We start from the raw sequence: 115,343 nt of genomic DNA on the forward strand, positions 1-115,343 counted from the left end.
AGCATCTGCGAACGCCGTGTAGCACGTCTGATCGATCCAACCTTGTCGTGGGGTTTGCCACGTAACCTGATGAGTGGCGTACGCGGCGTCAACACCGGCTATCCAGTAGTGCAGTGCTCACTTAGTTCATTGGTAATGGAAAACCGTACCTTGTGTATGCCGGGTAGTGTCGACAGCATCCCGGCCAAGGGTAATAGTGAAGATCACGTCTCCAACTCAACCTGGTGTGCGCGCAAGGCAGCAACGGTAGTGAACAACACGAAATACATCATCGGTGTGGAGATGTTGCTGGCAGCGCAGGCTTTGACGATGACGGAAGATTTGCTACCGGGCTTTGTACTGGGTCAAGGCACACAGGCCGCCTATGACGAGATCCGCAAACAGATTCCTGCTTGTCTGGACGGTGATCGCTGGTTCCACAACGATATCCAGATGGCGCATTCCTTTGTGACCAGCGGGTCTGTGCGTGAGGCAGTGGTCAAGCAGATCGGTAAGTTCGTCTAAGACTTACTTACCTTATTGCAGTTTGTTCAGCGGCGCTTGTTAATGCACTCGATATAGGCAACACCATCGGGTGGCAGGCCGCTGCGCTGCGAGGACCAGATCATCTCGCCCAGACATTCCATGATGTGATGATGGGCGTCATGTTCTGAATCCAGACGGCGCGCGAGTCCGGTGTAGGCGGCGCGTATTCCTGGCGGCTGATCGATAGAGATTTGTTCGGCTATCGACAAGTGCATGGACAGATGCAGGAAGGGATTAGCCTGCCCGGATTCCACCGAATAGTCTTGCGCCAATGCGGCTTCTACATCGGCCAGTGCCTCGGCGTATTCCGGATGCTGGATGATCCAGTCGCGTGCAATCGCTTCCAGCGGTGTGAGGATCTCGTTGGCACGCTGTTTACGAAAGGTTTCGCAGAAAAAACGGCGTACATCGTGTTGTGAAGGTGTAAACATTAGGGTATTCAAAAAGCCGAACATTGGGTACAGACCGCAATTGTACGTGGCTTGCTCCTGAACTGCTGAGCGGGTTTCGGATAACATACGCATCTGTTACCGTTTTGCTTATTACTATTGCCGCGATGCGGCATGCCTTTGAACACTTGAAAATGAAAGTCGCTATGCTGAACCAAGAAGCGCTCGATACCCTCTTTACCCAAGCCCACACCAACACCGTCTGGCTCGATAAGCCGGTTACCAACGGTCAACTGCGTGAAATTTACGAACTGATGAAGTGGGCGCCTACCTCAATGAATTCCCAGCCGGCACGCATCGCCTTCGTGAAATCGCCGGAAGCGAAAGAGAAACTGGCGGCATGCGTTTCTCCAGGTAATGTGCAGAAGGTGAAAACTGCACCGATCACCGCGATTATCGGCATGGACATGGCTTTCCCGCGCAAGATGCCGCAATTGTTCCCACATATGGATACGCAGGCAATGTTTGCCGATAACGAGAAGTTTACTGAAGATACGGCGTTCCGTAATTCTTCACTGCAAGGTGCTTACTTCATCATGGCGGCGCGCGCGATAGGTCTGGATTGCGGCCCGATGTCAGGCTTCGATGCGGCTAAAGTGAATGAAGCTTTCTTTGTTGGCACCAAGGTCAAAGCCAACTTCATTTGCAGCATCGGCTATGGCGATCACGAAAAAATCAAACCGCGTTTGCCACGCCTGACATTTGAAGCTGCCTGCGCTATCGTTTTGTAAAAACGGTTTCACCGGCTGAGGCTTACACGCCTTTAGCCGGTAGCGGTGTCTTCTGCTTGTATTCGCACAGATCAGCAATGATGCAGTTCCAGCATTTTGGTGTGCGTGCGATACAGGTGTAACGACCGTGCAGGATCAGCCAGTGATGTGCATCTTGCTGAAATTCCGGCGCGACAAACTTCATCAATTTCTGTTCGACGATATCGACATTCTTGCCCGGTGCCAGACCGGTGCGATTCGAGACGCGGAAGATGTGCGTATCGACTGCAATTGTTGGTTCGCCGAAAGCGGTATTCATCACCACGTTGGCCGTCTTGCGTCCTACGCCAGGCAGTGCTTCCAGTTCTTCACGCGTGCGCGGTACTTCGCCGCCATGTTCGGCAAGCAAAATCCGGCAGGTTTCAATGACGTTCTTGGCCTTGGTGCGATACAAGCCTATGGTTTGTATGTAAGGCATCAAGCCTTCGACGCCGAGTGCGTAAATCTTCCTCGGTGTACCGGCGTGTGGATACAGTTTGCGCGTGGCTTTATTGACCGAGACATCGGTTGCCTGTGCGGACAGCAACACAGCGATCAATAACTGAAATGGCGTTTGATATTCAAGTTCGGTAGTAGGGTGCGGATTGGCAGCGCGCAGTCGATTAAAAATTTCACGTCGTTTCTCTGCGTTCATTTAGCGTCCTTTTCCGCTTGTTCTTTTTTCAAGCGTGCGCGTTCGATCGCGGCTTGAATGATGGCTTTCTTGCGTACCTGTTCGGCTTTCTCTTCTTCCGAGATAGCTGTTTCCGATTGCACGGCCTGCAACTTCGCTGCTGCCTTGGCGGCGAGGCGTGCGTCGTTTTCTTCTTTTTCGCGTTGCAAACGTTTGGTGCGGAAGTCGTGTCGTTCACGCGCGGTATCAGCTTGCGCTTGCGACCATGCATCCCAGCCGGTTTTTCCCGGCGTGACATCTACCATCGCAATGCAATCAACCGGGCAGGGTGCAACACACAGATCGCAGCCGGTGCACAAATCGTTGACTATGGTGTGCATCTGCTTGGCAGCGCCGACGATGGCATCCACCGGGCAAGCTTGTATGCACAGTGTGCAACCTATACACAGACTCTCATCGATGACGGCAACCGGCCGTGCTCGTTCATGGCCATTAACGGGATTGATGGGGATAACGGGTTTGCCCAGCAGATGTGCCAACCTTGCCACGCCTTCAATACCGCCGGGTGGACATTGGTTGTAGCTGGCTGTGCCGTCGGCCATCGCTTCTGCATACGGACGGCATGCGGGATAGCCGCATTTCGTACATTGCGTTTGTGGCAGCAGATCTTCAAGCTGATCGGCAAGCGATTTTTTAGGAGGAGAGGACACAGCGGGCAAGTAAGAGATAAAACAGAATTATCGTCTTATACGGGCCGCTGCGCCAAATAGAAAAGGACTTTGATGTTGCTACTGGCGATTTTTTATAACTGGGAAGCGGCTAATCAAGAATGCTTCGCAATAAACTCGCCGATTTTCGGACAAATGATTTCACGCCACTTGCGGCCGGAGAAGATGCCGTAGTGTCCGCATTGTGGTGCGGTGAATTGCTGTTTGTTCGATTTGGCTATCGATGAACACAAATCCTGCGCTGCATGCGTTTGTCCGAGGCCGGAGATATCGTCCTTCTCGCCTTCGATCGTGAAGAGGGCGACGGTTTTGATATCTTGGGGCTTGACCAGCTTGCCTTCGATTTCCCACGTGCCTAGCGGCAAACGATGTTCCTGGAAGACGGTCTTGATTGTTTCCAGGTAATACTCCGCAGGCATATCCAGCACTGCGTTGTATTCGTCGTAGAACTTGCGATGTTCTTCTGCAGATTCGTTATCGCCTTCGCGCAAGTGTTCATAGAAATCCCAATGGCTTTGTGCATGACGACCTGGATTCATCGCGATGAAGCCGGCGTGTTGCAGAAAGCCAGGATATACCTTGCGGCCAAAGCCCGGATAGTTGTTCGGTACGCTGAAGATCACCTGATTTTCAAACCACTCGTACGGTTTTTCGGTAGCGAGGTTATTGACTTGCGTTGGCGATTTTCGCGGATCGATAGGGCCGCCCATCATCGTCATCGACTTCGGCAAATGCGCATCCTTGTCGCTCGCCATCAATGAGATGGCGGCGAGTACCGGCACCGTAGGCTGGCAGACGGAAATAACATGCACATCCGGTCCCAGCTGGCGGATGAAGTCTTGTATGTAATAGACGTAATCGTGCAGATGGAACGGACCTTCAGTCAGCGGCACCATGCGCGCATCGCGCCAATCGGTGATGTAGACATCATGGTCCGATAACAGGCTGCGTACGGTGTCGCGCAAGAGCGTGGCGTGATGCCCGGACAAAGGTGCTACCAGCAGGACGGTCGGTTGCTTCAATGCGGCGAGGGCTTTGATGCTCAATGTTTTTTTGAAGTGAATCAGCGTGCAGAAGGATTTCTCTTCCGCCACTTCTTCGACGATGGCGACTTGCTTGCCATTGACGGGAACCGATTCGATACCGAAATGCGGCTTTTCGTAATCCTTGCCCAGTCGGTACATCAATTCATAGCCGGCAGCGATACGCTGCGCAAATGGCGTATAAGCCAGCGGCGAGACCGGATCGCTAAATAGTTTGGACGATGCTTCCGCCCACTGCATCAGTGGATTGAGCAGACTACGGTTTAACTCATGCAACTGGTAAAGCATAGGGAAGGCCTCTTCCGATGGCTGTTGTTAAAACGATTGTCACGACAAAACTATTATATTGCAATGCAGCATTGATAACTATTCATCGTTTAACAACGCTTATATGCAATCCAATGAAGTAATTGATTGTTATAGACTTAATAACGATTTGATGCGCTGCGGGGAAAACCGTTCCCATAATAAAAAACGCCCTGTGGCGAACCAGAGGGCGTTTTTGTCGAAAAGAGATGGTTTAGCGTGCCAGATACTGCAGCTTGTCAGTCTTGTCTTTCCATTCTTCCGCTTCAGGCAGCGGCAGCTTGGTTTTGGTGATTGATGGCCATTCGCGCGACAAATCCACGTTCAACTTGATGAATTGCTGTTGATCTGCCGGCACATCTTCTTCTGCAAAGATGGCATTGACAGGGCATTCGGCTACGCATACTGCGCAATCGATGCACTCGTCCGGATCGATAGACAGGAAGTTCGGGCCTTCGCGAAAACAGTCCACCGGACACACATCTACGCAGTCTGTGTAACGGCAGAGAATGCAGGATTCGGTCACTACGTGGGTCATACCAGTCCTAACTGTAAATATTTGAAATAGAGCCGACTACTCGATGGAGGCAGATGACATTCATCTTGCCGGGCAGTAGCCGCAAAGCGTTGTATTTTAAGGCATATCGCTCTTTCTCACAAACCGGAGTTATACCGATTCCGAATAAGCAAATGCGTTGCATGTCTTATGCGGGAAAGATTTCAGCAGTTTTTTGTACGGCATGGGCTGGCTAGCGACGTTTGCATTGCTGCCAAGACACATTTTTTCTGGGCTAAAATGGCATCCCTTCAATACGGAGCCACCATGCGTGCACATTTTCTCGTCGGCTTGCTTGCCTTGACCCCTGCGCTATGCGGCGCGGCAGAATTGAACGGGAGCGGCTTGTCGATGCTGTGGGGTGTTCCCTTTGCCGGCTTGTTGCTTTCGATTGCGCTCTGTCCGCTATTGACGCCAAGTTTTTGGCATCATCATTTTGGCAAGGTGACGCTGGCATGGGCTTTGGCATTCTTGCTGCCTTGCGCGTATTTCTTCGGTGGTGCAACGGCGGTGCATGGTGCCATGCACGCCTTTATCTCTGAATTTTTCCCTTTCCTGATTTTGATCACGGTCTTGTTTGTGGTTGCTGGCGGTATTTGTGTGCGCGGTAATTTGCACGGTACGCCGGCTTTGAATACGGGCTTGCTTGCGATCGGTACGGTGCTGGCCAGCTTCATGGGAACGACGGGCGCATCGATGTTGTTGATCAGACCACTGATCCGCGCCAACGATAATCGCAAGCATGCCGCGCATATCGTGGTGTTCTTTATCTTTCTGGTGGCGAATGCCGGCGGTGCTTTGACGCCGTTGGGTGATCCGCCGCTGTTCCTTGGCTTCCTGAAGGGCGTGGATTTCTTCTGGACGGTGCGTCATTTGTTTGCACCGACCTTGTTCCTGTGCGTTGTGCTGCTGATTATTTTTTATCTGCTCGATAGTCACTACTATCACAAGCGTGAAGAAATCAAACCGCCTGAGCTGGACCCAACGCCGGATTCCGCGATCCGCTTTGAAGGGAAAATCAATTTTGCCTTGCTGGCGCTGGTGGTTGCATTGGTCTTGATGAGCGGCTTCTGGAAGTCAGGCATTACCTATGTTGTCTTCGGCAATGAAGTGGAACTGCAAAACCTGTTGCGTGATGTTGCATTGATAGGTGTGGTCTTCCTCTCCTTGTGGCTGACACCTAAAAGCGCGCGTAGCGGCAATGATTTCTCGTGGGGGGCGATACAGGAAGTCGGCAAATTATTCGCCGGTATTTTCATCACCATCATCCCGGTCATTGCGATGCTGCGCGCCGGCGAGTCGGGTGCCTTTTCATCCATCGTGCGTGCTGTGACGGATGGCAATGGCCAGCCTATCAATGCGATGTATTTCTGGGCGACGGGTGTTCTTTCCTCCTTCCTCGATAATGCACCGACTTATCTGGTCTTCTTCAATACGGCTGGTGGTGATGCAACGGCCTTGATGACGACGCTGGCGGCAACGCTGGCTGCAATCTCTTGCGGTGCCGTATTCATGGGTGCTAATAGTTATATCGGTAATGCGCCTAACATGATGGTCAAGGCAATCGCGGAAGAACGCGGCATCAAGATGCCATCGTTTTTTGGTTATATGGCGTGGTCATGTGCGATCCTTGTACCCTTGTTTATTTTGATGACCTTCATCTTTTTCACCTGAGGAGACGTATATGAAGCAAAAAGTACTCGTCGCACGTGCAACGTTCCCTGATGTGATCGAACGTTTGCAGCAACACTTTGATGTTGAGTCAAATCAGGAAGACAAGATTTTTTCAGCAGCAGAACTGCATGAAAAGATGCAGGGTAAAGATGCGGTGGTGATTACCGCCAGCGAAAAAATGTCGGCTGAAGTCATTGCTGCTAATCCGCATTTGAAAGCCATCTGTAATGTTGCAGTCGGCTATAACAATATCGATGTTGCCGCTGCGACCAAGGCCGGCATCATGGTGACGAATACGCCGGATGTTTTGAATGAAACGACCGCCGATTACGCGTGGACCTTGTTGATGGCGAATGCACGTTGCGTATCGGAATCCGAACATTATCTGCGCGCTGGCAAATGGAAGAACTGGCGTTTCGATCAATTTCTGGGTGCGGATGTGCACGGTGCGACGCTGGGCATACTGGGCATGGGACGCATAGGGCAGGCGGTTGCACGTCGCTCCATGGGTTTTGATATGAAGGTGATTTATCACAATCGCAGCCGCGCGACGCCAGAGCAGGAAGCACACGCCAACAATGCGCGTTATGTCAGCAAGGAAGAATTATTGCGTGGTGCCGATCACCTGATTCTGGTCTTGCCATACTCGGCACAAACGCATCACATCATCGGTGCCGCTGAGCTGGCATTGATGAAGCCGACTGCGACTTTGGTGAATATTGCGCGTGGTGGGATTGTGGATGATGTCGCGCTAATTGCAGCACTGCGTGAGAAGCGCATCGCATCAGCCGGACTGGATGTGTACGAGAATGAACCGGCCTTGCATCCGGATTTCCTGACCTTGTCGAACGTCGTCTTGACGCCGCACATAGGTAGCGCCTCGGAAAAAACGCGTCGTGCGATGTCTGATTGCGCTTCTACCAATCTGGTTGCAGCCTTAAGCGGACAACAACCACCGAATTTACTCAACCCGGAAGTGAAAGCGAAGAAGTAAGCAAATGGCAGATATCAGCATCAAGCAGGAGCATCAGCTTCCGCTGCAACAGGCAAAAGACGCTGCACAAAAAGTGGCAGACAAGATGGCAACAGAGTTCGATATGACGACGCAATGGGATGGTGACATCCTGTCGTTCAAGCGTAGCGGAGTAGCAGGTACGTTGGCCTTGCGTGAGAAAGAAGCGCAAATCGATATCACGCTGGATTTTCTGTTCAAGGCTTTCGCTGGTCCACTGGAAGAAAAAGTGGCGCGCAATATGAAGAAGTATTTTGCCGACGCAGCATAGTTGATAGTCTGCTCGATAAAAAAGCCCCGTATTTACATACGGGGCTTTTTAATTTTCTGCGGAAGAAAAGCTTATATCAAGCCTTCAAATCTTCCACCAGATCGATGTACTGCTGCATCGCATCTTCTTTTGAAATGCCTTTCAGATTATTCCAGGCATCCCATTTCGCACGTGCGACAAAGTCTGTCATCGCAGGTTGTTCACCAGTTGCATCGCCACCGCTAGCCTGTTTGTACAGACCATAGATTTTCAGCAGCGTCAGATTATCCGGACGCTCCGGCAAAGTCTTGGAATCGGCTAATGCTTGATCGAATTGCTCTTGCAGGCTCATACGTACTCCCGATAAATGACAAGCTGGTTGAAGATACTTGCTCGCAGCGCGAACCGGATTTGCCTTATACGCCCAGCAAGTCTACTTCGAAAATCAGAGTTGCGTTTGGTGGGATCACGCCGCCAGCGCCGCGTGCGCCGTAGCCCAGCGATGCAGGGATGATCAGGGTACGTGTACCGCCGATTTTCATGCCTTGCACGCCTTCATCCCAGCCCTTGATCACATGACCAGCGCCGAGTGGAAATTCGAATGGATCACCACGATCCTTGCTCGAATCGAATTTTGCGCCGGCGCTGCCGTCGTCATTTTGCAGCCAGCCGGTGTAATGCACGGTCACGTGCGCGCCAGCAGTTGCTTCTGCGCCGTCGCCGACAACTTTGTCTTCGAATTGCAGGCCGGAGGAGGTCGAGGTAGTAGCCATGTTGTTCCTTTGAAAAATAAGTCAGAAAGTGGGCAGATTGTAGCAGGTGAAGGCGCTTTTATCCGACCTTGCGCCTGGACTTGATTGCCTGTCGGGCGCAGGCGAAGGCGGCACGGTAAAATGCTTATTCTTTGTGCGGGCTTGTACGTATGAACAAGCTATGACGCGCAAACCGAATTTTTCATAGGATTTTTCATCATGCGCCCGGTATTTACGTCTTTCGGACGAGCCTTGCTATCCCAGTTGCACTTCAGGATGCTGATGCTGAGCGTGATTCCATTCGTGCTGTCGATCGCGGTCTGGGGTGTCGGCTTGTGGCTGTATCTGCAGCCCATGATTGATTGGCTGCAAAACTATTTTGTTGAGAACGACGGCTTTCGCGTAAGCAATGAATTATTGATGTGGCTGGGTATGGGGGCATTCAAGACCGTAGTCGTGCCTTTGATTGCCATGTGGATACTGTTGCCGCTGATGATACTGACGGCATTGATTTTTGTCGGTGTGATGGCGATGCCGGTCATCGTCAAGCATGTGGGTAGTCGTCGATACAAGGATTTGGAAGCGCGCAAAGGCGGTACTTTCTTTGGCAGCCTGTGGATGTCGACTTCGTCATTCACGATATTTTTGGTGTTGTGGCTGATTACGCTGCCGCTTTCTCTGATTCCACCTTTGACCTTTGTGATTCAGCCTATCTTGTGGGGCTGGCTGACGTATCGCGTGATGGCCTACGATGCGCTGGCTGATCATGCTGATGCCGAGGAACGGAAAATCATTCTGCGCATACATCGCTGGCAATTGCTGGTGATAGGTGCGATTACCGGCGCGATGGGTGCTGCGCCGACCTTGCTGTGGCTGGGTGGTGCTTTATCGGTGATCTTTTTCCCGGTACTGGCAGCTGGTGCGATTTGGCTATACGTGCTGGTCTTTATCTTCAGCGGTTTGTGGTTCCAGCATTACTGCATGGATGCATTGACGCAGTATCGCGCCGCGCAGGCTGCTGGAAAAGCTGCAGAGCAGCTAGTCACACAGGCTACAGCGCCGACACCTGCAGAAACTGTGATCGTATTGCCTCCACCGGCAGAAGATAAACCAGGCAATCCACAGACTCCTCAAATCTGACACAAGAAGGAAAACCATGGCATTCGGACTCATCATCATCGGCGACGAAATATTGTCCGGCAAACGCATCGACAAGCATTTTTCCAAGGTCGTTGATCTGCTGTCTGTGCGCGGCTTGTCACTGGGCTGGGCAGAAATTCTGGGCGATGACAGAGCACGTATTACCTCGACCTTGAAGCGTACCTTTGCCAGTGACGATATCGTGTTTAGTTGCGGCGGCATAGGTGCGACACCGGATGACCATACGCGTCAATGTGCGGCAGCAGCGCTAGGCGTGCCTATCGAGTTGCATCCGGAAGCCAAGCAAAAGATACAAGAGCGCATGCTGGAGATGGCGCGTGAAGCGAATGTGCCTTTTGACTTGAACAAGCCAGAGAATTTGCATCGTTTGAAGATGGGCGAATTCCCGCAAGGCGCGGAGATCGTGCCGAATCCGTATAACAAGATTCCTGGTTTCTCTATTCATCACGGCAATGGTGGTGGCGCGCATTATTTCATGCCGGGTTTCCCAGTGATGGCGTGGCCGATGATTGAATGGATATTGGATACACATTACGGCCATTTATTTCATCAACAGCCGCGGTTTGAAAAATCAGTGCTGGTCTTCCAATCGATGGAATCGGCACTGACGCCTTTGATGGAAGCGATAGAAGATGAATTCCCGCAAGTAAAAGTGTTCAGCTTGCCGAGTGTGGGCGATGCGGAGACACGTCGCCATATCGAACTCGGTGTCAAGGGCGAGCCGGAGCAAGCTGCTGCAGCCTTCGATAAATTGATTGCTGAATTAAATCTGCTGAAAGTGGAAGTTCAGCACCTTTGATTGCGCAGCCGGTTTAATCCTGCTTGGGAAAGGTGACGACGTGATCGGCTTCCAGCCGTATGCCTATACGCTCACCCAAGGCGTGATCGTGATGTGAGGGGACGAGTGCCAGCAGTTGCTGGCCGCTCGGTAACTTCAATGTGTACAAAAATTCTGCACCACGGAATGCCTTGCGCACGACTTCTGCCTGTAATGGACTACTGTCGTCGTGCACCACATCATCGGCGCGCAGCAATACATCAACCTGTTGTGCATCTTGCTCATTCGGATCGCATACTTCCAAACCGTGGCAGAGCGGCAAGCTGCCCAATTCAATACTCACATCTTGTTTGTGCTGATCGATACGACCGGGCATGAAAACACCAAGGCCGACAAAGTCAGCGACAAAACGTGTGGCAGGGCGATGGTACAAATTGTAGGCGTTGTCCCATTGCACGATGACACCGTTCTGCATGACGCCGATCTGATCAGCAATCGCAAAAGCTTCGTGCTGATCGTGCGTGACCAATACTGCCATGGTGCCGACTTCTTTCAAGATGTCACGTACTTCAGTCGCGAGTCGTTCGCGTAAATCCACATCGAGATTGGAGAACGGTTCATCCAGTAATAACAAATCCGGTTGCGGTGCCAATGCACGTGCAAGTGCGACGCGCTGTTGTTGACCGCCGGATAATTCATGCGGGAATTTTTTCTCTTGCGAGGTGAGGCCGACTAATGCCAGCAGCTTGCCGATGCGAGTACGACGCTCGCTTGCCGACAGCTTGCGCAAGCCGAAGCCGATATTGTCGGCCACCGATAAATGCGGGAAGAGTGCGTAATCCTGAAACACCACGCCGACATGGCGCGCTTCTGGCACGGTGGTGTGTGTTGCGTTGCTAAGTTCCTTGCCGCCCAAGGCAATGCGACCGGCGATCAACGATTCAAAGCCCGCGATGGCGCGCAGCACGGTCGTTTTGCCGCAGCCGGATTGGCCGAGCAGGCAGCCGATCTCACCGCGTTGCAAGGCAAACGACAGGCTGTGCACGATTTCGTGCATTTGATGCGCGACTTGGTAGCCAACGCGTATGGCTTCAACTGACAAATGCGCAGACGGAGCGGGAAGGGCTGACATGAGGTGCAGTGTTCCGGAAATAATTACATGGGCGAAATGAGCGATTGATTATAATTCTCGTTTAGCCGATCGCGAGAGTATTCATGCTTTTTTATATTCAGGTTTATCTGCGTGCATAAGAGACAAGGTCAAAGCGGCGCTTTGCATCCCTTGCTGATTGCATCGCTGGCGATTGCCTGTCTGGTGGGTTTGCCTATCGTCGGCGTGCTCTCCAATCTGGTTTCCGGTGCTGAAACAGGTACTGATATCAGCACTTTCTCGCATCTGTGGGCAACGGTGCTGCCGGAATACATCATCAATAGCGTTGTGATCGCCGCAATCGTTGCGATCCTGACGGCGGTGATGGGCATAGGCTGCGCATGGCTGGTGGCGGCTTTCAATTTCCCGGGTAAAAAATTCTTTGAATGGGCTTTGATCCTGCCATTGGCGATGCCAGCGTATGTGGTCGCTTACGCCTATACCGATTTCCTGCAATTTACCGGACCGGTACAGAGCGGATTGCGTGCGCTGTTTGGCTGGCAAGGGCCGACTTACTGGTTTCCGCAAATCCGTTCTGTCGGTGGTGCCGGTTTCCTCTTCGCGTTTGTCTTGTATCCCTATGTCTATCTGCTGGCGCGCAATGCGTTTATCGAACGCAGTCCGCGCATGTGGGATGCCGCACGCACTTTAGGTGCCGGGCCGTGGCAGGCATTTTTTCAAGTGAGTTTGCCTTTGGCACGTCCGGCAGCGGCGGCTGGTATTGCACTGGCGCTGATGGAGACGCTGGCCGATTACGGTGCGGTTGCCTATTTCGGCGTGCCGACATTGACGACGGGTATTTATAAATCCTGGTACATCTTTTCTGACCGCGCGGCTGCAGCACAAATTGCTGCCGTTCTTTTGATAGCGGTGATGGTCTTGATGCTGCTGGAACAAAAAAGTCGGGGCAGGGCGCGTTATTACGCCGTCGGTGGGCGTAGCGCAACGCAGTTGATGACTACGCTCAAGGGACGACAAGCGTGGAGTGCGACTTTGTTTTGCGCGTTGCCGGTGGTGCTGGGATTCTTTGCTCCGTTGTTGATTCTGCTGCGCTTGATATTGCAGGAAGAAACGATCTCGTTCAGCGCACGTTATCTCAGCTGGTTGAACAACACGATCATACTTGGTGGCGTGACAGCGGTGATTGCCATCGTGATTTGCGTCTTGATGGCGTATGCAGCGCGTGTGACGAATAGCAAAGTACAAGCGGTCTGCAATCGCATCGTCAGCATGGGTTATGCGATACCGGGCGCGGTGATTGCGGTGGGGATTTTGATTCCGATGTCGCGCATCGATAGCTGGAATGCGGAGCATGGTATGGCGCTGGTCTTGAGCGGCAGCGTGATTGCCTTGATCTATGCTTATCTGGTGCGCTTTCTCGCAGTGTCCTTCCAAAGCGTGCAAGCCGGTTTGATCAAAATCACTCCATCCATGGATGCCAGTGCACGCAGTCTGGGACATGGCATGACGTCGATGTTGATGCGCATACATTTGCCTTTGTTATGGCGCAGTGTGTTGACGGCGGGTTTGCTGGTGTTTGTCGATGTGGTCAAGGAATTGCCGGCGACGTTGACGATACGTCCATTTAACTTCGATACGCTGGCGGTGATCACGCATCAATTGGCATCTGACGAGCGTTTGGGTGAAGCAGCCTTGCCTGCATTAACCATCGTATTGATTGCGATAGTGCCCGTCATCATTCTGGCACGTGCGATTGCATCGGGGCGTCGATAACGCTTGCGCATAAAAAAATGCCCCGATTTTCCGGGGCATTAGAAGTGGCGCGTAGGCCAGTGAGGAGAGCTCTGAGAAATTACGATTTACGTGATTTGGTCGTGGTTTTTTCTGCTGCGCTGGCGAATTGGCTGGCGGCTGCATTCAAATTACCTTCCAAGGCTTCAACTGCTTGCTTGGTTGTTTTGGAGAGTTGTTCGTAGCTGGCGCTGGCATTGCCGATTGCAGACTTGAGCATGGAGACAGCGTTTTCAGAACCGGCTGGCGCGTTCTTGCTGAGTTCATCAATCAAGGACAAAACCTTGCGATTGGTTTCTGCGATTTGTGTTTCTGCTGCCTTGGTAAATTCAGCTTGCGTGCTGGTTGCGATGCTTACCAGATGACGACCATAGGCCAGTGCTTTTTCAGCGTTCGGCTGTGCATGCGAAGCGCTGAGTGAGAAAAATTCTTGTGGATCTTTTGCGGTGGCGAGCTTCTGTGCAGCAGCGCCGGATTCCTGCAATGATGACTTCGCCGCGCTCAGGTTCAAGTCGACGATTTTTTGTACGCTATCGAATGCTGTGCTGGTGAGCGAATTCAGTATGGCGAGTTGCGATTCAAACTGGTGTTTGGTTGCGGCGGAAAACTGCTCTGGAATAGCAAACATGGGTTTCTCCTTTGTGAAGGTAGTACATCACTGCGGTAGGTAAAAACGATCATTGTGCGTTGCAACATGACTCATTGTAAGTATTGTAAGGATGGTGTCAAGCGATATTTGCTGCAATGCACAAATAAATGTTTTGCCTGAAGAATGCGAGAATGTCGCCCGGTGAGGTGCCGCTAAGGACTTGCCTAGAGTAAGGGTGCAGGTACTCCAGTCCGGAATTGAAAGAATAGAAAACAAGCATGCATACAGATTCAAGTAAAACAGAAAGCCCATGGCTGGCAGCGATGCCTTTCCTGTTCGTGCTGATCTGGAGTACCGGTTTTATCGTGGCGAAGTTCGGCCTGCCGTACGCGCCGCCGTTGACCTTTCTGGCGCTACGCTTCATAGGCGTGTTGATTATCCTGCTGCCGCTGGTTCTGTTGCTGCGCGCGCCGTGGCCGCTTGGCACGATGCGCCATATCGCTGTTGCCGGCATCCTGGTGCAAGCCGGTTATCTGGCTGGCGTGTGGTGCGCAATTAAGCTGGGCATGCCAGCCGGCTTGTCTGCCTTGATCGTTGGCATGCAGCCGGTATTGACGGCGTTTGCCGCACCTTTGATCGGCGAGAAAGTGCGCGGTCGCCAATGGATAGGTCTGATCTTCGGTCTGTGTGGTGTGGCGCTGGTGGTTGCCAATAAAATTACGCTGATCGGTTTGACCTGGGAAAGCATCGCCTTGTGCTTGATGGCTTTGCTGTCGATCACGATAGGGACGATGTATCAAAAGCGCTATTGCCCGCATTTTGATCTGCGTACCGGCACCATCATTCAATTCGCCGCATCGTGCGTGGTGGTACTTCCTTTCGCCATCTACTTTGAAGGCTTTTCACCGTCATTGGAAACTGTGCAGTGGACGCCCAGCTTTATCGGCGCGCTGCTGTGGTCCATCGTTGCACTCTCGATAGGTGCGATTTTCCTGCTCTTTGCATTGATACGTAAAAGTGCAGCGACGCAGGTCACCAGCTTGCTTTATTTGACGCCGCCAACGACTGCATTGATGGCGTGGGCTGCGTTTGACGAGACCTTCAGTTTGATAGGCGTGGCTGGCATGTTGCTTGCTGTCGTAGGTGTAGCGTTTGTGGTGAAAAAGTAGCGGAAAAGAGGCCGATTCCTATGGAAATTATTGTTGCGTAGCAATAAATTCGGGTCGTAAGCGGTGTATTTTCAGTCAAAAATTGCACCAATAATGTGAAGAAAAAGATATCGTTAGTTAGAAAGTAGATTAATGAAAACAGCTAACTATCTAATTATCTTGCACATTTTCCGATATTTGCTAAACTGCAAGCCATATTTCATCGTATGAATTGGGGAGTCGCAGATGCTTAAGTCCGCGCTGGGGATATTTTTTTCGTTATTCGTTATTTTCAACGCACCTATGGCGTTGGCTAAAGAGCCGAGCTCCACTACTGCGAAGAAGGCGACTAACAAGAAAGTCGCATCCAACGCACAGGCTAAAAAAGCACAGGCACCCAAACGCGCTGCCGCTGCGAAGAAGCCTGTCGCGCAAGCCAAACAAGCTAGTAAATCAACTAAGTCGACCAAACGCGTCAACACCAAGCAAACGGTTGCATCCAACAAGAAATCCAAACAGCGCAACAGTGTCTCGCTTAACAGCAGCGAGAAGCTCGTCAAAAAAGAAGTCGTTGTGCACGGCAAGCGTCAGGCTATTTATCAACGCGTTGCCAAACCAGTTATTCCAGCCGTTCCTCCAGTCTTGACCGCAGGCGATATCGCCGGCTTGAACATGACGCGTGATTCATTGGCCCTCGCATCGAACGTCGCGCTGGTGCTGGATCAATCCACATCGGCAGTCTTGTTTGAAAAAAATGCGAACGTGACTTTGCCGATTGCATCGATCACCAAATTGATGACCGGTTTGGTTGTAGTCGAAGCGCAGCAAGACATGAATGAAGTGCTGGAAGTTACGACAGAAGATATCGATCGCGAAAAGAATAGTTCATCGCGTCTGCGCGTAGGTTCGCAATTGTCGCGCGCGAACATGTTGCACATCGCCTTGATGAGTTCGGAAAATCGCGCAGCGTCTGCTCTCGGTCGTCATTATCCGGGTGGTCTCCGCGCATTTGTCGTTGCGATGAATGCCAAGGCAAAATCATTGGGCATGAGCGGTACGCACTATGTTGATTCGACCGGCTTGTCCAGCAATAACGTGGCAAGTGCAAGTGATCTGGCGAAGCTGGTGATGGCTGCGTATAACCATCCAATCTTGCGCCAATATTCCACTGATACGAAATACATAGTCGAACCGGGCGGACGTCCACTGCAATACGCTAACTCGAATCGTCTGGTCACCAATCCTGATTGGGAAATCGGTATTCAAAAAACAGGTTATATCTCTGAAGCAGGTCGCTGCCTCGTGATGCAAGCGAATATCGGTGGTCGACCTATCGTCATGATTTTCCTTGATTCCAAAGGCAAGCTCTCGCGTCTGGGAGATGCAACACGGATACGTAAGTGGATAGAAACCCAGCAACCGCAAAACATCGCTGGCAAACACCATGCGGTGCAAAGCTGAACGATCCACTCAATAAAAAAAGCGAACTACGGTTCGCTTTTTTTATTAGTCTTTCATACGCCAAACAGATATTTATTTGGCGTCGATGATTATGCTGTTTCTGTATAGCCGAGCGCAGCAGAAATCTGCTTGGCGGTATCCATCAAATCTTCCAGCCACTCTTCCTGTAGCCGATCTGCCGGCGCAGAAATAGACAAGCCTGCAATTAGTCTGCCACTATCGTCATGTATGCCGGCCGCCATGCAGCGTACGCCTAATTCCAGCTCTTCGTTATCGCGCGCATAACCGTGTGCACGTACCTGGCTCAGCTCGCCTTGCAGCTTCGATAAATCGGTAATGGAGTTCTTGTTATGACCGGCGAGACCGGTGCGTGCCGCGTAGGCTTGCACCATTCTTGGTTCATCTATCGATAGAAACAACTTGCCGGTTGAAGTCAGATGCAAAGGTGCACGTCCGCCGACAGCACGTACCACTTGCATGCCGGAGCGTTCCGAGAAGGCACGGTCGATGTAGATGATTTCATCGTTTTGTCGTACCGACAAATTGACAGTTTGATTGGTCTTGCGGTGCAGTTGTCGCATCAGATCCAGCGCAGCTTCACGCACGTCCAGGCGGCTCTTGACGATATTCCCCAGCTCCAACAGGCGCATGCCGAGTCGGTAAGTGCCGGGCTCGGAGCGATCGACAAAGCGTTTGATGACGAGGTCATTCAAGATGCGATGAGCCGTGGACGGATGTAAACCCGTGACGCTGGAGAGTTCCTTCAAGCTGACTGGATCAGGGTAGGTCGCGAGTGCATCCAGCAGCGAAACCATACGCTCTATGACTTGAATGGAGGTTTTGTCTGTCTCAGCCGTATTCGTTGTTCTCATATTCCAATGTGGGCATTGCAGTCTGGATGTTATATCACATTGTGAAAGATGAAAGAAGCCCAGCTCTTGTTTTGTCGTCTGAATTGCCACGATAGGATTTGCGCAAAATTGGACTTAACGCCATGTTTACGGTCTGACAGGGATAATCCGGGCAGCATCAGGTGTCGCTTGTGTCTATCTACCGTTGCACTGATAATCGCAGCAACTTGTCGCCTTGCTTTGCCCTCTTAACCCATTCACTGTGAAATCGCATGAGCTATCCAGAACAACCTATTAGTGAATTCAAAAGCAAAAGCGGTTTGAAGCGTATTTTTTCTGCCTTGGGTTATTCCATTGCAGGTTTCAAGACAGCATGGAAAGGCGAGCACGCCTTTCGTCAGGAATTATTCGTTGTCGTGATCGCGACGGTTGCCGCATTGATGTTGCCGGTATCGGCTTTGCAGAAGTTATTGCTGATAGGTGTATTTGTGCTGGTGCTGATTATTGAACTGCTTAATTCAGCGATTGAAGCAGTAGTAGATCGTGTTTCGCTTGAACGCAATCCCTTGTCAAAAAATGCGAAGGATTTTGGCAGTGCTGCGGTGATGTTGGCACTGTTTCTGGCAGGTGCAACCTGGCTGGTTATTTTGTGGCCTTTATTCACCGGCAACTGAACGCGACTTGATCGTTTAAAAAATCAGAAACAAATAAAAATCGGCACAGCAAAGTATAAAAACTTTGCTGTGCCGATTTTTATTTCAGTCTTAGATATTGCGTTCTATCCACTGATCGAATGCAATGAGAAATTTCTTCAGGAATTCGGCTGTCGACTGATCGGTAAGTCCACCGTTCTCATCGAACAATTTGCCTCCGTTACCGATATAAGCTTCCGGTTGCGGCATGGTCGGAACATTGACGGATGCCAGTACCTGACGTAGATGATGATTCGCACCGAAGCCGCCTACTGCGCCGGGCGAGACGCTGATGACGGCGCCTGGTTTGCCGCTCCACGCACTTTGACCGTAAGGACGTGAGCCGGTATCAATCGCATTTTTCAAGAGACCAGGAATTGATCGATTGTATTCTGGCGTGACAAAGAGAACCGCATTGGCAGCCTTGATCTTTTGTTTGAAGGCTATCACTTCTTGCGATGGGTTTCCTTCATGATCCTGATTGAAAAACGGCAGATCGCCAATTTCCACGATAGTTAACTTCAACGATTCCGGTGCAAGTTTGCTGAGTGCATTTGCCAGCTTGCGATTCATTGAATCCTTGCGCAAGCTGCCGACAAAAACTGCGACGTTATAAGTTGTGCTCATAGTCCTCTTTCGTAAAAAGTTTTTATGCGAGTACACATCTATGGATGTGACCGATTGCATGCAAGCAGACCATCATGATGCAGGATTAGGATGTCTACTGTGAATTTCTTCGATTGCGTTCAAGACGGTTTCGTTTAACGTTAAATGAATGCTGTCCAGATTGCTTTGCAATTGCTGCAAAGTAGTTGCACCGATAATCGTACTCGTTAAAAAGGGTCGTGTGTTGACATATGCGAGGGCCATTTGCGCCGGATCGAGGCCATGTTTATGTGCCAGATCGACATAGGCTTGCACAGCAGTTTCCACTTGCGGTGCCTTGTAACGGACGAAGCGTTCGAACAGTGTCATGCGTCCATCTGCAGGACGAGCACCGTTCAAATATTTTCCGGACAGTGCACCGAAGGCGAGCGGCGAATAAGCGAGCAAACCTATTTGTTCCTGATGCGAATATTCAGACAGCGCGATTTCAAAATAACGATTCACCAGACTGTAGGGATTTTGTATGCTGACGATGCGCGGCAGATTCAATTGTTCCGACGCACGCAGGAATTGCGACAGACCCCACGGCGTTTCATTCGATACGCCTATGTAACGTATCTTCCCTTGCTTGACGAAGTCAGCCAGCACCGACAATGTTTCTGCGATAGGTACGGTGTCTTCATCTGGATGATGCTCGTAATTCTGCCGACCGAAAATATTCACGCTGCGGTCAGGCCAATGCAGTTGATAGATATCGATGTAATCGGTTTGCAGACGTTCCAGATTGCCGTGCAGTGCTTCGGTCAAGCTGGTGCGATCGAAGCTGTTTTGTCCATTGCGTACATGTTTCGGATTGTGCGGTAAACGTGCAGGCCCAGCAGCTTTGGTGGCGATGATTAGTTGATCGCGCTTGCCGGATTTTTTCAACCAGTTACCCAGATAGCGTTCCGTCAATCCTTGCGTTTCCGGTTTAGGTGGGACTGGATACATTTCTGCTGCATCGATCAGATTGACGCCGGCTGCGATCGCCATATCGAGTTGCGCATGGGCATCGACTTCGCTGTTTTGCTCACCCCAGGTCATGGTGCCTAGTGCGATATTACTAACTTTGATATCTGTTTTTCCAAGTTGTTGATACTTCATTGCATGCTTTCCTTTCTTGTTGGCTTTTTTAGTCTAGCAACAAAAACGAAAACGAGTATGAGGTGGAAAAAGCGGGAAAAGAGTGGATTCTTCAGCAGAAGGGCAGAAATTCCTTATTCGGAAAACGCATAAGGATCGATGAAACAATTCGTTTTGTTTTTATTTGAGCGGCTTTAATCTTCAATCTCCAGAAAACGAATTGCCCAAGGGGAAAGAAAATGTTGCTCAAAAAATTATTAGGCACTGCTCTCGCATTCGCATTAATTGCGCCGACCGTGCATGCCGCAGAAGTGTCGTTGTTGAACGTTTCGTACGATCCAACACGCGAACTGTATCAGGAATTCAATAAAGCTTTCGCTAAAGAATGGAAGGCTAAATCGGGCGATGACGCCAAGATTAAAACATCACATGGTGGTTCCGGCAAGCAAGGCCGTGCCGTGATCGATGGTCTGGATGCAGACGTAGTCACACTCGCATTGGCGTATGACATTGATGCAATTGCTGAACGTGGTTTGCTGGCTAAAGACTGGCAAAAACGTTTGCCGCACAACAGCTCACCTTACACCTCGACCATCGTGTTCCTGGTACGCAAAGGCAATCCTAAAGGCATCAAGGATTGGAACGATCTGGTCAAACCAGGCGTATCCGTGATCACACCAAATCCAAAAACATCCGGTGGCGCACGTTGGAACCATTTGGCTGCATGGTTGTATGCATTGAAACAACCGGGCGGCAATGAAGCGACTGCAACTGACTTCATCACCAAATTGTATAAAAACGTTCCTGTGCTGGACTCCGGTGCACGTGGTGCAACGACTACCTTCGTAGAACGTGGTATCGGCGATGTATTGCTGGCGTGGGAAAACGAAGCGATTCTTGCCATTAAAGAATTAGGCCCGGACAAGGTTGAGATCGTCGCGCCTTCTTCCAGTATTTTGGCTGAACCACCAGTTGCTGTTGTCGACAAAGTTGTTGATCGTCGTGGCACACGCAAAGTAGCTGAAGCGTATCTGCAATATCTGTACTCGACCGAAGGTCAGGAAATTGCAGCGCAAAACTACTACCGTCCTATCGATGAAAAAGTAGCGAAGAAATATGCAGCGCAATTTCCAAAATTGAAGTTGTACACGATTGCAGATGTTGGCGGCTGGACCAAAGCGCAGAAGGATCATTTTTCTGACGGCGGCATCTTCGACAAGATTTATCAACCAGGCAAAAAATAAGCCGTATCTCTGGAATAGAAATGAATATTTTGTTGCTCGCGGGTAGTCCTTCAACACCATCTCGTTCTACCCGCTTGCTGCATCACGTGGGCGAAAGACTGGCTTTGCTTGGTCATCGTTATGTGAAGCTGCATGTACGTGATTTGCCTGCCCAGGCGCTGGTGCATGCAGACTTTACGGATGAACTGTTGAAAACGGCAAGAGAACAAGTTGCGCAGGCGGATGCCGTTGTGATTGCAACGCCGGTCTACAAGGCGGCGTATAGCGGAATCCTGAAAGCCTTTCTCGACTTGTTGCCGCAAGATGGTTTGCGTGGAAAGTTGGTCTTGCCTCTGGCAACAGGCGGCAGCCAATCGCACATGCTGGCTCTCGATTACGGTTTGCGCCCTGTGTTGTCGGCGCTGGATGCCAAGCATGTATTGCCGAGCATCTATGCGACTGATTTGCAGATCAATTGGTCGGCGGAGCAGGGTTTGACATTGGATGCTGCAATTGCCAAACGCGTGAGCGATGGCATAGAGAACCTTTCTGCCAGCTTGTCTGCGCTGAATGATGCAGCAACGCTTAACGAGTTCGACTCGATTCCTTTCTCTAGCGTGCGCTGTAGCGTTTGATTTACCGGGCCTGCGCAAGCAGGTCTGACGCACAAATCTCTATCCGATGTGTTGAAAAATCGGTGCTACTAGCACCGATGGGGAGATTTTTTCTCAAAATTTTGCATAACAAGGAAAACGACATGACCATTTCAAACGATAAACGACTAGCTAAGCGCCGCACACTTGGATATTTATCTGCTGCTGCAGTGGGTGCATTGAGCATAGGTTTGCCGAATCTGGCATCGGCTCAGGCGAAAAGTGTATTGCGCATCGGCTATCAAAAGTACGGCACGCTGGTGATCCTGAAAGGTCGAGGCTCGCTGGAGAAGCGTCTAGCTGCAGAAAATATCGAAGTGAAATGGACAGAGTTTCCAGCCGGCCCAGTGCTGCTGGAAGGCTTGAATGTCGGCAGTATTGATTTCGGCACAGTCGGCGAAGCGCCACCGATTTTTGCACAGGCTGCAGGTGCTGATTTGGTGTACGTCGGTAATGAGCCGCCATCGCCAGCCAGCGAAGCGATCATCGTACCGAAGAATTCGACGCTGAAAACAGTGGCTGATCTGAAGGGCAAGAAAGTCGCATTGAACAAAGGTTCGAATGTGCATTACCTGTTGGTCAAGGCGCTGGAGAAGGCCGGCCTCGACTATAAAGATATCGAAACAATTTTCCTGGCACCAGCCGATGCACGTGCTGCATTTGAACGCGGCAGTGTAGATGCGTGGGTGATCTGGGATCCATTCCTGGCTGCGGCAGAGAAACAAATCGGTGCGCGTGTACTGGCTGACGGCACCGGCATCGTTGCCAATCATCAGTTCTTCCTCGCAGCACGTTCTTACGCCGAAAAGAATCCAAAAATTATTTCCATCTTGCTGGACGAACTGGATCAGGTTGATCAGTGGAGCAGCAAGAATCTGGCAGAAGTCGCCAAGGTACTCGTGGCGCAGACTGGCCTCGATTTACCTAGTGTGGAACTGGCAGCCAAGCGTTATTCGTATGGGGTTAAGCCGGTGACAGCAGAAGTGATCGCTGAGCAGCAAAAGATTGCCGATGTATTCAGCAATCTGAAATTGATCCCTAAAAAGATCACGGTCAAGGATGCGTTGGTCAAGCGATAAAGAATGTAACAGCGGAATGTATGCAGTAAGCGCTGCATGAGAGGCGGCGCTGATTTGTTTTAAGGATGAGATCATGAGTTTGAATGTTTTTTGGTTTTTGCCTACACATGGCGACAGTCGTTATCTGGGTACCTCGAAAGGTGCGCGTCAGGTTGATTTCGATTATCTGAAACAGGTAGCCGTATCGGCAGACACGCTGGGTTACGACGGCGTGTTGCTGCCGACTGGCCGTTCGTGCGAAGACGCATGGGTTGCGGCGTCGAGTTTGATCGGCGAAACCAAACAATTGAAATTTCTGGTCGCAGTACGTCCAGGTTTGAGTACGCCAGGTCTTGCAGTGCGCATGGCCGCTACTTTCGATCGTTTGTCGAAAGGGCGCTTGTTGATCAATGTCGTGACCGGCGGCGATCAAGCCGAACTGGAAGCGGATGGCTTGCATGCAAGCCATTCCGAGCGTTACGAAATCACTGATGAATTTCTGAAAGTATGGCGCGCCTCATTGTCCGGTGAAGGTGGTGATGCCGGCTACGATTTCGAAGGCAAGCATATACAGGTCAAGGGCGCGAAGACCTTGTACCCGCCAGTACAAAAACCATATCCGCCACTGTACTTCGGCGGCTCGTCGCCAGCAGCACATGAATTAGCCGCGGAACAAGTCGATGTCTACCTGACCTGGGGTGAGCCACCGGCAGCTGTTGCAGAAAAAATTGCCGACATGCGCGCACGTGCCGCTAAACACGGCCGCACTTTGAAGTTCGGTATACGCCTGCACGTGATCGTGCGCGAAACCAATGAAGAAGCATGGAAAGCTGCCGATGAATTGATCAAGTACGTGGATGACGATCTGATCGCGCGTGCGCAGGCTTCATTCAACAAGATGGATTCTGAAGGCCAGCGCCGCATGGCAGCGCTGCATGGCGGTAAAAAAGACAAGCTCGAAGTGTCACCTAATCTGTGGGCCGGTGTCGGTCTGGTACGCGGCGGCGCAGGCACAGCACTGGTCGGTGATCCGGAAACGGTTGCTGCACGTATGCAGGAATATGCAGACCTCGGTATCGAAACCTTCATCCTGTCGGGCTACCCGCATCTGGAAGAATCGTATCGCTTTGCCGAACTGGTATTCCCGTTGCTGGGCAAAGGCAAGGCACGTTCGGGTGACGCGGTATTGACTGGCCCGTTCGGCGAAGTCATTTCCAATGACATCCTGCCTAAAGTTTCGCAGAGCTAAGGAATTACCATGAGTGCTGTTCTCCCAACTCTTGCGACTGGCAACGCTGCTGCCGGCAAAACAAAATCGACATGGCGCGCCAGCGGTTTGAAAAAACTGGTGCCGTGGATAGTTCCGATTTTGTTGATCACTATTTGGCAGATTGCTGCGCAAGTCGGCTGGCTCTCCAGCCGTATTTTGCCGGAACCTTTTGCGGTGGCGAAAGCGGCGTGGGCATTGGCGATATCGGGCGAGTTGTGGACACACGTCAAAGTCAGTCTGTGGCGAGCAACGACCAGCTTTGCCGTCGGTGGCGGTCTGGGCTTGTTGCTGGGCTTGCTGACCGGCACGTTTAAAACGGCAGAGACTTTGCTCGATACGACTTTGCAGATGATCCGCAATATTCCTGCACTGGCATTGATTCCTTTGGTGATCCTCTGGTTCGGGATCGAAGAAACATCGAAGATTTTTCTGGTCGCAGTTGGCGTGTTCTTCCCGGTGTATCTGAATACCTTTCACGGTATCCGTTCGGTCGATAAAGGCTTGATCGAAATGGCGAAGAGCTACGGCTTGTCCGGTTGGTCTTTGTATCGCGATGTGATCTTGCCGGGTGCCTTGCCATCGATATTGGTTGGTGTGCGTTTCTCGCTGGGTTTGGTGTGGGTATTGTTGATCGTGGCAGAGACTATTTCTGCGCAATCAGGTATCGGTTACATGACGATGAATGCACGTGAATTCCTGCAAACCGATGTCGTGCTGGTAGGCATTCTGCTCTACGCCTTGCTCGGTAAATTGGCTGATGTCGTGTCACGCACATTGGAAGGTTACTGGTTGCGTTGGCATCCTGGTTACCGTCATTAAGAAAGTGGGACACACCATGCAAACAAATCAGATAGAACAACAAAACGTCGCTGCGGCGACGCCGGCATCAGCCAAACGGGGCATCCGAGTCACATTAGAAAACCTGTTCAAGTCCTACAGCGGCCGCGAGGTTTTGAAATCGATCGAGCTGGTATTGGAACCGGGCGAATTTGTCGCCGTGGTCGGTCGCAGCGGTTGCGGGAAAAGTACCTTGCTGCGCTTGATCGCAGAACTGGAAACGGCAGACAGCGGCAAGCTCACTTTCGGTGATGGCAAGAGTGCGCCGGAAACTCGCATCATGTTTCAGGATTCGCGCCTGTTGCCATGGAAGCGTGTGCTGGACAACGTTGCACTCGGCTTGCCGAAAAAAGAAGATTCGCTGCAAGCATTGCGTCAAGTCGGTTTGGAAGAACGCGCTGGTGAATGGCCAGCAGTGTTGTCCGGTGGCCAGCGTCAACGTGTGGCATTGGCACGCGCTCTGGTGCATGACCCAGAGTTGTTATTGCTGGATGAACCACTGGGCGCACTCGATGCATTGACGCGTATCGAGATGCAGCAATTGATCGAATCACTGTGGCAAAAGCGCGGCTTCACCGCCTTGCTGGTGACGCACGATGTACAGGAAGCGATTGCCTTGGCTGATCGCGTGGTGTTGATCGAAGATGGTCGTATCACATTGGATGAACGTATTCCACTGGCGCGACCACGTGCGCGCGGTAATGCAACGTTCGCACAACTGGAAGAAAGAATCCTTGCACATGTCTTGCAGATTCCACCTTCCGCTGATGCACAAGATTCTTCTCTGGGCGATGTATCACTGTTGAAGACAGTGAATCAATTTGCCTGGGCAGTTTGATCACATTTTTATTGAAATGAATTTTTAACCTACACAAAGGAAACATCATGAGTATCGAAAAAATCAATGCACGCAATCAGTTCAAAGGCAAGATCAGCAACATCATTCTGGGCGATGTCGTATCGGAAGTGGATGTAGAAACGCCAGCCGGTATTGTTACCTCTGTTATCACGACACGCTCGGTCAAGGATCTGGAACTGAAGATCGGTACCGAAGTTGTTGCGCTGGTCAAGGCAACCGAAGTATCGATCGCCAAATTGTTATGAACCTAAGGCGCGTCTGAAGGCGTGCTTGCCATAGAGGCACGCGCTTTCAGATGTCTCCTTGATGATCAAGGAAGAGCAGCATGACTTTCCCCGCCTTGCAACAATATCTCTCACGGCTGCATGATGCCCCACGGGCTGACAGTACCTTGTGGCTGGATGAACAGGGACGGGCGCACGGCCGTTATTTCAATTCCACACTGACCAGCGCCTTTCAGCCGATACGCATGCCGGAGTCCGGCGAGATAGTGGGTGTGCAAGGCTTCATGCGCAGTTATTCCAAAAGCGATGCAGGCTTGAGTTTGTGGAAGTTGCTGGATACCGGCGCCACCGACGAACAATCAATCGAACTGGATCGTTTGTGCCGCTTGCTGCATGCAGTCAATTTCTATCGTCAGCCGGAAATGGTTGATTACGATCTTTACCTCAGCGTGCATGCTCGCTTGCTAGCAGCGGTCGACAGCAATCACGGCATGTCCTTCCGTCGTGTACTGGATGTGCTCGGCTTACCGCATAAAAAAATCGTTTTGCAACTGCCATTGATCCAGCCGGATCAAGCATGGTTGTTGAATTACGTTGCCGATAACTATCGTCGCAATGGTTTCCGCCTTGCGGTAAATGCAGCCAATGCGCGACAAGGATTGGAGTTGCTGGAACAAGTGCATCCTGATGTGATCAAGGTCGATGTACGCGAAATCACGGATGAAGCCGCGACGCTGACATTGTTGCGGGTGGCTGCCGAGCAGAAGGTGAAGCTGGTTTTCAAGCGTGTAGAATCAACAGCGATTTATGACAAATTGCGCACACTGGGTACACAAGCTCAGCAAACAATATTGGCGCAAGGTTATTTGTGGGATCAACCCAAGGCGAGCTTTGCACAGGAAGCGAGTGCAAGCGAGCTGGAAACTATCGCGACGGCAGGCTTGGCATCATGACTTCTTTATCTGACTATCGTGTACTGGTGGCACCGGGCTTGCACAGCAGCGGTGCCGAGCATTGGCAAACACGCTGGGAAAACCGCTATCCAAATTTTCAGCGAGTAGAACAAGACGATTGGGCGCAACCGGAATTGCTGCGCTGGTCGCAACGCATGACCGAAGTCTTGCTTGAATCGGATCAACCCACTTTGATCGTGGCACACAGCTTCGGTTGCCTGACAACCATGCATGCGGCCAGCCGTGGTCGCTTTGATCTGGCGGGTGCCTTGTTGGTTGCGCCGGCCGATCCCGAGAAGTTCGGCGTGGACCATCTCTTGCGCGATGCGCGTCTGCCGTGCCCATCCATCGTGATAGGCAGCACCAACGATCCATGGATGGCTGGTGACAGAGCTGCTTACTGGGCAGATATCTGGGGCAGCGACTTCATCAGCGCTGGCGCTTTGGGTCACATCAATTCCGAATCCAATCTGGGTGATTGGGAGCAGGGTTTGCAGCAGTTACAAAAGCTGCTGGATAGAGCGCAGGCTGACTACAACTAATCGCAGCAGGTTTATTTGAAGGTTTGCAGATAAGCCAGCAAGTCCGTGACCTGCTTTTCATCGCTGATTCCAAAGAAGCGCATCTTGTTACCTGGCACGACATCATGCGAGGATTTGATAAAAGAGCGTAAATTCTTCTCTGTCCATACGATGCCGGATGCCTTCATCGCTGGCGAGTACTTGTAATCTGTCGTTGCGCCTGCTGTTCTTCCTATAATCCTATTAAGTTGTGGTCCAAAATTGCCACGCGCAGATGGTCCTACCTGATGGCAATTCGCACATCTCGCAAATACTCTTTTTCCTGCGACTACATCACCGGCTGCATGTGCGATGGTCGCGCTCAAGCTCAAGGTCAGCGCCAGTATTAATTTGTTATGCATGTTTCTCGTATTCGTGACTTTGCTGTAAATCGAAGTCATCAAGGTAGTGAGGCGGGAAGTGCTGCGAGTTTAACAAAGTAAGAAGCAGGTTTTGTTCTGATTATCGCGGATATGGAGCTGCTTGATATTGGGCTTGTGTCATTCACTGTATTTCACTATATTCATTCATAGTCGTTGTAATGTTGTTATCCCTATTTTCCGGGTACTTCTTTGAGTGAACATGAAAGGGTAGATGAATGCGCACACGATTATTGAATATTCTGTTTGTTACCGCGTTGGCCATGTTCGTGACGCCGTCCATACAAGCTGCCAATTTGCGATTCCTGAACTATTCGCCGATTACCTACTTAAAGGCTAAGGACAACGCTTCTCTTCACAAAGCTGCAGGCGATGTGCTCGATAATAAAAAAGATGGTGAGAAGCTCGACTGGAGCAACAAGGGTTTAGGCAATGCGACACAGGTCACCGCAGAAATCACCGCGTCGAATACAACGACCACCGGTGATAAAACTTGCCGTGATCTGAGTATCGTGTTGCATGCAAAAGGGCAGGACCAAACCTTGGGACTGCAAGTTTGTAAAGCCAAGGCTGGGAAATGGGAGTTGGTGAAGAAATAATGAGCCGCTTGCGGTAGCGTTATTTAATCCATCCTTTTATTTAAGTTGCTTCGAATTCTGCCCCGATTTTTGCATGCCTGATTGAATGTTCGTTCAGGTTGATGTGAGTCGGGGCATTTTCTTTATTTCTTCAATTTACCGTTCGTACACAACGAAACCGTGTATCCGGGCACTCCCGCGTCTGGGCATCTCCGCCGCGTAGTCGTCGCCGTTCTGTCCATACACCTGCTCATCTCCGCGTTCACTTAGCTGTCGCGGGGATTTTACGTATATCGCTCCATGATGATGTGGTGCCGATCATACGGAGATGTCTATACGCATTGCGCAAGTACATTTGTGCGCGCTAAAATGAGAACAATTCTCATTCAATAAGTATCGGCTCCTTCAATGGCCTCAGCCAATTCCTCTCTTCAGCAACAGGTGCACACGCTGTATGCCGACCATCACGGTTGGCTGTATGGCTGGCTGCGCAAGAAGCTGGGCTGCGGACATCAGGCAGCTGATCTGGCGCAAGACACTTTTGTGCGCGTGCTGCTCAAGCGAGAATCCCCTGATGTGCGTGCACCGCGTGCTTATCTGGGGACGATAGCAAAAGGCTTGGTGGTCGATTTTTTCCGTCGACAGGATTTGGAGCGCAGCTATCTGGACGTGCTGGCGTCTTTGCCGGAACCAGAAGTGCCATCTCCAGAAACTCGCGCTATTTTGCTGGAGGCTTTGCTCGCCATCGATGCCATGTTGGATGGCATGAAACCGATCGTACGTCAGGCGTTTCTCCTTTCTCAACTGGAAGGACTGACTTACGAGCAGATCGCGCAGCAACTGGGTGTCACCAAACGCACGGTCAGCAACTATATGTGCACGGCGATTGAACACTGTTATCTGCTGGCGCCATGACCTCGTCCCTATCTACCGACATCACCAACGCCGACCATGCTGCAAACATGTTGGTGCCGCGTGACGAGCTTGCGTTGCGCAAGGAGGCCGTTGCCTGGTATGCGCGCTTGTGTTCGGGCGAGAGCAACGAGGCAGATCAGCAGGCACTGCAAGACTGGCTGCAGCAACATCCCGATCATCGTCGGGCGTGGGAGCGCATGCAGTCGATACGCCAGTCCATGCAAGTAGTGCCAGCCAATATCGCACTGCCGACCTTGCAATCCGTACGACGTGGGCGGCGCGCTGTATTGCGTGGTGTGTTCCTGCTGGCGTCTACAGGTGGACTTGCTTACGTTTCCTATCGCGCCAGTACGGATCGCACTTTGCTGCAACCGTGGATGGCGGATTACCGCACGGGTGTGGGTGAGCAGCGCAGCGTGTTGCTGAGCGATGGCTCGCGCATGGTGTTGAATACCGATAGTTCGGCAGATGTTCGCTATTCCGAAACGCGTCGCACAGTGCGACTTTGGTCGGGCGAGATCCTGATCGAAACAGCGAAGCATAGACATGCGACCGAAGATGCACGGCCCTTCGTCGTGCAAACGGCGCAGGGATCGATACTTGCGTTGGGTACGCGTTTTACAGTTCGCACTTTTGACGATCGCACCGTTGTCGCGGTGCTGGATGATGCGGTTGAATTGCGCACGTTGAACAATGGTTTTGTGCGAGTCTTGCAAGCCGGTCAATCAGCGGTGTTGATGCGCAATGAGATCAGCATGGCCTTCGCCACCGATGATGCGTTGGTGGAATGGGAGCAGGGTAGTTTGGTCGTCAATGACTGGCGGCTAGGCGATGTTGTGGCCGAGCTATCGCGTTATCGTCGTGGTCGGCTGGCATGCGATCCGGCGGTGGCAGATATTCGCGTATCCGGCGCTTTCCCGCTTGCGGATACGGACAAGGCGCTGCAGGTCTTGGTCAAATCCTTCCCTATTCGTATGACCAGTACGACCCGTTACTGGGTTGTGCTCGGGCCGATCTGACTTTTATTCCTTTTCTTGTGGCTGCGTTTTTTGCATGAGCGGCGACGTCCCATTCGCAGCTTTTTTTTGCGCGCCGCATATTTTTTCAAAAATTATTTTCATCTTTTTGCGTTTCATTCGGCCTACATGACAGGGGTATTCAATACAACCATTTCATGCAGGGTTTACATGTTTGATCATCGATTTTCTCGTCGCCATTCCCATTCTTTGCCGCAGGCCGATGCCTTGCCTGCCGTTCGACCGTTGACACTGGCGTTGCACGCAGCGTTGCTGGCTTTGACTATCACGGCCATCACGCCGCATGCTGCGCAGGCGGCAGATGCAGATTCGTCAGCCAGTCAGCAAAGCGTGAAGTCCTACCAGATTGCCCCTGGCTCTTTGGCTGCGGTGTTGGGACGTTTCGCCGCTGCTGCAGGCGTGGCCTTGTCGTTTGATCCCGCCGTTACCACTGGTGCACAGTCGTCTGGATTGCAGGGTAATTATTCGGTTGCCAGCGGCTTTGCCGCGCTGTTGAGCGGTAGCGGTCTGGAAGCGGTGCATCGTGGCAATGGGCAGTACACCTTGCGCAATTTGCCGGCGGTTGATGCTACGCCGCGTCAGGATGCCGTTCTTCCTGCAGTCACGGTGAAGGCTGCACAAGAAGATGGCTCCGTAGTTGGTTATGTGGCACGACGCACCAGTGGCGCGACCAAGACCAGCACCTCCATCCTCGAAATTCCGCAATCGATCTCGGTCATCGGACGCACCGAGATGGAAGCGCGCGGTGTGCAGGACATCATGGATATCGTGGGTCAAACACCGGGGATTGCTGTCAATACCTATGGGCCGGATCCGCGTGGCTGGGAATACATATACATGCGCGGTTTTCCCGGTGATAGCGGTAACTATCGCGATGGTTTGGCGCAATCGCGCTTCGAGGTGATTTACCGCATGACCGAACCGTATGGTTTGGAGCGGGTCGAGGTGCTGCGCGGACCGTCGTCCGTGATGTACGGTCAGGGCGATGCCGGCGGCATCATCAATCGCACCAGCAAACAACCGACTGGTGAACGCATACGCGAAGTGGAAGTGCAGTACGGCAGTTTCGATCGCAAGCAAGTGGCCTTCGATCTGGGCGATGCGATAGGTGACAGTGGAGAGTTCAGTTATCGTTTGGTTGGTGTGTCACTCGACACTAACGATCAGGATCGTTACCCGGATGGACACAAGATCAACCGTACACGGAACTACCTAGCACCATCGTTCCGCTGGCAGCCGAATGCGGCTACTTCGTTGACTGTGCTGGGTGAATTCCTCAAGGATGAGTCTGGCGAAGATGCCTACTATGCACTGGCAGCCGATCTTAGCGTGACGAAGGTCAAGATGGGTGATTACTCTTATTCGCGTTTCGCGCAGAAGCAGAATTCGATAGGCTATCAATTCGAGCATGCATTCAATGATGAATGGTCGTTCAAACAGAATGCCCGCTATACCGATATCTCTATGGATCGTCGCGCATTGTGGGTCGAAGACCTGCAGCCGGATGGACACACTTATACCCGTACAAAGCGCTCATGGAAGGATCAGCTCCAGCAAGTTTCTATCGATAGCCAGTTGCACGGGAAAATCCGTAGTGGTGCAGTCGAGCACAATTTGCTGTTCGGTATGGACTGGAACCGCGTGGAAGGCACGGCCTTACGCTATCGTGGTGCTGGTCCGGATCTGGACTTGTTGAATCCAGTATATGGCTTGCCGATTACGGATCCGACTACCTTGAATTCGGATTTCACTCAAGTGACGAATCAGATTGGCTTCTACGCACAGGATCAAATCAAGATCACAGACCGTTGGGTACTTTCACTGGGCGGTCGCCAGGATCATGTACGTTCGACGACCGATAATCGGCGGTTTTCAACTTTGACCAAAAAGAGCGACGATGCCTTCAGCGGACGTGCCGGCCTGTCTTATCTGGTCGGTAATGGTTGGGCGCCGTATATCGGTTATTCGGAATCCTTTTTGCCTACAGCCGGACTGGATGTAAGCGGCAATCCATTGAAGCCTAGCAAGGGAAAACAAACCGAGGTCGGTGTGAAGTTCCAACCGGCTAACAGCAATACCTTGTTTACGGCCGCACTGTTTAATCTGCAAAAAACCAATGTCGTTACTACCAATCCGGGTACCGGCGAAAGTCGCCAGATCGGCGAGCAGCGCTCACGTGGACTGGAGCTTGAAGCCAAGTCGGAAGTGGCACGCGGTCTGAACGTAGTGGCGTCTTATACGTTGATGGATGCCAAGGTCGTACAGAGTTTGGATCCAGATGAGCTTGGCAAGCGGCCGGTCGCCATCCCGAGACAGAGTGCATCGATCTGGGTCGATTACGCAATGGCGCAGGGATGGGGCATCGGTGCTGGCGCCAATTACATCGGTGTGCGTCAGAACTATGAAGACAACCGTTCTGCGGAAGCTGGTGTGACTGTGTTCAATGCCTTGCTGCGTTACGAGATTGGTCCGTGGCGTTTGTCACTCAATGCAAGCAATCTCTTCGACAAGCAATACAACACCATTTGCTTTAGAGGCGAATGCTATGCGGGTCGTGAGCGCACAGTGACAATGACGGCACGATACAAGTTCTAATCGTTCTAAAACACGCCGCTATTGCATTATGCAAGCAGTACCCTGAGCATTGCTGATCAGTCCCGTACTAGGAGGGTTCTTGCTAATCGACAGCGGCATCGTGATAGACAAGCCTTGCGTCGGCGGTATCAATACAGGCGGTGTATTCTGGTTGGCGACAAAGCCGAATTGTCCGGCATAGAATACCTGCGAGCCGCCTGGATTTGAAAGCACCACCGCCCCCTGAGCAACGTCGACGTGCAAGCCGTTGGCTGGCGTCGTACCGTTCGGCGTCGGCACGCCACCGCAATTGTTCTGGCAGAACAAGGCACCGAAGTTGGTGCCGCGTATGCCTATGGTTGCCGCTGGCGTATCGAAACTCACTGCATCGGGATTGCGCTTGCCAACTAGCCCGCTAACTGCGCGCAGGCCTCCTTTGACCAGACTGATGGCGATCTTGTCATTTAAGGGTTTTTCGGCATCGTACTGATAACTTTTCACGATCAGTTCAGACGCGGGTCGCAAGACGATCTCTGCGTTGTCCATGAACTTGATGCGCGCATAAGTATTGGCCTGCGTAATCAGCGCGTCGCCTTGCATAACCTCCGATTTCGAAGCCATGATACGCACGCTGCCATCGGGATGACGCACCGTCAATACGCCTGACAAATTGGTCACCATGCCGACCGCCTGTGCAAACGCCGGATTGCCCCAGATCAGCAGTAGTGGCAATAGCAGCAGCGTCGGCAAGTGTCGGATTTTGCTCATCGTGATATTCATGTGGTGATATTCCTGTTTCATTTTTCTTGTCCTTCGCAACATCACGAACACATCAGCAATGGCGTGTTGCTCTTGGGTGCGCTATTGTCATCGCCGCCAAAAGTGCCAGAGCTACCGCCAATGGTCTGAGTGTCGTCAGTGGTGGAAGAGGAACTCGTGCCGGAACTGAAAGTAGGCGGATTGGTATTGACCGTCGTCACGTGCGGTGCAATCACACTGGCTACAATTTGTTCAACCGAGGACGTGATGGCAGGCGTGACGACAGGTGTCGCAACTGGAACATCAACTTTGGGCCACGTACCGTTGACGTCGGTGATGGTGACGCCGGGGGCGTAGCTGACTACACCGCGGGTTGCGGTAAAGGACGTGCTGCCTGAAGTCGCAACGTTGGCATTGATATCGAGGTTATTACCGGCCAACAGCGTAATGTTGCCGCTGCTGGAATTGAGCAAACCATTGATCGTCAGATTGTCCTCCGCTGCATTGTTGTCGCCGGCAGTCAGGACGATCCCGCTCGCAGCATTGACACCACCGCTACCTATGGTCAGCGGACTATTCGCGACGATAGATACAGATCCTGTAGCGGATTTGACGCCGCCGTCGGTAGCTATGCCGAGTATGCCTAGTTGCGCTGCAGCGCTGCTAGGCGAACCGTCTGCGTTGATCGGAATGCCCGCCAGAAAATCAGCCTTGCTGCCGATGGCACTGGTGATGGTGCCGCCGGTATTGTTGATGGACACATCGCCACCGGCGTTGGAGATACCATTCAACACCACTGCCGTTGTGTCAGCGGTATTGAGCGTGTTCGTCAGTACGATATCGCCGCTGACCTTATTGTTCGCAGCGAAAGCGGCGATCTGATTGTTGGCACTGGATAAAATAATGCCCGTCGTTGCAGAAGCAATCAGTTGCTGTGTGACGTCTAGCGCAGTCCCCCCAGTTTGTGTGATGGCACCGTTCTCCGACTTCAGCACGAGGTTGTTGGCGTTGATATTACCGACGTTCATGTTGCCGTTGGCCTGGTTCAATGCCGCATCGGCCAGCGTCAGTGTGCCGCCGTTCTGTACAAACGATTCCGCAACATTGAGTGCAGAACCTGCAGCGCCGGCTACCGTGCCGTTGGAGATGTTCAGTCTATCCAGACGCGTAGCACCGGAGAAATTGAAAGAGCCGCTGTCTATATTAATGGCGCCGGTGCCGGTCGTCGCACCGCCCAGTGTCAGCATGCCGCCGTTGATATTGACTGTGCCTGCCATTGCGGTGGAAGTGAGGACTGTCAGGCCGCTGCCGCCGCTAAGAGTCAGAAAGCTGCCGCTGGCGATATTCAACTGATCGATCGTATCGAAACCGGATGAATGCGGCACCAAGCCGCCAGTGAGAAACACGCGGTCGACGGCAGTCGGGATATATCCCGTGGACCAGCTGTTTGCCTGCCCCCAGTTGGCATCGGCATTGCCGACATAGGCGATGTCTTCGCCGGAGGCCATGGTCAGGCGTACGCTATTGCCGTTGACGATGCTGGACTTGAGCATTTGCTTGTCGCTGCCATTGACCACCACATCGCCCAGCACATTACGGAAATAACCGTTCGTCGTGCCGTCGTTGATGATGCTGAATGTTGTGCCTGAGGTTGGTACGTAGCCGTTCAGCAAAGTGCTGTGCAAGGTGCCGCCCAGACTGACCGACTGTGGACCACTGATGTTGCTGATATAGAGCGTGTCATAGCTGTTGGCACTGGCGACATCGATCTGCAAAGTGCCAGTCGCAGTTTGCTCGTAATTGCCGTCTATCGTCAGACTACCGATGGTGCCATTGCCACCTGGTGCGATCGTGCCGCTGTTGACCAGCGTACCGCGTATGCCACCATTGGCCATGCCTATCGTCCCGGTGCCGCTGATCGTGCCGCCGATCTGATTCTGCACTCCTTCCGAAAAATACACTCCGGCGTTGCCCTGCATGGTGAGGAGGCCGCTATTGGAAAAGGAAGTGCCGTTCAACGAGTTATCGTTGCCAACCGTAATCGTTCCCGTTGCGGCATTGGTCACCGTGGCATTGGTGAGCAGCGTGCCGCCGACATTCATCGTGCCGGCATTTTCCAGGGTGCCGCTGTTGAAGCCGGTCTGATAATTCAGGTTCAGCGTACCGCCCTGATTATTGACAAAGCCGTTCGCCGTATTGATGGTGCTGTTGGTGATGCTGAAGGTGCCCGCATTGGTGATCTTGTCGGTGGCGGTCACGGCGCTGTCTGTCACCGCCGCCGTGCCGCTATTGGTTAGCGTGCTCACATTCAGCATCGAACCATTGATCGTGGCGGTACCGCTATTGATCATGGTGCCGGCGGTGAGTATCGAGCCATTGCTCAATCCCATCGAGCCGGTGTTGTTGAACGCGGTTGCGGTGATGTCCTGAAACATGCTGGCCATCATCATGTTGCTGTTGTTGGTAACGTTGCCCAGCGTGCCGCTGACGTTGACCAGGTTCACCGTGCCCTGGTTGAGCAGGTTGCCGCCGACGCTGATTGTGGAGTTGGTGAGCCCGACCATACCGCTGTTGTTCAAATCGCCGGCCAGATACACACCGGCGTTATCGGTGCTCGAGAGCGTGCCGCCTGTCGCAATGGTGAGCGTGCCGGCGTTGAGCGTGCCGCCCTGGTTCAGATCAATCGTGGCACCGTTATTGATGGCAATATTGCCGTTGCCGGTATTGCCGCTGCCGTCGCTGACCTTGAGGGCACCGCCATTGAGGCTGACCAGCGCGCTGCTGACATTCACCGTATGGTCGCCGGCGATGCCGCTGAGGTTGCTGTTGAGGTTCAGATTCAGTGCGCCGCTGGTGCTGGTGATATCGGCGTTGATGGCGATGCTGTTATTTGCATTGAGCGTCAGGCTGGCTGACGAGCCGCTGGTTTTGTTGATTGCGCTGTTGACCGTGATGTTGCCGCCCGTTGACGAACCGCCGGCGCCGGTCTCCAATATCACGCTGACGCCGTTGTTAAGCTGGCCCGAAATCGTGCTGGCCCGGATCCGGGCACTGCTGCCCACGGAAGTAATGACGTTGTCCTCGATGTTAATGTAGTAGTTGCCACCGCTGCTATCGGCAATCACTTCAAGATCGTAAGGATCGATATACCACGTGCCGCCGGTGCCGACCTTGGGCAGCTTGACTACGTCCAGCGATTGCTTGCCGGAGGTTTCCACATAGCCGCCCAGTATAGGTCCGGTCGCCGATATATCGCCGTCGAGATAGGCCGTGTCGTCCGCATACAGCACGATGTTGCCACCCTTGCTGCCGTCGGCGCTGATGCTGGAACTGGCAGTGGTGGTCAGATTCTGCGATGCGCGCAAGAAGATGCGACCACCTTCGCTGACCACGCTGCTGGCGTTGACGTTGCCACTATTGTTGATCAAGCCTGCTGCGATGCCGATACGACCGGCTTCTGCCGTGATGTTGCCGAGGTTGGTGGCCTTGCTGGCGCTGCCGGTGACGGCAACCGAGACGCCGGGCGTGCCGGTGTCTATCAGTTGTACGGTCTGACCTGCTGCCAGCAGGATTTCGCCGTTAGGACTGTGGATGATCCCGCTGTTGTCGACATTGACGCCGACCAGATACACGCTGCCGCCATTGGCGGTTTTAATCGTGCCTTGATTGCTGACATTGCCTGCATTGCCGGCGTTGTTGAAAGTCAGCCGTCCTGCCAGAAAATCGCTGTCACTGATATTGAGCGTGCTGGCGATGAAGCGCGCCACATCGACCACGCCGGTTGGCCCGACCAGTATGCCATTTTGGTTGATCAACGCGACTGTACCGTTGGATTTCAGCATGCCGTAAATCAGCGATGGATCAGCGCCGGTGACGCGCGCCAGAAAAGCTGCTGCAGCACTTGGCTGGCTGATGTCGACCGTCGCATTAGCACCGATGCTGAATGTGGTGAAAGTGGCGATGGCCTGATTGGTGGTCTGGTTGATGTTGAGCGTATTGCCGTTTTGCGTGAAGGTGGCATTACCGTAGGTAACAGTGCCGCCGGTCGGCAAGGTATTCGGTGCTGGCGCTGCTGCCATCGCAGGGATATTCCATGCGGCGCATACAGCGGCGGCAACCATGGACAAGCGCAAGGAAGAACGGAACATGGTGCGCCAGGAACGGCGCAGCAAACCCGTCAGCAATTGCGGTATCTGCTTGCGTGGTCGCCAGCTCAGGGTCAGGCGGCGATTGCCGACGCGCATGGTGATCGATGGCGGCAAGCACTCGATGCATATCGCCTGACTGTTTGCAGCATCGATGGCTGCGGTCTGTTTTTGCTTGTCATTATTCATGTCAGAACCCCAATGTCGCGCTTAGATGCGCATTCACGTCGCCGCGGCTTTCGGTAATTGCTGTACCAGCGTTTTGCACGCGGGCGACGTCCAACCGCAGATTGAAGTCACGGCCGAGTACATAGCGCGCGCCGACGCCTATGCTTGCTACCGTCATACTCGATGGAATACCGGTGCTGCCAACTTTGTTGTTGTAGCCGCGTCCGATGTCGTAAAACGCCAGCAGGCGCAGATTGCCTTTGCTTACCAGTTCAGGCGTATAGATTTCGCTGTTGAGGATCAGGCCGCTGTCGGCGGCTACGGCGCGCTCGGTGAAGCCGCGCACCATCGTCGCACCAGCCAGACCGAACTGTTCTGCTGATACCAGCGGATCCTTGGCATATTGCGCAGAACCTGCGACACGCATTTGCCAGTCATTACTGAAGCTCTTGAAGATAGAAGCGCCACCACGCAGGATGATGAAGTTGTCGTTAGTGTTGCGGCTGCCCGGCGTCAGATAGGAGTAACGATCGGTCCTGCCATCGGTGATGGTATTGGTATAAGCCGTACCGGTACCAAAGTTGCGTGCTATGCCGATGTTGTAATCGATGTTTTGGGCAGCGCCACGTGTCTGACTGCTATAGGTTAGGCTCAGCGGCATCGTCGTGTAAGGCACGCAGGAAGCTACTGGTGGCGTCGGTGGCGCAGTGCTCAACTCAATACCATTGATGTTGCAGCGTGAATCTATTTTTTTGTGATCAAGGCCGACTACCAGTTTGCTGCTGGTTTCGCCCTGACGCGCGAAGAAGTGATTCCAGCGCAGTCCGAAGATATCGCCCTTGCCGGTAAAGCCGAGTAATCCACCCAGCGTCGGTGATGATCCAGGTGAATTGACGCTGGATTTACCGTAGATGAAATCGAGACTATCACCCATGCCGTACAGCGGAATACGATATCCCAGCGAGTACAAGTTGACGCGTACGCCGCTCGGGCTATCCGGCGAGGTCGTATACGCCAGCGTACCGACCTGATCGCGATCGAACAGATTGGCATGCTGTATCGCCACACCAGTGCGCCAATTGCCGGTGGCATCCGTGCCGGTATTGTCGAGCGTCATGAATACGCGCAAGGGATTGTTGTCGCTGACTTTGACTTCGGCGTCGATTTTTCCTTCTTCTTCGCTTGCGCCGAGGACGACATTGATTTGTTTGGCTGGACTGTCGTTGCTGAGTTGTACCGCTTCGGAAATCTCGCGTAGATTCGGTGTCTTGCCGCTTTGTACTTGCGGCAGACTGGTGCGGATATTCTGTTCGCTAAAGTAATTGTTGCCGCTGACGACGACCTTGCCTATGACGCTTTCGTTCACCTGGATTTTGACTACGCCGCTGGTGAGCTCCTGCTCGGGTACGTAGACCTGCACAGTGCTGTAGCCAGCTTTGCGATAGGCGTTCTGCAGCGCTTCGAGCGCCTTTTGCACATCGCCGTAGGCGCGATTGGGACCGCTCAGCGGTGCGATCAAACCTTGTACTTCGCTGGTCGGCAATAATGTATTGCCATCCACTTGGAAGCGCGTGATGTTGAAGCGATCATCGGCCAGCGCGCTCGCAGCCGCGACCGTCAAAGTCATTCCCAGTAAACACTGCATGATGCCGGGCGCCAAGCGCTGCGCAAATAAGTTGCCGCTGTATTTGCCGCATACATGGCGGAGTTTAGAAGCGGCGCTCCCGGTGTCGGGGTTCCAGGGATTGCGGTAGCTGCTATTCATAGAAACGTGCGCTTGAAGTGAAGTGTTGCTGGATTGTAAGTAGCCCAAATTCTTTGCGCATACGACTAAAGTCCTAGATCAACTCTGAATTTGTACGATATTTCCTGTTTTGATCGGACGAGCATGACAAGATGGCAATACTGCGCCATTGATAGCTTGCCAAATCGCAGGTTCGATCCAACCAATGTTAAAGAGCGGCGCTATAAAGTAAATACTGCGAATGCAGTAGTCGATCTGACTGGTGGGCGGTTTTGCAAGGCAAGAAAATGTTGCGCTGGAACGATGTTTCATAGGAGAAATATATGGGCAGGCCTACCCATACCGTGTTTGGTACGCACATCGCCTACAAGGACTATTTTTGAACGTGGATCAGTTTTTGATGCAAATTAACAACTAGGACGTTAGGCAGGATGATGCAATCCAATTATTGCAGCACGACAATAACTTCGATTTAATAGCCTGCAATAAGCTCTGCGCAAGCAGACCTGTTTCCGAGTTTGTCGACATTTGAGTTGGTAATAGTTAGTGCGCCATGACAGAAGAAATTTTTTCGCTGGAAAAATTCGAATACCTTTGTTATTCCAGACAACAGGAAGCAGCCGTACGTCAACTGCTCAAGCTCTTGCTGCTGCTGGATAAAAATTACGGCAAGCTCAACGAGAGTTTCGTGCTCACGGCATCGGCATCGATTCCGGCAGAACAATTGAATCAGCATGTGTTGACACGAGTTGCCAGTGCCATTTCTGCCTTGTTTTCAGATCCGAGCTTTCACATTACGCCGGATGGTTTCGGTCAACTGATCAATTTTCAGCGCTGGTTGGCAGCGTTGTTTGCAGCCAGTCCCTTCGTCAACGCCGACCATATCCTGAGTTCGCTCAATTTCCTTGGGCCTGAGTCCAAGGCGGTTCATGTCACTGAATTGGATCTGATCAAGTACTGCATCCTGTATTCGCCGGAGTCCGAACAGCCACTGGATGCCGCACGCTTGTGGCAACAAAACCCCACGCTTGCTGCGGCCCTGTTCATGGCCTTGTTGTCGCCGCGCTTTCTCGGCTCAAGAGCTGCGCATTCGAAACGTGAAGCCTTGCTGGCGTGGCTGCCGGCACAACTGGAACAAATCGACACGCTGGATAGCTTGCCGCTTGGGATCTTGCACGATGTTTACATGCATTGCAGTTATGCCGATTTACCGGGACGCCACGATATCAAGCGACCGATTAATCGCTTGATTCAAAACAAGCTGGCAGCGCTCAATATTCGAGATATTCCACCGACAGCGACCGCAAGCAATGATGCGGGCAAACCGGTCATGCTGGTCTTGCTGGAATGGTTTACCGGCGGGCACTCGATTTATCGCACCCATTCGAAAACACTGGAGGCGGCGCGCGAGCATTTCCATCTGGTCGCGATTGCTTATACCAATAACGTGGACGAGCTGGGACGAGCGGTGTTTGATGAGGTCATTGAATTTGACGCGAAAAATGACACGATGGCCTGCATGCGCCAATTGCATGCCGTGGCAATGGCGCGGCGACCGGATGTGTTTTACATGCCTAGTGTCGGCATGTTCCCGATCACCATGTTTGCGGCCAATCTGAGATTGGCGCGGTTGCAGGTAGCGGCGCTCGGACATCCGGCCACGACCCATGCACGGGCCATTGATTACATCAGTGTTGAAGAGGATTTCGTCGGTGATCCGGCCTGTTTCAGCGAGAAGTTATTATTGTTGCCCAAAGACGGGCAGCCGTATCGCCCATCTGCCGTTACGGTAGCGCTGGCCCCGCAGCAACGTTCAGAGCGAACAGTGGTGCATGTGGCAGTGGCTGCCACGACGATGAAATTGAATCCCGGGTTTTTGGCGGCATGCCAGGAAATTGACCGGCAATCATCGCGCCAGATACATTTCCATTTTCTGATCGGGCAGGCACAGGGTTTGATTTACCCTCAGGTATGCCGCCTGATACAAGGTTATCTGCCGCAGGCATCGGTGTATCAGCATCAGCCGTATCAGAAATATCTCTCCATTTTTAATCAGTGCGACATGTTTCTCAGCCCGTTCCCGTTCGGCAATACCAATGGCATCGTCGATGCAGTGACTATCGGTATTCCAGGTGTATGTAAAAGTGGTCGCGAAGTGTTCGAGCATATCGACGAGGGCTTGTTCAGACGTCTGGGCTTGCCTGACTGGTGCATTACCCAAAGCGTTGAGGATTACGTTGCGGCAGCGGTGCGTCTGGCTGACGACTATCCGACGCGCGCGGCGTTGTATCGCCAACTGGAACAACCGGCACTGCTCGACAAACTATTCTGCGGTCGCCCGGAAATCCTGGGGCAGCGCTTGCTGCAATTGCTCAAAGAGTTGCCATCGGCTTAGTGTTTTCCAGTAACTCGTCCTGACTCGCTCTGGTGTTGGTGATAACAAAACGAACTCTGTATCAGATGCACATAGACTTGTGTGCGTTGGGATGTGAAGGATCGTATGACTGGGCTGCAACCTTCGCTAGGCAGTGGAAGGTGGCTTGGTTGTAGAGAGTCAATTCTGCGAGGAAAACAATATGTTTCCTATATGCAATATTTAATCTCAATTGCCGCGGCAGAAATCTCATCTTCTCTTGCAAGAATCTAAACTTCTGCGTCACTTGGAGGAAATTCTATATACGTTTTTCTTCTAACAAAATGCAAAAAGATTCGTTTTCTTTATATCGTCTAAGTGCAATTATTGCAGCCTGTTAGCCATATTTGTAATAAAGAGAGCTTATGTCCGCTGCTGCCATTGCCATTCCTGTCAGGAAACAAATTACATCCAGGGTACTTCCCGGATTCAATTTGTCGCTTGGTTTTACCATTTTCTATCTCAGCCTGATCGTTCTGATACCGCTGTCGGCGGTATTTCTGAAGACGTTCACGATGACGTGGGGGGACTTCGTTAGCGCGGTGACGTCAGATCGCGTGATGGCTTCTTATAAGTTGAGCTTTGGCGCTTCGCTGATTGCGGCAACCTTGAATGCGTTTTTCGGCGGCATCGTGGCTTGGGTGCTGGTGCGTTACAAATTTCCAGGCAAAAAAATTATTGATGCAATGGTCGATCTGCCATTTGCCTTGCCAACGGCAGTGGCTGGTATTGCATTGACCGCACTATATTCGCCTAACGGTTGGATAGGCCGTTATCTGGAGGATATAGGTATCAAGGTGGCATTTACGCCGCTGGGCGTTGTGATCGCGTTGACGTTTATCGGCTTGCCTTTTGTTGTGCGTACTGTGCAACCGGTGCTGGAAGATGCCGAGCGTGAGCTGGAAGAAGCTGCAGCTAGTTTGGGTGCCAGCCATTGGCAGACTTTTGCCAAGGTAATTTTTCCGACGGTGTTCCCTGCATTGCTGACCGGTTTTGCTCTGGCTTTTGCTCGTGCGACAGGTGAATACGGTTCTGTCATTTTCATCGCCGGCAATATGCCTATGGTGTCCGAGATTACGCCGCTCTTTATCGTGACCAAGCTGGAGCAGTACGACTATGCCGGTGCGACAGCGATTGCGGTGGTGATGTTGACTGCTTCGTTCTTGATGTTATTGGCGATTAATTTATTGCAAGCCTGGACCCGCAAACGCGGTCAGGCAGAGAAGGTTTGATATGACAGCGATTGCTTTTCCTGCTAATGGCGTGGCGGTCGCCAGCGGTCCGCGTACTGCACCGCGTGTACCAGCTGCGACGCTGGAACCGATTTGGGTGCGCACTACATTGATCGTTGTTGCGCTGGCATTTTTGACTTTGTTTCTATTCGTGCCATTGGCATCTGTTTTTGCCGAAGCATTGAAAAAAGGTTGGGATGCTTATATTGCAGCGATTGTTGAAGAGGATGCTGTTTCTGCGATCAAGTTGACCTTGATTACGGCGGCGATTGCAGTGCCTTTGAATCTGGTATTCGGTGTGGCTGCTTCCTGGTGTATCGCGAAGTTTGATTTCCGCGGCAAAAGCGTTTTGCTGACTTTGATCGATTTGCCGTTCTCTGTTTCTCCAGTGATCTCCGGTTTGATTTATGTACTGTTGTTTGGTGCACAAGGCTGGTTCGGTGGTTGGTTGCAGGAAAATAATATCAAGATCCTGTTTGCAGTTCCGGGGATCGTGCTGGCAACGATATTCGTGACGTTCCCGTTTGTTGCACGTGAATTGATACCGTTGATGCAATCGCAGGGTAGTGAAGAGGAAGAGGCAGCGCTGGTCTTGGGTGCTTCCGGTTGGAAAACCTTCTGGCATGTGACGCTGCCTAATATTAAATGGGGTTTGTTGTACGGCGTGATTTTGTGTAATGCACGTGCAATGGGTGAATTTGGCGCAGTATCGGTGGTATCTGGTCATATCCGTGGCCAGACAAATACGATACCGCTGCAGGTTGAGATTCTCTATAACGAATACCAATTTTCCGCAGCATTCGCTGTAGCATCATTGCTGGCAATGTTGGCACTGGTTACACTGGCGCTCAAATCATTCATTGAATGGCGTTTAAAAGATACACACGAACAGTTTCAGGAGCAGGGATCATGAGCATCGAAGTCAAGAATATTCAAAAACAATTCGGCAATTTTGTCGCACTTAACAATGTATCGCTGGAATTCCCAGCGGGTGAATTGACCGCATTGCTCGGACCTTCCGGCTGCGGCAAGACTACCTTGTTGCGCATCATTGCCGGTCTGGAACAACCGGATCACGGCCAGGTATTGCTGGATGGTGAAGACGCTTCGGCGCGCCATGTGCGCGAACGCCAGGTTGGCTTCGTGTTCCAGCATTACGCCTTGTTCAAGCACATGACTGTGTTTGAAAACATCGCTTTCGGTTTGCGTGTACGTCCTGCGTCGACGCGTCCTTCCGAGCAAGTGATCAAGGAAAAAGTAACCAAGCTGCTGGAACTGGTGCAACTGGATTGGCTGGCAGATCGCTATCCACCGCAATTGTCTGGTGGTCAGCGTCAACGTATCGCTTTGGCGCGTGCCTTGGCAGTGGAACCACGCGTGTTGCTGCTGGATGAGCCGTTTGGCGCGCTGGATGCAAAAGTGCGTAAGGAATTGCGTCGCTGGTTGCGTCGCCTGCATGACGATCTGCATGTCACCAGTATTTTCGTTACGCATGATCAGGAAGAAGCGCTGGAAGTAGCAGATCAAATCGTGTTGATGAACAAGGGTAACGTCGAGCAGATCGGTGCGCCTAAGGATGTTTACAACAATCCGGCTTCGCCTTTCGTCTACGGCTTCCTCGGTAACGTCAACTTGTTCCACGGTCGTGTACATGAAGGCATTTTGCAATCGTCAGGTATCGCCTTCGATGCGCCTGAGCATGCAGAAACACAAGATGCCAAGGGTATCGGCTATGTGCGTCCGCACGATCTGGAAGTTGATCGCTACACGACTGGTGCAGAAGGCATCGTGGTGCAACTGCGTCGCTCGCATGCGATCGGCCCATTGGCACAACTGGAGCTGGAACGTGACGATAACGGTGAATTGATTGAAGCCGTGATCTCGAATGAGCGTTTTGGTCAATTGAAATTGAAAGACGGCGAAACACTGATAGTTCGCCCTAAACGTTTGCAAGTGTTCGTTGACGAATCGGTGTAATTTACATCGATAGTCAGCGCACTATTGAGCAAGTAGAGAGAGGTGCCTGGATATGAATTTTCAACAACTACGATCGATCCGCGAGACCGCGCGTTGCGGTTACAACCTGACCGAGGTGGCGAATGTGCTGTTCACATCGCAGCCTGGCGTCAGCCGGCAGATACGCGAGTTGGAGGAAGAGCTGGGCGTCGATATCTTTGAGCGCAATGGCAAACGTCTGACAGGTTTGACCGATCCTGGTCGCGGTATCTTGCAGATCATCGATCGCTTGCTGCTGGAAGCTGAAAATCTGCAGCGTGCCAGCCAGGAATACGCAGGACAGGAAATTGGTACGCTGGCCGTGGCAACGACCCATACACAAGCGCGTTACATGCTGCCTAAGGTCGTACAGGTGTTCCGTAAAGAGTTTCCTAAAGTACGTATCGCCTTGCAACAAAGCACGCCGGAACACATTGCAGAGTGGGTCTTGTCGGGCAAGGCGGATATCGGTATTGCAACTGAAGGTTTGAGTCAGTTTGAAGATTTGGTGTCCTTCCCTTGCTACCGCTGGCATCACTCGGTAGTCGTGCCGGATGGTCATCCTTTATTGGAAAAGAAACTGATCACGCTGGAAGATCTGGCGCAGTATTCATTGATTACTTATGACCTGGGCTTTACCGGTCGTGGTCATATCGACGATGCATTCAAGAAGGCAGACATTACGACCGACATCGTCTTAACAGCGATGGATTCGGACGTTATTCAGCAATACGTGTCACTCGATCTTGGTGTTGGCATCGTGGCGTCGATGGCGGTTAAGCAGAATGGCAGCAACGGTTTGAAGGTCATTGATGCTTCACATCTGTTTGCAGAAAATGTGACGCGATTGGCTGTGCGGCGCGGTGCGTATTTACGCCAATATGCGTATGACTTCATTCAACAGTTTGCACCGGAGTTGTCGCGTGCTGATATTGACGAAGCAATGAAGGCGCATGCCTAAGAGACGGTTGAAAAACTAACCTGGCGTTGTTGCGCCTCCTTGTCGTACTACTCGTACTGCCTGCGTCGGCGCGCCTAGCCATCTTAATTTTGCAACCACCTCTAAATAGTTTGGTGTTGCCTGCATCGATTGATGCGATGAAAAAATAAAGCGTGCTGCTTACATGAGGCAGCACGCTTTTTTTATGGCCTTGCTGTAATCAGTTGTTCAAGGCAAGGGCGCTATTTGCGATAACTCATTGTGCGTAGCCTGCTTTGCGCGGTGAGATTTTCGCCACGAAAAGAAAACTTGCACCGCTATCATGAAGGCACACAGTGTAAGAAACGCGCAACTGATAGGGTGCTGCAGAAACACCATCATGTCGCCGCGTGACAGTAGTACTGCACGGCGGAAGTTTTCTTCTATCATCGGTCCCAGTACATAGCCGAGCAGTATCGGCGCAACAGAAAAATCAAGCGCGACGAACAGTGCGCCGATCAATCCGAATACCAGCACTTCACCCACTTCAAACAGGCTGTTGTTGACGCTGTATACGCCGACCGCGATGAAGAAGAGCGCCGATGGAAACAGAAAGCGATACGGCACACGCAAGAGCTTCACCCAGATGCCGATCAAGGGCACATTCAGGATGATGAGCAGTACATTGCCGATCCAGAAGCTGGCTACCAGTCCCCAAAACAGATCAGCATGTTCGGTGATTAGTTGCGGTCCTGGCTGTATGCCTTGTATCAGCAGCGCACCGAGTATCAAAGCCATGACAGCATCGCCAGGAATGCCCAGGCTCATCGTCGGCACGAAATCCACTTGCGTCTTCGAGTGAGAGGCAGCCTCCGGCGCGGCGACGCCTTCTATCATCCCGGTGCCGAATAGCTCAGGCGTTTTTGATACCTTGCGTTCAAATGCATATGCGATGAAAGTCGTGATGGTCGGGCCGGTGCCTGGCATGCAACCGAATAGCGTGCCGATGAATGTGCCGCGCAACATGGGCATGATGGAACGCTTGAGGTCCGCCTTGCTGGGACGCATATCGCGCAAGCTGACATTGGTGTTGTGCGCGCTGATTACCTGCATTTGATTCACGTTACGCAAGAATTCGGTCACGCCGAACAGACCCAGAGCGAGTGCTACCAGCTCGACCTTGTTCGACAACTCCAGAAAGCCAAAGGTAAAGCGCATGGTGCCACTGTTCACATCGGTACCAGCCGTGCCTATCAGCAAACCGACCAGCGTCATCGCAACGCCCTTGAGTGCAGAACCGCGCGACATGGTGCCACCACACAGCAAGCCGAGCAGCATGATCGAAAAGATTTCCGCCGGGCCGAACTCAAATGCGATGCTGACTAGTAGTGGTGATGCGATGATCATGACGATGATGCCGACCGAAGCCGCGAAGAAGGAAGAGATCATCGTGATGCCGAGTGCGGTTCCTCCCTTGCCCTGTTGCGTGAGCGGATAACCATCCAGACAAGTGACCGCATGTGGCGGATGGCAGGGCAGATTCAGCAGGATCGCACCGATTGCGCCACCATATTGCGAGCCGTAAAAAATACCGGCCAACATCAGGGTCGCAGGGATGGGATGCATCGCGTAAGTGAGTGGCAGCAGGATGGAGATTGCCGACAAGGCGCCCATCCCAGGTAGCACGCCGATCAGATTGCCGATCAACACGCCAAAAAAAGACCACATCAGATTGTGTGGTTGCAGCGCAATGCCAAAACCGTGCTGCAAGTCCATCAGAGATTGCAGCATTTTTCAACCCCACTGCAGTAATGGAAACTGCACACCGAGTGCCCATCGGAATACCACCACGCTGACTATCATTAAGGCCAGTGCCAGCACGAATGCATCCTTCAGACTGTTGTTGCGATCACCGAGTGCCGAGATGAACACAATCGCAAAACTCGCCGGCAGCAAGCCACCATGCTCGCCGAGGATCACAAATGCAATCAATCCAGACACGATGCACAACCAGCCGCGCCATTGTGGTGTCCCGGTTTTTTTTGCCGCAGGTGCAGTGCGTGTAGCTTGCAATGCTATTGCGGCGCCGATTAGCGCGAGCAGTACTCCTTCCGCCACAGGCACAAAGCCGGAACCCATGTTTTCCAGTGTGCCGACCTTGTAGTCGATGCCACGTGCGGCTGCAGCGAGGCCGATCAACATCATCAGTGCGCCGCCGTAGTAGTCCTTGTTATATTTGTTGAACCACTTACTGAAAATCATTTTTGTCTCCATCTTGTAGCCTGATACGCGTCTGCATGACGCGTATCAGGAAGCCGCATTGACGTCACGGTGTATCGTCAGTGTGATCCTGCTGACACATACACTGGTGCTGGCTGAGTAAAGTAGGCGTGCAGTATTTGATAAACCATCATGTAGTTCTTCTGCTGAAAACTGGCGTGAGAAATCCCGTTCAACATGGTGAATTGTTTGTCCGGGTGCGGCAGGAGTTTGAAGAATTCAATCAAGTCATCAAATGCCGCAATGCCGTCGAACTGGCCGCGTAATACGACGGTCGGCACGGTAATTTTTTCTGGATCGACCAGTGGCAGCTTGGAGCACATATCGATGTAAGTGCCGTTCGGCATCGAATCATCGAGTGCCAGAATCGCATCTGCAAAGGCTTCCACTACGCGTTTTTCAGCACAGTCAGCATGATCGCGTTCGAAGATCGAGTACACATAAGCTCTATCGATAGGACGACGATTCGATGACAGAAATTCCGGCAGCTTCTTGCGTCGTTGTTCCAGCGTATGCGCACCTTCGCCAGTCCAGACGAAGGCATCGAGTGCCAGCCGTGACACGCGCTCGGGATGGCGCTGTGCGAACAAGGCGGCGCGCAGCGCACCGGATGAAATGCCATACGTCAAAAAATTCTCGATGTCGCGTGTACGACGAATATAGTCGGTCGCAGCGGCGAGATCATCGGCACCGTTGGAAATGTCGCAGGTGATGTCGCGTGTTTTGTCGGAGCGGCCATAGCCTTCCATGTCTAGGCACCAGCAAACGAAACCGCGTTTGGCAAACCAATCCATCACTGACGAATCGGCCCGGCCTGGTACTGTCAGATCAAAGGTCGGTTGCGATGCCATCGACGAACCGTGGACGAACAGCACTGCAGGTTTGTTATCTGGCGTACCGACAAATTTTTCCCACATGAATAGCCGCACGTCGCCCTTGTTGGTCCAGTGTTCTACGCCTTGTACTTCGTCATCATGTGTCTTTTGTACTGCGCTCATTCAATTCTCCTAAAGTTATTTTTCAATTAAAACTACGTGATCCGAACTAACATTGGTATGCGTCAGAGTTGCACGCCGCTTGCTGCTTCCCAGTACTTGACGATTGCGGAGTGATCGGTGCTTCCACCGAGCTGCTCGCAGGCGGTACGCCATAATTTCTCTGTTGCTTCGCCGAGCGGTACTGCGGCCCCCACACTGTGTGCACTGTCGACGGCGATCTTTACGTCCTTGGCGATCAGTTGCATCGCCATGCCGGTGCCGAACTTGCGCGTCAGTACGTGTGGAATTACTTTCTTGACGACCGGATGTTGGCGACCGTTGCACATCGCATCGATGGCTTCGGCCATGACTTTGCTGTCTAGACCGAACTTGCGGCCTATCGTCATAGCTTCCAGCGTGTTGATGAGTGCACATGCATTGATGTAATTGGTCATCGCCTTGAGTACATGCGCACTGCCGATGTCGCCGCACGGCCAGAGCTTGCGTCCCATTGCATCGAATAGCGGTCGGCAGCGTTCTATAGCTGCATCGTCGCCGCTGACCATGATGTCGAGGCTGGCGTCTTTCGCAAATATCACACCGCCCATGACAGGCGCATCCAGATAGCCGATGCCGAGTGGTGCGAGTTTGGCGCTGATGTTGCGGGTGACAGCAGGTGCAGAAGTGCCCATATCGATGGCGATGCTGCCGGGTGCGAGTTGCGTCGCGAGTCCGTCGTCGAACAACACTTGCTGTACCACCTGATCGTTAGGCAGCATGAAAATCACTGCGTCGGCACCTGCACCCACTTCTGCGGCGGTGCGTGCGGCGCGTGCCCCATGTTCGTGGGCGAATGCATCGGCGGTAGTCGCATTCGCGTCGTACACAGTCAGGGAAAATCCCTTGCGTGCAAGCTGCCCGGCCATGGGTGCACCCATATTGCCTATGCCGATGAAACCGATGTTCCTGATGTTAGCCATCGCTGTATCTCTCCTGTGTCCTGCCAAGGTCTGCGTCATTGCATGACATGCTTGTGCAACTTATTTGTTTTCGATGCCGGGTTCGAAGTAACCGCCATCCGTGGTGCCATCGACCGCCTTACCGTGTATGCCATGCGACAGATCCTTTACGGTGAGGAAGACGACGTCTTCGTCCAGTGTTGCGACTGTCGAATGCACGATGTTGGCGGGGAAGTAAAGCAGCGTTCCCGGACCGCACAGTCGCTCCGGTTGATCACCTATGCTGACGCGCAATGTGCCTTGCACGATGTAATTCCATTGTTCGTTTGGATGGGTATGCGGCTTCGCGCCTGTGCCACGACGCTTGTTGATCAGGCCGACCTGCATGCGTTCGCCTTCCACGACCGGGCCGAATGCGGTTGAATAACCGATGCCGGCTTCCATGCCTGCCATCTCGGGCAAAGCGAAGATATACGTGCCGTCGCCTGCTTTAACTGCGCCTTTGTTTTTGGTATTTGTATTCATGTTGTTCTTTCCTTGAGGTTGCAGTTGTTCCGCACTTCATCCACGTACTTCATTCATGCGGCATTGGTACGCAGACCGGCAGCTTCTATACCTTTGACGCAGCAGGCTTCATCTTCATCGCCGGTACCACCGCTGGCTCCGACAGCGCCGAGAATCGCACCGTCTTCGGTCTTGATCAGTACGGCTCCGGTTTGCGGCAGGAAGCGGCCTTTTGCAGTCGCTGCCAGCGTGGTGAAAAATGCCGGATTGTCTTTGGCACGCAGGCCGAGTGCGCGACTGGAACAACCCATCGCCGCTGCACCCCAGGCTTTGCCCAGTGCGATATCAAGGCGAAACATGCTGGCGTTGTCTTCACGCTGTGCGGCGATGATGTTGCCGCTAGGATCGAGCACGACAACGGCGAGCGGCTTGATGTCGCTTGCGTGCGCATGTGCGATGGCGTTTTCAATAATGTTGTTTGCTTGTTTCAAGGTGAGAGCTGACATGCGAGATCCTTTGTTACGGTTAAGGTTGAAGGTGAAGTTAAAGCTGTGCACGTGTCCTGAGATGGTGGAGCTACCTCAGGGCTTGTGTGCCGATGTCTTTTATGAGCGTGGCGAACTGCTGGTTTTCGTTGTGCACCAATGAGGCAAATTCTTGTGGTGTATTGCCGACCGGTTGCGATGCCTGTTGTGCAATCGCGCTGGCGACACGAGGATCCTTCAGTACCTGGACGATGTCGCGGTTCAGGCGCGCGATGATGTCGGGTGGTGTACCCGCCGGTACGAAAATTCCGAACCACGAATTGATGTCAAAACCGGGCACACCCGACTCGGCGATAGTCGGTATATCCGGCAATGCAGGCTGGCGTGCGATGGTGGTAACCCCCAGTGCGCGCAACTTGTTGGACTTGATGAGAGGTAGCACTGCGGTGATCGGTGCGAACATCGCCTGGATCTGGTTTGCGAGTAATGCGATCACTGCAGGGCCTGAGCCCTGGTAGGGCACATGCATCATCTTGATATTGGTCTGCTTGTCGAACATTTCCCCGGCGACGTGGCTAGGAGAGCCTATGCCGGCAGAGCCAAAGTTGAATACGCCTGGCTTCGACTTTGCCAGGGCGATGAACTCGGCGACGGTTTTTGCCGGTACTTGTGGATTGACGACCAGAATGTTCGGTACGCGGATGACTTGCGTCACTGGCACCAGATCCTTCAGCGTGTTGTAGGATAGTTGCTCGTAGATATGTGGCGCGATCACGATGCTGGTGGATTGCGCCATCAACAAGGTATAGCCGTTTGGTTTCGATTTGGCGACCAGACCGCCGGCGATGGTGCCGGATGCACCTGCCTTGTTATCGACTACTACTGGTTGTCCCAGACTGGCCGACAAGCCGGGACTCACCAGGCGGGCAATGGAATCAGCTCCACCACCGGGAGATGCCGGAACAACCAGCCGTATCGTCTGCTGCGGATAGGTATCATCGGCGTGGGCAATTGTGCCCGTCAACGTCAGGCATGTAGCGACCGTTAGTGCAAACAGCTTTTTCATCCTTGTCTCCTTCGTATTTTTTGTTACCGGATAAATCTGGTTAGTTACGCGTCGTTGCGCGTTTTTTACAGACTAATCCCGCATCATCTGTCTGCACAAATGATTTAAATTTATATAATTTATAGATAGTATCTATTGATTTCTTCATCACATTGATGAAATCATAGGAAAACTCAGCCTTATCCGATGGCACAAGAAACCCAGAATCAGGAGCGAATACAGTCATGGAATTGCGACATTTGCGTTACTTTCTTGCGGCTGCACAGTCGCAGAGCTTCACACGAGCATCGGAGAGCTTGCATATCACGCAGCCAACGCTGTCGCATCAGATCAAGCAGATAGAGGATGAACTCGGCATACAGTTATTCGATCGGGTTGGTCGTGTGGTCAAACTGACGACTGCGGGTGAACTGTTCCAGACCTATGCGAAGCGTGCGCTGCTGGAAGTTGATGCGGGCATGGATGCGCTGAATGAACTGGAAAATCTCAAGCACGGGAGGGTGACGTTTGGCGTGCTGTCTTCCTTCGGCACTTTTCACCTACCGCCTATCCTGGCAGATTTCAACAAGGTTTATCCCGGTATCAAGATTACGGTGTTGCGTCTGCGCTCAGGGGAGATAGAAGAGCGCCTGCTGGATGGCGAGTTGCATTTTGGTGTGGCATACGCACCGTCAAGTACAGAACAGATCAATGTTGAACCACTCTTTACCGTGCCGCTTGCACTGGTGGTTGGTGATCGTCATCCGCTCGTAGGTTGCGCGGGGATTCCACTGAGCAAATTGAACGAGCACGAACTGATCATGCTGTCGAACGAATACAACTCGCGAAAAATGATCGATGCGATTCTGCTGGCGAATGGCATCACGCCACGCATCGTAATGGAAATGAATGCGATAGAACCGATACTTGCAACCGTGCGTAATAGCTCACTGGCGACGATACTATCGGCGAATTTGGTTGATGAAATGCCGGGGCTGCATCAGATTCCGCTGACGCCGACGGTCACGCATACCGTTGCTCTCTTTACACGTCGTAATAGCCACCTCTCGGCCGCCGCACGCGCTTTGGTGGAAACGATACGACAGCGCTTCTGACATTGTTGGAACTGGTATTCTGCGATGTCAAAATATTGACGGAGAGACGCAATAAAAAAGGAACGCAAAGCGTTCCTTTTTTATTGTTTATACGAATAGCTGAGTTAAGGCATCAACGGTTTTTTTGCTGCCTGCTTTGCCTTGATTTCGGCTACAGTTTTGTCGATGGCTGACAAACGATAAGCGGTAGCTGGATGTATCGCTGTATAGCTGTTCGATACGCTGGCTGGATATTGATTTGCCAGACGTTGCCAGAAACTGTTTGCACCATCGATGTTGTAGCCAGCGCGTGTCAACATGTAGAGCGCGAGTCGGTCTGCTGCTGCATCCGATTCTTGTGGCATGGCTTTGACGCCACCAGTGCCGCCCAGCGCGCTGGTATCTGGTGTGATGCGGATCAGATTGTCGATAATGCCGCCCACGGTCGCGCTCATTCTTTGTTGTGCTGGATGACCGAGTGCATTGTGCGCGAGTTCTTTTGCCAGCACGTAAGCCAGCTCATTGTCGTTGCGGACAAAATTCAACATGCCGCGTGTCACCAGTACGCGACGACTGTCGGCGTAGGCGTTCACATTATCGGTATTGCCCAGCTCGATACCAAAGCCGCAAGCCAGAGTCAGTGGCACTGTGACGGTTGTATTGTTGCCGCTACGGATCAAGCCAAGTTTGACGGAAGAACGGGAACTGACTAATGGCCCGAGTATTGCTGCCGCCTGACGTTCGGCGTTCGGGCCTTGCGGCATCGGTTTGTCTTCTACGCTATTCAGAATGTCGCCACGTTTGATGCCGGCACGTGCTGCGCCACTGTTGTTCAATACGCCGGTGACTTGCAAGCGGTCTTCAAAGCCGAGTGATTGTGCTGCGTCTACATAATCTTCCGAGAATGAATATTTTGTTTTTGCGCTGAAGCCGATCAGATTGCGCGCATTGCCTTTGCACAAGGGCGCATTGCTGACCAGCAGTGGTGCTGCGACGCGATACAGGCGATCTTGCTGTGTCGTGATGTTGCGCAAGGCTTGCTTTTGGGCAGATTCAGTGACGGGCGCAGTAGTGCCGGGACGGGTGGTCGGTGTATCAAGCGAGACTGTGCTGCAACCAGCCAGCAATAAAGCGAGTGGAAATAAGGCTGCGTTGGCAGGTGATAGACGCTTTACTTGGTTCAATACAGGTTGCAGCAGGTCATGCATAAAAAATTCTCCTAAAATTTAGTGCTTCCCGGTGCTGCCGAAACCGCCGACACCGCGTTCGCTGGTATCGAATTCTTCAACGACATTGAAGCCGACTTGCAAGACCGGGACGATGACCAATTGCGCCAGACGTTCCATCGGATTCAACGTGAATTCCGTTTGACCACGATTCCATGTCGACACCATCAATTGGCCCTGGTAATCGGAGTCGATCAAGCCGACCAAGTTCCCCAAAACGATGCCGTGTTTGTGACCCATGCCGCTGCGCGGCAAAATCATCGCGGCGTAACCTGGATTGGCAATATGGATCGCCAGGCCGGTTGGCACCAGATGCGTTTCGCCCGGTTTGATGACGATAGGCGCATCTATGCATGCGCGCAAGTCGAGACCTGCACTACCGGTGGTGGCGTATGCAGGCAATTGTTCTTTCATGCGTGGGTCGAGAATTTTTACTTCGATTGTTTTCATGGAAATAGTGTCGAGATAGATTGATCTGAATACCGTCGTTATAAACGATCAGGCCTTCAGACGTTGTGCGATTTCATTGATGAGTTGACGCGCGAGTTGTTGCTTGTCAGCCAGCGGTAATGGTGTGTGACCTTTATCGTCGAACAGCACCAATTCATTTTGATCCTGACCGAAGGTTTGATGACCGATGTTGCCGACCAGCAGCGGAATATTCTTTTTCTTGCGTTTGGCTTCGCCGTATTCCAGCAAGTTTTCTGATTCTGCTGCAAAGCCGACGCAGTAAGGTCGTTTCTTTAAAGCAGCAACAGCGGCGAGGATATCGGTGTTTTGTTCGAAGGCAAGCGATGGTGCTTCGCCTGCAGCATTTTTCTTCAGTTTCTGTGCACTGACATTGGCGACGCGCCAATCGGCTACCGCAGCTACGGCGATGAAGATATCTTGTGCACTGACGCGCGACATCACGACATCGTGCATTTGTTCTGCAGTTTGTACATTGATGCGTTGTACGCCATACGGCGTGGCCAATGCAGTGGGGCCGGAAATCAGCGTCACGTCGGCACCGGCTTCACGCGCAGCACGTGCAATCGCGTAACCCATTTTGCCGGAAGACAGATTGGTGATGCCACGTACCGGATCAATAGGTTCGAAGGTCGGGCCGGCGGTAATCATCACGCTTTTACCAACCAATAGATTCGGTTGAAATACGGCAATGATTTCTTCCAGCAGTTGTTCTGGTTCCAGCATGCGACCCATACCGGTTTCGCCGCAGGCTTGCTCACCGGCATCGGGGCCGAGCACGGCGATACGATCGGCTTTCAATTGCGCAACGTTGCGTTTGGTAGCCGGGTTTTGCCACATCTCTACATTCATCGCTGGTGCGACGAGCAGTGGCAAGGTATCAGGACGTGCTACGCATAGAGTGGACAGCAGATCGTCGCATGCACCATGCGCGAGCTTGAAAATGAAATCGGCGGAGCAGGGCGCAATCACGATGGCATCGGCATCACGTGTCAGATCGATGTGCGGCATATTGTTGGCCACGCGAGCATCCCATTGATCGGTGACGACCGGATTGCCGGACAAGGCTTGCATCGTCACTGGCGTGATGAAGTGCGTTGCAGCATTCGTCATCACAACTTGCACTGATGCACCAGCCTTGCTCAGGGCGCGTGTTAATTCTGCTGCTTTGTAGCAGGCAACACCACCGGTCAATCCCAGTACGATTTTTTTACCAGCAAGATCCATGAGGACTCCTGAAAGATGTGCGGGCTAGTTTATCAGCTTGGGAGTGAGAAGCTGCATTTCCCGGTTTATTTGCCAACCCGGCGCAATTCATCATAGATGAACAAGATGGCGCCTATGCAAATTGCACTGTCGGCGACGTTGAAAGCAGGCCAATGCCAGCCGGCTACATGTACATCCAGAAAATCGACGACGTGGCCGTACAAGAAACGATCGATCACATTGCCAATCGCGCCGCCAAGTATCAGCGACAAGGCCCAGCTGAACAGGCGCTGACCGGAATGTTTTTTCAACAAATAAATGATAAAGATCGAGGCAGCAACGCCCACGATGGTGAAGAAGTAACGTTGCCAGCCGGTTTCTGATGCGAGGAAGCTGAAGGCAGCGCCCTTGTTATAGACCAGAACCAGATTGAAGAAGGAGGTGACTGCGTGCGATTCACCATAGGAGAACAGGCGCAGGATAGTGAGTTTGGTAATTTGATCGATCAGTAGCACGATGGTTGCTATACCTAGCCATGGCACGATGCTGCTGGGTGAGGAATAAGTAGTATGTTTCTTGGTGGCCATTGTTATGGTTGCCTGTTAAATGTCATGAAAATCGCTCCGGTTGCAGCCGGAGCGAGGTGGTGCTTGAACGATGTTGTTTTGCGTAAAACTTGTTTATGCAAAACGACGTGCTTCGCCTTTGCCGAACAGATTGGATACACAACGGCCGCACAAACCTTCATGTTCCGCATGTGTGCCTACATCCGCACGGTAGTGCCAGCAGCGTTCGCATTTTTGATATGCGGATGGCGTGACGACGACTGATTCTTCTTCGGCAGTTGCTACCTTGCTGACGCTGGCTTGCGATGTGATCAAGACGAACTTCAAATCATCATCCAGGCTGGCGAGTGCAGCAAACTTGTCGCCACTGGCTTTCAGATCGACTTCCGCTTGCAGCGACGAACCAATGCCGCCGGCGACGCGTACTTCTTCCAGTTGCTTGGTGACGTCGTTACGCACTTCGCGCAGCAGCGTGTACTTGGCCAGCAATGCAGCACCATCAGCCACTTCCGGCAATTGATAGAAAGTGTGCGTGAAGATGGTGCCGTCGGTGTTGATGTCAGAGCTGGCGAATACTGTCCATGCTTCTTCCGCAGTAAAGGACAGAATCGGTGCCATCAAGCGCAGTAAGGAATGCGTCATGTGCCAGATCGCGCTTTGTGCCGAACGACGTGCATGCGAAGTCACGCCGCTGGTGTACAGACGATCCTTCAGTATGTCGAGGTAGAAGCCGCCCAAATCTTCTGAGCAGTACATTTGCAGTTTCGATACCACCGGATGGAACTCGTAGACTTTGTAATGCGCGAGGATCTCGGCTTGCATCGCATTCATCTGCGCGACTGCATAGCGATCGATTTCCAGCATGTCGGCGACTGGCACCAAATCTTTGCTTGCATCGAAATCTGTTGTGTTCGACAGCAGGAAGCGCACGGTGTTGCGGATGCGGCGATAGCTTTCTGTCACGCGCTTCAGGATTTCATCCGAGATCGACAATTCGCCGGAGTAATCGGTGGATGCGATCCACAGGCGCAGGATGTCGGCACCCAGTGTGTCGGAAATCTTTTGCGGTGCCAGCGTGTTGCCCAGCGACTTCGACATCTTCTTGCCTTCGCCATCGACCGTGAAGCCGTGCGTCAGCAATGCCTTGTACGGTGCGCGACCATTCATCATCGACGAAGTTAGCAGCGAGGAATGGAACCAGCCGCGATGCTGATCCGAACCTTCGAGGTAGAGATCAGCCGGGAAGGCCAGTTCTTCCTTGTGCGAACCGCGCAAGACGGTTTGATGCGTGCAGCCGGAATCGAACCAGACGTCCAGCGTGTCTTTGTTCTTCAGATACATATCAGCATCAGCACCGAGCAACTCTTTAGCATCCAGTGTCAGCCATGCCTCTATGCCTTCTTTTTCGACACGTTGTGCAATTTGCTCCAACAGCTCTGGCGTACGCGGATGCAGGTCGCCGGTTTCTTTATGTACAAAGAAAGCCATAGGCACGCCCCATTGGCGCTGGCGCGACAAAGTCCAATCAGGACGATTCGCGATCATGCCGTGCAGGCGCGCCTTGCCCCAGCTAGGGAAAAATTCAGTTTCTTCAATTGCCTGCAATGCGGTTTCACGCAGGGTTGCGCCCTGGTTCTTCGGCATCACATCCATACCGGCAAACCACTGCGAAGTGGCACGGTAGATGATAGGAGTCTTATGACGCCAGCAATGCATATAGCTGTGGTCGAACATCACCAGTTTGAACAGCGAGCCGACTTCATCCAGCTTGGCGCAAATAGGTTTCGATGCTTCCCAGATCGTCAGGCCGCCAAACAAAGGCAACCACGATGCGTATTTACCATCGCCCATGACCGGCGCGATGATTTCATCGTCGCGCATGCCGTGCGATTTGCAGGAAATAAAATCTTCGATACCGTAGGCAGGTGCCGAGTGCACGATACCGGTGCCACTATCGGCTGTAACGTAAGTGCCAGGATAAATAGGCGACAAACGGTTGTAGCCCGGATCAACATCTGCAAACGGATGCTTGAACTTGATCATGGCCAGTGCTTCACCGACGCAGGTTGCGATGACAGTACCTGTCATGCCGTAACGTTGCAGCGTCGCTTCTACCAGATCAGCGGCAAGGATCACAAGGATAGTTTCGCCATTGCGCTCGGTTTGTACCAACGCGTAGGTGAATTCCGGATGTACGTTCAAAGCCTGGTTGGCTGGGATGGTCCACGGTGTCGTGGTCCAGATAATGGCGTAACCTTTATCGGTCGGCAGCTTTGCCAGTCCAAACGCTTTCGCTACTTTTTCCGGTTCTGCAAACGGGAAGCCGACGTCGATTGCAGGGTCGCGCTTGTCCTGATATTCAACTTCCGCTTCAGCCAGTGCCGAGCCGCAATCGAAACACCAGTTAACTGGTTTCAGGCCGCGGTAGACATAACCTTTTTCCATCAGGCTGCCGAGTGCGCGCAACTCATCGGCTTCATTGCCGAAGTCCATGGTCTTGTATGGCTTGTCCCATTGGCCGAGGACGCCGAGACGGATGAAGTCTTTCTTTTGGCGTTCGACTTGTTCATTCGCGTAAGTGCGCGCCTTGGACAAGACTTCAGCGGTTGGCAGGTTCTTGCCGAATTGTTTTTCGATCTGGATTTCAATCGGCATGCCGTGGCAATCCCAGCCCGGTACATAAGGTGCGTCAAAGCCGTCGAACTGACGTGTCTTGACGATCATGTCTTTCAGTATTTTGTTGACGGCATGACCGAGGTGAATATCGCCATTGGCATACGGTGGGCCGTCATGCAAGATGAACTTCGGGCGACCTTTGGAAGCCTTGCGAATTTTTTCGTAAACCTTTTGATCCTGCCATTGCTTGACCCATTGCGGCTCGCGCTTGGCGAGATCGCCGCGCATAGGGAATGGTGTATCGGTCATATTGACCGGATACTTGCTTTGCGGCTTTGCGGCCGGCTTGCCAGGTTTGTTTTGATTGTCGGACATAATATTTTTTCGAGGGTGGTCGGTGAAACAACGGTCGTGATACTTCAGCGGGCCATCGTCAAATTCGGTCGGTCGCGGAAGTTGCCGCGTCGGTCAATTGCTTGAAATAGGTACGTGCCTGCACAGCATCACGCGCAATGGCGGCGGTTAGTGTTGGCAGGTCTATATATTTTTCTTCGTCGCGCAGCTTCTTCAAGAATTCCACGCGTATCAGGCGACCGTAGCATTGTTGCGAGTAGTCGAATAAATGTGTTTCCAGCAGCACGCGGCCGCTGTCGTCCACCGTCGGGCGCACGCCTATGCTGGCGACGCCAGGCAAGGGGTGTTCATCCAGACCGTGCACTTGCACTATATATATACCGGACAGAGCAGGATGTTTGTGCGCGACGCGTACATTCAGCGTCGGGAAACCGATAGTGCGTCCCAATTTCTTGCCATGGATGACATGGCCGGACATCGCATAAGGATGGCCGAGCAATTCTTCAGCGCGGGTAAAGTCGCCATGCAGCAAAGCTTCGCGCACTGCCGATGAGGAGATGCGGGTGCCGCTGCTGGTGACCGTAGGTTGTGACTCCACGTGGAAGCCGTATTGCTTGCCAGCTTCGATCAGCGTGGCGACATTGCCGGCGCGTTTGGCGCCGTAGCAAAAGTCATCGCCGACGATCAGCCATTTAACGTGCAAGCCTTGCACCAGGATTTTTTCAACAAATTCTTGCGGCGACAGCGAAGCGAAGTGCGCATTGAAGTGTTCGACGATGACGCGATCAACGCCGGCTTTGGACAGAGACTGCAATTTGTCGCGCAAGCTGGCAATGCGAGTCGGTGCCTTGGATGGATCGCCGGCACGCGTGGCAAAGAATTCACGCGGATGCGGCTCGAAAGTCATGACGGCCGATTCCAGCCCCATTTGCGACGCGACTTCGCGCAGGCGTGCCAGCAGCGCCTGATGGCCACGATGCACACCGTCGAAATTGCCGATCGCCAGCGCGCACGGCGCACGGGAAGCAGCATTGGGAAGTCCGCGAAATACCTTCATGGAATGAGTAAGAGAAACTGTCGCAAAACCTTGAATTATAAATGCTTTCGACCAGTTTCCCTGCGACTAAGATCGCTGAATGGACTCTGGTAAGCAGATTTTGTTATCAAGATGGCTTGATGAAGGGGATGTCAGAGCTGCAATACGTTCTTGCTACATCGCGCCCCAAATCGCATTGAGCGCTGCCAATGCCGATAATCCCGCCGTTTCCGTGCGCAAGACGCGTGGTCCCATCGATAGCATCAAGGCACCTTGCGCAAGCGCCAGATCCTCTTCCTTGTCGGTAAAGCCGCCTTCCGGACCTATCATCAGAGCGACCGATTGCGGCGGATGATGACGCGCCCAGTCGGATAGAGATTGCTCGGCACGCGGGCTGAGCATGATGCGTACGTGTAAATCCTTTTGCTGTACCCACTGATTGAAATCGACAGGTTCGGCCAGTGCGGTCAGACGATTACGTCCGCTTTGCTCGGATGCAGCGACGATCACGCCTTGCCAATGCTGCATCTTTTTGGCAGCACGTTCTGCCGACAGGCGCACTACACAACGCTGTGTAGCCAGCGGTTGTATCGAGTGCACGCCCAGTTCAACCGCTTTTTCTATGATCCAGTCCATCTTGGATGCTTCAGGCAAGGCTTGCGCTACGGTGACGGCGTAAGGCAGTTCCACTTCGCGTGGAGTGAAAATCTTGATTTCTGCGGTAGCACGTTTTTTTTCTATGGTGGCGATGGTGGCAGTGTATTCGCCGCCTTCGCCATTAAACAGCGTGATGTTGTCGCCCGCGCTTAAACGCACGACCTGAATGTGGTGTGCAACATGGTCGGGCAAGGCGACGACTGCGCCAATGGCAAACGGCTGTGGGCAATAAAAACGAGGCATCTGTGGTCCGTTACTTGTCTATTCGACATTGTTTTGCGGCAAGTTAAGGTGCTGCGGGTATTAATTAAAAGGAATCGCTGGAATTCGATTTTAGTCTGATGGCGCCACTCTGGTAAAATATGCGGCTTCGCAGCAAAGAGTTTTTTTGTTTGCATGTATGCAGCATTTGATTCTATTCCATTCGACTCGCCATCTACACAAATCACATGACTTCCACGCTCCCGACTACCAAAATGGCCAACGCAATCCGTGCGCTGGCAATGGATGCAGTACAAAAGGCCAATTCCGGTCACCCCGGCATGCCGATGGGGATGGCAGATATTGCCGTCGCTTTGTGGACAAATCACTATTCGCACAATCCAGCCAATCCAAAATGGGTCAACCGTGATCGCTTTGTATTGTCGAACGGACATGGTTCGATGTTGCACTATGCATTGCTGCATCTGACAGGTTACGACTTGTCGATGGATGAGCTGCGCAATTTCCGTCAAATGCATTCCAAGACACCAGGTCATCCGGAAGTCGACATCACACCAGGTATTGAAACCACGACCGGCCCGCTCGGACAAGGTTTGACCAATGCAGTCGGTATGGCATTGGCTGAAAAATTGCTCGCGGCTGAATTCAATCGCCCGGGTTTTGAAGTCGTCAACCACCACACTTACGTTTTCCTCGGCGACGGTTGCCTGATGGAAGGCATTTCGCATGAAGCATGTTCGCTGGCCGGCACTTTGCGCCTGCCTAAGCTGATCGCTTTGTACGACGATAACGGTATCTCGATCGACGGCCACGTTGAAGGCTGGTTCACCGACGACACACCGAAGCGTTTTGAGTCCTACGGCTGGAATGTTATCCGTGCAGTTGATGGCCACGACGTCAGTGCAGTCGATGCAGCAATCAAGCAAGCCAAATCGTCCGACAAACCAACCCTGATCTGCTGCCGTACCGTCATCGGTAAAGGTTCGCCGAATATGGAAGGCACACACAATGTGCACGGCGCGGCTTTGGGCGACAAGGAAATTGCCGCCACCCGCGAAGCGATGGGCTGGACTTATCCTCCATTCGAAATGCCGGCTGATGTCTACGCGGCATGGGATGCCAAAGAAAAAGGTCTAGCGCTGGAATCCAACTGGGATGCGCTGCTGAAGTCGTACGGCGAAAAATTCCCTAAAGAAGCAGCTGAATTGGCTCGTCGCATGGCAGGTGAATTGCCGGGTGACTTGAACAAGGCAGTCGAAGCCTACATCGCTACTTGCGTAGAGAAAAAAGAAACCATCGCAACTCGCAAGGCGAGCCAAAACGCGATCCAGGCACTGGCACCAGTATTGCCGGAATTCCTTGGTGGTTCGGCCGATTTGACCGGTTCGAACCTGACCAACTGGAAAGAATGCGTGGCAGTTCGTGCTGATCAAGCCGGTAACCACATCAACTACGGTGTGCGTGAATTCGGCATGAGCGCAATCATGAACGGTATCGCTTTGCACGGTGGTTACATCCCGTTCGGCGCGACCTTCCTGACTTTCTCCGATTACAGCCGCAATGCATTGCGCATGGCTGCATTGATGAAGTTGCGCTCCATCTTTGTATTCACACATGATTCGATCGGTCTGGGCGAAGATGGCCCGACTCATCAATCGATAGAACACGTTTCCAGCTTGCGTCTGATCCCTAATCTGGATAACTGGCGTCCATGCGATACGGTGGAATCTGCCGTGGCGTGGGAGCAAGCGGTCAAGCGCCATGATGGCCCGACCACACTGATTTTCTCGCGTCAGAACTTGCCATTCCAGGAACGTACTGCAGAACAAATCGCCAACATCAAACGCGGTGGCTATGTTTTGCGTGATGCTGAAAACGTCAAAGCAATCCTGATCGCGACCGGTTCCGAAATCGAACTGGCAACCAAAGCAGCCGATGAATTGGCCAAGCACGGTGTCGCAGTACGTATCGTCTCGATGCCATCGACTGATGTCTACGATCGTCAAGATGCAGCTTACAAAGCTAGCGTCCTGACCAAAGACGTGCCACGCGTGGCGATTGAAGCCGGCGTGACCAGCTTCTGGTACAAATATGTAGGCCTTGAAGGTGGCGTCATTGGTATCGATACCTTTGGCGAATCAGCACCAGCTGGCGTGTTGTTCAAGCATTTCGGCTTCACCGTCGAAAACGTTATCGCTGCTGTTAAAAAGACGCTGGCGTGACCGAGATCACTTTCCGCCGTGCGACAGCCAACGATGCCGAGGCGATCGCCGCCTTGCGTGTAGATAGCTGGCGCACGACGTATCGCGGTGTGATGCCGGATGCTTATCTGGACAGCATGCGTGCGGAAGAAAGTGCGGCGATGTGGTCGCAGGTATTGCTGGCCGATTTGCCGACGATCTCGATTTTCGTGGCAGAAGCGGGTACTGAGTTGGTCGGCTTTGCTGCAGGCATGTTGTTGATGCCGGAGAAGTTTGAGTTGAATGCTGAATTGACGGCTATCTATCTCAAGCCGATTGCACAGCGTGGCGGCGTAGGTCGTCGCTTGCTGGCCTTGATTGCAGAGGCATTGCAAAAACAAGGTGCGACAGGTTTGCTGGTGTGGGTCATTGCCGGCAATCAGGTTGCGCGTCAGTTTTATGAGCAACTCGGCGCTGAACTTTTAATCGAACAGCCGTTCACATGGGACGGCCTGGATTTGATGGAAACCGGTTACGGCTGGCGTGATCTGGCTGCATTGCAGCAGGCATGCGCTGAATAATTTTTTATACTTGATGTTGAATTTTTTCTGGAGAAAAAGATGACCATCCGCGTCGCAATTAACGGCTACGGCCGCATCGGCCGCAACATCCTTCGTGCACATTACGAAGGCGGCAAAAAGAATGACATTCAAATCGTTGCCATCAACGATCTGGGCAACGCTCAATCGAATGCGCATTTGACCCGTTACGACACGACACATGGCAAGTTCCCAGGCACCGTTGAAGTTGACGGCGATTACATGATCGTCAATGGCGACAAGATTCGCGTCTTCGCACAACGTGATCCAGCGCAAATCGGCTGGGGTGAGTTGAATGTAGACGTAGTGCTGGAATGCACAGGCTTCTTCACCACCAAGGAAAAAGCATCGGCTCACTTGAAGGGCGGCGCCAAGAAAGTCATCATCTCCGCACCAGGCGGCAAAGATGTGGACGCGACCATCGTGTTCGGCGTCAACCACGGCGTGTTGAAATCGACTGACACCGTGATCTCGAACGCATCGTGCACCACCAACTGTCTGGCACCACTGGTTAAACCATTGAACGACACCATCGGTCTGGTTAACGGCTTGATGACAACAGTGCACGCTTATACCAACGATCAAGTATTGACCGATGTGATGCATGAAGACTTGCGTCGTGCACGTTCGGCTACGCAATCGATGATCCCGACCAAAACCGGCGCTGCTGCCGCAGTTGGCCTGGTCTTGCCGGAACTGAACGGTCGTCTGGATGGTTATTCGATCCGTGTTCCAACGATCAATGTTTCCATCGTTGATCTGTCTTTCATCGCAGCACGTGATACGACCGTTGAAGAAGTCAACGCGATCATGAAGGCCGCGACAGAAGGCGCGTTGAAAGGTATCTTGACCTATCAAACCGAACCACTGGTTTCGGTCGATTTCAACCACAATCCAGCATCGAGCAATTTCGATGCGACCTTGACCAAGGTCTCGGGTCGTTTGGTAAAAGTCTCGTCGTGGTACGACAACGAGTGGGGTTTCTCCAACCGTATGCTGGACACGACAGTTGCATTGATGACTGCCAAGTAATTACTTGTATGCTTCATGAAAAACGCCCCGGATTCGGGGCGTTTTTTTTATGGGCTTTGCAAAGTGACAGGCATCTATTTACGCGAATATGGCATTCCACAAAGCCGTCACCGCAGCAATTTCTTTGGCAACACGTTCCTGGTCTACGCGCGCCCGCTCCGCACCTTGCAAGCGGACCTGATGCTGTAACTTGCGGAAGACACGATAAGCGTCGGCCACTTTTCCTGCCAACGTTGTATCGATCAAGCCCAATTCTCCGCACAGTTTCAACAGCGCAATATTGCCGATATCGCCAGTCAAACCTGCATGTTGTGCCGAGTCGCGCAGCACCAAAAATTGCACCATGAATTCGATATCGATCATGCCGCCATCATCGTGTTTGAGGTCGAACAGGTCGGTGCGATTGGGATGCGCATCATGCAGCTTCTTGCGCATTTCCAGCACGTCTTTTTTCAACTTCACCGGATCGCGTGCTTGTCGTAAAACATTGATGCGAATCGCTTCGAAACGCGCGCCGATGTCACTATCGCCAGCGCAGAAGCGTGCTCTGGTGAGCGCTTGATGTTCCCATGGCCATGCCGAGTTGGTTTGATATTTTTCGAAGGAAGAAACGGTCGATACCAGCAAGCCGCTGGCGCCGTCCGGTCGCAAGGCAATATCCACGTCGAATAAAATTCCTGCCGGCGTGTGCGCAGTCATCCATGTGATGAAGCGCTGCGCCAGTTTGGCGTACAGGGCGGGTGCATCCTGATCGTCATCATCGTAGAGGAAGATGACATCAAGATCAGACGCATAGCCCAGTTCTTTACCGCCGAGCTTGCCATATGCAATGACCGAAAATTTCGGTTCTTCGCGATGCCGGTTAGGCAGCATTTTCCAGATCGCGTGTATGGTCTCTGCAACCAGACGATCAGCCAATTCGGTTAAGTGATCCGCCAGGCGTTCTACGCTCAAGTCACCGACCAGATCCTGTGCCAATAGACGTATCAATTGCGCGTGATGCATTTCGCGCAGGACATCCATCTGCCGTTCGGTATCGCCCGGTGTTTCATCCAGTCGAGCGCGGCAGTCGAGCGCGAATGCATTCCAGTCGGGAGCGGCTTTCAATGTTCTATCGTCGAGTAATTCGTCGAGCAAGATAGGGTGACGCGTTAAATACTGCGCGGCCCAATCGCTGGCGGCAATCATGCGGATGACGCGTTCCAATGCATGCGGATATTCGGTCAATAGCGCCAGATAGGCTGCGCGACGCGCGATTGCTTCAAAGAAATTCAGCAGACGATTCAAGGCAACGGAGCGGGTTTCCGTGACTTTCGCAATGATGGGCAAGGATGCGTTGACCAGTGCGACCAGTTTGTTGCGGCTGGCTTCCGGCAAGGATTGCAAACGTGGTGAGTGCCAGGTTGCCAGCAGACGTTTGGCGCCATCTGCTGCGTGATCGAAGGACAGGCTGGTCAGATAGGTTTCAATTGCTTCTGCATTATCGGAGTCGCTCAATACTGCGCTCAGTTCTGCATCGACGTTTTCATCGTTGGCGTTATCGCTGGTCTTGTCGCTGAAGATTTCATCGAACTGCGTGGCGACCAGTTTGCGTTGTTCTTCCAGTGCCGCCAACAACGATGCGACATCGTTATAACCCATCATCTGTGCAACGATCAGGCGATCTGCCTCATTCGCCGGCAGGGTATGGGTTTGTGCATCGTCGAGGTATTGCAGCCGGTGTTCCAGATTGCGCAGGAAGGTGTAGGCGTGTAGCAATTGCTCGACCACTTCAGGTTTGAATAACTGTTTTTCCGCTAGCGTGTGCAGGGTGCGACGCGTTGAGCGATCGCGCAGGGCCGCGTCACGGCCACCGCGTATCAACTGGAATACCTGCGCCAGGAATTCGATTTCGCGTATGCCGCCGCGTCCCAGCTTGACGTTGTTGCTGCGATCCGGGTGCCGTGCTTCCTGCCGTGTGACTTCGGCGCGGATTTGAGCATGCATATTGCGGATTGCATCAATGGAGCCGTAATCCAGATAACGACGGTAGACAAAGGGGCGGACGATCTTATCCAGCGCTTCAATGTCGGCAGGATTACCCGTCAGCGCGCGCGCCTTGACCCAGGCATAGCGCTCCCACTCGCGACCTTGCACAATCAGGTATTCCTCTACCATATTGAAGCTGGCTGCCAGCGGACCGGATGCGCCGTTGGGGCGCAAAGCCATGTCGACGCGGAAGCTGAAGCCGTCTTCGGTAATTTCCGACAGGGCGGCGATCAGCTTCTTGCCGAGGCGTGTGAAGAATTCATGATTGGATAGTTGGCGCTGTTCTGGCGTAGTGACGACAGTTTCGCCATCTTCCGGGTAGACAAAAATCAGGTCGATATCGGAGGAGACATTCAATTCACCACCGCCCAGTTTGCCCATGCCAAGCACGATCATTTCCTGCGGTGCGCCTGATTCTGCGCCTATAGGCGTGCCGTGAATGGCGATCTGCTCAGCCATGACTGCTGTCAGATGCGTCTGCACGGCGAAGTCGCCAAAGGCGGTCATGGTATCGACTACTTCCGCCAGATCGGCCTGGCCGCTGAGGTCGCGCCGGATCAGGGTGGCTATCACCAAATTACGTAAACGCCGCATCGCTGCCGGCAAGGGAACGCCGCTATCTGTTTCGTTTTGTAAAATCCGAGCGAAAACGTCAGGGTTCAGGGATAATTTGCCGACTTCGGCTACCTTTTGTGCGCGGGTATCATCCGCGTTAATCCATCGGGTATAGAACCGGGATGCAGCAACTTGGGTCAAAGGTATGTTCGTCACGGGCTTGGAGAGAGTATCCTAGGGGTTCTTGATGATTGCGGTGTAAGTCCGCGCTGTTGTCGGCTCTGGTCATTTTATTGCTTGCCGGCTGTTTTATTCTACGCGAAGTCGACTTACCAACTTTTTTGATTGATGCCTACAGATCAACGCCAACCTCACCAGACTCAAGCAGCCGACCGGCTGCGGATGTGCTGGCGTTCGATTAAAGAATCGCTTCGTTACGCTAATGAAGTCAGTTTCCACGCCTTGTGCTGGCTCGGCAAGTTGCTGGTGGTGGCGTATTTCATTTTCTGCGCCTTATTCCTTACCCTGCGTTATGTCGTGTTGCCGCAGATTTCCAACTATCGGGTTGATGTTGAGAATGTGGCGACCAAGGCAATAGGGCGTCCTGTCACTATCGGTGCCATCGCGGCATCATGGCACGGCTTGCGGCCGTATCTGGCGCTCGACAATGTAGCGATCTATGGACCTGACGGGCAGCCTGCATTGCGTTTGCCTAAAGTGTCGGCGACCGTGTCGTGGTGGTCAGTGTTGGTTGCTGATCTGCGCTTGTACAGTCTGGAGATCGATAAGCCGGATATGGATATCGAGCGCGATGCCAACGGTAACTTTTATGTCGCAGGATTACTCCTTGATCTGAAAAAAGAAAGTGATGGCAAGGCGGCCAACTGGATCTTGTCACAAGAAGAAATCAGAATTACTGATGGGCAACTGAGTTGGAAAGATAATCTGCGTCAGGCACCGGAGCTGGTGCTCAGTCACGTAGACGCCGTATTGCATAACGCAGGACGTCGTCATCAATTTGCATTGAAAGCAACGCCGCCAAGTACGATAGCTGCGCCGCTGGATCTGCGCGCTACATTTGATCACCCCTATTTTTCACAAAGAATATCTGACGCAGCGCGTTGGACCGGTACCTTGTATGCTGATCTGCGTGATACCGATCTGGCCGCGTGGAAAACCTATATCGATTTCCCATTCGATTTGCAGCAGGCGAAAGGATCGGTACGTGCCTGGCTGGCATTTGATCATGCGCGGGTTGCTGATCTGACTGCCGATGTGAGCTTGTCGGATGTCGCTGTGCAACTGCGCAAGGATTTGGCACCGCTGGAATTGACGACGGCTAACGGACGTATTTCGGTGAGCGAACCTTTGGATGCAGGTCCGCGTAATAGCGCGCTGGCTTTCGGCACGCAGGGGCATGCAATTTCGCTGGTCGATTTTTCCTTGCAGACACGTGATGGTTTGGTCTTGCCAAAAACCACGCTCAGCGAGCGTTATGTACCTGCCAAAAAAGGCGTCCCAGAACACACGGAAGTACAAGCCAAATTACTTGATTTGCAGACGCTGGCAAACTTTGTCGGTCGCTTGCCTCTACCGGCGGATCAATTACGTTTGCTGAATGACTTTGCGCCGCGCGGCCAATTGAAGAATTTTTCGGCGCAATGGCAGGGCACTTATCCAGAGATTGTGTCTTACAAGCTCAAGGGCGATTTCCTGAAATTGTCCATGAATGCACAGGCGGCGCGTTCTGCTCGTCCTGCAAGTGGAAAACTACCTGCGCAGGCTGCTGTGCCGGCGATTCCTGGATTCGAGAATTTGTCAGGGCGTATCGACGCCAATAATCAAGGTGGTTCTTTTGTGCTGGCATCGGATCAACTCAAGCTGGAGTTGCCGGCGTATTTTGCCGATCCGGATGTTGCGTTTGACACCTTCAATATGGACGCGCAGTGGGCCTTCCAGAAAAATGATCAATTGCTGTTGACCGTTAAAAATCTGAATTTTGCGAAGCAGGGTTTGACTGCATCCTTGTCCGGCACACATTTGATGCCTTTGCATAAGCAGCCGGGCCGTGCCTTGGGCACGATAGACATGACAGGTAGTGTGTCCGGGCTGGAGTTGAATAAGGTCGGCAATTATTTGCCTATGGGCATGAATGCCGACTTCCGCAACTGGCTGGCGCATGCATTGATTGCCGGTACCTTGCGCGATGGCAGTATCAAGCTCAAGGGCGATCTTGCGTACTTCCCCTTCCATACAAGCAAACCTAGCGAGAAGCCGAAAGGTGAGTTTACCTTTGGCGGCAAGATCGATGATGGTGGCTTGAACTATGCTCCTGATTTGTTCGCCAAGGATGGCAAGTCACCGATGTGGCCACTGCTGGAGAAAGTCAAAGGCACGATACAGTTCGATCGCACCCGCATGGAAATCAAGGGTGAAAGCGGCAAGACGAATGGTGTAGACGTATCGAATGTGAAAGCGGTTATTCCCGATTTATTGGCCGACGATCCTATGCTGGAAATTGATGGCAGTGCGGCAGGGACGTTACAGAATTTGGTGAAGTACACGGTGGATAGTCCGGTTGCAACCTGGATTGATCATTTCACCGATGAAACCAAGGCAACGGGGAACGGCACGCTGGGTTTGAAATTGCAGTTGCCCTTGAATCGATTGATCGATGCTAAGGTGCAGGGCGTATTGAAATTCGCCAACAATAATGTGACTTTGCAAAATGCGATCCCGCTGATGTCTGGAGTGACAGGGCAACTGGAATTCAATGAAAAAGGTTTGACGCTGAACGGCATCAAATCCACTTTCCTCGGTGGCCCGTTGACGGTTGGTGGCGGTACGCAAAAAGACGGCAATATTCTGATCAAGGCCGACGGCACCATGACGGCTGCGGGTTTGCGCAAGAATTATCCATCGCCGGCGATGCAGAAGCTGGCCGATAAAATTACCGGCAGTACGCGTTTCGGTGCAACGATAGCCGTCAAGAACAAGCATGCCGATGTGGTGGTGGAATCCAATTTGCGTGGCTTGGGTCTCGATTTCCCTGCACCTTTGAACAAGGCTGCCAAGGATGCAATGCCGCTCAAATTTGAACAGACGGGATTGTCTGTCAATGCAACGACCATGCGCGATGCGATCAAGATATCGCTGGGATCTGCCATCACTGGTAGTTATGTACGGGAGAAAAGTGCGACCGACCCTGCTGCAAACTGGCGCGTCTTGTACGGCGGGATAGGCGTCAATACACCGGCACCGATACCCGATAGCGGTTTGATGGTGAGTGTGAACATGCGTACGCTGAATGTCGATAACTGGATTGCATTGATGTCGTCGCCAACAACAACGACTACACAAAAGAAAGTGGCTGGCGATCCGCTGGATGCACTCAATATGGCGCAATACGTCGAGCCGAATGTGATCGCCGCACGTGCCACCGAGATGTATTTGATGGACAAGAAATTCGATGATGTAGTGGTTGGTGCTTCGCATGACAAGGGTACATGGCAGGCGAACGTCGATGCCGCGCAGATGTCGGGCTATCTGACATGGATAGAGTCTTCTTCAGGACGTGGTTTGGGCAAAGTGACGGCGCGACTTTCTTCGCTGAGCGTCCCTAAAACAGCGAGCACGGATGTCAAGAATTTGCTCGACGACGTGGATACGGCGACGGAGATGCCGGCGTTAGATGTGGTTGCCGAGAATTTCGAATTGATGGGTAAAAAACTCGGTCGTCTTGAATTGCTTGCTCATTATGTGCGTGCAACAGAAGGGCGGGAATGGCGTATCAGAAATCTGGCGCTGACCAATGTTGATGCAACACTGAAGGCGAGTGGCAGCTGGCTGGCGAAGAAGAGCGGCAATACCTCCAGCTTGGACTACTCCTTGAATATTAACAATGCCGGTAGTTTGCTCAATCGTTTCGGCTTTACCGATGTGATACGTGGTGGCAAGGGCAAGATGGATGGTGATATCAGCTGGAAGGGTTTGCCGTTCTCTCTCGATATCCCTAGTCTGTCCGGTAATATCAATCTGAATATGGAGTCCGGGCAATTCCTGAAGGTCGATCCGGGCGCAGCAAAATTGCTGGGTGTATTGAGTTTGCAATCGATACCGCGTCGCTTGACGCTGGATTTCCGCGATGTGTTTTCAGAAGGTTTTGCCTTTGATGGCATTACCGGTAGTGCGCGTATTGCGAACGGTGTCGCAACGACGGATAACTTCAAAATGCGCGGTGTGAGTGCCACGGTGTTGATCGATGGTTCGGCTGATATCGCCAAGGAGTCGCAGAATTTACGCGTAGTCGTGATTCCTGAAATTAATGCAGGAGCTGCATCGGTTGCGTATGCGCTTGCCATCAATCCCGTCATCGGTGCCGGTACTTTCCTGGCGCAACTCTTTTTGCGCGAACCTTTGATGCGCGCATTTACTTTTGAATATGCGATTACCGGGCCATGGAAAGATCCGAATGTCGTCAAGGTTGAACATAAAGCTGAACCAACTCCAACGCAGCCGGGTTCAAGTAGAAAAACAATTCCAGCAGAAGGTTGAGTCATGACAAGTTCTCTCTCCCGCGTCGCAGCTATACAAATGGTATCCACACCATCGGTGCAAGAAAATATTGCGACAGCAAAGCGTTTGATTGCAGATGCGGCACGACAAGGTGCGAATTTGGTGCTGCTGCCTGAGTACTGGGCAGTCATGGGCATGAACGAGAATGACAAGGTTGGTCTGGCAGAGCAGATCGATGTCGGTCCGATTCAATCCTTCATGGCAGACACGGCACGTGAACATCAAATTTGGTTAATCGGCGGAACCTTGCCGATGGCTGCGCCTGTGGCTGAAAAGGTGTTGAACACGATGATGGTGTACAACCCGGCCGGTGAACGTGTGAAGCGCTATGACAAGATTCATTTGTTCAGCTTTAGCCGGGGTGAAGAATCGTATGACGAAGCGCGTACCATCGTGCATGGCAATGACGTTACGACTTTCGATGCGCCGTTCGGCAAAGTAGGATTGTCGGTTTGTTATGACTTGCGCTTTCCCGAGTTATATCGCGCGATGGGCGATTGCACCTTGATCGTGGTGCCGGCAGCATTTACTTATACAACCGGCAAGGCGCACTGGGAAATCCTGCTGCGCGCCCGTGCAATTGAAAACCAGTGCTATGTGCTGGCGGCAGCGCAGGGCGGACGGCATCAAAATGGCCGCACGACCTGGGGCCACAGCATGTTGATCGACCCTTGGGGCGAGGTTAAAACCGTGCTGGCAGAGGGCGAGGGGCTTGTAATTGGGGATATTGAACCCCATTATTTATCAGGTATCCGGGAAAATCTTCCTGCATTGAAACATCGCAAGTTGTAGTGCCAGTAGCAGTACATGCAGGGTATTACGGTCATATGCTCTACAATTCGCTTATCAGCATTAATTCGAATCAATTTTCTTCGCGCGTGAAGCGTGAATGGCAAAGACACAATGACTCCATTTGAACCAAATCTTAAAACGCTAGCCGTCGCCCGTGATGTGTTGTTGACACCTTTTGGCCTGGATGAATCCATCCTGATCAAAACACTGGGCACGATGTTCACGCATCGCGTCGACTACGCAGATTTGTATTTTCAATTCACCAAGAGTGAAGGCTGGAGTCTGGAAGAAGGCATCGTCAAGACCGGTAGCTTCTCTATCGACCAAGGTGTCGGCGTGCGTGCAGTATCGGGCGATAAGACAGCCTTCTCGTATTCGGATGAAATTTCTGAACGTGCACTGACTGAAGCCGCATTGGCGACACGCACGATTGCGCGTCAAGGCGCAGGCAAGATTAAAGTCGCTTCAGCGATACAACAAGTGGGCGGCCGTGATTTGTATTTGCCTAACGATCCACTGACTTCTCTGGACGCAACTGAAAAAGTAAAATTGCTGGAAAAGATAGAACGCATCGCACGCGCAAAGGATCCGCGCGTCGTGCAAGTGATGGCTGGCCTCGCTGGTGAATACGATGTTGTCCTCGTAGTTCGTAGCGACGGCGTGTTGGCGGCTGACATTCGTCCACTGGTCCGTGTATCAATCACAGTGATCGCTGAACAAAACGGCCGTCGCGAAATGGGTTCCAGCGGTGGCGGTGGTCGCTATAGCTATGGTTATTTCAGCGATGAGTTGCTGGAAAAATATGCGAGCGAAGCAGTTGCGTCAGCACTTGTCAATCTTGAAGCGCGTCCAGCTCCTGCCGGTCCGATGACCGTTGTACTCGGACCTGGTTGGCCAGGTGTGTTACTGCATGAAGCAATCGGCCACGGCTTGGAAGGCGACTTCAATCGCAAAGGTTCCAGCGCATTCTCTGGTCGTATCGGTGAACGCGTTGCTGCCAAAGGCGTGACCGTGGTTGATGACGGTACCATTGCAGATCGTCGCGGTTCGCTGAACATCGATGATGAAGGCAATCCGACGCAATGCACGACGCTGATCGAAGACGGCATTCTGAAAGGCTATATTCAAGACACAATGAATGCGCGTCTGATGAAGATGCCGGTCACTGGTAACGCACGCCGTGAATCGTTTGCGCACTTGCCTATGCCGCGCATGACCAATACTTATATGCTCGGTGGCGACAAGGATCCGGCAGAAATCCTGGCTTCGGTAAAGAACGGTTTGTATGCAGTGAACTTCGGCGGTGGTCAGGTCGATATCACTAACGGCAAGTTCGTCTTCTCGGCGAGCGAAGCCTACATGATTGAAAACGGCAAGGTAACGTATCCGGTCAAAGGCGCAACCCTGATCGGTAACGGTCCTGATGTATTGAATCGTGTGTCGATGATAGGTAACGACATGAGCCTCGATAGTGGCGTCGGTGTTTGCGGCAAAGAAGGGCAGAGCGTGCCAGTTGGTGTCGGTCAGCCTACCTTGCGTATCGACGGCGTTACGGTGGGCGGTACGGCTTGATAGTGTTGGTATTCAAGCCATAGTTGCCATATCTATCACGCGTTTTTACCACTTTGCTTGCCAAATGGGCTGATTTATTGCACTATTACTGAAAGATAAATGTACTACCAGTAAAAAACATGACTTCTTCGCGCTTCCAATTTTATTTTTACTTTAGCTATTCCAGCCCAACGGCGGTGGAGAAGCGGTAAGCGCGCAGGTAAAAAAAGCTTAAACCGAAATTCTTTAAAAAACCGCCCGCGATGGCGGTTTTTTATTTTTGCAGAACAGATTTTTGACCGGAGAAAAACATGCCACGCACAGATGATTTACGGATTCGAGAAATGAAAGAACTGACGCCACCATCCCATTTAATTCGTGAGCTCGGCATCTCCGATAAAGCAGAAACGACTGCAGCTAATGCGCGCATTGCGCTGCATCGGATTTTGCACGGACAAGACGACCGCTTGATGGTTGTGATCGGGCCATGCTCGATTCATGACACCAAGGCTGCGATGGAATATGCCAATCGACTGGTGAAAGAGCGTGCACGCTTTGCCGGCGAACTGGAAATCGTGATGCGTGTCTATTTCGAAAAGCCACGTACGACGGTCGGCTGGAAAGGCTTGATCAACGATCCGTACATGGACAACAGCTTCCGTATCAATGACGGCTTGCGCATCGCACGTGAACTGCTGTTGAACATCAATGAGCTTGGCCTGCCAGCTGGCACCGAGTTCCTCGACGTGATCAGTCCGCAATACATCGCCGATTTGATCAGCTGGGGCGCGATTGGTGCACGTACTACCGAATCGCAAGTTCACCGTGAGCTGGCGTCAGGCTTGTCGTGCCCGGTTGGTTTCAAGAACGGTACCGATGGCAATGTGAAAATCGCTGTCGATGCGATCAAGGCCGCTTCGCAGCCGCATCACTTCCTGTCAGTAACCAAGGGTGGTCATTCCGCGATTGTATCGACGCTCGGCAATGAAGATTGCCACATCATCCTGCGCGGCGGTAAAACGCCTAACTACGATGCAGCCAGTGTAGAACAGGCATGCAAGGACATCGCGTCGAACGGACTGGCTTCGCGTCTGATGATCGATACTTCGCACGCTAACAGCTCGAAGAAACCGGAAAACCAAATCCCGGTATGCGCTGATATCGCGAAACAAGTTGCAGGCGGTGATACACGTATCGTCGGCGTGATGGTTGAATCGCATCTGGTCGCTGGTCGTCAGGATTTGATTCCAGGTAAAGAATTGACCTATGGCCAATCCGTGACCGATGGCTGCATTAGCTGGGAAGAGAGTCTGGGCGTATTGGAAGGTTTGGCTGAAGCGGTTAAACAACGCCGCCACGTCAAAGATCCGGACGCTTGATGCATTTGAGTTGAAATGAAAACGGGCACTGAATTCAGTGCCCGTTTTTTATTGTGCTCGACTTTTAGAAGCGTTTGGTCAGCATCATCTGTTCGCCTTCGCGTCGCATCTCGGTACGCTTCAGGAAGGACATGCCGAGTAGGGCGAATCCAAGTTCGTTTTCCTGTACTAGTGCTTCGACTTGATTCAGCACAATGTCACCGACCTTGACCGTGTTCAGCATGACTTGATACGCAGGAACGGTACCGTTCGCTGTGTTGACGTAAGCCTGGCGGCCTTTCTTGTAATCGATGCCTAGCCGTCTGGCATCGGAAGCAGAGAGTGAAATCATCGACGCGCCGGTATCGACCAGCATGCGCATGGTGCCGCCGTTGATTTGTCCTTGTACCAAGAAGTGACCGCGCGAGTCGGCTTGCAGGGTGACGCTGCTGGCACCGGATGGCGCTGTGCGATTGACGTGGCCACCAATATCGATGCGCTGCTTTTTGCCGTTGCTATCAAAGGTAGCGGTGGTCTGGTTCACATCGACCAGCGTGATACCGGAACTGACGGTACTACCGATAGAATAGGTTTTTGGCGAGCCGCCGTCTATGACTAGCACGGCTTTTCCGGGGAACAGGCCCACTACGCTGATGTCAGCGGCCTGCACCTGCAGGGCGCTGAGGCAGAGCAGGGCGGCAAGCAGTGAAGTTTTCATGGATAGCCTGGGCTTGAATGAACTGCTTGCTGCTTGCGGATGATTAGTCGCGGAAGTTATTGAATTCCAGTGGCAGGTCGGCGACTTCCTTGCGCAGCATCGCCATCGCAGCTTGCAGGTCATCACGCTTGGCACCAGTGACGCGTACGGCGTCGCCCTGGATGCTGGCTTGTACTTTCATCTTGCTGTCTTTGATGATGCGTACGATTTTCTTGGCGGCTTCGGTTTCGATGCCGTTTTTGATCTTGATCACTTGCTTGACCTTGTCGCCGCCGATTTTTTCGATCTTGCCGCGATCAAGGAAACGTACGTCGACATTGCGTTTGACCAGTTTGTTGGTCAGGACGTCCAGCACTTGATTCAACTGAAATTCGGAATCTGCATACGCGGTCAGGTCGCGGTCTTTTTGTTCCACGCGGGCATCGCTACCCTTGAAGTCGAAGCGGGTGGTGATTTCCTTACCTGCCTGATCGACGGCATTTTTTACTTCAACCATATTGGCTTCGGACACGGTATCAAATGATGGCATGGTGATTTCCTTCTTGCTTGGCTCGCGGCAGGTAGCCGCGAAAGCCTGTTGTTTATTCGGTTTGGCTGCCATTCTAACGGACAAAAAACCGAGGGGCTAGAGCTACGATTATAATCGCCCACTATGACCCATTCTTTACCCGTTCAGTACAATTTTTCCTTGCGCGACCTTAACACCTTTGGGGTGCAGGCGAGCGCGCATGCCTATCTTCCGGTTACGTCAGTTGATACCTTGCAAGATGTCAAACGTGATGCCGATCTTGTCGCCATGCCTCGCTTGGTACTGGGTGGCGGCAGTAATATCCTTTTGACACGGGATTTTTCTGGCCTGGTGCTGCATGTCGGTATCAAGGGGATAGAAATCGTTGAGGAAGATGCAGATGCTACCTATGTACGGGCTGCGGCGGGTGAGAACTGGCATCAGTTTGTGCAATGGACGCTGGCACATGGTTTGGGCGGTCTGGAAAACTTGTCACTGATTCCTGGCAGCGTTGGCGCTGCGCCGATTCAGAATATTGGCGCGTATGGAATCGAGATTAAAGACCTTTTCCATTCTTTGACGCTATTTGATTTTGAAACAGGCGAGCAAACGACGCTGAACAAAGCAGAGTGCATGTTCGGTTACCGCGATAGCGTCTTCAAGCATCGCTTGCGTGATAGAGCGGTGGTGCTTGATGTGACGTTCGCCTTGCCTAAGCAATGGCAGCCGAATCTTCGTTACGCCGATGTAATAAATGAATTGGCTGCACGTTCGATTACGCGGCCGACGGCGCAAGACATTAGTGCTGCCGTGATTGCCATTCGTACGCGTAAGCTGCCTGATCCGGCAGTGATAGGTAATGCCGGCAGTTTCTTCAAGAATCCTGTCGTGACGACAGCGCAGCGTGATGCCTTGTTGCAGCGCTATCCGCAGATGGTGAATTATGCGCAGCCGGATGGCAGCGTCAAACTGGCGGCGGGCTGGTTGATAGATCAGTGCGGCTGGAAAGGTAAAGCTGCAGGCGCTGCAGGTGTCTATGAAAATCAGGCGCTAGTGCTGGTGAATCGCGGCGGTGCCAGTGGTGCCGAGATCGCGCAATTGGCAGCAGCCATTCAGGCCGATGTCGCACAACGTTTTGATGTGCAACTGGAACCTGAACCTATCTTCCTTTGATTTGCCGAAACAAAATTCGGAAGCAAATTTCAGTAATAAATTTTAGAAGCAAATAATGGATACGAAAATTTTATTGCCGGTAGTCGGTAGCTATTTTGCGCTTAGCTTATTGAGCTTTGTCGCTTATGCGATCGATAAATCGGCGGCGCGCAAGGGGGAGTGGCGGATCAGTGAAAACAATCTGCACTTGCTGGATTTTCTTGGTGGTTGGCCTGGTGGCTGGTTGGCGCAAAAATTCCTGCGGCATAAAACCGGCAAGGCCAGCTTCCAGCGTATTTACTGGGTGACAGTGGTACTGCATTGCGCTGTTGTAGGCTGGTTACTGTCGCCTTACGGCAGTGATGTGTTGCATGCACTGGGAAATGCTGGATAACTTCAAAAAAAGAGACCCGGTTCAGGTTGAATCGAGTCTCTATCTGTATTACTTAAATTCCCTTACTTGGACAAGTAAATATCCTTGTCCTTGTCCTGCAGGAAGACTTGCGTGTAGCGTCCGATAGTTGCATTCGCATATTGCTCTTCACCATAAGCACGGCAAGGCGCGCAAACATAACGCGGAATCTGCACTGCCAGGATGTGATTGCGTGTATCGTCGCAGCGCGAATCGATCACCACGGTGCCGCCGCAATCTGGACAGGAACGCACGGTTTCATTGATGGTTTCGCGAATGCCGTCGGTATCGTAATAGACATCCATGCTGCGCTTGTGGAACTCCTGTTCCGGATAGACCTGCTCACGTAGCACGTGGCGATTGTTCCAGTGATGGAAGGTCGCATCCTTCAATTTTTCCAGGTAGGCCGTAATGTTGGCCGGCTGCTTCTGGCTTTCTGCATCGTAGTCCGGTTCCTGGATGTGACTGAAATCCATGCCCGCCATCGCCAGGATGATGCCGGTATTGATGTAGGGCAGTGCGGTTTCGATCGAATAACCACCTTCCAATACCGCTAGGTCCGGCTTCAGGCGCTGGTTGAGTACTGCATAACCATGCGCAGTGAACTTCATATTGGTGATCGGATCGGAGTAATGGTTATCCTGTCCAGCCGAATTGATGATCAGGTCCGGCTTGAACTCATCGAGGATAGGCATGACGATTTCATCCAGCACATAGAGGAAGCCCTCTTCGCAGGTATCCGGTGGCATCGGTAGGTTGATGGTGGTGCCGAAAGCATTCGGCCCGCCTAGCTCGTCGGCAAAGCCGGAACCCGGATAGAGCGTACGACCATCCTGATGCATGGAGATGAAGAGCGTATTCGGATCGTGCCAGAAAATATCTTGTGAGCCATCGCCGTGATGGCAATCGGTATCAACGATCGCGATTTTCTTCACACCATATTTGTGGCGGATGTACTCGACCATGATCGCTTCCATGTTCAGCGTGCAAAAGCCGCGGCTGCCATGCACGACACGGAATGAATGGTGACCGCAAGGGCGCACCAGTGCAAACGCATTGTCGACTTCTTTGGTCATCACCTTGTCTGCTGCGGTAATGCAGCCACCGACGGCGATCAGGTGTGAGGCATGAACGATCTCGTCGATGCCAGGCACGCAAAAGTGCACGCGCTGGATGTCTTCAGCAGTGGCGACGCCGGGTTTGAATTCCTTGATATTGTCGAAGTCCAGCAGGCCTTCTTCAAATACCTGATCCTGCGTGTACAGCAGACGTTCTTCACGCTCCGGATGCGTTGGTGAAATCGCATAATCAAATGCCGGGAAAAATACCAATCCTGTTTTTTTCTTCACGATGTCTTCCTCACGCTTGTTCATTGCACTTGCTCATTTACTTGTTTAATCAGGCCGGGTTTGATCTGCAACCGGACGCGGATGTTTTTTCCAGTAGTTGCATAACCATGGATGACGTTGAAGGACTGGCAGTCAGCAACTTCGACTTCGAGGTCTGCATCGCGTGCACCGGCAGCCTTGGCGATTTCCAGCAATCTTTCCTTACCGATCTCGCATACGTCATCGACCGTGGCGCGCGCAGAGATTTGCATCTTGCGGCCATCTTCGGCAAAAGTCAGTTGCTGCGATTCGGTATCCGCCAGCAGATTCAATTCGACCGTAGTACGTGCCATGGCTGCACCGCTGGCGTTGATCACTTCCGAATCCTGTGGCACCAGTGCCGGCATGGCCAGTAATGCGCCCACTTGTTCGGCAATATACGGAGCAGGGCCACCGACTGCGATTAATTGCTGCGGGTTCAGTACTTTGCCTTCCAGCAGTTCATGAATGGTGTAGACCGGCTTGCTGTTGACCTCTGCAATCATTTGCGTGACCTTGGCGGCGATGCTGGCGCACATGCTGTCGACGATGGCTTGCGCCACTTGCTGTGGCGTTTGCTTCAATGCGCCGGCCAGGCTTTCCATCGCCTGCAGAGCCTTGGCTTTGTCACCGATAGCGGCCAGGCCGAGGGTGATCAAGGCGTCGGTCGGGGTTGGTGCCGGACCATCGAAGGCCATTGCCGAACCCTTGCGTTCCGGACCTATCTGCAGCGCGCCATTCACCACTTGTACATGGCTGTCGCCACCGAGCGCCATCGAATGCGTGAGCAAGCCGCGAATCAGGGTCTTGTGTCCTTCGATTTCGACGCCTTGCGGTTCCAGCAGCGGTGCGCCATCGGCAAAGAGTGCGATGTCGGTGGTGGTACCGCCGACGTCTATCGACACCGAATCTTGCGTGGACGATACGAAAGGCAGCACGCCCATGATGGTGGCCGCTGGCCCGGACAGAATGGTCTGCACCGGATAGTTACGCGATTGTTGTATGCCTATGGTGCCGCCGTCCGCCTTCAGGATGAAGAGCGGTACATCGACCGCGAGTTCCTGCAGATAGCTGGCGAGCTGGTCGACCATGCGGCTGTGCAGGCGCCAGATCGCGGCATTGAGGTAAGTGGTCGCTATGCGGCGCGGGAAATTCAGTACGCCGGATTGATGATGGCCGAGTGAAACATGGTTGGACTGATCTGCGAAGCAGGCACCGACTTCCTGTTCATGCACGGGATTACGTGTCGAAAATTTGCCGATAACAGCCAGGTTCTCGATCTTGTCAGCGCGGAATTGCTGTTTCAATGTATCCAACTCATCGTCTTCCAGCGCTTCTGCTTCGATGCCGCGATGGTTCATGTAACCGGCGATCAAGTGTGTCTTATCGGCGAGTGGCAAATCTTTAGGAGAAACGCCAGGGCCGTTCATCACTATCAGGCCGACCGGATCGAGCTGGTTCTGTGCCACGGCATTGGTGGAGATCGTGGTGCTGAGCACGATGCGCTGCAGCTGCTTGATATCGTCAGCATTCGCGACAGCCTGGGTCGCGCGCATCACGCAACCTAAAATATCGTTCTTGTCGGTCAATACTTTGGACTTGCGGATGATTTTGCGGTTGTGCATCAATACCGAATCGGTATGTGTGCCGCCCACATCAATGCCAAGGATCATATATTTCTTTCTTGGGAAGTAGAGCCAGCGCGCCTGTCGAAAGCGGACAGGATCGCGCCGGCTGTATCAATTAAATCGTCAATTCAAACCGGCGGCTAGCGCCTGATTTTTAACACAGCGTCTATTATAAGGAGAAGACCCGCGAGCTAATCTGAATAAGGCTGGCTCTTAGCAAAAAGCCCGGATAGTCCGGGCTTTTTTATTGGGGTCTTACACGTCTTATTAAACGCGTCAGATAAAATGGCAAACGTAATCCAGTGTGTCTACCGTTTCAATATCAAAGCTCGAATTTGCCGGTACTTCGAATTGCTGGCCGCCTTCGTAGGTGTTCCAGTCAGTTGCGCCAGCCAGACGAATGCGGCATTTGCCTGCATTCAATTCCATGATTTCTGCAGCGCCGGTGTTGAATTTCAACGTCGATGGAAAAATGATGCCTATGGTTTTCTTGGTGCCGTCCGCAAACAGTACGGTGTGTGACACGCATTTGCCATCAAAGTAGATATTGGCTTTTTTGACGACGGAAACGTTATCGAATTGAGTAGTCATGATCTGTATGTTTAATGTTGAAGGAATTATTTCTTGTCTTTTTCAAAGCTAGGCAGTGCAACAGACGAGTTGCCAGTCAGCAGACCGGCGTTGCTGTAGATAGCCAGCTTGTGACGTGTGTCTGTGATGTCCAGATTGCGCATCGTCAATTGACCAATACGGTCGGCTGGCGAGAACGGTGCATCTTCCACTTTTTCCATCGACAGACGTTCTGGCGCGTAGGTCAGGTTGGCCGACTCAGTGTTGAGGATGGAGTAATCGTTGCCGCGACGCAGTTCGATGGTGACCTCGCCTGTGATCGCGCGTGCAACCCAGCGTTGTGCTGCTTCACGCAACATGATGGCTTGTGGATCGAACCAGCGGCCTTGATACAACAGACGGCCGAGGCGACGGCCGCTTTCGCGGTATTGCTCGATGGTGTCTTCGTTGTGGATACCGGTAACCAGACGTTCGTAAGCGATGAACAAGAGCGCCAAACCTGGGGCTTCGTAGATGCCACGGCTCTTCGCTTCGATGATACGGTTTTCGATTTGATCGCTCATGCCGAGGCCGTGACGACCACCGATGCGATTGGCTTCCAGCATCAGCTCAACCAGGTCGGAATAGACGACGCCATTCAATGCGACTGGACGACCTTCTTCGAAACGTACGGTGACTTTTTCGCGTTTGACTTCGACATCGTCACGCCAGAATGCGACGCCCATGATAGGTTCGACGATCTGCATGCCGCTGCTCAGTTCTTCCAGATCTTTCGCTTCATGCGTAGCGCCGAGGATGTTGGAGTCAGTCGAATACGCTTTCTCGGTAGACATCTTGTAGTCAAAGCCGGACTTGATCAGGAATTCCGACATTTCCTTGCGGCCGCCGAGTTCGTTGATGAAGGCATCATCCAGCCAAGGTTTGTAAATGCGCAGCGCTGGATTCATCAACAAACCGTAGCGATAGAAGCGCTCGATGTCATTGCCTTTGAATGTGCTGCCGTCACCCCAGATGTCGACGTTGTCTTCTTTCATCGCGGCGACCAGCATGGTGCCGGTAACTGCACGACCCAATGGCGTCGTGTTGAAGTAGGTAACGCCAGCGGTCGAGATATGGAAAGCGCCGCTTTGCAGCGCTGCGATACCTTCAGCAACCAACTGTTCGCGGCAATCGATTAAACGTGCCAGTTCAGCGCCGTATGCTTTTGCTTTTTCCGGAATCGCGTTGTAGTCGGTTTCGTCAGGTTGACCCAGATTCGCAGTGTATGCATAAGGAATCGCGCCTTTTTGACGCATCCAGTGCAAGGCCGCGCTGGTGTCGAGACCGCCGGAAAAGGCGATGCCTACTTTTTGATTGACTGGAACGGATTGGAGAATATTCGACATGGTGTTTGCTTCGCTTGCTTGGAATGTGATTGTGGGTCAGTTGGAACTTGAGCTGATGAATTGGCTGAGCTAACTGAGTCTTTAATTAATTGAGTTTGCCCAGGACGAGATATTCGAGCAGTGCTTTCTGCGCATGCAGGCGGTTTTCTGCTTCGTCCCAGACGACCGATTGCGGTCCGTCGATGACTTCGGCTGCAACTTCTTCACCGCGATGCGCTGGCAGGCAGTGCATGAACAAGGCATCAGGCTGTGCACGTTTCATTTTGGCCGCATCGACGATCCAGCCGTCAAAGGCTTTCAGGCGTGCTGCATTTTCTTCTTCGAAGCCCATGCTGGTCCAGACATCGGTCGTGACCAGATGCGCGTCTACACATGCATCGGATGGTGCGGCAAACAGCGTGTAATGTGTATTGTCAGCGGCGATCAAGGTCGGATCGATTTCGTAACCCTTGGGTGTAGAAACATTGACATGGAAATCGAATACTTGCGCTGCCTGTAACCACGAGTACAGCATGTTGTTGGCATCGCCTATCCAGGCCACGGTTTTGCCTTTGATCGAACCGCGATGCTCAATGAACGTGAATACATCGGCCAGAACCTGGCAAGGATGGTGCTCATTCGTCAGGCCATTGATCACTGGTACGCGCGAATTGGCGGCGAAACGCTCAATGATGTCTTGGCCAAACGTACGGATCATGATGACGTCGCACATACGGGACATCACTTGCGCCGCGTCTTCTACCGGCTCGCCACGACCAAGCTGGCTGTCGCGCGTGTTCAGATAAATTGCCGCGCCGCCAAGCTGGTGCATGCCGGCTTCAAAGGACAGGCGAGTACGGGTGGAATTCTTTTCGAACACCATCACCAGCGTACGGTCAGCTAGAGGATGGTAAGGCTCGTAGTTCTTGAATTTGCGCTTGATGACACGGGTACGTTCGATCACGTGCTCGAATTCATCCAGCGTTAAATCGGAAAACTGCAGAAAGTGTTTGATTGCCATAATTGAAAACGGCGGCTAGGTTGGCGCCTGCCGCCGATTGTTGTAACTGCTTCAATTATAAGGGATTTCCATCTAAAAGCCAGCGTTAAGGCCAGAGCCGGCCCCTTCTTTAGTACAGCTTTTGTGATGATTCATGCAATAACTGCAGGTAGAGCGCATGCCGCATGGGCGAAATAGCATCGGCGGCAATCGCAGTGCGGATTGCACATTCAGGCTCATTGGAATGATGACAATTATAAAACTTGCACTTGCCCAGATACGGCTCGAACTCCGGGAAAGCACGCTCCAGCATGCCTTCAGTCAAATGATAGAGGCCGAATTCCTGAAACCCCGGTGAATCGATAATCATGGTTTGATCGTCGATTGCATACAAACGTGTGAAGGTCGTGGTGTGTTTGCCGGTATCGAGCGCAGCGGAAATTTCGCGCACTGCGATGTCGGCATCCGGCACGATCAAGTTAATGATCGATGATTTGCCCATACCCGATTGGCCGATCAGTATCGTTGATTGGCCTTCCAGTATCGGCATCAAGGCAGCGCAGGTTGCTTCCGGCTGTGTGGTTGCCGACACTTCATGTACCGGATAACCAAGTCCTGCGTAGAAGGCTACGCGCTTGCGGGTTTTTTCCAGAGATGCGACGACGTCTATCTTGTTCAAGATGATATGAACGGCAACGCCCGCGGCTTCCGCTGCGACCAGTGAACGCGAAACCAGATCGTCCGAGAAGCCAGGTTCGGTGGCGACCACGATGAAAAGCTGCGTGACATTGGCTGCCAGCAGTTTGGATTTGTATTGGTCGGAGCGATACAGCAGGGTTTTGCGCTCGGTGATCGACTCGATCACACCTTGATTGGCGGAAGTTAGTTGCAGATTGACGATGTCGCCCACTGCGACGTCGCTCTTCTTGCCGCGTGTAACGCATTGCAGTTTTGCGGTATCGGTCTGAACCAGATAATGACGGCCATGTGCGGCAATGACGGTGCCTGTAATAGTTGCCATCAGTTAGACGAAAGACTGATCAAAAATAGCATCCAGCTTGGCAGCGCAGATGAAATCGTTTTGTGACAAGCCACCTTTGCCGCCATTCACTGAATGCGTGTCGAACTTGACCACGCATTGATTGTAGGTGACCACCAACTCAGGGTGATGATCTTCGGCATGGATGACATAGGCGATCGCGTTGACGAAGGCCAAGGTGTCGTAATAATTCTTGAAAGAGAATTTACGAACAATTTTGCCATCCTGCAGACTCCAGTTGCTGATTGCTTTCAGACCTTCGCTGACCTCATCCGCGCTCAGCGCAGTCACCTGGCGCTGGCATTTTTGTTCGCGTAAATCGGCGGCGTTGCTCATGATGTCCTTGTTCAACTGGCGGCCAGAAGTTTGTTGATACGCACGGTTGCAGGCGGGTGCGAATCATAGAAAGCAGAATGCAATGGATCTGGCGTGAGCGTTGATGCATTGTCTTCATACAGCTTCACCAGCGCGGATACCAGATCCTGCGAATTGGTATGTTGTGCCGCAAAGGCGTCAGCTTCAAATTCATGTTTACGCGAACTGAGCGAAGTCAGCGGCGAGAACAGGAAGGAGAAGACTGGCAAGACCAGTGCAAACAGGATCAAGGCCATTGCATCGTTGCTCGCACCCATCATAGGTTCCACACCCAAACCGGTATAGAACCAGGTTTGGTTTTTCAGATAACCGAGCAGCGCCAGGAATGCGAGCGAAGCGGCAAACATCATCACGATGCGTTTGACGATGTGCTTGAGTTTGAAGTGACCGAGTTCATGCGCCAGTACTGCTTCAATTTCATTCGGTGCCAGGCGTTCGAGCAAGGTGTCGAAGAACACGATGCGTTTGGCAGCGCCGAAACCGGAGAAGTAGGCATTGCCATGCGCGCTGCGTTTGGAACCATCCATGACGAACAGACCGCTTGCTTTAAAGCCTATGCGTTGCATCAGGTTTTCAATGCGGGTACGCAGGTTCTCGTCTTCCAGCGGTTTGAATTTGTTGAACATAGGCGCGATGAAGAGTGGCACCAATACCAGCATCAACAACTGGAAGGAGCACCAGACTATCCATGCGTACAACCACCACAAGTCACCGGATTTTTCCATCAGGATGATCGTGATCCAAACCAGGCCGAGGCCGAGCGCGAGCGAAATGATGGTGCTTTTGAATAAATCGGTGAAGAACAGGCGTGGCGACATGCGGTTAAAGCCGAAGCGCGCTTCCAGTACGAATTGACGGAAGTAATCAAACGGCAATTCGATCAAGCCGGAGATCAATGCAAAGGTCAGTACCAGTGCCAATTGATAGCGATAGCCGGGACCGAAGACAAACAGAGAGCCTTCTGCCAGCCATTGCAAGCCGCCCATCAGCGTAAAGCCGATCAAGGTAGCGGCATTCAAGATGACGATGAATAGTGCGAATTTTGTTTTAGCGATCGAGTAATCCGCCGCTTTTTGATGTGCTTCCAGCGGTATCTTGCCGACGAATTGCGCAGGCACGGCAGCACGATTGGCGAGGATATGCCGAATATGACGTGAGGCCAGCCAGAAACGAACCACTAGGCTGATAAGCAGAAAAGTGACAAACAAAACAGTAAACACGAGGGATGACATTCTTTTCCTGTGAGAAAATGGCGGATTGAGCAGGCTAAAGGAAAACAATTATGTCACAAGCTACTGAATTAGAGTCGTCATCCGCCACCCCATTGCGCCCGAATGAGTTCAATCTCATCTGGGTAGATATGGAAATGACCGGACTCGATCCAGACAATGATCGCATTATCGAAGTAGCTGTCGTCGTCACCGATTCCAATTTGAACATTCTGGGCGAAGGCCCGGTGTTTGCAATTCATCAACCAGATGAAATTCTGGATGGTATGGATGCGTGGAACAAGGGTACGCATGGCCGCTCCGGCTTGATCGACCGTATCAAGGCATCGACCGTGACCGAAGCGCAAGCTGAGGCAGAGTTGATCGAATTCTTGAAAAAATATGTGCCTAACGGCAAGTCGCCTATGTGCGGTAACACCATTTGCCAGGACCGTCGCTTTATGGCGCGCGGTATGCCTAAGCTGGAAAACTTCTTCCACTACCGCAACCTGGACGTGTCCACACTGAAAGAACTGTGCCGTCGCTGGAAACCGGAGCTGGTGAACGGCTTCAAGAAACACCAGAAGCACACGGCTTTGGCTGATATTCTGGAGTCGATTGAAGAGCTGCGTTATTACCGCGAGCACTTCATTAAAGAGTAAGAGTGCGCAAACCGGTGGAATGCCGGTTACTTCTGATGTAAAAAAAGCCGGCTAATGCCGGCTTTTATTTATTCTGCAGCAGGTTCTGCGCCGCAGCACTTCTTGTACTTCTTGCCGCTGCCGCATGAGCAATCGTCGTTGCGGCCAACCTTCGGGGTTTCGCGTTGTACGGTTTTCACTGCCGACTTGCGGTGTGGCAGCCAGAACTTGTGGATTTCCGGGATGGCGGATTCGATTTCGATAGTCAGCTTGTGGCATTTGACCGGATTGTCGACCAAGACCATTTCTTCTTCTTCGATTTCTTCTGCACCTAACAAATAGATAGGGCGCATCAGTGGTGCGATGTTGGAAGTATGGATAGGTTCCCACGCTTCTGCACGCAGGCTCATCCCTAAATTGAAACCCCAGGCCCAGGCTTCGCCGTCCAGTACCGGCTTGCCTTCCCATTCGTGTTCGCAGAACAGCGGTTCGTATTCTTTCGGTGCGACTTCCAGTGTGATGGCGATTTCATTCATGAAGCGCGCGATCAGGGCGACGATGCGTTCGTATTCTTTATCGTTCTTGAACTTCGGGATGGCTTCTGCGTCTTCACCCCAGACGTGTGGCAACCATTCGGCCAGCGGGACTTCTTCCGGGCCGACGACCAGTGCTGTCAGATAACCGTGCAGCGAATCCATCGCCATGCAGTCGTCTGCAGTGCGGTCGGAAAGCAGGAATTTGTCGAGTTCGTCGAATTCCTTGTCGGAGAGAGGCTGGTCGAGATGCATGGTGGAATTTTCTTCAATGGTGATCAGGGCGACAGTGTACCAGTACGACTTTGCAGAAGCGATGCATTTGCCATGTTGAAATGTGTGCATCATGCACCCGGGAAACTGTGTAGGCACCGTACAATGCAGAGATGAATGATTCCACAGTATTGTCTTTTTCTACACTCACGCCTGATTGCGTGCTTGATGCGCTGGAAAGCGTTGGCTTGTATAGCGACGGCCGCTTGCTGGCCTTGAACAGTTACGAAAACCGCGTTTATCAAATTGGCATCGAAGATGGTCCGCCGCTGGTGGCAAAGTTTTATCGCCCTGCGCGCTGGAGTGATGCCGCGATTCTGGAAGAACATGCCTTCGTCGCTGAATTGGTCGAGCGAGAAATCCCGGTCGTGCCTGCGATGACTTTGGCCAATGGGAAAACCTTGCATGATTTTGCCGGTTTCCGTTTTGCTGTCTTTGCGCGACATGGTGGGCGCGCGCCAGAATTGGATGATCCGGCAACGCTGGAATGGATGGGGCGCTTTATCGGGCGCATACATGCAGTAGGCGCGCTGAAAACGTTTGAGCATCGACCTGCATTAAATATCGTGACCTTTGGCGAAGAGCCACGCGACTATTTGCTGGCAAATAATTTCATTCCACCTGATTTGCTGGAAGCTTACCGCAGCGTAGTGACGCAAGCGCTCGATGGCGTGCGGCGCTGCTTTGATCGTGCCGGTGATGTTAGTAGCTTGCGACTGCATGGCGACTGTCATTGCGGTAATGTGTTGTGGACCGATGCAGGCCCGCACTTCGTCGACTTTGACGATAGTCGTAGCGGACCGGCGATCCAGGATTTATGGATGCTGCTGTCGGGCGAGCGGCGCGATATGGTGCGGCAATTGTCTGACTTGCTTGCCGGTTATGAGGATTTCGCCGAATTCGATCCGCGTGAATTGCATTTGATCGAGGCCTTGCGCACCTTGCGTTTGATTCATTACGCAGCGTGGTTGGCGCGACGTTGGGATGATCCCGCGTTCCCGGTTGCCTTCCCATGGTTTAACACGCAGCGTTACTGGCAGGATCGGATACTGGAATTACGCGAACAAGTGGCGCTGATGGATGAGGCGCCGTTGTGGACGACTTGATGCGACAGCTTGGTGCGGAACATCAGTTCGCGTTGCATGAAAAATTCTTCCTACGGGATAGTTAAAACATGACTGCATGATGGAATCAATCTACATTTTGATCATTATGGGTGGCGCTGCTGCCGGCTTCGTTCAAGGTCTCTCAGGCTTCGCATTTGGAATGACAGCGATGTCATTTTGGGCTTGGGGTATGGATCCTGTGATTGCTGCATCGTTGGCGGTGTTTGGTGCGCTGACGGGACAAATCATTGCGGCATTTACTGTAAAGCGCGGATTTGATTGGCGCTTGTTACTGCCATTTTTTGTTGGTGGCATGGTTGGTATCCCGATCGGCGTCATGCTGCTGCCGCTCTTGAATATGGATATGTTCAAGGCCTTGCTGGGGTCGATATTGATCATCTGGTGCCCAAGCATGCTGTTCGTTTCTCGCTTCCCTAAAATCGCATCGAAGGGACCAGTCGCAGATGGCACCATTGGTTTAATCGGTGGCGTGATGAGTGGCTTTGGTGGGTTTGCCGGGATAGTGCCTACTTTGTGGTGCACGTTGCAAGGCATGGCCAAGGACAAGCAGCGCGTCATCATTCAAAACTTTAATTTGGGTGCCTTGATATTCACCATGCTTGCCTATTTGTATAAGGGCATCATCACGGTCGCTATGCTTCCCTATTTTGGAGTGCTTGTTCCAGCGATGTTAATACCTACTATCCTGGGGACTAAGCTGTATCATCGCATCTCTGATGTGGCTTTCCGGCGGCTGGTGTTGAGCTTGCTCACCCTCTCTGGCATTGCACTATTGAGTTCTTCTCTCCCAAAACTATTGTAAAAAAGACTGTTTGATCTATGCATAGGTTTAGTTGGTTATCCAGTCTTTCGCCTCAGGCATCCGCTATCGGTACCGAACTTGGCCAGGCCAAGTTTCGCGTCATCAATGTCACGCCATTTTGTTTGTATCTCGTTTTTGCCTGGTATTTCAAATGGCAGGCAGTACCTGTCAGCGTCGTCATTGGTGCCGTGGGATATATCGCCTATGCCGTGATCTGGGTCGCTCTCGTTCGTTTTTCTATTTTGAACACCACCTTGCGCCGCACCTTGGCCACCATACTGGATCAGGCCTTGCCGGCTTTGGGTATGTATCTGGCGGGATTTCTGGCCGGCTTGGTGGCATGGGTGCCGACCTTGGGCGCGATAGGCAATGGCTTGCGCTTCGGCACGCGTTATACCTGGTTGTCATCCGCAGTGTGTGGCCCCTTGATGGGCGCGGCGTTCTATTTTTCTCCTGATTGGCAAACCATACCGGGAGTAGCGACGGGTATCGTGCTGATCAATGTGCTGGTGCCGCTGTATGTGGTCGTGCTCGTCAAACGGATGGAGCAGGATAAGCAGGCTTTCGAACAGCGTGCGGCGCATTTCGAGGAGGCAACCAAACATGATCATCTGACTGGTTTGTTGAACCGCGCAGGGTTTGCCGATGTGTTTCATGAACTATTCAAACCCGGTGCAGAACAGCGCGAAATGAGCGCAGTACTACTGCTCGATCTGGATGGCTTCAAGGCTATCAACGACGGTTGTGGCCATGCCGCTGGTGACGAGATATTAAAGACAGTCGCGACATCCTTATCTGCTTGTGTGCGTATATCGGACAAGGTGGCGCGACTGGGCGGAGACGAGTTTGGCATATTGCTGCGACACGTTACCAATGAGAGAAATGTGGAATTGGTCGCGGAAAAAATATTGAGTGCGATGAGAGAAATTGCTGTGCCACGCAATGATTTGCGCCTTGGTGCCAGCATCGGCATCTGTGTGCTGCCAGACGCAGACTTGCATACTTACGATGATGTTTTAAAAGCAGCTGATCGCTTGATGTACGAAGCGAAGGCAGCTGGAAAACACCAGTTTCGGAGTCTTGCAGCTTAGCCTGAGCTTCAATCAATTCTTGCTTGAAATAAGTAAGGGCGGATAAATCTCCGGATCAACTTGGAGATTTATCCGCCCTTACTAAAAAGTCATACCTTTTGCGCGTTCTGCGCCAAACCATCCAACGCAACAATTACCTTGTCGACCGACGCATCGCTATTGGCAATGAGCACTGCGTGTTCAATCGCATCATCGCGTTTTGTCCTCGCAAAATAAGCCAGCAGGTAATCACCGTTTTCGCTTTGTGGAGTATTGCGCGGATCATCTTTAGCCAGGCGGCGCGCATACCATACGGCGTAGCCGTTTGACTCTTCACAGCAATACACTTCCACTGAGTGATGCGGGCCGAGCGGGAATTCTTCTGGGTCGGTGTACCAAATGGTTTTACGCCACAGATGGTTCTTTTTTGATTCGGGAATTTGATTCGTGTCTTGATACTTTTCAGCTTGGTTCATGGTGGATGGTAGATGTATTGTTGGGTAAGGATTATTTGCGTTAAGTCACAAGAATTGACGCGTTGCTGTAATCGGTATTGTCGCCGTATTTCTCAGATTTTTTACATCAATGTTTATCGTGCAGATCGGGTGGCGATTCAATGTCCGGCGTTGTGTGCGAGAGCATGCTGCGCAATTTTTTGTCTATTCTCACGTACTCAAGTTCTATCGTTGTCAGGCGTGATGGTGCATCGTCCAGCATATTGTTCTTTGCGCGAATTTCCAGTTCTCGGCATAAAGAGGCGAGAGTGGTGGCACCTATCGATGCCGTGCTGCCGCATAAGACGTGCGCAAATTTTGCAACGGTCAGCGTATCTTTCGCCAGAATAGCCTCATGCAGTAGTACAAAGCGCTTCGGGCTATCCGTCAGGAAAAGATCAACCAACTCGGCAAAATCGTCGCCAAACATTTCCTGTGTAGCATCCAGTTCATCATCTTGTGGCATAAGGACCTTTTCGTTGACGACAGGCTTTAGCCAGCGCGTCAGCATGTCGTTCAATGGCCGCATGCGTATCGGTTTGAAAATAAAATCATCCATGCCAATAGCAAGGCAGGTATCGCGTTCACTGCGATTGATGCCGGATGACCAGCCGATGATGGGCATGTGCGCCCCGTCAGTTTCTGCTGCGCGTAGCAATGCAGTTGTGTGGTAACCATCCATCTGCGGCATCTGACAATCCATCAGTATCAAATCGTAATGTTGTTCATTGACCAGACGTAAAGCCTGTTGCCCATCGGATGCCGTGTCAACCTGACAGCCAAAGCGCGCCAGCATGCGTTCGGCGATTTGCAGATTGACCGGATTATCGTCAACTGCCAGAACGCGGCAATGCGCAAAGGCATGAACATTATCCGAGATGATATGTTCTGCGTTCACACGTACGCCTGCACAGACAAAGCGAGGCGCATCTTTCTTGGCAATACAACTGCACAACATCGATAGCGTATTGAGCAGCATGGTTTGTTGTAGAGGTTTAGGCAGCCATGCAGAAAATCCTGCTTGCGCCAGACGATCGGCATCGTGCCTGCTGTGCTCGCCACTGATAAGTACGACCAGCGTATCGCGATACAAAGGGGAGTTGCCGATGGCGGTGCCCAGCGTTTCGCCATCCATGCCAGGGATTTTTTGGTCGAGTAGCGCAATGCGATATGGATCGCCGGCGATTGCTGCGTTCTCTAATGCGGCTAAGGCAGTTTTGGGTATATCGAAGCAGTCTATACGTGCGCCGCGTTGTTTCAGTTCTCTTTCAATGTGGGCACGCGTATCGGGATTGGTATTGATAAACAGCATGCGGGTATCGGCCAGCGCATGGTGCGTGTTGTTTGCGCCATCGCCTATGCCAAGATCGCTATTCGATTCCAGTAACTGCTCGATATTCATCAACAGGCTGTCCGCGCTGCTTTGGGCCAGATGTATCATTTCCCGCTGATCGGGAGCTAAATCGTTTTGCCGTATCATTTCCAGCGCACCGACGATGCCGTTCATTTGTGTATTGACTGCCCGCTGCAGATCGCCAAGGAGGCGCTCGTCCAGTTGAGTATTGCTCAAGGTGCTGCTCTGATGTTCTCGACGTCGCACGATGCGCGCACGTTGTGCAGCGGTGAGTGTTTTTACGGTGAACGGCAGATATGAAGGCATGGCTTCCCTAGTGTTGTTCTGCATCTTCTGTGGAATGCTTGGACTGGCTGACGCAATGAAAGAATATATCAAAGCGGCATAGTAAGGATAAACCTTTAGCAATTGCTAAAAATACATTTTTTCATGTAGTCTGGCGAAAGTTATTTTCCGCGAGGAAATGCTATTGAGGGAAAAGATAGCAAACGTTTGTGTCGGATCGGTACTCATGCCGTGATTCAGGCATGGGGGAGTGGGCCTAAGTAGCCCGTCGCCGACGGATGCACAAACTTGTAAGGGAAAGCGAGCGCATTCGGTGCGATTGTCGTACCGCTGCGCTTTTATTTTAGCTGCTGCAACAAGGGGAAATGCATGTCGAACATTGCTGGAAAAGCATATGCCATGAATGTGATCACGCCGATCCGTTGGTATATGACTTGGATCAATAAGGTGATTTTCTGGGTAGCACTGAAGAAGCCCGCCACTCTCAGGGGTTTGATTACACTCTCACTGATTCATTACGCGCGCTGGGTCATCATCGGCAAGAATCAGTTTCCGCATCTGTCTGCGGAACAACCGAAGGAAAAGCTGAACTACGCTTACATGATGTTTTTCAGTAATTTCAACGGCAGTTGGGCGCAGTACGTCGATTCCTTTACGTTTGCCATTCCCAGTGGCTTGGATCTATTCTGGAAATGGAATATTCGTTATCCCAAGTCAGTGCCACTGACACCATTCCATTCCTACATTCAATTCAATCAAATCCAGACGGATCATTATTACAACGCCTATCCGATGGCGGCAGCAAATGATGTGAAAGCTGCGAAAAAATTGAAAGAGGAATTGATCACTTTCGATGCAAAGTTCGGCAATGCCGATCCCGAGCAATTTCTCAAGCAATACAACACCTTGTTGCGCTCTCTACAGCATGATCTCGGCGATATGCAACCAACGCCGATTGTCAGTTTGGCCGATCAGGCGAGGGGAGAATAATCATGGCGAATGTCAGCAACAATGCCTACGCGCTTACCTGTTTGTCTCCTATCAAGAAAGGCCATATCGGCGGTACTGCTTACAGCGATGAAGTTCGCCGTCGCTTGCAAGATTGGGGCTTGAACGAGATGAGCCCGATGGCGAAGGTGCCGCAAACGTATCTGTGCCGCTATTTTGTTCTCGACGATGTGTATTACGAATCTTTACCGGGTACTGATTTTAGCGGTACGTGGTATGACTTCCTGTCTATCTTCTCCGATCGTTTCCGCCGTGCCGCGTTGCCGGAAGAAGATCATTTGCAATCCAAATATCTGGTGTGGTGCTGCAATGTACATGGCGACCTTGATAGCTATTTGCGCGGGATGTGGGCAGCTATTAGCGATGACATACGCCAACTGTGGGGCTTTTGCTACGGCTTTGAGCAAGTCTCTGACGCAGATAGCTTCATTGCCTATATCAAAAAATGCCAATTGAAGGCTGCCTTGTTCTTCGTCGGCTCCAATGATGAGCCATTGCCGGAACAGTTGAAGGGACTCTATCTGAAGCAGGAGTTCTCACGTTTCGTGGCGGAACATCAGGGCTTGCCGGCGGCGCAATTGCAGCAGGCTTATCAGGCATTCATTCAGCGTGTTGATCCGACGAATCTGCAAGAGCCTACTTGGCTTGCCGGACAATCCACTGTGCAAAAACTATCGTAGAAGGATCTTCTTGTGAGCAAAGTTCTAGATTTGATGGATATACAGGGCAACGTGATCCGTGCCTATGGTCGCTACAATTTTCCATTTGCACGTTACGTGTTTTTTAATATTCGGGATGGTGCGCGTGGTCGCGAATTCGTGCGTCGCGTGACCGAGCAGGTAACGACTGCGGTGAATTGGGGTGAAGGTCCTAATCCGATTGAAAAACCAATGTCGACGGTGAATATCGCCTTTACTTATCCCGGTTTGAAAACGCTGGAATTGCCGCGTGCTTCCTTGATTGGCTTCCCTATGGAATTCGTGATGGGGATGAAGAACCGTGTCGATATTCTGGGTGATGATAAACGCAGCGCACCCGAATATTGGGACCCGATCTGGCAAGAAAGTCGGGAGCGTGATCGCCATAAAGATGTACATGCCTGGATCTCGATCAATGGCCAGACACGTGAAGCCATACAAGAGACTTATGAATGGCTGCAAAAGATCGTGCACGACACTGCTGGCGGCGTAGCGATATTGTCTGGTCATCGCGGCGACAATGGCGAAGAACATCTGGAGTTCCAGGATGTGCATGCCGTGTTTGAAAACGGCAAGGCAACCAGCAAGGAACATTTCGGCTACACCGATGGTATCGGCGATCCGTATTTTGAAGGCTTGCCCGACCGGCCGGAGCGTGTTCTCGGACGTGGCAAGCAACTCAAAGGGGGTAAGTGGGCGCCACTCGCAACCGGGGAATTCATACTCGGCCATCGCGACGAAGCGGAAGAGTATCCGATTGCACCGGCACCGCAACTGTTGTCGCGTAATGGCACCTTCATGGTGTATCGCAAATTGCATGAAAACGTCGCTACCTTCAATACCTATCTGGAACAGGAAGGGCAGAAATACCCGGGCGGCAAGGAATTGCTGGCAGCGAAGTTCGTCGGACGCTGGCGTGACAATGGTGCACCTTTGGTGTCGGCACCGGATGCAGCAAGCAAGGCGGAATGGGATGCCAAGTTCGCTGCAGCCACGTCGTCGGCCGAGCGCGACAAAATGCTGAGCGACTTTACCTTCGATAGCGATATGGATGGTGCGAAGTGCCCATTCAGTTCGCACATGCGTCGTATCAATCCGCGCGCTTCACTGGAATTGACGCCCAACGCTTTCGATACGCCGGGTGCACTGGCCAATCGACGTCGTGTGATACGGCGCGGTTTGCCTTATGGCGAAGTGAAGGATCCGACACGCGATGACGGCAATCACGGCATCATCATCATGATGCTCAACGCCAGCATCAATCGGCAATTTGAATTTGTGCAGCAGCAATGGATCAATTACGGCAACGATTTCAAGGCTGCCAATGAAAAGGAAATCATTCTCGGTAATCACGATGATGAGTATCCGAGCAAGGCGGTATTGCAAGTTGATCCGAATGGTGATGAAGCGCCGTATTTTCTATCGAAGATTCCACGTCTGGTGGAAACACGCGGCGGTGATTACTTCTTTATTCCCAGCATGACGGCTTTGCGCATGATTGCAAAAGGGATAGTCGATCCGACTTGATCTTGCATACGACGAGGGAATCGCAGTTGGATTCCCTCGTGTTGCGCTTGATCAAATGTCCCAATTACTTGGTTCGCGCCGTGCAACCTTGTTGTATTCGTGGCGGAATTTTGAAATCGCATCGTAGACTATCTTGCGTGCGCGATTGATGCCGCCGAGCGGGCGATGTGCTGGCAGGCTATGCCAAGGCGTGAACGACAGGTTTTCACCGAATACGCGTTGCGCTTCACTATCAAATTCTTGTTGTGGAATACGAATCGTCGCGACTTTGCGGAAAGGCGATTCACTTTCTTTCCATTCCTTGCCTGGATCTTCTATCGGCATACTGTTTGAATCGATCTGTAGTTGTACCGTGAAATCGAATATCGCTTCGCCTTGTGCCAATTGGCGCACCATGGCCTGACGTAGATAGTCAGGGCCAGGATTGGATGGAATGGCGTCAGCATTCGTGACACGCGGGATGGCGGAATATTTGACTGCAGTGTCACCGAACAAATAAGGCGTGGTGCTCCAGTAGCGCATTTGCAGCGGATTGGCGAACTTCTTCAGCGATTTGATCAAATTCCAGATGACACGCCAATGCGTGGCAAAAAACAGAATTTTTGCCAGCGTGTTGCTGGTCATCGCCTTGATCATCGCGTCGAATTCTTCGACATCCTTAGTGACAAACACATTGGTACTGATGACGATGAAGTCTTGTGTCTGTTCATGACGTTGGTCTTCCAGTAACTTGTCACCGGGTACGCCCATCAATTTGATGGCCATGCCGCGAATGTCGCGCGCAGTATCTGCCTGTATCGTGCCGTCTTGATTGGAGTAGCGTATCCATGCCTGATACGTGCGTGGCTCACTGAATATGCCGACTCGCAGCATGGCCGGTAGATCCGATTCAACAGTGAATTCTGCCTTGACCAAACCATGCATCTTGGGATGGGCATCGCGGCGCATGATACCGGTAGGATTGTCTCGAATGATTTTGGCTTGCAGGCGTGCAGAGAGGTCGCGGGTGTATTCGATTTCGTGAGCGGGAATGGTTTCTTGAGCGAGCGAATTGTTGGGCATAAATTTATTGTAGATTTGATACCACATCATGGCCGCGCAACAGGCATTTCGAGCTATATTACGCGGGGCAGGTGACCGGATAATAGTTGTCTATCATTAACTGCAATTAACTTTTTTGCAAGAAAAACTGACGCGCGTAGTTGTCAGACTGTGATTAAAACCGGAGCATCAAATCAAATTCCCACAGCAACCGGGTTGGACACCACTACTGAAGCGATCGAGTCTGGCGAAAACCGGCTTGCATCGCATGATGTTTTTTCACTTGCCGGCAGCGTTGGATGAGCCAGAGCAGGATCGCACCGGTGTATCCAATTACGATTTGGTTGGCGCGCTCACCTTATTTGTCGCGACGATACGCGGCTTGAGCGAAGTACATAAGCGCATCGATCTGCATCAAGCGATATGTCTTGCCAACTTGCGTTTATCACCAGATGACTCGGTTGAGTTCCGCAACGATGCGACGGTTCCACTCGCCTATAGTTCGCCGGAACAAACTGGCCGCATGAACCGGCAGGTCGATTACCGCAGCGACTATTACTCGCTTGGTATCGTGTTCTATGAATTGCTGAGTGGTCATCTGCCGTTCGAGTCGGATAACGTGATGGAGCTGGTGTATAGCCACATCGCAAAGAAACCATTACCACCTAGTCGTTTTAATCCTGCGATTCCAGAAGCTGTAGGCAATATTGTTCTCAAGCTGCTGGCAAAAAATGCAGAGGATCGCTATCAGAGCCTGGATGGTTTGCTGAGCGATATTGAGCAATGTCAGCACGCATTGATGGAAGTCGGTGCGATTGAGCCATTTGCGTTGGCACAACACGATGTCTATGATCGTCTGCAAATTTCTCAAAAGTTATACGGCCGTGATTGTGAATATGCGCGCTTGCTGAATGCATTCAAGAGCGTTACCGACGGCGGTGTAGAGCTGTTGCTGGTGACTGGTTATTCCGGTATTGGAAAATCGTCGCTGGTCAATGAAATCCATAAGCCAGTCGTGGCGCAAGGTGGCTATTTCATTTCAGGGAAGTTCGACCAGTTCAAACGCACGATTCCTTACTCTGCATTCAATCAAGCCTTCCGCGAATTGATGCGGCAAATTCTGACCGAAAGTGAAAGTAGAATCGCCGAGTGGCGCGTGAAATTGTTGAAAGCGCTGGGGCCGAATGGACAGCTGATTATTGATGCGATCCCAGAGTTGGAATTTATCATCGGCAAGCAATTGCCAGTGCCATTGCCGAGTGCTACGCGCAACAGCTTCAACTATGTGATGCAAAATTTCGTCAGCGTGTTTACCCATGCTGATCATCCTATTGTTCTCTTTCTCGACGATTTGCAATGGGCCGATGCGGCATCACTGAAGCTCATCACACTGTTGATGAGGAATCTGGACGAGCCTTGTCTGCTGCTGATCGGTGCCTATCGCAATAATGAAGTCGATATTACGCATCCACTTAATCTGACCATCGATTTGATACGTAAAGAGACGACCATCACGACGATAGAAGTCAGTCCCTTGTCGGAAGTGAGTATCGTCGAATTGGTAGCAGATACGCTCAAGTGTTCAGTGCCTGAAGCGATCTCGCTGGCGAGTCTGATTTATCGCAAAACCTTGGGCAATCCATTTTTCATAGGCCAGTTCATCAAGAGTTTGAACAACGATGGATACTTGAAGTTTGAGAATGGTCGCTGGCAATGGAGTTTTGCAGAAATAGAGGCATTGAACATCACGGACAACGTGGTTGATCTGCTGATGAAAGAGTTGCGTCGTTTGCCGGAGCCTACGCAGCGCCTGCTCACGATTGCTGCATGTATAGGCAGTCGCTTTGATATCCAGACACTGGAAACGGTCAGCCAAAAATCCAAGCAGGAAATTGGCGAGTTATTGCATGACGCAATACAGACAGGATTGATTCTGCCGGCAGAGCATACGGTGGCAGCGGCGGCGCTGGTGTCTTATGTATATCAATTCCAGCACGATAAAGTACAACAAGCTGCATACGAGGGTATCGCCAAGCATGAGACCGATGCCATCCATTTGGAGATTGGTCGCCTTTTGCTCAACAGTCTGAGCGAAGAGGAAAAGGAAGAGTCCATTTTTGAATTGGTCGATCATCTGAATCAGGGACGTGCATTAATGACGTCGCAGATAGAGAAAGATGAGTTGGCTGAGTTGAATTTGCAGGCAGCAAAGAAGGCGCGTAAGTCGGCAGCCTTCGATGTGCATCGCGATTGCATCGATATTGCGGGCACGTTCGGCAGTGTCCATATCTGGCGTGAGAAGCAGGCCTTCATGCACGATTTGTACATGGAGCGTATTAATGCTGCTTTCGCACGGGCCGACTATAAGGAAATGGAAAGTCTGTGTCAGATCGTGTGCGATAGAAGCGAAACGCCGCACGAAATGATTGCTGCAAAAAATTACTTGATTCGTTGCTACGGTGCGATTTACAAGCCGCAGGAATTGATGCAAACCGGTATTGAAATGCTGGAAATTTCCGGCATCAAGGTACCTGACAATTTGAGTGAAAAAGATATTCTGCTGTCGCGTCTGAAATTGAAGATAGCCTTGCGTGGCAGGGATCCGTTGGAACTGGAGCATTTGCCGCCGGCTACTGATCCTCAGTATTTGCTGCAATTGCACGCCACGATGGCTTTTCTTGGTTATGGATTTACGTATTTGGCAGGTTCTCCAGTTGTCCTGTGGGTCGCACTGGAAATGGTGCGTCGCTCGATACGTTATGGTTCGTCGCCGAACTGCGCGTATGCATACGCGGTATGGGCGCGCACGCTGGTTGGTAAATTGGGACGGATTGCTGAAGGCTACAAGTTCGGCAAGGTCGCAGCGCAACTGGGTGGTGACAAGCAATCGCTAGGCGCAGCCGGGATTTTTCACGGCATCATTCGGCATCATCGAGAGCATCTACGCTTGTCGCTGGAGCCCTTGATGGACATCTATGTCAAGGCCATGGAAGTTGGTGATCGGCCTGGTGCGATGGTGGCGCTGTCATTCTCAGATGCGATCCGTTTTCAATCCGGCGGCAATGTGCAGGATGCCCTGGCAACCATACGCAAGGATCTGGATATTTATCGGAAGATGGATTACGCCGCTTTGCTCGGCGTCATGATTCCGTGGGCATTGCTCTTCTCCCGTTTGGTAGGTGAGCCTATTGGTGACATTACACAAGGCAGGGATCAGGAAGATTACGTAATGGCGCGTAAAAATGCGATAGATCCGTGGGGCATTTTTTATGTACGCACGATCCAGTCTATCGGCGAATATTATTTTGGTGAATTCGCCAATGCACGTTCGCATGCAGAAGAGGCGATGGATTTGCCAGGCTTTCACTTCGGTACGCCTTCGTCCGGTTTCTTGATGTGGGTATATTCACTCTCTGAGTTGGCGCTATGCCGTCCGTATGATTCGCATGCGTCGAATACGCTTGCCAAAGTCCGGGCCATGCAAAGGAAGTTCAAGCCGTGGGCTGATCACGCGTCGATGAATTATCGCCATAAATGGCAATTGATCGAAGCTGAAGCATTCCGCGTCGCCGACAAGAACAGACTGGCGGAGCAATTCTACGAACATGCGATCACGGGTGCGCGTCAATATGGCTTCATCAACGATGAAGCATTAGCGCATGAGCTGGCCGGAAAGTTTTACCTCAGTCAGGGCAAAGATATTAATGCGCGCATGCACTTGGAACAGGCACATGCGCGATACGAGGACTGGGGTGGATACGCCAAAGCTTTGCAAATGGAAGAGTCCTATCCAATTCTATTGGCACGGGTGATTACGCGCAAACATGCTGATAGTCGCGAGTTGAAAGATGTGCGTGAGCGGCAGATGGATATTCAAACCGTCATCAAGGCATCGCAAACTTTATCGGGTGAGATCCAGCTCGATAAATTACTGTCTCAATTGATGCGTTTGTTGATCGAGAATGCAGGGGCACAAAAAGGCGCTTTGTTATTAATGGAACATGGCAGCTTGTTTATTCAAGCGGAAGTGACAGCGGATGGTGCCATTGTTGTACAACAAGGTTTGCCAGTCGAGAAAAGTAACAACCTCGGCCTTGCCGTTATCAATTACGTCAAACGCACACAAGAGAAAGTTGTGTTGGGTGATGCCGGGAACGATAGCCAATTCAATGGTGATCCATACATAGAACGTGAACGACCGAAATCAATTTTGTGTTTGCCATTGCAGAAGCAGGGACAACTGGTTGGTGTTCTGTATATGGAGAATAACCTGGCGATTGATGCCTTCACGCAGGAACATACAGAGTTATTGCAGATGCTCTCAACGCAGATAGCCATTTCTCTGGAAAATGCAGGTTTGTACAACGACCTTGAACAAAAGATCGAGGCGCGTACGCAAGCGCTTAGTCAAAAAAATAATGAATTGCATGACACGCTGAATTCCTTGCGACACACGCAAAAACGCTTGGTGGAATCTGCCAAGCTGGCATCGCTAGGTCAGCTAGTTGCCGGTGTCGCGCATGAGATCAATACACCATTGGGCGTCGGCGTCACTGGTGCGTCTACGTTGGCAGAAGAGACAACACGTTTGAAGTCCTTGTTTCAGACCGGCGAGATGAAACGTTCCGATCTCGATGCGTATGTTGGTACAGCGACGACGATCAGTAAATTGTTGTTATCCAATATGGAACGTGCGGCGACCATGATACAAAGCTTCAAGGATGTGGCCGTTGATCAAACCAGCGCTGAGCGACGTACTTTCCGCTTGAAGGGATACATCGATGAAGTCTTGTCGAATCTGAGTCCGATGTTGCGCAGGTCAGAACACAGGGTAACGGTCAATTGCGACGAAGCGATAGAAGTGGATACCTATCCTGGTGCGCTGTCACAGATCATTACGAATATGATGATGAATGCCTTGCTACATGCATTTCCGGAAAATGTGCGTGGCGAAATGTTGATTGTGGTGCGTAGTGTCTACACCAATGGACAGGAAACGGATTTGGTCGAGTTGCGCTTTTCCGATAACGGAAAAGGTATTCCACAGGAAAATTTGGCAAAAATATTCGATCCATTTTTTACCACCATGCGCGGTCGTGGTGGCAGTGGACTGGGTTTGAGTATTATTCATAATCTCGTCACCAATAGCCTGCAAGGACAAATCACAGTTGAAAGCCAAGTGGGCGAGGGCACAACATTCATACTGCGTTTCCCGCGTAATCCGGTTACGGCAGCTCCCGATGCTGACATTGGTCATGCTTCGCAACGCCATGTTTAGGATGCGCCATGTTTGAAGACTTTTCTTTCGCACCAGAAAAAGAAGGCGCGACCGGCAACATTGAACCGCCATGGAAAATTCTAATCGCGGATGATGAAGAGGAAGTGCATCAAGTCACTGCGGTTGCAATGATCGATGTGATGTTCAAAGGCCGTGCACTGCAATTTTTGCATGCCTATTCAGCAGCAGAAGCACGCGACATACTCGCGCAACATCCGGATACGGCGATTATTCTGCTCGACGTCGTGATGGAAGATGACAACGCCGGCTTGAAGCTGGTACGGCATATACGTGAGCAGATGCGCAATCGTCGTCTGCGCATAGTGCTGCGTACCGGCCAACCAGGACAGGCACCGGAACGTGATGTTGTGATTGATTACGACATTAATGATTACAAATCGAAGACTGAATTAACGCGGCAGAAACTACTGACCTGCATTATCTCTGCTTTGCGTTCGTACGAAGACATCATCTGGCTGGAAAAAGGTCGCGATGGTTTGGAGCGGGTAGTCAATGCAGCCAGCATTTTTCTGCAAACGCCTTCCGAACATGCGTTCGCCACGCAAATCCTGAAGCAAATCAATATATTGATACAACATCCGCTGGATGGCTTAGTGGTGCGTCGTGCATTGAATAGCGTGGAACTGCGGACGCTTGCATCAGTCGGTACGCAGGCAGTGTTTTCTTCTACGGTGCAAGATGCTGTGATGCAGACACTCAATGCACAAAGAAATTTGTACGATAGCGATCATATTTGTTTATATATACGCTCGCTCAATGACACTGGTGAATATGCGGTGTGGTTGCCATTGCAACGTCCCTTGTCCGAGTTGGAGCGACGACTGGTTGATGTGTTGTGCAGCAATATTGCAGCAGGTCTGGCGAATGTGCAGTTGTATGAGTCCTTGGTCAGTCTCAGCCATGATCTGGAAAATCAAGTCATAGAACGGACGCGCGATTTATCGCTTGCGAAGGATGAGGCAGAATCTGCGAACCGAGCCAAATCGGAATTTCTCGCGGTAATGAGCCATGAAATCCGTACGCCCATGAACGGCATGCTGGGCATGATGCAATTGGCACTTGCCGAAACCACAGACCGCGATCAGCGTGAGCATCTGGAAACGGCGCAGTACTCGGCAGAAGCCTTGCTCAGTATTCTTAATGACATCCTTGATTTTTCCAAACTGGAATCGGGCAATCTGCAGTTTGAATCCACGCATTTCGATTTGATCAAAACTGTCGATAGCGTGATCAATCTGATGTCTTCCAGGACTTGTGAAACGGCTTTATCTCTCAGCGTGGATTACGTCTCGGATGTGCCGCGCCTGCTGGTAGGTGACGTTAGCCGTTTGCGTCAGGTCCTGCTGAATTTGATTAACAATGCCTTGAAGTTTACCGAGCAAGGTGGTGTTTCTTTGAAGATCGAGGCGCTTGCCTTGGATGAAGCGCAAGCTCGTTTGCGCTTTACCGTGATAGACAGTGGCATCGGGATCGCGCCGGAAGCGCAACCACTGTTGTTCCAGGCTTTCTCGCAGGCAGACAGTTCTATTTCGCGGCGCTTTGGTGGTACCGGTCTTGGCCTGTCGATCTGCAAGAAGATCATAGAAATGCAGGGCGGCAGCATTGGTGTCGAGAGTGTGCTGGATAAAGGTAGCCAGTTTTGGTTCGAATTGACATTTGCGCGAGCTGCAAAGGCGGAGGCAGTGTCCGAGGTACTTGCCACCGCTCCACCAAAAACGAAGCGTACATTACATATTTTGCTGGCCGAAGATAACGAGATCAATCAAAAAGTCGCTGTCGCTTTGTTGAAGAAAGCCGGGCATACAGTACACATTGCGCAAAACGGCCATGAAGCGGTGCTAGCCGTGCAAAACGAGGTATTTGATGTTGTACTGATGGATATGCACATGCCGGAAATGGATGGCTTGGCAGCTACACGCGCGATTCGCCGCATGCCGGCACCTGCATCGACGCTGCCTATTGTTGCACTGACGGCTGCCGGTGCGTTGTCAGATATACAAACTTGTATGGACGCAGGGATGAACTATTTCCTCGTCAAACCGTTCCGTATGGAGCGTTTGAGCAGCATTTTGCATGAGTTATCGGCCACGCGGGATTAGCAAAATACGGCTAATTCCTACCCAAACTGCCTGCCATATCGCCGAAATGACTCGGCTTTCCCCCTCTTTTTCAGGTCTGATTTGCGCTCCAGCCCCTGATAATGCCTATTAAGAAACTCCGGCCTATGTAGATAAAAAGCGTCCGGAACTGATATCCAAAACGGGGATCCATGATGGAAACGAATCAAGCACTGCGTAAGAATCTTTCTCTGCAAGCGACTGATGCGGAGAATGACGACGTTATTGACAGCACAATTGATGTGCCGAAAAGCGGTGCTCGTGTCGGAGGCATGGATCTCAAGGCGATACGTGAGGCAATCGCCCGCGTGGAAGCAGAAGCCAAGGCGACAGTCACTGCAGAAAACCGCGCTTATGCCGAAGCGCACGCCCGTTCCCTCGCAGAAGACCGTGTGCAAACCGATGCAGCGGCCATCGCCGAAGCCAATAAGAACGCCCGTGCTGCCGAAGAAGCCATTGCCGCCAGCCGTGCTCGTCTGGAAGCAGAACGTCAGGCACGCGCAGCCAGCGAAGCCCGTACTATCGCCGTCAACAAGGAAATTGCAGAACTCCGTGCACGCACCGAAGCCGATACGCAACTAGGCATCATCGCGATTGGCCGTGCAAAAGCAGAGCAACAAGCGCGCAAACGCACCATTGAACAAATCGCTGAAGAAAGCGAACTGAGCGCCCGTGCCGCAGCGGCTGCCGAACAATTGGCGCAAGAAACTGAAGACATGCGCCGTCAAGTGGCTGAGCGCATCACTGCGACGGAAATTGCCACGCAGTCAGCACAAGAAGATGCCGCCGAACGTGCGCGTCTGGAATCACGCGTAGCCGATCTGGCGCGTGAACATGCCCGCCGCGAGAAAAGTGCACTGGAAACCAATAAGTCATTGATCAGCGCGCAGCGCGATGCAGCGATCCTGACACAGCAACGTGAAGAAGCCGACAGCAAGGCTTTGGCAACCATGCTCAACCGTGTACCTGCCGAAGTGCGTGCACGTGAAGATGCGCTAGCCCGCGCCGCAACCGAGCAGGAACAACAGTCAACCGCACAAGCACGTATCGAATCCGAACAACGCGCGCTGGAAGCGATTCAAATGCGCTTGCAGGCCGAAGCCGAGATGCATGCAGCCGCTGAGCGTCGCGAGCATGTAGAAAGAATGGCTGCAGTTGCAGCGCAGTCGCGTCGCGAAGCTGAAGAGCGCATCCGCGTTGCGACCGAAGCACGCATCCAGGTTGAAAAACAATTACAAACCTCCGCAGTTGCTCGCGTAGAAGCCGAGCATCAAGCCGATGAACAAGTCCGTGCTCGCATCGCAGTAGAAGCCAGAGGCGAAGAAGAAGCACGTCAACGTGCGATTGCTGAACAACAGGCCGTCGCAGCGTCACGTGTACGGGCTGAAGAAGAATTGCGTGCCAGAGAACTGGCTGAACAACGTTTAGCGATGGAACGCGCTGCCGCTTCAATGGCAGCAGCACGTGCGACTTCTGAAAAAATTGCACTCGACAGAGCAGCAGAACGCGTCAATTTGCAACAGCAGATGGCTGAAACTGCATCGCAACAAGCGGAAGAAGCATTGGCACTGGCCAATGCCGAGCGTGAGCGTGCAGCAGCGGAACAACGTGCATTAGTCGCATTGCAGGAAAAGACGCAGGCAGAAGAAGCCGTCTCGGCAAGTGTTAAGGCACGTGCAGAAGCTGATCAAGAGCAGACCGCATTGTTGCGCATGCAAGAGCAAGCCGAGCAAAATAATCTCTCTGCACAAGAAGCGGAAAGCGCAGCCATCAAGCTCACCATGGAGCAAACGGTAGCGCAAGCGAACTTGAAACGTGCAGCAGCGGATGCCGCTTTGGCTCAAGCTCATGAAGCAGTAAAGCTGGCAAAACTGCAAGAACAACGTCTGCAAGTTGAACAAAAAGCGCTGGCAGTCATGCAGGAAAAGTTGGCAGCCGAACGCCAGCATGCCGACGCTGTGCAAAAAGAATTGCAAACCAATCAGGCGAAAATCGCAAAAGAACAGGAAGCGCAAGCCGCATCAGAAGCCCGCGCCCGTGCGAATCAGGAACACGCTGCGCTGATGGAAGCGCAACAACAAGCTGATCAAGAATTACGCGCTGCACGCGAAGCAGAATGCGTTGCCAACCAACATGCACTGGCACAAACCAAAGCCAAGACCGATTTGCAGCGCAAGGCTGCACGTGCCGCCTTGGAAAAAACACGCCAAATGGTTGAGCTGACACGTGCCGAGCGTGAACGTGCAGAAGCGGAAGAATTGGCAGTACAGGCAATTGAAGAAAAATGCCAGATCGAAGCCGCAGCACAAGCCGAAGCAGAAGCACGTACGGTTGCCGAATTGCAGAATATGGAAATGCTGCGTGAGCGTGAACTGGCCGAACGAAAAATTCGCGAAGCCAGCGAAGCAGAATGCGTAGCAACGCGCGCGACATTGGAGCAAACCAGAGCCAAGGCAGAATTTCAGCACGCTGCTGCATTGGCATCAGAACAACGCGCAGCAGAAGCGTTGGCCTTGGCACAAGCGGAACAAGCACGCAGTCTGGCAGAACAAGACGCATTGGCCGCTGTACAGCAAAAGCTGGCCTTGGAGCAGCAGGCACGGATAGAGGCCGAAGCGCGCATTCTTTTGGAAAACGAAGAGGCCAATACGCTGCAGGCACGCGCCGAAGCAGAGCAGGCGTCGCGTACATCTGGTGTGCAGCGTCTGGCGGCAGAAAAGCAAATGCTCGAAGCAGCAGAACAACAAGTTGTGTTGCAACGTAAAGCAGCAGAAGCGGCCGAGATCCAGGCACGGCAAGCAGTTGAATTGGCGAAAACAGAACGTGTACGCGCCAATCTGGAACAGCAAGCCATGAATGCGATCGAGAAAAAACTGACAGTCGAGCAGCAACGCGCGCAAGCAGCGACCGCATTGTTGCAAGCAACGCAGGAAAAACTGGTGGCAGAAGAAGCCGCATTGGCTGCATCCGAGTCACGTGTGCGTGCGGAACAAGAACAAGCCGGTATTTTGCGCAGCCGGGAACAAGTACAAGCAGCATTGCGTGAAGCGACCGAAGCCGCAACCATGGCAGAAAAAGCATTGCTGGAAAAAGAAACACAGCAAGCTGAAGCGCAAAGCATTTTGACAGAGCTTGCCGAGCGCAAGGCGCAGGAAGCAAATGAGTTGGCTGAAATTGAAGCGCAACGCATCAGTGCAGAACAACAAGCAGTGAGCATGCTGGAAGAGCAGCAACAGCTTGAATTGCAACGTGCTGAAGCAAGTGAAATCGCCTTGCTTGCCATGCAAGAGAAGCTTCAGGCTGAACAGCGTGCTTGCACAGAAGCCGAACAATCTGCGATCGCCGGATTGGAAGAAGCGGGGTTGGCTGCGCAGCGCCTGGCACTGGAAACCGAGGCACGCCTGGCACAAGAAGCGCAACTCGAAGCAGAACGCGAAGCACTGACGATTGCACAAAAAAAAGCAAAGCTGGCTAATGCTGCGCTGGAATTATCCAAGGCCAATCAGGCAAGACTGGATCGTGAGCAAGAAGAAGCACAACTTGTCGCACGTGAGTTGTTGCTGCGTATCAGCGCACAAAGCGAACACAACGAAGAATGGCGTATGCGGGCTGAAGCCGTTTTGGCAGAGTCGACCGTCACGCTGCCACGTAAATCGAATGCACGTGTATGGACTTCGGTCGCGGTTGGTCTGGCTTTGTGTGCAGGCGTCGCGGCTTGGGCTGTGCAAAGTGGTGCGATGCAGTTGTTGACACCGCAAGCTGCCAAACAAGTCGCAGTCGCGCCGACCATTGCCAGTGCGCCAGTCGAATTGCCGGCACTGGTTCCTGCCGCTAATTTGCAAATGTCGTATGCACTGATGACGGTGCCTGCAGCAAGCTCTTCCGCTGCACATACTTCCAATACCTCATCGGCAAAGTAATTTCGCTCCAATAAATCAAGGGGATATGCAGCATGCTAGCTGCATATCCCCTTGTTTTGTATTCCACAGTCGTATCGGATTTCATCCGTCGATGCGTGCTTGCGAGCGGTAGCCAAATCTCGGAAAATCATCACCGAGCACAGAAATTGCCTATCCAACCGTGCCACATCCCTGAAAAACGTAGTCATCCCGCCACATTTCGATACAGCAATCGATTGGGGAAGGGCGGCGGTTTGTCGTACTATATCGGGTGTGCGCATTTACCCTACAACCATAATAAGGAAAACCATGTTCTTTGCGTCGCGCCGCACTCCACATTCAGGCTTACGCCACGCGCTGAGCCGGGCCTTGATCTCAATCAGCTTGGTAGCAGGATTTTGTGTTTCTCCGGCGATGGCCGATGAATTAGCGGATGTGTCGCAATTATTGCGCGCAGGGCAGCATGGACAAGCTTTGGCCAAGGCCGATGCCTTCTTGAGCAAGAATCCAAAGGATGCGCAAATGCGCTTCCTGAAAGGCGTGATTCTGACCGAGCAAAACAAGTCGACAGAAGCAATCGCGATCTTCAGCAAGTTGACGGAAGATTATCCAACCTTGCCTGAGCCTTATAACAATCTGGCGGTCTTGTACGCGTCCAGTGGTCAATACGACAAGGCACGCACAGCGCTGGATATGGCGATTCGTACCAATCCAACTTACGCAACTGCCTATGAAAATCTGGGTGATGTGCATGCCAAATTGGCAAGTCAGGCCTACGATAAGGCACTGCAACTCGATAACAGCAATACCGCGGCAAAATCCAAATTGACGATGGTGCGCACCTTGGTTGGAAATACGACCGGCGGCACGAATCCGAAAGTAGCCGTGGTTGCAGCAGCAACACCAGCGCCAGCCAAAGTAGAACCGATCAAAGCAGAGCCGAAAGTCGAGCAGAAGCCGGTAGTCAAGGAAGTGCCTAAGGTCGAAGCCAAGCCTGAGCCGAAACATGATGCTAAGGCAGAGCAATTAGCCGAACAAAAAGCGGCACAGAAGGCAGCACAAAAAGCGGAAGCCGACGCCAAGCGTGAAGCCAAGGCTAAAGCCAATGCAGCAGCTGATGCTGAGCGTGATCAAGTTCTGGCGGCTGTCCATACCTGGGCCAAGGCATGGAGCGCACGTGACGTAAAAGGCTATCTGAATGCTTATTCCAATGACTTTGATTTGCCTGCAGGACAATCGCGCAAGGCGTGGGCGGATGAACGTCGTGCACGTATTGAGGACAAAGGACGCATCAGCGTGAAAATTGAAACGCCGCAAGTGAGCGTGAACGGGAATACTGCCACCGTGAAATTCCGCCAGGTGTACGATTCAGATCGTACCAAAGCGAATAGCCGCAAAACGCTGGTCATGACCAAGCAGGCTGGCAAATGGCATATCAAGCAGGAGCGTTCGGGTAGCTAATGGTTTGTTTGTGTAAACAGTTGCGATTAATCGCACATCGTCTCGGATATAAGGCAAGTACAACTGCTTTAGGATTAGTGGTCGCCGGCAGCATTATGTTGTCGTCGCCAGTTCTTGCTAACGGTAGCAAGCCGGGCATTCCGGCACGCCTCGATCCTGAAGTGATGCTGATTGATGTCTACAAGGCATTGTCGGCTAATCGCTTGCGTGATGCGCAGGCGAAAGCGGATGCCTTGGTAGCGGCCTATCCCAACTTCCGTCTTGGTCATTTGGTGCGTGGCGATTTATTGCTATTGCATACGCGCCCGATTAAAACGTTCGGTGCTGCTTCCAATGCACCTGCCGAGAGCCTCAATAATTTGCGCGATGAAGCGATCGTACGCTTGAAGTCTTTGCGCGAGCGGCCTGATCCGGATTTGATCCCACGTGCAATTTTGCAAATGCGCGATGACCAGAAAAACATTCTGCTGGTCGATGCCAAACGTTCGCGTCTTTATGTCTATGAGCGCGTCAACGGCAACTTCAAACTGGTGAGTGATTACTACATTAGCCAGGGCAAGCTCGGCGTCAACAAGTTCAAGGAAGGCGACCAAAAGACGCCACTTGGTGTGTATTACATTACTGCGCGTTTGCCTGGTGCACGTTTGCCGGAATTTTATGGTCCGGGTGCTTTGCCTATCAATTACCCGAATGAATGGGACAAGGCCAACGGCCGCAGCGGTTCTGGTATCTGGCTGCACGGTACGCCATCGGATAGTTACAGCCGCCCACCTTTGTCGTCAGATGGTTGCGTGGTGCTCACCAATCCTGATCTGAAAGAATTGTCTGCATCGGTGGAAATTGGTAATACGCCGGTGATCATCAGCGAAGATCTCAAGTTTGTCTCGAAGGCAAAATGGGATGCAGATCGTGTTGCGGCAAACAAGATGCTGGAAGCATGGCGTGTCGATCTGGAAACCACAGATCCTGAATTGCTGCGTCGTCATTATTCGCGCAACTTCAAGGCGATGCGCGGACAGAATCTGAATAACTGGCTGGATAAAGTACAGCAGTCTAATTTGGGTGCGCGCAAAATCAACGTCACTTTGCGTGATGTGACTTTGTTCCGTTATCCGGATCAGAAGGATCAGAAAGAATTGATCGTTGCGGCTTTCACGCAAGAAGCTGTGATCGGCAAAGGGAAGCACGTTACACGCAAGCGCCAGTATTGGGCCAAGGAAGGCGTGCAATGGAAAATCGTTTCCGAGGTTAATCTCTAATTAATTGCATCCGGCTATCTATCGATTCTGTTGTTCTCCCGAATCGGATACGGATGCAATACATGCATCACCCTCTAGCAATATTGCTCAAGTACTACACATCATTCCTCGTCTGATACAGCAGGCCTGTCTTCATACTTCTTTACAATTGTAAAAGACTATTTCTCTCGTGGATTTTACGCATGCAGCCTATATAGTGATTTCATACCGAAGCGATTAATGAAGCCAAATCTGGTTTTCGCAACGGCAAAAAGGAATCGATATGTTGCATAAAAAATGGATAGGTATTGCTCTGATAGCGACTGCTGCAGTTTCAACGACTGCCTTTGCAGATAACCGCGGTATCAACACAGCACTCGGTGCAGTAGTTGGCGCAGTCATCGGTAATAGCGTCGGTGGACAAAATGGCGCGATTGTCGGTGGCGTGCTGGGCGCTGCAGTTGGTGCAAGCGCTTCCGGTGGTCATGGCGATCGCTACTATGGCCGCCAACCGCAAGCTTATTACCAGGCACCTAACTACTATCGTCCCGCTCCTGCTTATGCAAGACCGTATTACCGCGATAGCTATGCGCAACGTGACGATTATCGTAATCAGTCTTACAGAGATGTGCGTCGCGTTGATTACGAGCCATACGGTCGCGGCGATTATCGTCGCTAGGATTCAGATTTTTAAGGGCATCGATACCGTTCAAATAGTGTCGATGCGAGATGAGAAGAAAGAATGTATTCCGCAGGAAATGTGAGTGCAGGTTTGAATTATCGGAAAAGAAGCGCAGCGGTTTGCATCACAAGATGTGCTGTTTGCTTCTTTAACGAATTGTTCGAAGAAAGGTGGTTGCGATGAAATCATTTAATCCAGGCGTAGCGAAACGCCTTACCATTTCGCTAGTGGCGCTGGCTGCACTGGGCGGATGCGCGATAGTGCCGTACAACGCCGGTTATTACGATCAGCCCGCTTATGTTGGCGGCCCTGTTTATGCCGCACCTGCTCCGGTCTATGTCGGCCCACCGGTGAGTATAGGTCTGGGTTTTGGATACTACAGAGGTGGTGGTCATGGCTATTACGGTCATGGTCATCGCGGTTGGAGATAAGCGATAGTTGATGACGAACTGAGTCAGAAAATAAAAATGGCTAGCCTTTATCGGCTAGCCATTTTTTTATCGTAATGAGAATAATCGTATCGTCATTAAGGCGCAGTGTTTAGCGCCTATGACACTTTAAAATTAACGACGATAGTCCCGATACTCGCGTGGTCCACGGTAATACGGACGGGGAGAATGATAATGAGGACCGTAGTATGGGCGATAACTTGAGCCATATACAACTACCGGAGGTGGCACATAAACGACAGGTGGCGGTGGTTGGTAGACGGGGATGTTATTGCCGTAAACGATAGGTGGCGCGTAATAATTTGAATAGTTATTAAGCGGCGGCGCATAGTACATCGGAGGTGGTGCATAGTAACCGCCTCCGTAACCGCCAAGGCCGACACCCACGTTGACGGACCAGTGACCGCCTGCCATTGCTGGTGCAGCAGCCAATAAGGCTGCACTTGCTACCAAGCCGGCAAGGGAAATGGAAAGAATTTTTTTCATGGCAATCTCACTCAGTGATGATTGTATTTAACGCCTAATTGCCTCAATCAGCCACAGCTAATTGGTAAAGCCTGTAACAAGATGTATCGCTTAATAAATAGGCAACAAAGCGATATTTTCTTGCAGAGAGAAGTACGCGCTACGGTGATTTCTCTATGCAGATGTATTCGATATTAGTTCGGATCACTTGCTACCAATAGACTGCAGCGTATTTTTTCAACGAGTAGAGCATCGGTAGACCCGCGCCACCAACGCATGGCCAATGACTGCAGGCGCGAATGGCCAACGATCACAAGCTCTATCCCCAATTTGTCGACCATGTCTGCAATCATGGGCACCGGCTCACCCATTTCGAGATGCGGGTGCACGGTCAAACCGGCTTCGCGCAAATGAGCATGACCGGCAGCTAGTTCATCTGCCATTTTTTGCTTTTCGGCCGCAATCTCTTCTTCGACACCAAGCATCGCCACCATCGCATATTCACCGATGACGACGGATTGAGGAGGGCTAACGACGGCGAGCAAATGGATCTCAGTAGCGGGGCCGGGAGCGAGTCTTACACATTCTTGCAAAGCGGAACGGCTTTCGGGTGTGCCATTGTAGGCGACCAGAATTTTGCGATACATATAGCCTCCTGATTAGCGATAGTGTGCAATATCAGTATATCGC

Annotated in this window: 100 protein-coding genes; 53 read left to right on the plus strand and 47 right to left on the minus strand. The window is 52.1% G+C overall.

Features of this window, described 5'->3' with window-relative positions; genetic code table 11:
• A partial coding sequence (locus AC07N2_RS09960) for an aromatic amino acid lyase (RefSeq protein ID WP_494778149.1) occupies nt 1-504 on the plus strand: 504 nt, incomplete at its 5' end.
• Nucleotides 505-530: 26 nt separating this feature from the next.
• Here the strand turns inward: AC07N2_RS09960 and AC07N2_RS09965 are convergent.
• Complete coding sequence (locus AC07N2_RS09965; protein ID WP_494778150.1) at nt 531-956, minus strand: DUF1841 family protein; 426 nt, start codon at nt 954-956, stop codon at nt 531-533.
• A gap of 164 nt (nt 957-1,120) precedes the next feature.
• Here AC07N2_RS09965 and AC07N2_RS09970 point away from each other — a divergent pair, with 164 nt between their 5' ends.
• Complete coding sequence (locus AC07N2_RS09970) at nt 1,121-1,705, plus strand: malonic semialdehyde reductase (RefSeq protein WP_494778151.1); 585 nt, start codon at nt 1,121-1,123, stop codon at nt 1,703-1,705.
• A 22-nt stretch (nt 1,706-1,727) separates the two neighbouring features.
• On the opposite strand, the gene nth is transcribed toward AC07N2_RS09970, so the two are convergent.
• From nth to fdxA, 4 genes are all read right to left on the minus strand, one after another.
• A complete protein-coding gene (nth, locus tag AC07N2_RS09975) occupies nt 1,728-2,378 on the minus strand; it encodes an endonuclease III (RefSeq protein ID WP_494778152.1) in 651 nt (216 codons plus the stop codon).
• Nucleotides 2,375-3,076 carry an electron transport complex subunit RsxB gene (gene rsxB / locus AC07N2_RS09980; protein WP_494778153.1) on the minus strand — a complete coding sequence of 234 codons (702 nt, stop codon included), beginning with the start codon at nt 3,074-3,076 and terminating at the stop codon, nt 2,375-2,377. Before rsxB ends, nth begins: the two co-directional genes overlap by 4 nt.
• Nucleotides 3,077-3,180: 104 nt before the next feature.
• A complete protein-coding gene (locus AC07N2_RS09985; protein ID WP_494778154.1) occupies nt 3,181-4,416 on the minus strand; it encodes a polyhydroxyalkanoate depolymerase in 1,236 nt (411 codons plus the stop codon).
• 232 nt (nt 4,417-4,648) lie between these two features.
• Nucleotides 4,649-4,972: a ferredoxin FdxA gene (fdxA, locus tag AC07N2_RS09990; RefSeq protein ID WP_076592095.1), complete on the minus strand. Its 324-nt coding sequence runs from the start codon at nt 4,970-4,972 to the stop codon at nt 4,649-4,651.
• A gap of 285 nt (nt 4,973-5,257) precedes the next feature.
• Between fdxA and AC07N2_RS09995 the strand changes: the two genes are divergently transcribed.
• The 3 genes from AC07N2_RS09995 to AC07N2_RS10005 are packed head-to-tail and all read left to right on the plus strand — an operon-like array spanning nt 5,258 to nt 7,947.
• Nucleotides 5,258-6,664, plus strand: coding sequence for a sodium:proton antiporter (locus AC07N2_RS09995; RefSeq protein ID WP_494778155.1), 1,407 nt, complete (start codon nt 5,258-5,260; stop codon nt 6,662-6,664).
• Between the two features lie 10 nt (nt 6,665-6,674).
• The gene (locus tag AC07N2_RS10000; RefSeq protein WP_494778156.1) at nt 6,675-7,658 is read left to right on the plus strand and encodes a 2-hydroxyacid dehydrogenase; all 984 of its coding nucleotides are present in this window, start codon (nt 6,675-6,677) and stop codon (nt 7,656-7,658) included.
• A 4-nt stretch (nt 7,659-7,662) separates the two neighbouring features.
• Nucleotides 7,663-7,947: a polyhydroxyalkanoic acid system family protein gene (locus AC07N2_RS10005; protein ID WP_494778157.1), complete on the plus strand. Its 285-nt coding sequence runs from the start codon at nt 7,663-7,665 to the stop codon at nt 7,945-7,947.
• Nucleotides 7,948-8,023: 76 nt separating this feature from the next.
• On the opposite strand, the gene AC07N2_RS10010 is transcribed toward AC07N2_RS10005, so the two are convergent.
• Complete coding sequence (locus AC07N2_RS10010; protein ID WP_076592091.1) at nt 8,024-8,278, minus strand: acyl-CoA-binding protein; 255 nt, start codon at nt 8,276-8,278, stop codon at nt 8,024-8,026.
• A 64-nt stretch (nt 8,279-8,342) separates the two neighbouring features.
• The gene (locus AC07N2_RS10015) at nt 8,343-8,699 is read right to left on the minus strand and encodes an FKBP-type peptidyl-prolyl cis-trans isomerase (RefSeq protein WP_076592090.1); all 357 of its coding nucleotides are present in this window, start codon (nt 8,697-8,699) and stop codon (nt 8,343-8,345) included.
• A gap of 198 nt (nt 8,700-8,897) precedes the next feature.
• Here AC07N2_RS10015 and AC07N2_RS10020 point away from each other — a divergent pair, with 198 nt between their 5' ends.
• Both AC07N2_RS10020 and AC07N2_RS10025 read left to right on the plus strand, forming a co-directional pair.
• A complete protein-coding gene (locus tag AC07N2_RS10020; protein WP_494778158.1) occupies nt 8,898-9,818 on the plus strand; it encodes an EI24 domain-containing protein in 921 nt (306 codons plus the stop codon).
• Nucleotides 9,819-9,834: 16 nt separating this feature from the next.
• Nucleotides 9,835-10,638 (plus strand): competence/damage-inducible protein A, encoded by an 804-nt coding sequence (locus AC07N2_RS10025; RefSeq protein WP_494778159.1) that lies wholly within the window; start codon nt 9,835-9,837, stop codon nt 10,636-10,638.
• A 13-nt stretch (nt 10,639-10,651) separates the two neighbouring features.
• On the opposite strand, the gene AC07N2_RS10030 is transcribed toward AC07N2_RS10025, so the two are convergent.
• Nucleotides 10,652-11,749 carry an ABC transporter ATP-binding protein gene (locus AC07N2_RS10030; protein ID WP_494778160.1) on the minus strand — a complete coding sequence of 366 codons (1,098 nt, stop codon included), beginning with the start codon at nt 11,747-11,749 and terminating at the stop codon, nt 10,652-10,654.
• A 111-nt stretch (nt 11,750-11,860) separates the two neighbouring features.
• On the opposite strand from AC07N2_RS10030, the gene AC07N2_RS10035 reads away from it, so the two are divergent.
• Complete coding sequence (locus AC07N2_RS10035; protein ID WP_494778161.1) at nt 11,861-13,501, plus strand: ABC transporter permease; 1,641 nt, start codon at nt 11,861-11,863, stop codon at nt 13,499-13,501.
• Nucleotides 13,502-13,580: 79 nt separating this feature from the next.
• On the opposite strand, the gene AC07N2_RS10040 is transcribed toward AC07N2_RS10035, so the two are convergent.
• Nucleotides 13,581-14,147, minus strand: a complete 567-nt coding sequence (locus AC07N2_RS10040) for a phasin family protein (protein ID WP_494778162.1) — start codon at nt 14,145-14,147, stop codon at nt 13,581-13,583.
• A gap of 239 nt (nt 14,148-14,386) precedes the next feature.
• Between AC07N2_RS10040 and AC07N2_RS10045 the strand changes: the two genes are divergently transcribed.
• Together AC07N2_RS10045 and pbpG are read left to right on the plus strand one after the other, a co-directional pair.
• On the plus strand, nt 14,387-15,277 hold the full coding sequence (locus AC07N2_RS10045) for a DMT family transporter (protein WP_494778163.1): 891 nt from the start codon (nt 14,387-14,389) through the stop codon (nt 15,275-15,277).
• A 225-nt stretch (nt 15,278-15,502) separates the two neighbouring features.
• Nucleotides 15,503-16,717: a D-alanyl-D-alanine endopeptidase gene (gene pbpG / locus AC07N2_RS10050; protein WP_494778164.1), complete on the plus strand. Its 1,215-nt coding sequence runs from the start codon at nt 15,503-15,505 to the stop codon at nt 16,715-16,717.
• Between the two features lie 89 nt (nt 16,718-16,806).
• On the opposite strand, the gene AC07N2_RS10055 is transcribed toward pbpG, so the two are convergent.
• Nucleotides 16,807-17,589 carry an IclR family transcriptional regulator gene (locus AC07N2_RS10055; protein WP_494778165.1) on the minus strand — a complete coding sequence of 261 codons (783 nt, stop codon included), beginning with the start codon at nt 17,587-17,589 and terminating at the stop codon, nt 16,807-16,809.
• Nucleotides 17,590-17,840: 251 nt separating this feature from the next.
• Between AC07N2_RS10055 and AC07N2_RS10060 the strand changes: the two genes are divergently transcribed.
• Nucleotides 17,841-18,242, plus strand: a complete 402-nt coding sequence (locus AC07N2_RS10060) for a diacylglycerol kinase (RefSeq protein WP_494778166.1) — start codon at nt 17,841-17,843, stop codon at nt 18,240-18,242.
• A 90-nt stretch (nt 18,243-18,332) separates the two neighbouring features.
• On the opposite strand, the gene AC07N2_RS10065 is transcribed toward AC07N2_RS10060, so the two are convergent.
• Both AC07N2_RS10065 and AC07N2_RS10070 read right to left on the minus strand, forming a co-directional pair.
• On the minus strand, nt 18,333-18,887 hold the full coding sequence (locus AC07N2_RS10065; RefSeq protein WP_494778167.1) for an NADPH-dependent FMN reductase: 555 nt from the start codon (nt 18,885-18,887) through the stop codon (nt 18,333-18,335).
• A gap of 72 nt (nt 18,888-18,959) precedes the next feature.
• A complete protein-coding gene (locus tag AC07N2_RS10070) occupies nt 18,960-20,009 on the minus strand; it encodes an NADP(H)-dependent aldo-keto reductase (protein ID WP_494778168.1) in 1,050 nt (349 codons plus the stop codon).
• A 218-nt stretch (nt 20,010-20,227) separates the two neighbouring features.
• On the opposite strand from AC07N2_RS10070, the gene AC07N2_RS10075 reads away from it, so the two are divergent.
• The 9 genes from AC07N2_RS10075 (at nt 20,228) to AC07N2_RS10115 (ending at nt 27,607) form a co-directional block, all read left to right on the plus strand.
• Entirely contained in the window at nt 20,228-21,232 is a 1,005-nt protein-coding gene (locus AC07N2_RS10075; protein WP_076592079.1) for a sulfate ABC transporter substrate-binding protein, read from the plus strand.
• Between the two features lie 20 nt (nt 21,233-21,252).
• Entirely contained in the window at nt 21,253-21,846 is a 594-nt protein-coding gene (gene ssuE / locus AC07N2_RS10080) for an NADPH-dependent FMN reductase (RefSeq protein ID WP_076592078.1), read from the plus strand.
• 122 nt (nt 21,847-21,968) lie between these two features.
• Nucleotides 21,969-22,943: a sulfonate ABC transporter substrate-binding protein gene (locus AC07N2_RS10085; RefSeq protein WP_076592077.1), complete on the plus strand. Its 975-nt coding sequence runs from the start codon at nt 21,969-21,971 to the stop codon at nt 22,941-22,943.
• Between the two features lie 79 nt (nt 22,944-23,022).
• Nucleotides 23,023-24,171 (plus strand): FMNH2-dependent alkanesulfonate monooxygenase, encoded by a 1,149-nt coding sequence (gene ssuD, locus AC07N2_RS10090; RefSeq protein ID WP_494779238.1) that lies wholly within the window; start codon nt 23,023-23,025, stop codon nt 24,169-24,171.
• Nucleotides 24,172-24,180: 9 nt separating this feature from the next.
• Nucleotides 24,181-25,011, plus strand: coding sequence for an aliphatic sulfonate ABC transporter permease SsuC (ssuC, locus tag AC07N2_RS10095; protein WP_494778169.1), 831 nt, complete (start codon nt 24,181-24,183; stop codon nt 25,009-25,011).
• A gap of 16 nt (nt 25,012-25,027) precedes the next feature.
• Nucleotides 25,028-25,867, plus strand: coding sequence for an ATP-binding cassette domain-containing protein (locus tag AC07N2_RS10100; RefSeq protein ID WP_494778170.1), 840 nt, complete (start codon nt 25,028-25,030; stop codon nt 25,865-25,867).
• A 47-nt stretch (nt 25,868-25,914) separates the two neighbouring features.
• Nucleotides 25,915-26,133, plus strand: coding sequence for a TOBE domain-containing protein (locus tag AC07N2_RS10105; RefSeq protein WP_012078607.1), 219 nt, complete (start codon nt 25,915-25,917; stop codon nt 26,131-26,133).
• A gap of 80 nt (nt 26,134-26,213) precedes the next feature.
• Nucleotides 26,214-27,065, plus strand: coding sequence for an EAL domain-containing protein (locus tag AC07N2_RS10110; RefSeq protein WP_494778171.1), 852 nt, complete (start codon nt 26,214-26,216; stop codon nt 27,063-27,065).
• Nucleotides 27,062-27,607: an RBBP9/YdeN family alpha/beta hydrolase gene (locus tag AC07N2_RS10115; RefSeq protein WP_494778172.1), complete on the plus strand. Its 546-nt coding sequence runs from the start codon at nt 27,062-27,064 to the stop codon at nt 27,605-27,607. Before AC07N2_RS10110 ends, AC07N2_RS10115 begins: the two co-directional genes overlap by 4 nt.
• A gap of 11 nt (nt 27,608-27,618) precedes the next feature.
• Here the strand turns inward: AC07N2_RS10115 and AC07N2_RS10120 are convergent, their stop codons facing one another.
• A complete protein-coding gene (locus AC07N2_RS10120) occupies nt 27,619-27,987 on the minus strand; it encodes a c-type cytochrome (protein WP_494778173.1) in 369 nt (122 codons plus the stop codon).
• 236 nt (nt 27,988-28,223) lie between these two features.
• Between AC07N2_RS10120 and AC07N2_RS10125 the strand changes: the two genes are divergently transcribed.
• The 4 genes from AC07N2_RS10125 to AC07N2_RS10140 all read left to right on the plus strand — a co-directional run bounded on the left by AC07N2_RS10125 (nt 28,224) and on the right by AC07N2_RS10140 (nt 33,130).
• Nucleotides 28,224-28,604: a hypothetical protein gene (locus tag AC07N2_RS10125; RefSeq protein ID WP_494778174.1), complete on the plus strand. Its 381-nt coding sequence runs from the start codon at nt 28,224-28,226 to the stop codon at nt 28,602-28,604.
• A gap of 387 nt (nt 28,605-28,991) precedes the next feature.
• Nucleotides 28,992-29,498: a sigma-70 family RNA polymerase sigma factor gene (locus AC07N2_RS10130; protein ID WP_494778175.1), complete on the plus strand. Its 507-nt coding sequence runs from the start codon at nt 28,992-28,994 to the stop codon at nt 29,496-29,498.
• A complete protein-coding gene (locus tag AC07N2_RS10135; protein WP_494778176.1) occupies nt 29,495-30,517 on the plus strand; it encodes a FecR domain-containing protein in 1,023 nt (340 codons plus the stop codon). The genes AC07N2_RS10130 and AC07N2_RS10135 overlap by 4 nt, the downstream gene beginning before the upstream one ends.
• A 168-nt stretch (nt 30,518-30,685) precedes the next feature.
• Nucleotides 30,686-33,130, plus strand: a complete 2,445-nt coding sequence (locus AC07N2_RS10140) for a TonB-dependent siderophore receptor (RefSeq protein ID WP_494778177.1) — start codon at nt 30,686-30,688, stop codon at nt 33,128-33,130.
• 18 nt (nt 33,131-33,148) lie between these two features.
• Here the strand turns inward: AC07N2_RS10140 and AC07N2_RS10145 are convergent, their stop codons facing one another.
• From AC07N2_RS10145 to AC07N2_RS10155, 3 genes are read right to left on the minus strand one after another with little or no spacing between them, the layout of a single operon-like run.
• Nucleotides 33,149-33,910, minus strand: coding sequence for a FecR family protein (locus AC07N2_RS10145; RefSeq protein WP_494778178.1), 762 nt, complete (start codon nt 33,908-33,910; stop codon nt 33,149-33,151).
• A 20-nt stretch (nt 33,911-33,930) separates the two neighbouring features.
• Nucleotides 33,931-38,202: a beta strand repeat-containing protein gene (locus AC07N2_RS10150; protein ID WP_494778179.1), complete on the minus strand. Its 4,272-nt coding sequence runs from the start codon at nt 38,200-38,202 to the stop codon at nt 33,931-33,933.
• A gap of 1 nt (nt 38,203) precedes the next feature.
• Nucleotides 38,204-39,826: a ShlB/FhaC/HecB family hemolysin secretion/activation protein gene (locus AC07N2_RS10155; protein WP_494778180.1), complete on the minus strand. Its 1,623-nt coding sequence runs from the start codon at nt 39,824-39,826 to the stop codon at nt 38,204-38,206.
• 652 nt (nt 39,827-40,478) lie between these two features.
• Between AC07N2_RS10155 and AC07N2_RS10160 the strand changes: the two genes are divergently transcribed.
• From AC07N2_RS10160 to AC07N2_RS10180, 5 genes are all read left to right on the plus strand, one after another.
• Complete coding sequence (locus tag AC07N2_RS10160; protein WP_494778181.1) at nt 40,479-42,320, plus strand: peptide transporter; 1,842 nt, start codon at nt 40,479-40,481, stop codon at nt 42,318-42,320.
• A gap of 383 nt (nt 42,321-42,703) precedes the next feature.
• Complete coding sequence (cysT, locus tag AC07N2_RS10165; RefSeq protein ID WP_494778182.1) at nt 42,704-43,570, plus strand: sulfate ABC transporter permease subunit CysT; 867 nt, start codon at nt 42,704-42,706, stop codon at nt 43,568-43,570.
• Between the two features lies 1 nt (nt 43,571).
• Nucleotides 43,572-44,483, plus strand: coding sequence for a sulfate ABC transporter permease subunit CysW (gene cysW / locus AC07N2_RS10170; protein ID WP_494778183.1), 912 nt, complete (start codon nt 43,572-43,574; stop codon nt 44,481-44,483).
• Nucleotides 44,480-45,547, plus strand: coding sequence for a sulfate/molybdate ABC transporter ATP-binding protein (locus AC07N2_RS10175; RefSeq protein WP_494778184.1), 1,068 nt, complete (start codon nt 44,480-44,482; stop codon nt 45,545-45,547). The genes cysW and AC07N2_RS10175 overlap by 4 nt, the downstream gene beginning before the upstream one ends.
• 52 nt (nt 45,548-45,599) lie before the next feature.
• Nucleotides 45,600-46,526 (plus strand): CysB family HTH-type transcriptional regulator, encoded by a 927-nt coding sequence (locus tag AC07N2_RS10180; protein ID WP_494778185.1) that lies wholly within the window; start codon nt 45,600-45,602, stop codon nt 46,524-46,526.
• Nucleotides 46,527-46,733: 207 nt separating this feature from the next.
• Here the strand turns inward: AC07N2_RS10180 and AC07N2_RS10185 are convergent, their stop codons facing one another.
• The 7 genes from AC07N2_RS10185 to AC07N2_RS10215 all read right to left on the minus strand — a co-directional run bounded on the left by AC07N2_RS10185 (nt 46,734) and on the right by AC07N2_RS10215 (nt 52,755).
• Nucleotides 46,734-48,275: a tripartite tricarboxylate transporter permease gene (locus AC07N2_RS10185; protein ID WP_494778186.1), complete on the minus strand. Its 1,542-nt coding sequence runs from the start codon at nt 48,273-48,275 to the stop codon at nt 46,734-46,736.
• 3 nt (nt 48,276-48,278) lie between these two features.
• The gene (locus AC07N2_RS10190) at nt 48,279-48,746 is read right to left on the minus strand and encodes a tripartite tricarboxylate transporter TctB family protein (protein ID WP_494778187.1); all 468 of its coding nucleotides are present in this window, start codon (nt 48,744-48,746) and stop codon (nt 48,279-48,281) included.
• Between the two features lie 77 nt (nt 48,747-48,823).
• Nucleotides 48,824-49,762 (minus strand): alpha/beta hydrolase, encoded by a 939-nt coding sequence (locus tag AC07N2_RS10195; protein ID WP_494778188.1) that lies wholly within the window; start codon nt 49,760-49,762, stop codon nt 48,824-48,826.
• A gap of 62 nt (nt 49,763-49,824) precedes the next feature.
• Nucleotides 49,825-50,721, minus strand: coding sequence for an NAD(P)-dependent oxidoreductase (locus AC07N2_RS10200; RefSeq protein ID WP_494778189.1), 897 nt, complete (start codon nt 50,719-50,721; stop codon nt 49,825-49,827).
• A 60-nt stretch (nt 50,722-50,781) separates the two neighbouring features.
• On the minus strand, nt 50,782-51,225 hold the full coding sequence (locus AC07N2_RS10205; protein ID WP_494778190.1) for a cupin domain-containing protein: 444 nt from the start codon (nt 51,223-51,225) through the stop codon (nt 50,782-50,784).
• A gap of 53 nt (nt 51,226-51,278) precedes the next feature.
• Nucleotides 51,279-51,710, minus strand: coding sequence for a GlcG/HbpS family heme-binding protein (locus AC07N2_RS10210; RefSeq protein WP_494778191.1), 432 nt, complete (start codon nt 51,708-51,710; stop codon nt 51,279-51,281).
• Between the two features lie 70 nt (nt 51,711-51,780).
• Nucleotides 51,781-52,755: a Bug family tripartite tricarboxylate transporter substrate binding protein gene (locus tag AC07N2_RS10215; RefSeq protein ID WP_494778192.1), complete on the minus strand. Its 975-nt coding sequence runs from the start codon at nt 52,753-52,755 to the stop codon at nt 51,781-51,783.
• Between the two features lie 224 nt (nt 52,756-52,979).
• Here AC07N2_RS10215 and cynR point away from each other — a divergent pair, with 224 nt between their 5' ends.
• Entirely contained in the window at nt 52,980-53,849 is an 870-nt protein-coding gene (cynR, locus tag AC07N2_RS10220; RefSeq protein WP_494778193.1) for a transcriptional regulator CynR, read from the plus strand.
• A gap of 104 nt (nt 53,850-53,953) precedes the next feature.
• On the opposite strand, the gene AC07N2_RS10225 is transcribed toward cynR, so the two are convergent.
• The 7 genes from AC07N2_RS10225 to AC07N2_RS10255 all read right to left on the minus strand — a co-directional run bounded on the left by AC07N2_RS10225 (nt 53,954) and on the right by AC07N2_RS10255 (nt 62,200).
• A complete protein-coding gene (locus AC07N2_RS10225; RefSeq protein WP_494778194.1) occupies nt 53,954-55,036 on the minus strand; it encodes a M48 family metalloprotease in 1,083 nt (360 codons plus the stop codon).
• An 18-nt stretch (nt 55,037-55,054) separates the two neighbouring features.
• Entirely contained in the window at nt 55,055-55,504 is a 450-nt protein-coding gene (dut, locus tag AC07N2_RS10230) for a dUTP diphosphatase (RefSeq protein ID WP_076592051.1), read from the minus strand.
• Between the two features lie 48 nt (nt 55,505-55,552).
• On the minus strand, nt 55,553-56,749 hold the full coding sequence (gene coaBC / locus AC07N2_RS10235; RefSeq protein WP_494778195.1) for a bifunctional phosphopantothenoylcysteine decarboxylase/phosphopantothenate--cysteine ligase CoaBC: 1,197 nt from the start codon (nt 56,747-56,749) through the stop codon (nt 55,553-55,555).
• 65 nt (nt 56,750-56,814) lie between these two features.
• Nucleotides 56,815-57,315 carry a signal peptidase II gene (lspA, locus tag AC07N2_RS10240; protein ID WP_494778196.1) on the minus strand — a complete coding sequence of 167 codons (501 nt, stop codon included), beginning with the start codon at nt 57,313-57,315 and terminating at the stop codon, nt 56,815-56,817.
• A gap of 93 nt (nt 57,316-57,408) precedes the next feature.
• A complete protein-coding gene (gene ileS, locus AC07N2_RS10245) occupies nt 57,409-60,285 on the minus strand; it encodes an isoleucine--tRNA ligase (RefSeq protein ID WP_494778197.1) in 2,877 nt (958 codons plus the stop codon).
• Between the two features lie 58 nt (nt 60,286-60,343).
• Nucleotides 60,344-61,321 (minus strand): bifunctional riboflavin kinase/FAD synthetase, encoded by a 978-nt coding sequence (locus AC07N2_RS10250; protein ID WP_494778198.1) that lies wholly within the window; start codon nt 61,319-61,321, stop codon nt 60,344-60,346.
• A 153-nt stretch (nt 61,322-61,474) separates the two neighbouring features.
• Nucleotides 61,475-62,200, minus strand: coding sequence for a 16S rRNA (uracil(1498)-N(3))-methyltransferase (locus AC07N2_RS10255; protein WP_494778199.1), 726 nt, complete (start codon nt 62,198-62,200; stop codon nt 61,475-61,477).
• A gap of 206 nt (nt 62,201-62,406) precedes the next feature.
• On the opposite strand from AC07N2_RS10255, the gene tkt reads away from it, so the two are divergent.
• Genes tkt through gap form a run of 3 tightly spaced genes read left to right on the plus strand, consistent with a single transcriptional unit; the run spans nt 62,407 to nt 65,990 of the window.
• Nucleotides 62,407-64,401, plus strand: a complete 1,995-nt coding sequence (gene tkt, locus AC07N2_RS10260; RefSeq protein ID WP_494778200.1) for a transketolase — start codon at nt 62,407-62,409, stop codon at nt 64,399-64,401.
• Nucleotides 64,398-64,940 carry a GNAT family N-acetyltransferase gene (locus AC07N2_RS10265; RefSeq protein WP_494778201.1) on the plus strand — a complete coding sequence of 181 codons (543 nt, stop codon included), beginning with the start codon at nt 64,398-64,400 and terminating at the stop codon, nt 64,938-64,940. The genes tkt and AC07N2_RS10265 overlap by 4 nt, the downstream gene beginning before the upstream one ends.
• Before the next feature lie 39 nt (nt 64,941-64,979).
• The gene (gene gap, locus AC07N2_RS10270) at nt 64,980-65,990 is read left to right on the plus strand and encodes a type I glyceraldehyde-3-phosphate dehydrogenase (protein ID WP_494778202.1); all 1,011 of its coding nucleotides are present in this window, start codon (nt 64,980-64,982) and stop codon (nt 65,988-65,990) included.
• A 78-nt stretch (nt 65,991-66,068) separates the two neighbouring features.
• On the opposite strand, the gene glnE is transcribed toward gap, so the two are convergent.
• Complete coding sequence (gene glnE, locus AC07N2_RS10275) at nt 66,069-68,789, minus strand: bifunctional [glutamate--ammonia ligase]-adenylyl-L-tyrosine phosphorylase/[glutamate--ammonia-ligase] adenylyltransferase (protein WP_494778203.1); 2,721 nt, start codon at nt 68,787-68,789, stop codon at nt 66,069-66,071.
• 132 nt (nt 68,790-68,921) lie between these two features.
• Between glnE and AC07N2_RS10280 the strand changes: the two genes are divergently transcribed.
• From AC07N2_RS10280 to aroG, 4 genes are all read left to right on the plus strand, one after another.
• Nucleotides 68,922-73,127, plus strand: a complete 4,206-nt coding sequence (locus AC07N2_RS10280; RefSeq protein ID WP_494778204.1) for a YhdP family protein — start codon at nt 68,922-68,924, stop codon at nt 73,125-73,127.
• A gap of 3 nt (nt 73,128-73,130) precedes the next feature.
• Complete coding sequence (locus tag AC07N2_RS10285; protein WP_494778205.1) at nt 73,131-73,940, plus strand: carbon-nitrogen hydrolase family protein; 810 nt, start codon at nt 73,131-73,133, stop codon at nt 73,938-73,940.
• A 111-nt stretch (nt 73,941-74,051) separates the two neighbouring features.
• A complete protein-coding gene (gene tldD / locus AC07N2_RS10290) occupies nt 74,052-75,512 on the plus strand; it encodes a metalloprotease TldD (protein WP_076592039.1) in 1,461 nt (486 codons plus the stop codon).
• A 290-nt stretch (nt 75,513-75,802) separates the two neighbouring features.
• Nucleotides 75,803-76,870 carry a 3-deoxy-7-phosphoheptulonate synthase AroG gene (aroG, locus tag AC07N2_RS10295; protein WP_494778206.1) on the plus strand — a complete coding sequence of 356 codons (1,068 nt, stop codon included), beginning with the start codon at nt 75,803-75,805 and terminating at the stop codon, nt 76,868-76,870.
• 64 nt (nt 76,871-76,934) lie between these two features.
• Here aroG and AC07N2_RS10300 read toward each other — a convergent pair whose 3' ends face one another.
• On the minus strand, nt 76,935-77,567 hold the full coding sequence (locus AC07N2_RS10300) for a retropepsin-like aspartic protease family protein (protein WP_494778207.1): 633 nt from the start codon (nt 77,565-77,567) through the stop codon (nt 76,935-76,937).
• 43 nt (nt 77,568-77,610) lie between these two features.
• Nucleotides 77,611-78,096, minus strand: coding sequence for a YajQ family cyclic di-GMP-binding protein (locus tag AC07N2_RS10305; protein WP_195874347.1), 486 nt, complete (start codon nt 78,094-78,096; stop codon nt 77,611-77,613).
• Between the two features lie 123 nt (nt 78,097-78,219).
• Between AC07N2_RS10305 and murB the strand changes: the two genes are divergently transcribed.
• Both murB and AC07N2_RS10315 read left to right on the plus strand, forming a co-directional pair.
• The gene (gene murB, locus AC07N2_RS10310; RefSeq protein ID WP_494778208.1) at nt 78,220-79,248 is read left to right on the plus strand and encodes a UDP-N-acetylmuramate dehydrogenase; all 1,029 of its coding nucleotides are present in this window, start codon (nt 78,220-78,222) and stop codon (nt 79,246-79,248) included.
• Between the two features lie 55 nt (nt 79,249-79,303).
• Nucleotides 79,304-79,621, plus strand: coding sequence for a DUF1294 domain-containing protein (locus AC07N2_RS10315; protein WP_494778209.1), 318 nt, complete (start codon nt 79,304-79,306; stop codon nt 79,619-79,621).
• Between the two features lie 62 nt (nt 79,622-79,683).
• Here the strand turns inward: AC07N2_RS10315 and AC07N2_RS10320 are convergent, their stop codons facing one another.
• The 8 genes from AC07N2_RS10320 to AC07N2_RS10355 all read right to left on the minus strand — a co-directional run bounded on the left by AC07N2_RS10320 (nt 79,684) and on the right by AC07N2_RS10355 (nt 88,214).
• Complete coding sequence (locus AC07N2_RS10320; RefSeq protein WP_494778210.1) at nt 79,684-81,012, minus strand: histone deacetylase family protein; 1,329 nt, start codon at nt 81,010-81,012, stop codon at nt 79,684-79,686.
• A complete protein-coding gene (locus AC07N2_RS10325; RefSeq protein ID WP_494778211.1) occupies nt 81,009-82,679 on the minus strand; it encodes a hydantoinase/oxoprolinase family protein in 1,671 nt (556 codons plus the stop codon). The genes AC07N2_RS10320 and AC07N2_RS10325 overlap by 4 nt, the downstream gene beginning before the upstream one ends.
• 231 nt (nt 82,680-82,910) lie before the next feature.
• On the minus strand, nt 82,911-83,225 hold the full coding sequence (gene ppnP, locus AC07N2_RS10330) for a pyrimidine/purine nucleoside phosphorylase (RefSeq protein WP_076592032.1): 315 nt from the start codon (nt 83,223-83,225) through the stop codon (nt 82,911-82,913).
• A 26-nt stretch (nt 83,226-83,251) separates the two neighbouring features.
• Nucleotides 83,252-84,589, minus strand: coding sequence for an argininosuccinate synthase (argG, locus tag AC07N2_RS10335; RefSeq protein WP_494778212.1), 1,338 nt, complete (start codon nt 84,587-84,589; stop codon nt 83,252-83,254).
• Between the two features lie 85 nt (nt 84,590-84,674).
• Nucleotides 84,675-85,589, minus strand: a complete 915-nt coding sequence (argF, locus tag AC07N2_RS10340) for an ornithine carbamoyltransferase (protein WP_076592030.1) — start codon at nt 85,587-85,589, stop codon at nt 84,675-84,677.
• Nucleotides 85,590-85,698: 109 nt separating this feature from the next.
• Entirely contained in the window at nt 85,699-86,589 is an 891-nt protein-coding gene (rsgA, locus tag AC07N2_RS10345) for a ribosome small subunit-dependent GTPase A (RefSeq protein WP_494778213.1), read from the minus strand.
• Nucleotides 86,590-86,592: 3 nt separating this feature from the next.
• On the minus strand, nt 86,593-86,943 hold the full coding sequence (locus AC07N2_RS10350) for a 4a-hydroxytetrahydrobiopterin dehydratase (protein WP_494778214.1): 351 nt from the start codon (nt 86,941-86,943) through the stop codon (nt 86,593-86,595).
• Between the two features lie 11 nt (nt 86,944-86,954).
• Entirely contained in the window at nt 86,955-88,214 is a 1,260-nt protein-coding gene (locus AC07N2_RS10355; RefSeq protein WP_076592027.1) for a M48 family metallopeptidase, read from the minus strand.
• 50 nt (nt 88,215-88,264) lie between these two features.
• Between AC07N2_RS10355 and orn the strand changes: the two genes are divergently transcribed.
• Nucleotides 88,265-88,852: an oligoribonuclease gene (orn, locus tag AC07N2_RS10360; protein WP_076592026.1), complete on the plus strand. Its 588-nt coding sequence runs from the start codon at nt 88,265-88,267 to the stop codon at nt 88,850-88,852.
• Between the two features lie 68 nt (nt 88,853-88,920).
• Here orn and AC07N2_RS10365 read toward each other — a convergent pair whose 3' ends face one another.
• The gene (locus AC07N2_RS10365) at nt 88,921-89,619 is read right to left on the minus strand and encodes a UPF0149 family protein (RefSeq protein WP_076592025.1); all 699 of its coding nucleotides are present in this window, start codon (nt 89,617-89,619) and stop codon (nt 88,921-88,923) included.
• 131 nt (nt 89,620-89,750) lie between these two features.
• On the opposite strand from AC07N2_RS10365, the gene AC07N2_RS10370 reads away from it, so the two are divergent.
• From AC07N2_RS10370 to AC07N2_RS10380, 3 genes are all read left to right on the plus strand, one after another.
• Nucleotides 89,751-90,743 carry a serine/threonine protein kinase gene (locus AC07N2_RS10370; RefSeq protein WP_494778215.1) on the plus strand — a complete coding sequence of 331 codons (993 nt, stop codon included), beginning with the start codon at nt 89,751-89,753 and terminating at the stop codon, nt 90,741-90,743.
• Between the two features lie 79 nt (nt 90,744-90,822).
• Complete coding sequence (locus tag AC07N2_RS10375; RefSeq protein WP_494779239.1) at nt 90,823-91,566, plus strand: sulfite exporter TauE/SafE family protein; 744 nt, start codon at nt 90,823-90,825, stop codon at nt 91,564-91,566.
• 17 nt (nt 91,567-91,583) lie between these two features.
• Complete coding sequence (locus tag AC07N2_RS10380) at nt 91,584-92,657, plus strand: GGDEF domain-containing protein (protein ID WP_494778216.1); 1,074 nt, start codon at nt 91,584-91,586, stop codon at nt 92,655-92,657.
• A gap of 89 nt (nt 92,658-92,746) precedes the next feature.
• Here the strand turns inward: AC07N2_RS10380 and AC07N2_RS10385 are convergent, their stop codons facing one another.
• Both AC07N2_RS10385 and AC07N2_RS10390 read right to left on the minus strand, forming a co-directional pair.
• Nucleotides 92,747-93,112, minus strand: a complete 366-nt coding sequence (locus AC07N2_RS10385; RefSeq protein ID WP_494778217.1) for a hypothetical protein — start codon at nt 93,110-93,112, stop codon at nt 92,747-92,749.
• 106 nt (nt 93,113-93,218) lie between these two features.
• Nucleotides 93,219-94,790 carry a response regulator gene (locus AC07N2_RS10390; RefSeq protein ID WP_494778218.1) on the minus strand — a complete coding sequence of 524 codons (1,572 nt, stop codon included), beginning with the start codon at nt 94,788-94,790 and terminating at the stop codon, nt 93,219-93,221.
• A 348-nt stretch (nt 94,791-95,138) separates the two neighbouring features.
• Between AC07N2_RS10390 and AC07N2_RS10395 the strand changes: the two genes are divergently transcribed.
• Genes AC07N2_RS10395 through AC07N2_RS10405 form a run of 3 tightly spaced genes read left to right on the plus strand, consistent with a single transcriptional unit; the run spans nt 95,139 to nt 98,002 of the window.
• Nucleotides 95,139-95,759 carry a hypothetical protein gene (locus tag AC07N2_RS10395; protein WP_494778219.1) on the plus strand — a complete coding sequence of 207 codons (621 nt, stop codon included), beginning with the start codon at nt 95,139-95,141 and terminating at the stop codon, nt 95,757-95,759.
• Between the two features lie 2 nt (nt 95,760-95,761).
• On the plus strand, nt 95,762-96,457 hold the full coding sequence (locus tag AC07N2_RS10400) for a hypothetical protein (RefSeq protein ID WP_494778220.1): 696 nt from the start codon (nt 95,762-95,764) through the stop codon (nt 96,455-96,457).
• 12 nt (nt 96,458-96,469) lie between these two features.
• Nucleotides 96,470-98,002, plus strand: coding sequence for a Dyp-type peroxidase (locus tag AC07N2_RS10405; protein ID WP_494778221.1), 1,533 nt, complete (start codon nt 96,470-96,472; stop codon nt 98,000-98,002).
• A gap of 51 nt (nt 98,003-98,053) precedes the next feature.
• Here the strand turns inward: AC07N2_RS10405 and AC07N2_RS10410 are convergent, their stop codons facing one another.
• On the minus strand, nt 98,054-99,064 hold the full coding sequence (locus tag AC07N2_RS10410; RefSeq protein WP_494778222.1) for a catalase family protein: 1,011 nt from the start codon (nt 99,062-99,064) through the stop codon (nt 98,054-98,056).
• Nucleotides 99,065-99,311: 247 nt separating this feature from the next.
• On the opposite strand from AC07N2_RS10410, the gene AC07N2_RS10415 reads away from it, so the two are divergent.
• The 7 genes from AC07N2_RS10415 to AC07N2_RS10445 all read left to right on the plus strand — a co-directional run bounded on the left by AC07N2_RS10415 (nt 99,312) and on the right by AC07N2_RS10445 (nt 114,170).
• Nucleotides 99,312-104,321, plus strand: a complete 5,010-nt coding sequence (locus tag AC07N2_RS10415; RefSeq protein ID WP_494778223.1) for a trifunctional serine/threonine-protein kinase/ATP-binding protein/sensor histidine kinase — start codon at nt 99,312-99,314, stop codon at nt 104,319-104,321.
• Nucleotides 104,322-104,329: 8 nt separating this feature from the next.
• Entirely contained in the window at nt 104,330-106,441 is a 2,112-nt protein-coding gene (locus AC07N2_RS10420; RefSeq protein ID WP_494778224.1) for a hybrid sensor histidine kinase/response regulator, read from the plus strand.
• A gap of 170 nt (nt 106,442-106,611) precedes the next feature.
• Nucleotides 106,612-110,379 (plus strand): coiled-coil domain-containing protein, encoded by a 3,768-nt coding sequence (locus tag AC07N2_RS10425; protein WP_494778225.1) that lies wholly within the window; start codon nt 106,612-106,614, stop codon nt 110,377-110,379.
• Nucleotides 110,380-110,667: 288 nt separating this feature from the next.
• Entirely contained in the window at nt 110,668-111,819 is a 1,152-nt protein-coding gene (locus AC07N2_RS10430) for a nuclear transport factor 2 family protein (protein ID WP_494778226.1), read from the plus strand.
• Nucleotides 111,820-111,914: 95 nt separating this feature from the next.
• On the plus strand, nt 111,915-113,078 hold the full coding sequence (locus AC07N2_RS10435) for a L,D-transpeptidase family protein (protein ID WP_494778227.1): 1,164 nt from the start codon (nt 111,915-111,917) through the stop codon (nt 113,076-113,078).
• A 262-nt stretch (nt 113,079-113,340) separates the two neighbouring features.
• Complete coding sequence (locus AC07N2_RS10440; RefSeq protein WP_494778228.1) at nt 113,341-113,736, plus strand: YMGG-like glycine zipper-containing protein; 396 nt, start codon at nt 113,341-113,343, stop codon at nt 113,734-113,736.
• 182 nt (nt 113,737-113,918) lie between these two features.
• Nucleotides 113,919-114,170, plus strand: a complete 252-nt coding sequence (locus AC07N2_RS10445) for a hypothetical protein (protein ID WP_494778229.1) — start codon at nt 113,919-113,921, stop codon at nt 114,168-114,170.
• A 132-nt stretch (nt 114,171-114,302) separates the two neighbouring features.
• On the opposite strand, the gene AC07N2_RS10450 is transcribed toward AC07N2_RS10445, so the two are convergent.
• Nucleotides 114,303-114,674 (minus strand): hypothetical protein, encoded by a 372-nt coding sequence (locus tag AC07N2_RS10450; RefSeq protein WP_494778230.1) that lies wholly within the window; start codon nt 114,672-114,674, stop codon nt 114,303-114,305.
• 173 nt (nt 114,675-114,847) lie between these two features.
• On the minus strand, nt 114,848-115,300 hold the full coding sequence (locus tag AC07N2_RS10455; RefSeq protein WP_494778231.1) for a universal stress protein: 453 nt from the start codon (nt 115,298-115,300) through the stop codon (nt 114,848-114,850).
• Nucleotides 115,301-115,343 lie beyond the last annotated feature (43 nt).

The organism is Herminiimonas sp. GW821-FHT09C12, assembly GCF_059416385.1.

Excerpts from the sequence above, each read along its gene's own strand:
- fdxA (WP_076592095.1), bottom strand. The coding sequence starts at position 4,972 with ATGACCCACGTAGTGACCGAATCCTGCATTCTCTGCCGTTACACAGAC.
- AC07N2_RS10015 (WP_076592090.1), bottom strand. The coding sequence starts at position 8,699 with ATGGCTACTACCTCGACCTCCTCCGGCCTGCAATTCGAAGACAAAGTT.
- AC07N2_RS10085 (WP_076592077.1), top strand. The coding sequence starts at position 21,969 with ATGACCATTTCAAACGATAAACGACTAGCTAAGCGCCGCACACTTGGA.
- AC07N2_RS10105 (WP_012078607.1), top strand. The coding sequence starts at position 25,915 with ATGAGTATCGAAAAAATCAATGCACGCAATCAGTTCAAAGGCAAGATC.
- AC07N2_RS10210 (WP_494778191.1), bottom strand. The coding sequence starts at position 51,710 with ATGTCAGCTCTCACCTTGAAACAAGCAAACAACATTATTGAAAACGCC.
- AC07N2_RS10370 (WP_494778215.1), top strand. The coding sequence starts at position 89,751 with ATGAATGATTCCACAGTATTGTCTTTTTCTACACTCACGCCTGATTGC.
- AC07N2_RS10430 (WP_494778226.1), top strand. The coding sequence starts at position 110,668 with ATGTTCTTTGCGTCGCGCCGCACTCCACATTCAGGCTTACGCCACGCG.
- coaBC (WP_494778195.1), bottom strand. The coding sequence starts at position 56,749 with ATGGATCTTGCTGGTAAAAAAATCGTACTGGGATTGACCGGTGGTGTT.
- gap (WP_494778202.1), top strand. The coding sequence starts at position 64,980 with ATGACCATCCGCGTCGCAATTAACGGCTACGGCCGCATCGGCCGCAAC.
- AC07N2_RS10200 (WP_494778189.1), bottom strand. The coding sequence starts at position 50,721 with ATGGCTAACATCAGGAACATCGGTTTCATCGGCATAGGCAATATGGGT.
- AC07N2_RS10425 (WP_494778225.1), top strand. The coding sequence starts at position 106,612 with ATGATGGAAACGAATCAAGCACTGCGTAAGAATCTTTCTCTGCAAGCG.
- ssuC (WP_494778169.1), top strand. The coding sequence starts at position 24,181 with ATGAGTGCTGTTCTCCCAACTCTTGCGACTGGCAACGCTGCTGCCGGC.
- AC07N2_RS10300 (WP_494778207.1), bottom strand. The coding sequence starts at position 77,567 with ATGAAAACTTCACTGCTTGCCGCCCTGCTCTGCCTCAGCGCCCTGCAG.
- AC07N2_RS10070 (WP_494778168.1), bottom strand. The coding sequence starts at position 20,009 with ATGAAGTATCAACAACTTGGAAAAACAGATATCAAAGTTAGTAATATC.
- AC07N2_RS10305 (WP_195874347.1), bottom strand. The coding sequence starts at position 78,096 with ATGCCATCATTTGATACCGTGTCCGAAGCCAATATGGTTGAAGTAAAA.
- AC07N2_RS10440 (WP_494778228.1), top strand. The coding sequence starts at position 113,341 with ATGTTGCATAAAAAATGGATAGGTATTGCTCTGATAGCGACTGCTGCA.
- AC07N2_RS10190 (WP_494778187.1), bottom strand. The coding sequence starts at position 48,746 with ATGATTTTCAGTAAGTGGTTCAACAAATATAACAAGGACTACTACGGC.
- rsgA (WP_494778213.1), bottom strand. The coding sequence starts at position 86,589 with ATGGCAACTATTACAGGCACCGTCATTGCCGCACATGGCCGTCATTAT.
- AC07N2_RS10385 (WP_494778217.1), bottom strand. The coding sequence starts at position 93,112 with ATGAACCAAGCTGAAAAGTATCAAGACACGAATCAAATTCCCGAATCA.
- AC07N2_RS10000 (WP_494778156.1), top strand. The coding sequence starts at position 6,675 with ATGAAGCAAAAAGTACTCGTCGCACGTGCAACGTTCCCTGATGTGATC.
- AC07N2_RS09995 (WP_494778155.1), top strand. The coding sequence starts at position 5,258 with ATGCGTGCACATTTTCTCGTCGGCTTGCTTGCCTTGACCCCTGCGCTA.
- AC07N2_RS10180 (WP_494778185.1), top strand. The coding sequence starts at position 45,600 with ATGAATTTTCAACAACTACGATCGATCCGCGAGACCGCGCGTTGCGGT.
- AC07N2_RS09965 (WP_494778150.1), bottom strand. The coding sequence starts at position 956 with ATGTTTACACCTTCACAACACGATGTACGCCGTTTTTTCTGCGAAACC.
- AC07N2_RS10135 (WP_494778176.1), top strand. The coding sequence starts at position 29,495 with ATGACCTCGTCCCTATCTACCGACATCACCAACGCCGACCATGCTGCA.
- AC07N2_RS10415 (WP_494778223.1), top strand. The coding sequence starts at position 99,312 with ATGATGTTTTTTCACTTGCCGGCAGCGTTGGATGAGCCAGAGCAGGAT.
- AC07N2_RS10435 (WP_494778227.1), top strand. The coding sequence starts at position 111,915 with ATGTTGTCGTCGCCAGTTCTTGCTAACGGTAGCAAGCCGGGCATTCCG.
- AC07N2_RS10315 (WP_494778209.1), top strand. The coding sequence starts at position 79,304 with ATGGATACGAAAATTTTATTGCCGGTAGTCGGTAGCTATTTTGCGCTT.
- cysW (WP_494778183.1), top strand. The coding sequence starts at position 43,572 with ATGACAGCGATTGCTTTTCCTGCTAATGGCGTGGCGGTCGCCAGCGGT.
- tldD (WP_076592039.1), top strand. The coding sequence starts at position 74,052 with ATGACTCCATTTGAACCAAATCTTAAAACGCTAGCCGTCGCCCGTGAT.
- AC07N2_RS09985 (WP_494778154.1), bottom strand. The coding sequence starts at position 4,416 with ATGCTTTACCAGTTGCATGAGTTAAACCGTAGTCTGCTCAATCCACTG.
- AC07N2_RS10100 (WP_494778170.1), top strand. The coding sequence starts at position 25,028 with ATGCAAACAAATCAGATAGAACAACAAAACGTCGCTGCGGCGACGCCG.
- dut (WP_076592051.1), bottom strand. The coding sequence starts at position 55,504 with ATGAAAACAATCGAAGTAAAAATTCTCGACCCACGCATGAAAGAACAA.
- AC07N2_RS10395 (WP_494778219.1), top strand. The coding sequence starts at position 95,139 with ATGTCGAACATTGCTGGAAAAGCATATGCCATGAATGTGATCACGCCG.
- AC07N2_RS10040 (WP_494778162.1), bottom strand. The coding sequence starts at position 14,147 with ATGTTTGCTATTCCAGAGCAGTTTTCCGCCGCAACCAAACACCAGTTT.
- AC07N2_RS10060 (WP_494778166.1), top strand. The coding sequence starts at position 17,841 with ATGAGCTATCCAGAACAACCTATTAGTGAATTCAAAAGCAAAAGCGGT.
- AC07N2_RS10160 (WP_494778181.1), top strand. The coding sequence starts at position 40,479 with ATGACAGAAGAAATTTTTTCGCTGGAAAAATTCGAATACCTTTGTTAT.
- AC07N2_RS10280 (WP_494778204.1), top strand. The coding sequence starts at position 68,922 with ATGCCTACAGATCAACGCCAACCTCACCAGACTCAAGCAGCCGACCGG.
- pbpG (WP_494778164.1), top strand. The coding sequence starts at position 15,503 with ATGCTTAAGTCCGCGCTGGGGATATTTTTTTCGTTATTCGTTATTTTC.
- AC07N2_RS10005 (WP_494778157.1), top strand. The coding sequence starts at position 7,663 with ATGGCAGATATCAGCATCAAGCAGGAGCATCAGCTTCCGCTGCAACAG.
- AC07N2_RS10375 (WP_494779239.1), top strand. The coding sequence starts at position 90,823 with ATGGAATCAATCTACATTTTGATCATTATGGGTGGCGCTGCTGCCGGC.
- AC07N2_RS10400 (WP_494778220.1), top strand. The coding sequence starts at position 95,762 with ATGGCGAATGTCAGCAACAATGCCTACGCGCTTACCTGTTTGTCTCCT.
- AC07N2_RS10355 (WP_076592027.1), bottom strand. The coding sequence starts at position 88,214 with ATGTCATCCCTCGTGTTTACTGTTTTGTTTGTCACTTTTCTGCTTATC.
- AC07N2_RS09970 (WP_494778151.1), top strand. The coding sequence starts at position 1,121 with ATGCTGAACCAAGAAGCGCTCGATACCCTCTTTACCCAAGCCCACACC.
- tkt (WP_494778200.1), top strand. The coding sequence starts at position 62,407 with ATGACTTCCACGCTCCCGACTACCAAAATGGCCAACGCAATCCGTGCG.
- AC07N2_RS10445 (WP_494778229.1), top strand. The coding sequence starts at position 113,919 with ATGAAATCATTTAATCCAGGCGTAGCGAAACGCCTTACCATTTCGCTA.
- nth (WP_494778152.1), bottom strand. The coding sequence starts at position 2,378 with ATGAACGCAGAGAAACGACGTGAAATTTTTAATCGACTGCGCGCTGCC.
- AC07N2_RS10225 (WP_494778194.1), bottom strand. The coding sequence starts at position 55,036 with ATGCATGACCTGCTGCAACCTGTATTGAACCAAGTAAAGCGTCTATCA.
- AC07N2_RS10185 (WP_494778186.1), bottom strand. The coding sequence starts at position 48,275 with ATGCTGCAATCTCTGATGGACTTGCAGCACGGTTTTGGCATTGCGCTG.
- AC07N2_RS10215 (WP_494778192.1), bottom strand. The coding sequence starts at position 52,755 with ATGAAAAAGCTGTTTGCACTAACGGTCGCTACATGCCTGACGTTGACG.
- ssuE (WP_076592078.1), top strand. The coding sequence starts at position 21,253 with ATGAATATTTTGTTGCTCGCGGGTAGTCCTTCAACACCATCTCGTTCT.
- AC07N2_RS10055 (WP_494778165.1), bottom strand. The coding sequence starts at position 17,589 with ATGAGAACAACGAATACGGCTGAGACAGACAAAACCTCCATTCAAGTC.
- AC07N2_RS10115 (WP_494778172.1), top strand. The coding sequence starts at position 27,062 with ATGACTTCTTTATCTGACTATCGTGTACTGGTGGCACCGGGCTTGCAC.
- AC07N2_RS10420 (WP_494778224.1), top strand. The coding sequence starts at position 104,330 with ATGTTTGAAGACTTTTCTTTCGCACCAGAAAAAGAAGGCGCGACCGGC.
- lspA (WP_494778196.1), bottom strand. The coding sequence starts at position 57,315 with ATGGCCACCAAGAAACATACTACTTATTCCTCACCCAGCAGCATCGTG.
- AC07N2_RS10450 (WP_494778230.1), bottom strand. The coding sequence starts at position 114,674 with ATGAAAAAAATTCTTTCCATTTCCCTTGCCGGCTTGGTAGCAAGTGCA.
- orn (WP_076592026.1), top strand. The coding sequence starts at position 88,265 with ATGTCACAAGCTACTGAATTAGAGTCGTCATCCGCCACCCCATTGCGC.
- murB (WP_494778208.1), top strand. The coding sequence starts at position 78,220 with ATGACCCATTCTTTACCCGTTCAGTACAATTTTTCCTTGCGCGACCTT.
- ileS (WP_494778197.1), bottom strand. The coding sequence starts at position 60,285 with ATGTCCGACAATCAAAACAAACCTGGCAAGCCGGCCGCAAAGCCGCAA.
- AC07N2_RS10020 (WP_494778158.1), top strand. The coding sequence starts at position 8,898 with ATGCGCCCGGTATTTACGTCTTTCGGACGAGCCTTGCTATCCCAGTTG.
- AC07N2_RS10145 (WP_494778178.1), bottom strand. The coding sequence starts at position 33,910 with ATGAAACAGGAATATCACCACATGAATATCACGATGAGCAAAATCCGA.
- AC07N2_RS10155 (WP_494778180.1), bottom strand. The coding sequence starts at position 39,826 with ATGCAGTGTTTACTGGGAATGACTTTGACGGTCGCGGCTGCGAGCGCG.
- AC07N2_RS10320 (WP_494778210.1), bottom strand. The coding sequence starts at position 81,012 with ATGAACAAGCGTGAGGAAGACATCGTGAAGAAAAAAACAGGATTGGTA.
- ppnP (WP_076592032.1), bottom strand. The coding sequence starts at position 83,225 with ATGACTACTCAATTCGATAACGTTTCCGTCGTCAAAAAAGCCAATATC.
- AC07N2_RS10075 (WP_076592079.1), top strand. The coding sequence starts at position 20,228 with ATGTTGCTCAAAAAATTATTAGGCACTGCTCTCGCATTCGCATTAATT.
- AC07N2_RS10255 (WP_494778199.1), bottom strand. The coding sequence starts at position 62,200 with ATGCCTCGTTTTTATTGCCCACAGCCGTTTGCCATTGGCGCAGTCGTC.
- AC07N2_RS10025 (WP_494778159.1), top strand. The coding sequence starts at position 9,835 with ATGGCATTCGGACTCATCATCATCGGCGACGAAATATTGTCCGGCAAA.
- cynR (WP_494778193.1), top strand. The coding sequence starts at position 52,980 with ATGGAATTGCGACATTTGCGTTACTTTCTTGCGGCTGCACAGTCGCAG.
- cysT (WP_494778182.1), top strand. The coding sequence starts at position 42,704 with ATGTCCGCTGCTGCCATTGCCATTCCTGTCAGGAAACAAATTACATCC.
- AC07N2_RS10285 (WP_494778205.1), top strand. The coding sequence starts at position 73,131 with ATGACAAGTTCTCTCTCCCGCGTCGCAGCTATACAAATGGTATCCACA.
- AC07N2_RS10140 (WP_494778177.1), top strand. The coding sequence starts at position 30,686 with ATGTTTGATCATCGATTTTCTCGTCGCCATTCCCATTCTTTGCCGCAG.
- AC07N2_RS10045 (WP_494778163.1), top strand. The coding sequence starts at position 14,387 with ATGCATACAGATTCAAGTAAAACAGAAAGCCCATGGCTGGCAGCGATG.
- AC07N2_RS10110 (WP_494778171.1), top strand. The coding sequence starts at position 26,214 with ATGACTTTCCCCGCCTTGCAACAATATCTCTCACGGCTGCATGATGCC.
- AC07N2_RS10150 (WP_494778179.1), bottom strand. The coding sequence starts at position 38,202 with ATGAATAATGACAAGCAAAAACAGACCGCAGCCATCGATGCTGCAAAC.
- AC07N2_RS10325 (WP_494778211.1), bottom strand. The coding sequence starts at position 82,679 with ATGATCCTTGGCATTGATGTGGGCGGCACACATACCGATTCGGTATTG.
- AC07N2_RS10195 (WP_494778188.1), bottom strand. The coding sequence starts at position 49,762 with ATGAGCGCAGTACAAAAGACACATGATGACGAAGTACAAGGCGTAGAA.
- AC07N2_RS10380 (WP_494778216.1), top strand. The coding sequence starts at position 91,584 with ATGCATAGGTTTAGTTGGTTATCCAGTCTTTCGCCTCAGGCATCCGCT.
- AC07N2_RS10175 (WP_494778184.1), top strand. The coding sequence starts at position 44,480 with ATGAGCATCGAAGTCAAGAATATTCAAAAACAATTCGGCAATTTTGTC.
- AC07N2_RS10455 (WP_494778231.1), bottom strand. The coding sequence starts at position 115,300 with ATGTATCGCAAAATTCTGGTCGCCTACAATGGCACACCCGAAAGCCGT.
- argF (WP_076592030.1), bottom strand. The coding sequence starts at position 85,589 with ATGGCAATCAAACACTTTCTGCAGTTTTCCGATTTAACGCTGGATGAA.
- AC07N2_RS10120 (WP_494778173.1), bottom strand. The coding sequence starts at position 27,987 with ATGCATAACAAATTAATACTGGCGCTGACCTTGAGCTTGAGCGCGACC.
- AC07N2_RS10125 (WP_494778174.1), top strand. The coding sequence starts at position 28,224 with ATGCGCACACGATTATTGAATATTCTGTTTGTTACCGCGTTGGCCATG.
- AC07N2_RS10205 (WP_494778190.1), bottom strand. The coding sequence starts at position 51,225 with ATGAATACAAATACCAAAAACAAAGGCGCAGTTAAAGCAGGCGACGGC.
- AC07N2_RS10010 (WP_076592091.1), bottom strand. The coding sequence starts at position 8,278 with ATGAGCCTGCAAGAGCAATTCGATCAAGCATTAGCCGATTCCAAGACT.
- AC07N2_RS10030 (WP_494778160.1), bottom strand. The coding sequence starts at position 11,749 with ATGTCAGCCCTTCCCGCTCCGTCTGCGCATTTGTCAGTTGAAGCCATA.
- argG (WP_494778212.1), bottom strand. The coding sequence starts at position 84,589 with ATGTCGAATATTCTCCAATCCGTTCCAGTCAATCAAAAAGTAGGCATC.
- AC07N2_RS10350 (WP_494778214.1), bottom strand. The coding sequence starts at position 86,943 with ATGAGCAACGCCGCCGATTTACGCGAACAAAAATGCCAGCGCCAGGTG.
- AC07N2_RS10250 (WP_494778198.1), bottom strand. The coding sequence starts at position 61,321 with ATGAAGGTATTTCGCGGACTTCCCAATGCTGCTTCCCGTGCGCCGTGC.
- AC07N2_RS10130 (WP_494778175.1), top strand. The coding sequence starts at position 28,992 with ATGGCCTCAGCCAATTCCTCTCTTCAGCAACAGGTGCACACGCTGTAT.
- AC07N2_RS10410 (WP_494778222.1), bottom strand. The coding sequence starts at position 99,064 with ATGCCCAACAATTCGCTCGCTCAAGAAACCATTCCCGCTCACGAAATC.
- AC07N2_RS10390 (WP_494778218.1), bottom strand. The coding sequence starts at position 94,790 with ATGCCTTCATATCTGCCGTTCACCGTAAAAACACTCACCGCTGCACAA.
- aroG (WP_494778206.1), top strand. The coding sequence starts at position 75,803 with ATGCCACGCACAGATGATTTACGGATTCGAGAAATGAAAGAACTGACG.
- AC07N2_RS10365 (WP_076592025.1), bottom strand. The coding sequence starts at position 89,619 with ATGCATCTCGACCAGCCTCTCTCCGACAAGGAATTCGACGAACTCGAC.
- AC07N2_RS10065 (WP_494778167.1), bottom strand. The coding sequence starts at position 18,887 with ATGAGCACAACTTATAACGTCGCAGTTTTTGTCGGCAGCTTGCGCAAG.